This window comes from Billgrantia campisalis, assembly GCF_022341425.1.
Lineage (GTDB): Bacteria > Pseudomonadota > Gammaproteobacteria > Pseudomonadales > Halomonadaceae > Halomonas > Halomonas campisalis.
Genome location: NZ_JABFUC010000002.1, coordinates 336,245 through 419,608, shown reverse-complemented (window position 1 = coordinate 419,608; position 83,364 = coordinate 336,245). Strand labels below are relative to the sequence as shown.

Sequence of the window (83,364 nt, the reverse complement as noted above, 5' to 3'; positions counted from 1 at the left end):
AGATATAGAGCGCGCAGGCCTCCACCGCCCAGGCGCTGACCAGGGCGCCTTCCAGGAAGCGGTGCGGTTCCCGCTCCAGATAGTAGCGATCCTTGAAGGTGCCGGGCTCGCCCTCGTCGGCGTTGATCGCGCAGTAGCGTGGACCAGGCTCCTGACGCACGAAGTGCCACTTCTTGAAGGTGGGGAAGCCCGCGCCGCCCAGGCCGCGCAGATTGGAGCGCTCGAGTGCCTCGATCAGCGCCTCGACCGTCACGCGCCCCTCACGACAGTCGGCGAGCAGGCGATAGCCGCCCTCGGCGCGATAATCCGCCAGACGCTGCCAGAGGATCGCCTCGGGATGGAAGTGACCGCTGTCGATCACCGCCTCGACCCCCTCGGGGGTGGCATAGAGCACATGGTGGTGCCCCACCTCCGCCACCGGCGCGGTCTCGCAGCGCCCCATGCAGGGCGCCCGCAGCACCCGCACCTGGGCCGGATCGAGCCCCGCTTCCAGCGTCGCCTTGAGGGTCGAGGCGCCGGCCAGCTGACAGGAGAGCGAATCGCAGACCCGCACCGTGACCGCCGGCGGCGGCGCCTGGTCGTCGTGGACCACGTCGAAGTGGGCGTAAAACGTCGCCGTCTCGTAGACCGCCGCCATGGGCAGGTTCATGTACGCGGCCAGCGCCCGCAGGTTCACCAGTGACAGGTGGCCGTGGGCATCCTGAATGGCGTGCAGGTGCTCGATCAGCCGGTCACGGCGCCGCAGCGAGGGGTCCTGGCACTCATCGCCGAGCAGCTCGCGCAGCCCCGCGAGGACGCCGGGATCGAGCTCGCGGCCGCGAGGCTTGCCGCGAAAGCGGCGCTTGGGGGTCACGGTCTGGACGGTCATGAGGCACTCGTTATTGTCTTGATTGTCTTGATCGGCTTGCTTGGCGGATGTTGGCACTCCCCCGACAGGCTGACAACGTCCTATTGGGCCGCCTACGTCGCCATAGACATGCCGATGTCGCTCTCAGACCAGGAGTGAACCCCACCACGGGAAACGGCGCCCGGTGGGGCGCCGTCATGCGGACATCTCTCACCTTCAGGCGGCCACGCTGCCGTGAGGGTCGATGACGAATTTCTTGGCGGCGCCTCCATCGAAGTCGGCGTAGCCCTGGGGGGCCTGATCCAGGGTGATCATCTGGACATTCACCGCATCGGCGATCTTGACCTTGCCGAAGAGGATCGCCTGCATCAGCGGACGATGGTACTTCATCACCGGGCACTGGCCGGTGTGAAAGGAGTGGGACTTGGCCCAGCCGAGGCCGAAACGCATGCTCAGGGCGCCCTGCTTGGCGGCTTCGTCGGCCGCCCCCGGGTCTTCGGTCACGTAGAGGCCCGGAATGCCGATCTGGCCGCCGGCGCGGGTCATCTCCATCGCCGAGTTGAGGACGGCGGCGGGCGCCTCCTTGCCGTGGTTGCAGCCGCAGGCATGAGCCTCGAAGCCGACGCAGTCGACGAAGGCATCGACCTCGCGCTCGCCGAGGATCACCTCGATCTTGTCGGCCATGTCGCCGTCCTGGGTCAGATCGATGGTCTCGCAGCCGAAGCTCCTCGCCTGGGCCAGGCGCTCCTCGATCATGTCGCCGACGATCACGCAGGCCGCGCCCAGCAGCTGGGCGGAGACCGCCGCGGCCAGGCCCACCGGGCCGGCACCGGCGATATAGACGGTGGAGCCCGGGCCAACGCCAGCGGTCACACAGCCGTGGAAGCCGGTGGGGAAGATGTCGGAAAGCAGGGTCAGGTCACGGATCTTCTCCATGGCCTGGTCGGCGTCCGGGAACTTCAGCAGGTTGAAGTCGGCATAGGGCACCATGACGTACTCGGTCTGGCCGCCGACCCAGCCGCCCATGTCGACATAGCCGTAGGCGGCACCGGGGCGCGCCGGGTTAACGTTGAGGCAGATGCCGGTATTGCCTTCCTTGCAGTTGCGGCAGCGACCGCAGGCGATATTGAAGGGTACCGATACCAGGTCCCCGGGCTGAATGAATTCGACGTCGCGGCCGCACTCGACCACCAGGCCGGTGATCTCGTGGCCCAGCACCAACCCGGAGGGTGCGGTGGTTCGACCGCGTACCATGTGCTGGTCGCTGCCGCAGATATTGGTGGTAACCACCTTGAGAATCACGCCGTGGTCGCATTTGCGATTACCGATGGCGAGCTCGGGATAGGGAATGGATTCGACGGCGACTTGCCCCGGACCCTTATAGACGACGCCGCGATTGGCTGCGCTCATGGCTGGCTTCCTCTGTATTGTTCTCGGTGTGACGCTAGGCTTTGTCCGAAAACTGCCTGCGCTTGGCCATACGGCGTTAAAAATCAGCTCAAAGTACTCATTTACACCCCGTAAACTCCGTCTTTTCGCTGATTTTTGCCTTGTCTGGCCTTCGCTCGCCGACTTTTCAGACGAAGCCTAGCACTACACAGAGACCATAGCGGCAATGCTCACCGGGATGATCACTCCATGAGTCACCGCTATGCCTGATCACGACATCCTCGGCACGATGAGGCATCGGCGTGTGCAAACGGATAGCCACAGGTCGCTTTCGCGACACTCACTACGCTCGGCGTGCACAACAATGCGCGGGCCGAGGCGTGGCACCCCCGCACCCGGACCTCAAGCAATGAACAAATAACAACTGCCGAGGAACCCACATGACGCAAGACGATGACCCCATCCTGTCGCCAGGGCAGGACAATACCCAGTTGCTGGGCCTGGACTTCCATAACCCCGTGTTTCCCCTCTCCGCCCTGGCCATCCTGGCCTTTATCCTCTACGCCCTGATCTATCCCGACGCTGCCAACAGCCAGTTAGGCGCTGCCCGCGGCTGGTCCATCGAGCATTTCGACTGGCTGTTCATGATCGCCGGCAACCTCTTCGTGGCTCTCTGCCTGGTGCTGATCGTGCTGCCCCTGGGGCGCATCCGCCTGGGCGGCGACTCGGCCCGGCCGGAGTACTCGACCACCTCCTGGTTCGCCATGCTGTTCGCCGCCGGCATGGGCATCGGCCTGATGTTCTGGAGCGTGGCGGAGCCGGTGGCCTACTACACCGACTGGTACGGCACCCCGCTCAACGCCGCCGCCGGCACCCCGGAAGGGGCCAGTGCCGCCCTGGGCGCGACCATGTTTCACTGGGGCCTGCACCCCTGGGCGATCTACGGCGTGGTCGGCCTCTCCCTGGCCTTCTTCGCCTACAACCGCGGCATGCCAATGAGCCTGCGTTCGGCCTTCACGCCGATCCTCGGCGACCGGGTTCGCGGCTGGTTCGGCCATGTCATCGACATCGTGGCGGTGCTGGCGACCATCTTCGGCCTGGCCACCTCGCTGGGCTTCGGCGCCTCCCAGGCCGCCGGCGGCCTCAACTACCTGTTCGACATTCCCAACACCCTGGGCACCCAGATCGCCATCATCGTCGGGGTCACCGTGGTGGCGCTGTTCTCGGTATGGCGGGGCATCGACGGGGGCGTGAAGCTGTTCTCCAACATCAATATGGTGATCGCGCTGGGCCTGCTCACCTTCGTGGTGGTGACCGGCGGCGTGCTGCTGTTCGTCAACAACCTCTGGAGCACCACCCTGGCCTATGTGGAACACATCGTGCCGCTCTCCAACTGGATCGGCCGCGACGACACCACCTGGTACCACGGCTGGACGGTCTTCTACTGGGCCTGGTGGATCTCCTGGTCGCCCTTCGTCGGCATGTTCATCGCCCGGGTCTCCCGGGGGCGCACCGTGCGGGAATTCCTGATCGCCGTGCTGGTGGTGCCGACCCTGGTCACCATCGTCTGGATGAGCGCCTTCGGTGGCACTGCCCTGGCCCAGTCGGCAGCCGGTGTCGGCGAACTGGCGAACGGCATCAGCGACGTCTCCCTGGCGATGTTCCAGATGCTCGAGCATCTGCCGCTGACCACCCTCACCTCCAGCCTGGCGATCCTGCTGGTGCTGATCTTCTTCGTGACGTCGTCGGATTCCGGTTCGCTGGTGATCGACAACATCACCGCCGGCGGCAAGACCGATGCACCGCGTGGCCAGCGGGTCTTCTGGGCCACCCTGGAAGGGGTGATCGCCGCCATCCTGCTCTACGGCGGCGGCAGCACGGCACTGGGTGCCCTCCAAGCCGGCGCCGTGGCCACCGGCCTGCCCTTCACGCTGATCCTGCTAGTGATGGCCTTCAGCCTGGTCAAAGGCCTGCGCGAAGAACAGCGGCGGCTGGCAACCTCTTCAAGCGCCGGCCTTGTCGATAAAAACTAAGTAATCCGGCCGTTCGCAACCGCCCGCTTATCTCGCGGGCGGTTGTCTTATTTTGACGCTGGGAGAAAAGGCAATGCAGGCAAATCCTTACCGGCAAGGACTGCTCATGGTGATCCTGGGCGTGGTGGTTCTCAGTTTCGATGGCCTGCTGATCCGCCTTGCCCATGCCGATGGCTGGTCCATCGTGTTCTGGCGCGGATTCTTGATGTTCTGCGTACTGGGAGCGCTGTGCGGCGTTGGCAATCGGCTGGCAACGCTACGCAGCAACATGAGCGCATCATTTTTTTCGGCGCTGCTTCTGGGCCTGATATCAACCCTCTTCGTACTGGCCGTCATGAACACCAACGTGGCCAATGTCGTGGTCATCCTGAGCTCGGCGCCGCTTTTCGCGGCGCTGCTTTCACGCGTTTTTTTACATGAGAAGGTGCCTCTACGCACCCTGGGGGCGATTGCCGTATGCATGCTGGGCATGGGACTAGTCTTTATGGGGGACGGCGCCCAGGGCATGCTGGTGGGCAATCTGTATGCCCTGGGCGCCGCGGCCGCCATCGGGGGTAACCTGACCCTGCTACGCCGCTACCCCTCGATCGACCCTGTCGCGGTGATTGCCGGCGGTGGGCTGCTCTCGGCGGCGATTGCCCTGCCCATGGCGTCTCCGCTGGCGCTTGGCGCTCAAAGCTATGGCGTGCTGGCGCTGATGGGGCTGGTGCAGATGCCGTTGGCCACTGTCCTGATCAACAGCGCAACCCGCTATCTTCCCTCAACCGAAGTCGCGCTCTTTTATCTGGTCGAAACCGCACTGGGCACGCTCTGGGTGTGGTGGATGCTTGGCGAGACGCCAACGACCTCGACGCTACTCGGGGGCGCCGTAATCATTGCAGTGCTAGTCCTGCACGCCCTGAGAGGCTTGCATTTGGAAAAGCAGCGCTTCCGGCTCCAGGGCTTCGCGGACATATAGTCCTTTGGGCAAAAGCTGGCAACAAGAAAGCCCGCCGGGAAGGGCAGGCTTTAACGAGTGATTAAACGCGGTGTGAAACAGACCTTAGCGCAGCACGCCCTCCTCATTCAGCAGCTTGAGGATCGCCTCGGCGCCCTGCTCCGCCGAGACACCCTTGAGCACCTGGCCACCCCCACCCTCCGCCTTGGCGGCGGCGGCCTTGAAGCGGTCTCGCGCCGAGGCGGCCTTGATGATCTTCAGGCGCTTGGGGCGCTTGCGGGCCGGGGCCAGCTGCCACTCGGCCAGCTCCCGGTCCGCCTCGGCGGGTGCCGAGGTCGCCACGAGCTCGGCCCGCCGGGCCGGGCCGAAGGCGCTCTGGCGCGCCACCGGCGTCGCCCCGTCCACGCTGACGATGGCCGGCAGGCGCACCTTGAGCCGCCGCCGCTGGCCCCGGGGCAGGGCCTGGAGCAGGGTCGCCACGCCGTTCTCGATCGACTCCACCGCGGCCAGGCCATTGACCAGCGGCCAGCCCAGGCGCTCGGCCAGGGCATAGGGCAACAGCCCCGAGCCTTCGCCGCGCTCGGCCCGGGCGCCGGTGATCACCAGCTGCGGCGCCGCCGCGGCCAGGTGCTCGGCCAGGGCCGGGATGGCATCGCTGCCCTCGGCCTGCTCCAGCAGGGTCAGGCGCTCCAGCCCCATGCCCAGGTAGCCACGCAGCGCCGATTCACTCTCTTCACCGCGCGGACCGGCATGCAGCAGGCTGACCCGGCTGCCGGGCAACTGGCGCTCCAGGCCCAGGGCCAGCTCCAGGCCCCGGGCATCCTGATCGGCGCGCCGCGCGCGCCCGGTGATGGGGTGGCGCCCCACCGAGACCAGTACCGCCACCTCGATTCCCTGCTGCTCAGGCTGCATCGCGCTGCCCTCCTCGCTGCTGTTCCACTCTGGCCACCAGGGCGGCGAGGATCGCGGCGCTATCGCCGATCACCGCCAGGTCGGCACGCTTGATCATGTCGCAACCGGGGTCGAGGTTGATGGCCACCACCTTGTCGCAGCTCTGAATGCCCTGCAGATGCTGGATGGCGCCACTGATGCCCACCGCCAGATAGACCCGGGCGGTGACCCAGGTGCCGGTGGCCCCCACCTGGCGATCGCGGGCCATGAAACCGTCGTCCACCGCCACCCGGGAAGCGCCTTCCGTCGCCCCCAGCACCTTGGCGGCGTGATGGAAGCCCTCCCAATCCTTGACGCCGTTGCCCCCGGAGAGGATGAACTCCGCCTCGGCCAGCGCCACTCCGGCGGGGTCCACCGCCACCTGACCCAGATCCTCGATCCGCGAGAAGGCGCTGGGAATCGTCTCCGCCAGGCTCAGCGGCGCGGCGGCATGACGGGTCTCGTCCACCGGCTCGGCACACTCGGCCAGCGCCAGGGCGAGGCGCGGCAGGGGCCGCTGGATATCCAGGCTCTCCGCCGCGCCGCGGGCGGTGCAGCGCCAGCCCAGGGGCGCAGCGCCATCGGCCTCGATTTGCCAGACCCCGGTGGCGGGGCGCTCGCCCAGGCGCAGTGCCAGGCGCCGTCCCAGGTCGGCCCCGCCCAGGGGCGAGTCGGGGAGCAGCCAGTGCCGCGGCGCCAGCTCCCGCTCCACGGCGGCCAGTGCCGCCAGGCGCGCTTCGGGGGCGAAGCCGGCGTAGGTATCGTCGGCGAGGTGCAGCAGCCGATCGATGCCCGCCTCGCCGAATCCCTCCTCCTTGTGCTCGCCGAATACCACGGCCAGCACGGCGCCGGGGCGCTCGGAGTCGGCATCGGCCAGGCGCCGGGCCAGCCCCAGCAGGTCCTTGTCGTGTCCGGAGAGGCGTCCGCCGGCCAGTTCCGGCACCACCGCCACCAGAAAGGCCGGCTCGGGAATCTCCACCCGGCGGCGGCTATCCTGGGCCCCCTGGCGGGCCCCACCCGCGACCTGGCCGCCCTGCTGGGCACCGCTGCGGTCGATGCGCTTGATGCCATTGGGGCCGATAAAGCCGATGGCGCGGGGATTCTTGCGAATTACCCCATTGGGGCCCAGCCACTCGCTGGCGGCACTCCCCCCCTGCTCGGCGAGCACGCTGGCGTGCTCGGGGTGCAGGCGGTTACGGGCGATCCACTCGCGGCGTGGGTCGCGACGACGAATCTCGCTCATCAGATCACCTCCTCGGCGGTGGTCTTGCCGGCGGGCCGGCGGGTCGCATCGACCGCCCCGCCGGCGGGCCGCATCACCAGGGCGTCGGCCACCAGCTCGGCGATATCGCGCACCTCGGCGCTGGCGTCGACCACCCCCTCCAGCATGGCGGTGCACTGGGGACAGCCCACCGCCACCAGCTCGGCGCCGCTCTCCTTGACGTCATTCATGCGCATATCCGGAATCCGCCGCTCGCCGGGGATATCGGTGATCGGCGCGCCACCGCCGCCGCCGCAGCAGCGCGAGCGGAAGCCGGAGCGTTCCATCTCCTTGACCTCGATGCCCAGCGCCTTGAGCACGTTGCGCGGCGCCTCGTACTCGCCGTTGTAGCGACCCAGGTAACAGGGGTCGTGATAGGTGACCTTGCCGCCCTTCCAGGGGGCGAAGGCCAGCCGGCCGGCGTCATACAGTTCGGCGATAAAGGTGCTGTGGTGAAACACCGTATAGTGGCCGCCCAGCTCGCCGTACTCGTTACTCAGCACATGGAAGCTGTGGGGATCGCAGGTGACGATGCGCAGGAAGCGATACTGGGACAGGGTGGCGATATTGCGCTTCGCCAAGGACTGGAAGGTCGCCTCGTCGCCCAGCCGCCTCGCCACGTCACCGCTGTCGCGCTCTTCGTTGCCGAGCACCGCGAAGTCCACCTCCGCCGCACGCAGCACCTTGACCAAGGCGCGAAGCGTGCGCTGGTTGCGCATATCGAAGGCACCGTCGCCGAGCCACAGCAGGACGTCGACCTGTTGCAGATCGGCGATCAGCGGCAGGTCGAGGTCAGCGGCCCAGTGCAGCCGCGAGCCGGGAGCGAAGCCGCCGGGATTGTCGGTGGCGATCAGGTTATCGAGCACCTCGGCGCCCTTGTTGGGGGTCTGGCCCCGCTCCAGGGTCAGGTGGCGGCGCATATCGACGATGGCATCCACGTGCTCGATCATCATCGGGCACTCCTCCACGCAGGCACGGCAGGTGGTGCAGGACCAGAGAGTCTCGGCATCCACCAGGGCCTTGCCGCCCGTCATCGGGTCAGGGGCCACGATGGGCCCATGGGGAGCCCCAAAGTGCTCGCCCACCGGCTTGCCGCCAAGCCCTTGTGAAGGGTGGGGACTGCCGGCGTATTTGGCATCGCTGCCCCCGGCCAGGCCCACCACCATGTCCTGGATCAGCTTCTTGGGGTTGAGGGGCTGGCCGGCGGCGAAGGCCGGGCACACCGCCTCGCAGCGCCCGCACTGCACGCAGGCGTCGAAGCCGAGCAGCTGGTTCCAGGTGAAGTCGGCGGGTTTCTCGACGCCGAGCGGCGCCGCCTCGTCCTCCAGGTCCAGTGCCTTGAGGCCGGTGGAGCGGTTGCCCTCGCCGAAGCGCTCGGCGCGACGATGGAAGGCCAGGTGCAGGGCGCCGGCGAAGGCGTGCTTCATGGGCCCGCCCCAGGCCATACCGAAGACCAGCTCGCCCAGGCCCCAGACCACCAGGGCGCTCAATACCAGCGCCAGCAGCCAGTGACCGGCATCCGCGGGCAGGATCCCCACCGTGGGCAGGGTGATCAGGAAGACGCCGACCGAGAAGGCCATGAGGCTCTTGGGCAGGCGCATCCAGGGCCCCTTGGAGAGCCGCGCCGGCGGATTGCGCCGGCGCCGGGCCACGAAGCAGCTACCCACGAACATGGTGGCGCTGGCCGCCAGCAGCAGCCCGCCCAATATCGGATTGGCGAGCCCCAGGCCATGCACCAGGATCATCAGCACGGCGGCGGCCACGAAGCCACCGGCGGTGGCCACGTGGGTGTTGGACATCACCTTGTCGCGCTCCACCACATGGTGCAGATCCACCAGATAACGGCGCGGCAGGGCCGCCAGGCCCTTGAGCAGCGGCACGGCGGAGGGCCGTCCCTGACGCCATAGACGAACGCGCCGCACGGCGCCGATGGCCGCCAGTGCCAGGGCGGAGAAGATCAGAATCGGCAGGAGGGTGTCGAGCATGGTGCTCACCTCGTCTCAGGAGCCGTTGGTTTTGGCATCGGGGCTGTTCCGGCGACAGGCCTGCGCGAGGGCGCTGTGAACCCATCCCTGGGCGCTACATTTGCCCAGCGGCGCTCTCGCATCCTGCGCCGCTTGCAGGGCCTGGGCTGGCCATCCATGGCCAACCCGTTCGGCGGGAAGAACATGTTCTTCTGATTCCGCCTCACCCCTGGCAAATGACCCTCGCTGCGGCCTGCCCCCGGCGCCCCTCAGTCGTTGGTGGCTTTCGCCCAACTCAGAAGTCCTTGCAGATCCGCAAGGCATCGTAGATCGCCGCGTGGGTGTTACGCGGCGCCGTGCAGTCGCCCAGGCGGAACAGCAGGAAACCGTCCCCCGCTTCGGCTCTCTCCTCAGACAGGCAGGGCTGGGGCTGGATGGCGTAGAGTGCCTCCAGATCCAGCTGGCCCTTGTTGCGGGACTGCTCCTTGAGGGCGTAGTAGAGGGCCTCGTCGGGACGCACGCCGTTCTCCACCACCACCTGGTCGACCACCCGCTCCTCCAAGGCGCCGGTGTACTCGTTTTCGAGCACCGCCACCAGGCCATCGCCCTCCCGGTAGACCTTATGCAGCATCAGGTCGGAGGTCATGATCACCTCCTTCTCGTAGAGGCTGCGGTAGTAGGTCGGGAAGGTGGTGCCACCCACCGCCGCGCCTGGCTTGATATCGTCGGTGACGATCTCCACCTTGGCGCCCTTGTCGGCCAGGAAGTCCGCCGCCGAGACGCCGGAGAACTCGCAGATGGCGTCGTAGATCAGCACGTTCTTGCCCGGGGCGACCTTGCCGCTGAGCACATCCCAGGTGCTGACCACCAGGCTCTCCTCGGGAGTCTCCGAGTAGCCCCACTCCGGGTACTGGCTGAGGAAGGGCTGGCCGCCGGTGGCCAGCACCACGATATCCGGGCGCAGGTCGAGCAGGGTCGCCTCGTCGGCGCGGGTGCCCAGGCGCAGGTCGACGCCCAGGCGCACCAGCTCCAGCTGATACCAGCGGGTGATACCGGCGATCTGGTCGCGCTGGGGGGCCTGGGCGGCGATGGTGATCTGCCCGCCCAGCGCTTCCGCGGCCTCGAACAGGGTGACGTCATGGCCGCGCTCGGCGGCGACGCGGGCCGCCTCCATGCCACCGGGACCACCGCCCACCACTACCACCTTGCGCTTGGGCCCCTCGGACTTCTCGATGATATGGGGCAGACCCATGTACTCGCGGGAGGTGGCGGCGTTCTGGATGCACAGCACGTCCAGTCCCTGGTACTGGCGGTCGATGCAGTAGTTGGCGCCCACGCACTGCTTGATCTGGTCGATCTGGCCCATCTTGATCTTGGCGATGATATGCGGGTCGGCGATATGGGCCCGGGTCATGCCCACCAGGTCTACATAGCCGCCCTCCAGGATGCGCTGGGCCTGGTTGGGGTCCTTGATGTTCTGGGCGTGGATCACCGGCACGCTGACCACTTCCTTGATGCCCGCCGCCAGGTGCAGGAAGGGCTCCGGCGGGTAGGACATGTTGGGAATGACGTTGGCCAGGGTGTTGTGGGTGTCGCAGCCGGAGCCGATCACGCCGAAGAAGTCGAGCATGCCGGTGGCATCGTAGTAGGCGGCGATCTGCTTCATGTCCTCGTGGGAGAGGCCGTCCGGGTGGAACTCGTCGCCACAGATGCGCATGCCCACCACGAAGTCGTCGCCCACCTCGGCGCGCACCGCCTTGAGCACCTCCATGCCGAAGCGCATGCGGTTCTCGAAGCTGCCGCCCCACTGGTCCTCGCGCTTGTTGACCCGCGGGCTCCAGAACTGGTCGATTAGGTGCTGGTGCACGGCGGAGAGCTCGACGCCGTCGAGGCCCCCTTCCTTGGCCCGGCGCGCGGCCTGGGCGAAGTCACCGATGATGCGCCAGATCTCCTCCTCCTCGATGGTCTTGCAGGTGGAGCGGTGCACCGGCTCGCGGATGCCGGAGGGCGACAGCAGGGTCGACCAGTCGTAACCGTCCCAGCGGGAGCGGCGCCCCATATGGGTGATCTGGATCATGATCTTGCCGCCGTGCTTGTGGACGGCATCGGCGAGGTTCTGGAAGTGCGGGATGATCCGGTCGGTGGAGAGGTTCACCGAGCTCCACCACCCCTGAGGGCTGTCGATGGAGACCACCGAGGAGCCGCCGCAGATGGCGAGGCCACAGCCGCCCTTGGCCTTCTCCTCGTAGTACTTGACGTAGCGGTCGGTGGTCATGCCGCCGTCGGTGGCATGCACCTCGGCGTGGGCGGTGCTGACGACCCGGTTACGGATGGTGAGCTTGCCGATCTCGATCGGCTGGAAGATCGCGTCGAATGCCATGGTTCTCTCTCCTCGTTCCCGGGGCTTAGCGGGCGGCGCCGGTCAGCGGCTTGGTCTCGAAATAGCCCACCTCGCAGCCCTCTTCGGCGGCGCTCTGGGTCTGCTCGGCGACGGTGCGCAGGTCGCTGCCGCGGGCGGCGAGGATCTGGTCCATGGCGCCGGCGAACCAGCCGGTGAACATGTACTCCACCTTGCGCCCCACCTTGCCCAGTTGGTAGACGAAGGCGCTGTGCTCCAGGCGCACCCGGCAGGTGCCGGCATCGAGGTCGATGGCCTCGGTAATGAACTTGCCCCAGCCGCGCTGGGAGAGACGGGTCATGTAGTGCTCAAACACCGCCTCACCCTCGAGGCCGTGGCACTCGGCCTCCTGCTCGCACCAGTGCCAGGCGCTCTTGTAGCCCGCGTGGTAGAGGATCTCGGCGTAGGTCTCGGCGCCCAGGGCCTCCTCCACGGCCACGTGGTTATTGATAAAGAAGTGGCGCGGCACATAGAGCATCGGCAGGGCGTCGGTGGTCCAGACGCCGGTGTCGCGATCCACTTCGATAGGCAGTTCGGGGGCCATCTTGGTCACGGTTGAATTCCTCGAATCTTGATGATTGTTATGTCGTAGCAGGCAAGACCATTGCCTTTGGCGGCACCGCTCGGGGCTTTCCGGCGGCAGGCCTACGAGGAGGCGCTGTAAACCCATCCCTGGGCGCTACATTTGCCATCCATGGCAAATGACCTCCTCTTCGGCCTGCCCCCGGCGCCCCTCAGACGCAGAGGTGTTGTCTACCCCTCAGGCGCCCCACACATCCTTCAGGACCCGCACCCAGTTCTCGCCCATGATCTTGCGCACCTGGGATTCGCTGAAGCCGCGCTTCAGCAGCGCCTCGGTCAGGTTGGGGAACTCGCCGATGGTGCGGATGCCCTCGGGGTTGATGATCTTGCCGAAGCGGGTCAGGCGGCGGGCATAGCCCTTGTCGTGGGTCAGCCACTCGAAGAAGTCCTGGCCGTGCCCCTGGGTGAAGTCGGTGCCGATGCCGATGGCGTCCTCGCCGACGATGTTCATCACGTACTCGATGGCCTCGACATAGTCGTCGACGGTGGCGTCGACGCCGGCACGCAGGAAGGGGGTGAACATGGTGACGCCGACGAAGCCGCCGTGGTCGGCGATGAACTTCAGCTCCTCGTCGGACTTGTTGCGGGGGTGCTCCTTGAGGCCGGAGGGCAGGCAGTGGGAGTAGCAGACCGGCTTCTGCGATTCGAGGATCACCTCCTCGGAGGTCTTGGCGCCCACGTGGGAGAGGTCGCACATGATACCGACGCGGTTCATCTCGGCGACGATCTCGCGACCGAAGCCGGAGAGGCCGCCGTCGCGCTCGTAGCAGCCGGTGCCCACCAGGTTCTGGGTGTTGTAGCACATCTGCACGATGCCCACGCCCAGCTGCTTGAAGATCTCCACGTAGCCGATCTGGTCCTCGAAGGCGTGGGCGTTCTGGAAGCCATAGATGATGCCGGTCTTGCCCTCCTCCTTGGCCCGGGTGATATCCGCGGTGGTGCGCACCGGGCGCACCAGGTCGCTGCACTCGGCCATCAGCTGGTTGGACTTGACGATATTGTCGACGGTGGCCTGGAAGCCCTCCCACACCGAGACGGTGCAGTTGGCGGCGGTGAGGCCGCCGCGACGCATGTCCTCGAAGAGCTCACGGTTCCATTTGGCGATGATCAGGCCGTCGATAACGATGGCGTCGTCGTGCAGTTCGCGGGGGGTCATGGGAGGTACTCCGGCAATGTCGTTGACGTGCCGGCAGCATAGCGCCGGCACACACCGGCTCAGCACCTGGAAACGACGGCGAAAATTCCAAAAACGTCAGAGGTGTCGCAATCGCGACAAGGGCCCGCGATGCGGGCCCCATGTATCGATTCCGGAGGCGTCCTGGATCGCTATCAGGAGATCAGCAGGAGAGTGAGTGACGCCGGCTCCCACAGGCAGCCGGGCCAACTCGAGGACAGGCGGCCGCGCTAGAGGGGCACGCTTGCATAGGTAGGCTCGCCCTGAGCCTGGACCAGGGCCAGGACCGCGCTCGAGACGGGCGCCTCGGCAAGGTGTTGCGGGTCCGCACCGGCCAGAGCCGCAGAGCGTAGAGGCTCGGTGGACGGCGTCGGAGAGCCGATGCCCTGGCGCTCGTCCCGCGGCGGTACGCCGAAGTACTCCCGGTAACACTTGGAGAAGTGCGGCGTGGAGACGAAGCCACAGGCCGAGGCCACCTCGATGATTGAAAGCGAGGTCTGCTTGAGCAGCTGACGGGCCCGGGTAAGGCGCAGTTTCAGGTAGTAGCGCGACGGCGAGCAGTGCAGGTACTTTTGGAACAGCCGCTCCAGCTGGCGACGGGAGATATCCACGTAGTCGGCCAGCTCGTCGAGGCCGATGGGCTCCTCCAGGTTGGCCTCCATCAGGGCGACGATCTCCAGCAGCTTGGGCTGGGTGGTACCCAACATGTGCTTGAGAGGCACCCGCTGCTGGTCCTGCTCTCCTCGCATCCGGTCGCAGATGAACATCTCGGAAATCCCCGCCGAGAGCTCACGGCCATGGTCGCGCCCGATCAGGCTGAGCATCATGTCCAGAGGCGCGGTGCCACCCGAGGCGGTGGCCCGGTCGCGGTCGATGGAGAAGAGCCGGGTGGTCAATGCCACTCGCGGGAAGGCCTCCTGCATGGCGGCCAGACACTCCCAGTGGATGCTGATCTCATAGCCATCCAGCAGTCCAGCCTTGGCCAGCGCCCAGCTGCCGGTGCAAACCCCTCCCAACCGCCGGGAGAGGCGCGCCTGACCCTGCAGCCAGGCGATATGCTCGCGCTGTACCGCGCGCGCCGGCCCCACTCCGCCACAGACCACCACCATGTCCAGCGACAGGGGCACCGTGATCGCCGCATCCGGTGTGACCTTGAGGCCGTCGCTAGCGGAAATCGGCTCGCCATCGATCGTCAGAGTGAACCAGCGATAGAGCTCCCGGCCGGCGAGCTGGTTGGCCATGCGCAGCGGCTCGATAGCGGAAGCCAAGGAGAAGAGGGTGAAGTTTTCCAGCAGTAGAAATCCGATGGCCTGGGGAGTGGCCGTCTTCTGCGGCGCCTGGAAAGAGGTCGTCATGACGAGGCTCCTGCACGGGGGGCGTAGATTGGTTGTTGTAATGTCCATACCCGGACGTCACCCGGTATCTGGCTGTCGCGATCAGAGCGAAAGGTATCGCAAGGTGTCGCAATCTAGCATGTCACATTTGCCTATCGGACGGCGGGAAGCCAATGGATAACGACAATGACGTCGTATTTGGGAAGACAGGATGTCGCTCTCAGGCATGTCAGGACAGCCCGGGCCATACAGACGACGCCGAATACGCCGGGGTCCTCGCCCTGGCGTGGCCCCCCTGATGGAGCGTATCGGCCTGGAGGCCCCCGGGTGCGACCGGCACGGCTACACGATCTACACCCTGGAGACCCACCTCTGCTACCGCCGCGAGGCCCATCAGGGCCAGCCGCTCGAGGTCGCGTTGACCCTGCTGGACCGCGACGCCAAGCGGCTGCATGCCTTCTTCACGCTGTTCGACGAGGAGGGCAATCTGCTGGCCACCAGCGAGCAGATGCTGATGGGCATGAACCGGGAGAGCGGCCGCCCCGACGCCTTCCCGGTGCCGGTGGCCGAGGCCATCGCCGCCCTGCCCCATGCCGACGCCGGTGCCTGGCCGGAGCTCGCCGGACGCACCATCGGCATCCGGCGCTGAGCCTCAGCACTCGATGGCGTTGACGGCCAGACCGCCTCGGGAGGTCTCCTTGTCCTTCTCCTGCATGTCGGCCCCGGTATCGCGCATGGTGCGGATCACCTTGTCCAGGGAGATGAAGTGCTCGCCGTCGCCGCGCAGCGCCATCTGGGCGGCGTTGATCGCCTTCACCGAGGCGATGGCGTTGCGCTCGATGCAGGGCACCTGCACCAGGCCCCCACCGGGTCGCAGGTCAGCCCCAGGTTGTGCTCCAGGCCGATCTCGGCGGCGTTCTCCACCTGACCCACACGGCCGCCTATCACCTCGGTGAGGCCGGCGGCGTATATATGATGGTGACAGCGCCGGCGGCTAGGTTGACCGCATAGACCAGCGGGTGCCCGTGGGCGCTGGTGGCCAGCAGCACCTGACCGACCCGCACGCGATGCATGCGGGCCCCGACATGGCCGTGGAAGGCCGAGCCACCCTAGTGACCGAACACTTCAATCGGCAGACCGTCGATATCCAGCGTCATGAGCGTCGACCGTTCGCCGCCGTTCGGCGAGGTCAGCCGCCAGATCGCCAACCGCAGCAGCCCCTCATGCACGATGTCAATTTTTTCGTCGCCGCCCAGGCGCGTCAGCAACCGTGACAGCGTCGCTTAAGACGGATGCTCCTAGTAGGCCAACGACGTCGCCCCCCGCACCTGCCGCACCTGCCGCACCTGCCGCACCTGCCGCACCTGCAGAAAAATCTTGACAGACTGGGGAAGGAGCGTCTAAAAGTTTATTTATTCGTATAAATACAATAATTGTTGGAAACGCCAGCACGAGTAGCCCTCTCACGGTTTCGACCATGAGAGAAACGACCGCCCCACCATCTAAGAACAAGGGGGACGCTCCATGAGAAAGACCTTTCCACCATGCAAAATCGCTATCTACGGCGGCATGCTGCTGGGCTTCTTAATGCTCGAAAGCCCGTTAATCATGATCGCCAACACCGTAGACCCTATGGTCATGGGTGTACCGTTCCTATTCGTCTGGAACCTCGGCTGGTGGGCATTCCTCACAGGCCTGTTCCTAATGGCTTACCTGACCAACTGGGGAAGCGGCCGTGTGCCCGCCACCCAGCCCAGCCGTTGAGGAGGGCAGACCATGACCGGTAGCATCTTTATCATCGCAGCGTTCATGATTATCCCCCTGCTTGTGGGGGTGGTATCCGCCAGGAAGTCGCAAGACACCAGCGAAGACTTTTTCGTGCAAGGCCGAGCGATGGGTAGCATCGCTGTGTTCTTTACAGTGGCCGCCACCTGGTGGAGCGCTTTTGCCTTTCTGGGCTCCAACGCAACGTTCTATACCAGCGGGCCCGTCTACTTGACCGCGCTCGCATGGAACCTGCTGTTCGGCTTCATGTACTACTGGGTCGGCAAACGCGTGTGGTTTCTGGGAAAGCGCTTCAACTACCTGACCCCGTCCGACCTGATGGGAGACTTCTACAATAGCGAGGCGCTGCGCATTTTGGTCGTCGTGATCACACTGGTGTTTACGGTGCCCTATCTGCAAATCCAGCTAACTGGCGGCGCCTATCTGATCGAGGTTGCCTCGGGCGGCGTGATCCCCTTCTGGCTAGCAGCCCTTCTGTTCTACTTCATCATCATTGTCTATGTGTGGATCGGTGGTATCCGGGCGATCGCCTGGACCGATGTGATCTACGGCGCCTTGCTCTTCTTCGGGATGATGTTTGCTGGCTACTATATCTCGCAACAAGTGGGTGGCCCAGCGGCACTGTTCGCTCAGCTTCAGCAAAGCTCACCCGACCACCTGACCATGCCAGGGCCAGACGGCAACATGGGCTACAGCATGTGGTTCTCTCTGTTCGTGATCGTGGCAATCGGCGCTTTCATGGGCCCCCAGATATGGCTCCGCATGTACTCGGTGAAAAGTAGCCGGCTGTTCAACATGATGCCCTTCCTGCTGGGGCTAGCAGCCTTCGCCTACTTTGGCTCCGTGCTCACCGGCTATACTGGCGTTCTGCTTGAACCTGGACTGGAGAACGCTGACCAAATCCTGCCGGTTATGCTGATGAACTATGCACCCTACCTGCTCGCTTCGCTGATCATGGCTGCAGGTGCCGCCGCCGCCATGTCCACAGCCAACTCACAGATCCATGCGGTCTCCACCGTCGTGACCATGGACATCTACCAGCGCTACGTGAACCGCAAGGCGAGCCAGGTGCGCATCGTGACAATTGGCCGTCTGTCGCTGGTCGGCTTCTCTCTGGCCGCCTATATCATGGCGCTGACCGTGCCAGGCCTACTGGTGACCATCGGGATTGCGGCCCTGGCGGGAACCGCCCAGCTGATCGTGCCGACCATCGGTGCCATCACCTGGCGGCGTGCCCACCCCACAGCAGCCTTCTGGGGCTTGCTGGCCGGTGTGACCTGCGTGCTGTTGCTCACCTACGGCCCCACCGTCAGTAACCCGCTGGGACTGCATGCCGGTATCTGGGGACTGCTACTTAACGGTGGGCTTCTAGTTGGCTTGAGCCTGGTGCTCAAGCGCAAGGATCACGAAGTGGTCGAGCGCTTTGCCCTGGCCCGTCAAGAGTACGACGCTGAATATCATCCGGAGCGACTGGAAGACGCCTCGAGACCTGTCGGCGAAGCGGCCACTACACGCTGATCCATCATCCGGGGCCTGCTCAGCAGGCCCCTCTTTCACAAGGAATAATCCATGGTCCAGACCCCAACACCTCGTCGTCGCCAAAAGCTGGCAGAGCTCATCAGCGACGACATCAAGCGCTGGATCGCTACCGAGGGAATGACCGAGGGCGACCGCCTTCCCAATGAAAAAACTCTGATGGAGCTCTATGGCTGTGCCAAGGGCACGGTGCGCGAGGCTCTGAAGATCCTTGAGGTCGAGGGGCTAGTAACACTGAAGACGGGACCAGGTGGCGGCGCGATTCTGCATACGCCTAGCATGGAGCCGGCCAGCCGCATGCTGCGCAACTTCCTGCATTTCCGCTCACTGGATGGTCACCAGGTCTATCAGCTACGCCGACTGCTGGAGGTGGAGCTGGCCGTCTCCGTGGTGGGGAGACTAAGTACTGAGGCGCTGGAGAGCCTGGCCGCCAATATCGACGCCTGCGAGTGCTATCACCCAGACGAAGAGGATCAACGGCGTCAGCGCTTTCTGGAGCTGGAGTTCCACAACCTGCTGGCAAAGGCGTGTCCCAATCCACTGCTGGCCTTCATGTGTCGTTTTCTCAACGACATGCTGCGCGACCTGGTCGTGGTCAAGAAGGCCTATATACCGGAGCGCAGGCAGTTCGACGAGGCCAATCACCGCTACCACCGCGAGCTGGTCGAGGCCTACCGCAACGAGGACCGGGAGAGAGTCCGTCAGCTCATGGATGAGCATATGCGCGATGCCGAACAGCACATGTCGGCGCTAGAGGCTGAAATGGCCGATCAAATGCTGATCTCTAGGGAAGCTCTGCTCCACGACGGCCAAGACTCTCCCCTATTCCGCCTGGTCAGCCCAGAACGCTGATAGCGTCTCCCATCATCAAGCACATAATCACAACGAGGCTTCCTAATGACTATGACCGATGCTATCCACTCCACGACCGACTTGCGTACCGACCGTAAGCGTCTCTGGCAGGCGCTGATGGAGATGGCCAAAATCGGTGCCACCCCGAAGGGAGGCGTGAATCGCCAGGCCTTCACCGAGCTCGACCGTCAGTCACGTGACCTGTTCATCGAATGGTGCCGCGCCGAGGGCTGCACCATTCGCATTGATGCCATCGGCAATATCTTTGCCCGCCGTGAGGGGCAGGAATCCGGTAGCCAAGCAGTGATGACCGGCAGCCACCTCGACAGTCAGCCCACCGGCGGAAAATTCGATGGTGTCTACGGCGTGCTGGCCGGCCTGGAGGTCATCCGCACCCTGAACCAGCATGAAATACGAACGCGCGCGCCTATCGAAGTGGTCGCCTGGAGCAATGAGGAGGGGTGTCGCTTTTCACCCTGCATGATGGGTTCCGGTGCATTTACCGGTCAGCTGGCGCTGGAAGAAATGCTAGCGCGCACCGATGACAAAGGCATCAGCGCAGGCGAGGCGCTGGAAAAAATCGGCTATCGCGGCACGGACAGCGTCAGCCCCAACCATATTAAAGCTTTCTTCGAGTGCCATATCGAGCAGGGTCCAGTCCTTGAAGATACCGGCAATGCCGTTGGCGTTGTGGTGGGGGCCCTGGGCCAGAAGTGGTTCGATCTTACCCTGACCGGCCTGGAAGCTCATGCCGGCCCTACTCCGATGGCGCTGCGCCGCGACGCCATGCTGGGTGCCGCCGAGATCACCCAGGAGGTCAACCGCATTGCCAACGCCTATCAGCCTCATGGCCGCGGCACAGTGGGGGTGATGCAGCTGCATCCGGGATCACGTAACGTAATCCCGGGCCAGGTCCGGATGACAATCGACCTGCGCCATTTCGACAGTGACACACTGGAGAAGATGTCCAGGGAGCTGCACCAGGTAGTCGACAATACTAGTCATCGGCATGGGCTCACGGCCGAGCTGGTACCCTCCGCAGACTTTGCCCCCGAGTACTTCGCCGACCCCTGTGTGAGCGCCATTCGCCGCGCCGCCGAGAGACTTAAGTGTTCGCATATGGATATCGTCAGCGGCGCTGGCCATGACGCTATCTTCATGGGTCGTGTTACCCGTGCCGGCATGATCTTCGTGCCCTGCGAGAACGGCATCAGCCACAACGAAATCGAGAACGCCGCCCCTGGCGATCTCCATGACGGCTGCAACGTTCTGCTGCATGCCATGCTTGAGCAGGCCGGCGTGGACGAGGAGTGAGCCATGACCACAACGTTCTTGCCCACTCGTCTCGCTGAGCTGAGCGCCGTAAAGGCGCTCGAGCTTTTCCGTCACCGCGACCTGTCGCCGGTGGAGTTAACCCGAGATTGCCTGGCACGGATCGAGCTTCACAACCCTACCATCAACGCTTTCGCCCACGTAGATGCCGATCAGGCGCTAGCCGCCGCCCGCGCCTCGGAGGGGCGCTGGCAGGCCGGCACGCCCCTTGGCCCCTTGGACGGCATCCCCACCACCATCAAGGACCTGACGCTGACCGCAGGCATGCCGACCCGCTACGGTTCGGCCACCAGCAGCCCGAACGGCCCCTGGGAAACCGATGCACCGATCAGCCGCCACCTTCGCGAGGCGGGAGCGGTGATTCTAGGCAAGACCACTTCGCCGGAGTTCGGCTGGAAAGGAGTCACGGACAATCCACTTCACGGGGTCACCCGCAACCCCTGGAATCAACACCTGACGCCGGGCGGCTCTTCGGGGGGTGCCGGGGCGGCCGCAGCACTCAACCTTGGGCTACTTCATCAGGGCAGCGACGCCGGCGGCTCGATCCGTATTCCCTCCAGCTTTACCGGTACCTTCGGCATCAAGCCCACTTTCGGCTGGGTGCCCCAGTGGCCAGCAAGCGCCATGAGCCAACTCTCCCACCTGGGACCAATGACCCGCACTGCTGCCGACAGTGCCTTGATGCTCAGCGTCATGGCCAAGCCCGATGCCCGCGACGGCCATCTAGGCAATCCCCGCGCCGCCAACTGGCTGACTCCACCCCCCGGCTCGCTTGAGGGGTGGCGCATTGCCTTCAGCCCAGACTTGGGCTATGTGGATGTAGCGCCTGACATCGCCACCCGCGTAAGAGCAGCAGTGGAAAGGCTTAAGGCGCTGGGCGCCATTATCGAAGAGGTGGATCCGGGCTTCGACTCTCCGCTGGAGACGTTCAACACCCTATGGTTTGCTGGCGCCAGCCAGGTGCTGGAGCACCTGGACGAGGCCCAGCAGGCCCAACTGGATCCGGGTTTTGCGAAGATTGCCCGACGAGGCGCAGCGATCAGACTGAGCGATTACCTGGCCGCCTGCCGCGCCAGGGAACAGCTAACCGCGCGGATGCAGGCCTTCCATGAACGCTACGATCTGCTAGTGACACCGACCATGCCCATCGCCCCATTCGAGGCGGGACACAACGCACCTCCCGGCGGACACTACCAGGAATGGATGGACTGGACCCCCTTCAGCTACCCCTTCAACTTGACCCAGCAACCCGCCGCCTCTCTGCCCTGCGGCCTCGATGACCAGGGCCTGCCAGTAGGCCTCCATCTGGTCGGGCCGCGCTATCAGGATCTGAAGGTACTCCATGCCGCCCAGTTGCTGGAAGGTTACATGCCTGATATGCCCTTTCCCTCAAGCTGATCGGATAGGGTGTCGGAACGACTCCCGGCACCCTATCACCACCACACGGGTAGTTCCTGGTATCTACCCCACAACCGCAGCGGGCGCCCCTGCTGGGCGCCCGCTGATGGGTAAAGGATGTACTGAAGCACTCAGGAGGGAAAAGAGAACTGCGCTCCCTCGCGCACTCCGGCAGAGGGCCAGCGCTGGGTGATGGTCTTGCGCTTGGTATAAAAGCGCACCGCATCCGGACCATAGGCGGAAAGGTCGCCGAACAGGGAACGCTTCCAGCCACCGAAGCTGTGGTAGGAGACCGGCACCGGTAGCGGTACGTTGACCCCCACCATGCCCACCTGGATGCGATCGCTGAAGTAGCGCGCCGCTTCGCCATCGCGGGTGTAGATGCAGGTACCGTTGCCATACTCGTGCTCGTCGATCAGCCGCATGGCCTCTTGCATGGTGTCCACCCGCATCACCAGCAGCACCGGCCCGAAGATCTCTTCCTGGTAGCAGGTCATCTCGGGAGTGACGCGGTCGATCAATGTCCCGCCCACATAGAAGCCGTTGTCATGCCCCGGCACCTGCACGCCCCGGCCGTCGACCACGATGGTCGCGCCCTGCTGCTCGGCGCTGTCGATATAGCCGCACACCTTCTCCTGATGGGCCTTTGTGATCACCGGGCCGAAGTCGTTACTCTTGTCAGAGAAGGGACCTACCTTGAGGGACTTCATCTGCTCCTGCATCTTGGCGATCAGGGTGTCGGCGGCCTCGTCACCCACGGCCACCGCTACCGAAAGCGCCATGCAGCGCTCGCCCGAGGAGCCGAAGGCTGCCCCGGTCAAGGAGTTGACCACGTTGTCCATGTCGGCATCGGGCATGACGATGGCATGGTTCTTGGCGCCGCCCAGGGCCTGACAGCGCTTGCCGTTGGCGCTGGCTCGGGAGTAGATGTATTCCGCAATCGGCGTGGAGCCGACGAAGCTGACGGCCTGCACCCGGGAGTCATCGAGCAGGGTGTCCACGGCCTCCTTGTCGCCGTTGACCACGTTGAGCACCCCGGCGGGCAGGCCCGCCTCCAGCGCCAACTCGGCCACGAACAGCGCCGAGGTGGGGTCACGCTCAGAAGGCTTGAGCACGAAGGTGTTGCCACAGGCGATGGCCATGGGATACATCCACAGCGGCACCATGGCAGGGAAATTGAAGGGCGTGATGCCGGCGACCACGCCCAGCGGCTGGAACTCGCTCCAGGAATCGATGCCCGGCCCGGTGTTCTTGCTGTGCTCGCCCTTTAGCAGCTCGGGGGCGCCGCAGGCGTACTCCACGTTCTCGATACCGCGGGCCAGCTCGCCCTGGGCGTCGTGGACGATCTTGCCATGCTCTTCACCGACCAGACGAACGATCTCATCGGCGTGCTCCTCGAGCAGCTGTTTGAAGCGGAACATGACCCTCGCCCGTTTGGCCGGCGGGGTGTCGCGCCATGCGGGGAAGGCGGCCTGGGCAGCGGCGATGGCTTCTTCCACGGTGGCCTTGGCAGCCAGGCTTACCTGGCCCTTCACCTCGCCGGTGGAGGGGTTGTAGAGATCCTGGGTGCGCCCTTCACGGTCGACGCGCGCGCCGTTGATCAGATGGCCGAGTGTTGTCATTGGATTCCTCTCGATGGCTCGATTTCAGGGGTTGCAGTGTTCAGTCCAGCTCGCCGATGGCCTCGCCGATGGCGTTGACGACCCGGTCGATCTCATCGCGCTCGACGATGAAAGGCAGACCGAGCTGGAGGGTGTCGCCGCCGTAGCGCACATAGAAGCCCTTCTCCCAGCACTTCATGGCGATCTCGTAGGGGCGTCGGGCCGGCTCGCCGGGGTAGGGTTCGATCTGCAGGGCGCCAGCCAGGCCATAGTTGCGGATATCGCTGATATAGCGCGTGCCCTTGAGGCCGTGCAGCGCCTCCTCGAAGAGCGGGCTCATCTCGCGTACCCGCTCGATGAGGCTCTCCTGTTCGAGCACATCCAGCGTGGCCAGGGCCGCGGCGCAGGCCACCGGATGGCCGGAATAGGTATAACCATGGGGCAGCTCAAGCATGTAGTCGGGCCCACCCTGCTCCATGAAGGTGTCGTAGATTTCACCCTTCACCATCACCCCACCCATAGGCACCGCGCCGTTGGTCAGCTGCTTGGCGAAGTTCATCATGTCGGGGACCACGCCGAACGCCTCGGCGCCGGTCATGGCGCCCATGCGCCCGAAAGCGGTAATCACCTCGTCGAAGATCAGCAGGATCTCATGCTGATCGCAGATCTCACGCAGTCGCTTCAGATACCCCTTGGGCGGCGGAATCACCCCCGCGGAGCCGGCCAGGGGCTCGACGATCACGGCAGCAATGTTGGAGGCGTCGTGCAGGGCGATCAGCTCGAGCAGCTCCTCGGCCTTCTCGGCGCCGCGCTCGGGCATGCCGCGGGTGAAGGCATTCTCGGGCATCAGGGTGTGGGGCAGATGGTCGGCATCGACCCCTTGGCCGAACAGCGCACGGTTGGCGCCGATGCCGCCCAGGCTGAAACCACCGAAGTTGACCCCGTGATAGCCCTTGGCGCGACCGATCAGCTTGGTCTTGGTGGGCTTGCCCTTCTTGCGCCAGTAGGCGCGGGCGATCTTCAGGGAGGTATCCGCGCTCTCGGAGCCGGAGCCGGTGAAGAAGGCGTGGTCCAGCCCCGCCGGGGTCAGCTCGCGCAGGCGATGCGCCAGTTCGAAGGCCTTGGGGTGGCCGAACTGGAAGGCCGGCGCGTAGTCCAGCTCGCGCAGCTGGCGACTCACGGCGTCGGCGATCTCCGGGCGGGAGTGTCCGGCCCCACAGGTCCACAGGCCCGAAAGGCCATCGAAGACCCGGCGCCCCTGCGAATCCATCAGGTAGCTGCCCTGAGCGCCCACGATGATGCGCGGGTCGCGCTTGAACTGGCGGTTGCCGGTATAGGGCATCCAGTAGGCGTCCAGCTGTTCGGCGCTTAAGCCGGCGGCATAGGGAAATTCCTGAGCGGTCATGGCATTGCCTCGCGGAACCTTGTCGTTGTGGATATGCCGCGATGGGTCACTTCGCGGTGTCGATAGCCACAGACTAGGTGGCGCAATGGGTCAGTTAAATTCCCAAAAACTTAATCTCATGTAAGCTTACGGTTAACTTTCTGACCGGGAGAGAGGCATGAGCAAGCTTGCCACGATGGGGCAGGTCGGTGACGCCGATCTGCGCCTGCTGCGAATCTATCGCAAGGTGGTGGAGTGCGGCGGTTTCTCCGCCGCCCAAGTGGAGCTGGGCATCAGCAGAGCCGCCATCAGCATGGCCATGAACGACCTGGAGACGCGCCTGGGCCTGCGCCTCTGCCAGCGCGGCCGCAGCGGCTTTTCCCTGACCGACGAGGGCGCCGAGGTCTATGAGTCGACCCTGCGGCTGCTGGCTGCGGTGGAGGGCTTTAGAACCCGGGTCAACGGTCTGCACGCCCAGCTCAAGGGCGAACTCAACATCGGCATCACCGACAACCTGGTGACCATGCCCGAGATGCATATCACCCACGCCCTGAGTGCCCTGAAGGAGCGCGGCCCCGAGGTACGCATCAATATTCGCATGATCCCACCCAGCGACATCGAGCTGGCGGTACTCGACGGCCGGCTTCACACCGGCGTCGTCCCAGACCTCAGGGTTCTGCCAGGGCTCAACTATCTTTCGCTCTATGAAGAGGAGTCGCGGCTCTACTGCTCGGACGAGCACCCGCTGTTCGCAGCCGCAGAGGTCGACGAGGCGGCGCTGGCCAGCCACGCTGCCGTCGTGCCCGCCTATGCCCAGACCCCGGAGATCAAGGCGCTTCACGAATCGCTGCACGCCGCCGCCTCGGCGAGCGACAGGGAAGGCATCGCCTTTCTTATCCTCTCCGGCCGCTATCTGGGCTACCTGCCCACTCACTTCGCCGAGCGCTGGATCCGGGAGGGACGAATGCGCGCCCTGAGTCCCGAGCGCTGGCGCTATTGCACTCACTACAGCGCCATCACCCGCAAGGGGGCGCCCCCCAACCTGGTGCTGGAGAGCTATCAGGAGGAGCTGGAACGGCTGGTCAAGCGGTAGCGCGTTGCCCGGCTATTCAACCATCGAGCCGCCGCGCCTGGCGGGGCGACTGGCCGTAGTGGGCGCGAAAGGCGCGGGCGAAGCTGGAGCTGGACGAGAAGCCACAGGCCAGCCCCACCGAGAGCACATCCATGTCGGTCTCGGTGAGCAGGCGCCAGGCCCGCGCCAGGCGCTGCTGCAGATACCACTGGCGCGGGGAGCTGCCGAGGTGCTGCTCGAAGAGGCGCTGCAGCTGGCGCGGGGAGACGCCGCTGCGGCTGGCCACCTCGGCCAGCGACAGCGGGACTTCCAGGTGCTGCTCCATCAGCGCCACCGCTTCCACCAGGCGCCGGTTGTGGGTGCCCAGTCGCCGCGCCAGCGTCATGCGCTGCTGGTCGCCGCGGGTGCGGATGCGCTCGTGGATCAGCTGCTCGGAGACGTCGATGGCCAACCGCGCGCCGTGACGCCGTGAGATCACCTCCAGGGCCATGTCCATGGCTGCCGCCCCGCCGGCGCAGGAGAAGCGCCGCTCGCCCAGCTCGAACAGCTCGTCGGAGGTCTCGATGCCGGGGAAGCGCTCCTGGAAGGCGGGCAGGCTCTCCCAGTGCAGGGTGACCCGCTCCCCCTCCAGCAGGCCCGCCGCGGCGAGCAGGAAGCCGCCGGTGTCGAGCCCGCCCAGGGCGCAGCCGGCCTGGTCCAGGCGATGCAGCCAGGCCATCAGCGGCCGGCTCAGATGCGCCTCGGGGGTGAAGCCGCTGCACACCGCCAGGGACGGCAGCTGGTGCACCTCGCCGATGGCCTGGTCGACGATCAGGGTCATGCCGTTGGAGGCGGTGACCGGCTCGCCGTCTTCGCTGATCAGGGTCCAGTCGAACAGCGGACGCCCGCTGATGCGGTTGGCGATGCGCAGCGGCTCCACCGCCGCGAAGAACGCCATCATCGAAAAACGCGGCAGCAGCAGAAAGCCGACCAGCTCGGGCAGTGGCCCCCGGTACTCCAGGCGCATCGATGCCTCCTCGTCAGCCCTTGCCGCGGGCGGCCGCCCCGGAGGGAATACGCACCGCGGCAGGGTTCTGGATCAGCGACTTGAGGATTCCCAGCGTCATCAGGATGATCACCACGCTGAGCGGCAGCGCCGCGGCGATCGAGGCCGTCTGAAGCGCCCCCAGGCCGCCGGCGACCAGCAGCACCGCGGCCACCGCGCCGATCACCGCGCCCCAGAAGACCCGCATCGGCTTGGCCGGGTCGTCATTGCCCAGCGACAGGATGGTGGTGATCACCAGGGTGCCGGAGTCGGAGGACGTGATGAACCAGCTGGCCAGCAGCAGGGTCGCCAGGGCCGACACGGCCCAGGAGAGCCAGGGCGTGGCGCTGATGCCATCGATGGTGCCGAAGAGCGCCGCCGGCAGGTTCCAGTTGCGCACCAGCTCGATCAGCCCGGCGCTGCCGACGCCACCCTCGGCGGTCAGCTCCTGGTGCATGGCCACGCCGCCGAACACGCTGAGCCAGCCGATGATGATCAGGGTGGGGATCAGCATCACGCAGAACATGAACTCGCGCAGGGTCCGGCCCCGGGAGATACGAGCGATGAACAGCCCGACGAACGGCGCCCACGCCAGCCACCAGCCCCAGTAGAAGATGGTCCAGTCGCCCTGCCACTGGGCCGCCCCCTCCTCCTGGGGAAACCATAGCCCCATCTGCACGAAGTTGCCCAGATAGTGGCCCAGCGACTCGCCGAACATGCCCAGCAGCCAGGCGGTGGGACCGCCGAACAGGAAGAAGCCCAGCAGCACCAGCGACATCACGATATTCCACTGGGAGAGGATCTTGATGCCGCGCCCCACGCCGGAGACCGCCGACAGGATCGACAGGACGCTAATCCCGGCGATCAGCGCCAGCTGGGTGGGGTTGCCCGGGTCGATGCCAAACAGCCGCTCCAGGCCGGTGGCGATCTGGCTCACCCCCAGGCCCAGCGAGGTGGCGACACCGAACACCGCGCCGAATACCGCCAGCAGGTCCACCAGGTGGCCGATGGGACCGTAGATACGCTTGCCGATGAAGGGGTAGAGCGAGGAGCGCAGCGCCAGCGGCAGCTTCTTGCGGTAGGCGAAGTAGGCCAGCGACAGCCCCACCAGCACGTAGACGGCCCAGCCGTGCAGCCCCCAGTGGAAATAGGTTACCGACAGGGCGGTAACCGCGCGCTCATGGCCGATCTCGGTGGCACCGGCCAGGTCGGCATAGGGGCTGTTGGGATAGCCGAAGGCCCCGCTGTCATCGAGGTAGAAGAGCGGCTCGGCGACGCCGAAGAAGAGGATACCGATGCCAATCCCCGCCGAGAACAGCATGGCGATCCAGGCAAAGGTCGAGAAGTCCGGGCGGCTGTCATCGTCGCCCAGGCGGATGCGCCCGAAGGGGCTGAGCAGCAGGCCGAAGCAGACGGCGATGAGAAACACCAGGGTGATGATGTAGTACCAGCTGAAGGTGCTCTCGATCCAGGCCCGGGCGGTACCGAAGACGCTGCCGGCAAGCTCGGTATCCAGCGCCGAGAAGAGCACGAAGGCGAGAATGATGCCGGCGGCCCATAGGGTCATGCCGCGATGGGTGCCGCGGAACAGCCCCTGCTGTTCCACCAGCGCATAGTAGCGATGCGAAGCGTCGAGGGACTGGCGTGGCGTCCCGGAGGCAGGTTCTTGCGAATCGGTCATGCGAATCTCCTGTGAAGCGACAGAGGCCTACATCTTGCCTGCCGACCGGAGGACTACTCCGCGCAACACGCCATTTTATATACAAAAAGCGACAAACAAGCCACATGAGGCGCCAGCAGTATCCACAATACGCAGAGAGACCCCGCATAGGTGCGGGCCAAGCCCACCTGTCACGCCTCGGCGTGGCGCCCGACCGCCTTCGCCCTTGGGTGTACGCCACGCCGACTCACGTCAAGGCCGAGTCGTGGTAGAGTCTGACTTGCCATTCTTCGAATAAACACAACTATCCCGCCTGACGAGTGAGCCCGGTCGCGTCTGCCTACAGGACGCAGACAACGAGAAAATGACATGCATCAATTTTTCAACCGCCTTTCACTCGAGGCCCGCTTTATCATTGCCCTTAGCCTGCCGCTGATCACGCTGATCTGGCTGGCTACCTCGGGCGCTCTGGAGCGACAGAAGCTGGCCGTCAACATGTCTGAGCTTCAGGCACTCACCTCGCTTGCCGTGGATGCCGGCGACCTGGTGCATCGTTTGCAGGTCGAGCGTGGCATGAGCTCGGGCTTTCTCGGCAGCGGCGGGAGCCACTTCGGGGAACAGCTGCATGAAGCGCGGCGGCAAACCGACCGTCAAGTATCGCGCTTTCACGACCGGCTACAGGGTTTTGATATTTCACGACTGGCCGAGCAGCAGGCGAGCGGCCGGACGATTGCCAACTTCTCCCTGCACCAGGGTCCCCTTGAGGACGACCAGAGCTACCTCTCCTTCCTCCAGGACATTCGGGGCACGACGCGCTCCTTCGAGAGGCTGCAGGGCATCCGCGATGATGTGAATGCCCACCGTCTCGAAGCGGATGACGCCATTCGCTACTACAGCCAGGTCAACTATCGGCTGAACGCCCTGATCGGACAGCTGACCCACCTCACCGACCAGGGCGAGATCAACCGCAAGCTCGGCGCCTATCATGCCCTGCTGATGTACAAGGAGCTGGCGGGGTTGGAGCGCGCTCTGCTGTCCAATGCACTGGCCAGGGGACTGCTGCCCCAGACGATCTACCAGCGAATCATGCCGATGATGGGCGAGCAGAGTGCCTTTCTGGCCACCTTCCACAACCTGGCCGACCGGCAGGCCAGCGCCGCCCTTTCGGCACTGCTGACGGCCGATGAAACCCGCCAGTTGGAAGCCTTTCGTCAGCGCATCATCGATCGGGGGCCGCTGGCCAAGCTCGACGTCACCCCCGATCAGTGGTTCGACTGGAAGACCCTGAAGATAGAACATATCAAGACGGTGGAAGACACCCTATCGAACGACATCATGGCCACGGCGGCTGGGCTCAAGGCCGCCGCACAGGGTGAGCTGACCCAGTACCTGGCTCTCTCCATCGTCTCGACGCTGATCGCCGTACTGCTCTCTTTCCTGATCATTCGAAACATCCAGAACCGGCTGCAGCTGGCCGCCAATGTCTTCCACCACACCCAGGACGGCATTACCGTCACCGGCCCCGACGCCACCATTCTCGACCTCAACGACGCCTTTACGCGAATCACCGGCTATCCACGCGAGGAGGCCATTGGCCGAAATCCGCGTTTCCTCCAGTCGGGCCGACAGGATAGCGCCTTCTATCGCGCGCTATGGAATGAGCTTCTGACCACCGGCTCCTGGCAGGGGGAGATCTGGAACCGACGCAAGAACGGCGAGGTCTATGCCGAGCTTTTGACCATCAACGCCGTGCATGACAAACGCGGCCGGCTGCAGAACTATGTGGCGGTGTTTTCCGACATCACCGAGCGCGCCAGCGAACATCAGCGCCAGCTGGTGCACAGCGCCAATCACGATCCCCTTACCGACCTGCCCAATCGCATGCTGCTGGGCGACCGACTGCGCCATGCGCTGAGCATCAGTCGCCGCAGCAACACCCCGCTGGTGGTCGCCATCATCGACCTGGACGACTTCAAGTCGCTCAACGAAACGTACGGTCATGCGCTGGGCGACCGGGTGCTGGAGCTGCTGGCCAAGCGCTTCCAGTCGGCGCTGCGCGAGGGGGATACCCTGGCCCGGCTGGGGGGTGACGAGTTCGCCGCGGTGATCGAGGAGTTGGCCGCAGCCGACGACGCCAAGCCGATCCTGCAGCGGCTGCAGCAGGAGGCCGCCCAGCCCATCCGGCTCGAGGGCGTCACCCTTCACTGCTCGGCCAGCATCGGCGCGACCCACTATCCAGACGACGCCAGCGATGCCGATACGCTGCTGCGCCACGCCAACCAGGCCATGCACGAGGCCAAGCTCAACGGCCGCAACCGCCTGCACTGGTTCGACCCCCGGCACAACCACGACCAGTCGGCGCTGTCGCGCCTGGTCGAACGTATCGAAGCCGCCCTGACCAACGGCGAGCTGGTGCTGCACTACCAGCCCAAGGTCAACATGCGCACCGGCAGGCTGATCGGCGCCGAGGCCCTGCTACGCTGGCAGGATCCGGAAGGCGGGCTGGTACCGCCCGGCGATTTCCTGCCGCAGATCGAGCGGCACCCCATATCGGTCAAGATCGGCAACTGGGTGATCGAGACAGCACTCAATGAGGTACAGCGCTGGCAGTCGCTCGGCCTGGCGCTCCCGGTAAGCGTGAACATCAACGCCCTGCAGCTGCAGCAGCCCGACTTCGTCGCGCGGCTCGGCGAGCAGTTGGCCGCACACGCCGACGTCGCCCCCGGCGCCCTGGAGCTGGAGATCCTCGAAAGCGCCGCCATCGGCGACATCGCCCTGGCCGGCGAGGTCATCCGCCAGTGCCGGGCACTGGGCGTCGCGGTATCGCTGGACGATTTCGGCACCGGCTATGCTGCCCTGGAGTACCTCAAGTACCTGCCCGCCGACCGGCTCAAGATCGATCGCACCTTCATCCGCGACATGCTGGACGACACTGGCGATCTGGCCATCGTCAAGGGCATCATCGGCCTGGCCGAGGCGTTCGAGTTCCAGGTCATTGCCGAGGGCGTGGAAACCGAGGCCCAGGGTCGCCGGCTGATCGCGCTGGGCTGTGAACAGGCCCAGGGGTTCGGCATCGCCCGCCCCATGCCGAGTCGCGACCTGGTGGAGTGGAGCGCATGCTGGCAGCCGCCGGCCGGATGGAATCAGGCCGGGGAGAAGACGGAACCGGAAAGATAGACACAGTGCCGGAGGCTAGCCCCCGGTCATATTCATGAAGCGCACCACCTGGACGTCGCCGTCGGTGGTGAAGTGGTGGCGCTCGGGCTTCTTGGTCATGGCGGCGACGATGGCGGCCTTCAAGCGCTCGGTGTCGCTGGGGTGGCGACGCAGCACGGCGCGCAGGTCCACCGAATGCTCGTTGCCCAGGCACAGCAGCAGGCGGCCCTCGGCGGTGACCCGCACCCGGTTGCAGGCGTCGCAGAAGTTGTGGCTGTGGGGCGAGATAAAGCCGATACGGCTCTCTGAATCCGCCATGCGGTAGTAGCGCGATGGCCCCAGGGTGGTCTCGGTGGTGGGAATCAGCGCGTGGCGCGTCTCGATGGCGGCGCGCACCGTGTCGCTCGAGCAGAAGGTCTCGGCGCGGTCGTGACCGATGGCCTCGCCCAGCGGCATCTCCTCGATGAAGCTGATGTCGACCCGCTCCTGGCGGGCGAACTCGACCAGGTCGAGCACCTCGTCGTCATTGCGCCCCTTGAGGATCACCGCGTTGAGCTTGATTCGGGTAAACCCGGCCTCGCGGGCGGCGCGGATGCCGTCGATGACCGTGGCCAGCTCGCCGGTACGGGTCAGCGCCCGAAAGCGCCCCGGGTCCAGGGTGTCGAGGCTGACGTTGAGGCGCGAAAGGCCGCCCTCGCGAAGCGCCCGGGCGTGCTTGGCGAGTCCCGAGCCGTTGGTGGTCATGGCGAAGTCGCGCAGCCCCGGCAAGGCCCCGACCTCAGCGACCAGGGTCTCGATGTTGCGCCTGACCAGCGGCTCGCCGCCGGTGAGGCGGATCTTCTCCACGCCGAGCTCGACGAAGGCCCGGCACAGGGTGGCCATCTCCTCCAGGGTCAGCACCTGAGCCCGGGGCAGGAAGGTCATCTCCTCGGCCATGCAGTAGACGCAGCGGAAGTCGCAGCGGTCGGTGACCGACAGGCGAACGTAGCGGACGGTGCGGCCGAAGCCGTCGATCAGGGCGGTCATGGACTCGCCTCCACGTGAGCGCTGGCGTGCAGGGGCAGCCGCGCGATCAGCTCGCCGACATCCTCGGCCACCTCGGCCACGACGTCATCGCCATAGCGCTGGCCGCGGCGTTTGCGCAGGCCGCGCTTATAGAGCTTGACGTGCTCGGTGGCGGTGACCCCGGCCCGGGCCAGGCAGTGGCTAACGCAGTGCATCGGGCAGCCGTCGATGGCGACGATGGGTCGGCCGGAGCGGGCGACTTTCACCAGCCCGGGCACCCCGCCGCCCACGCCAGCGATGCAGGACATCTCCGCCACGCCGCCGTGGTCGAGGCGCAGCGCCACATCGTTGGCGAGCTGCGCCACGTCCGAGCAGCCCGAGCAGGAGTAGATCAGGGTGCGCGGTTTGTCGGCGGTTCGGGACATGCGGCCTCCCAGTTCCAGTTTCCAGTAGGTCGTTCGCTGCCGCGGAGCGATGTCGCTCGCGCCGCGTCAGTCGTCGGTGACCATGGCGTCGCGCAGCTTCTGTTCATCGAGCACGGTGAGCCGCTGGCGGTCGATATTGATGGCGCCGCTGTCGCGCAGCTTGGCCAGCAGCCGCGACAGGGTCTCCGGGGTCATCGCCAGCTGGGACGCCAGCCAGCGCTTGGGAATGGAGAGACGCACCACCCGCGGCCCCTTCGCGCGGCTCGAGGGCAGCTGGCGCAGGATATAGCTGACCAGCCGCGACATGGCGTCGGCCTGAGTCAGCAGCGCCAGGTCCTCGAGGCGCTCGGTGAGCTCCACGGCCAGGCGACTCATGAACTCGGCGCGGCAGGCCGGCTGGCGGTCCATGATCTCGCGGCAGCGCGCGGCGGGAATCGCCAGCACATGGGTGCGCCGCAGCGCCTCCGCCGAATAGAGATAGACCCCGGTGCTGGAGACCATGCTCAGCTCGCCCAGGGTGCCGCCGCGCTCGACGCAGCGAATGGTCGCCAGGCGGCCATCGCCGGCGGAGCGCGTCAGGCGCACGGCGCCATTGATGACGATATACAGCCAGTGCGCCGGGGCGTCCTGGCGAAACAGCCACTCGCGATTCTTCAGCTCGAGCAGCTCGGAGTCTTCCAGCAGCGACTCGATCTCCTCGCCCTCGAGCTGGCCCAGCCAGGGAACCCCCAGCACCAGCTCACGCAGCTGCTTGGGCTTGAACAGCAGGTCAGCCGACGAACTGTCCGGCGGGCAGATAGGGGTAGTCATGACCTTCCTCCACGTCTGTGTCAGCGACCATCATCAGATAGCCATGTGCCTGGCTGGCGGCCCGCAGCATATGCGACCCCTGGCCGCCGGCCAGCAGGGCGACCGGCTGGCCGCCCTGCCAATCGAGTACCACCCGCAGCAGCTCCCGCCGCCCGGGGCTGGCCCGCCGGGAGAACCCCGCGCGCACGGCGAACTGCTGCAGCGCTGCCACCTCACCCCCCTGGCAGCCCTGGACGAAGGGCCTGGCCAGCAGCTGCCAGCCCACCAGCGAGGCCACCGGGTTACCCGGCAGGCCGATCAGCGGCGTGCCGTCCGGGGTGCCGTCGTCCAGGTAGCCGAAGGCGAACGGCTTGCCGGGCTTGATCGCCACCCCGTGGAAGCGAATGCCGCCCAGTTGCTCGAGCACCGGTCGCACATGGTCTTCCTCGCCCACCGAGACCCCGCCGGTGCAGATGACGAGATCCGCGCGGTCGCGGGCGGTGACGAAGGCCTGGTGCAGCGCCGCCGGCGTATCGGCGATAATGCCCAGGTCGATGACCTCACAGCCCGCCTGGGCAAGCAACGCCTGCAACATCACTCGGTTGCTATTGTATACTTGACCGGTTTCGTAGGGTATCCCCGGCTCGATCAGTTCATCACCTGTGGAGAGCAGTGCCACCCGAAGGCGCCGCCGCACCGCTACTTCGGCCAGGCCTTGACTGGCGATCATCGCCAGGGCCGCTGCGTTCAGCGAGGCGCCCGCCTCGAGCAGGGTGTCGCCGACCCGGTACTCCTCCCCACGGCGGCGAATATTGGCCCCCGGCCGGGCCTCGCCCAGCACCTGCACCCGCCCGCTAGCGTCCAGCCGCACCCGCTCCTGGGGCACCACGCAGTCGGCCCCCTCGGGCACCGGAGCGCCGGTGAAGATCCGCGCACAGCCCCCTTCGGGAAGACGCTGAGCGCCGGCACCCGCCGGTACCCGCATGAGGACCGGCAGGCCCGCATCGCTCAGCTCGGCGAGGCGCAGGGCATAGCCGTCCATTGCGCTGTTGTCGATGCCCGGCATGTCGAGGCCGGCCACCAGGTCGTGGGCCAGCACGCGTTCGGCCGCCTGCTCCAGGGGCAGGCGCTCCTCGTCCGTCAGCGGCCTGGCCGCGGCGATCATCCGCTCCCGGGCCTCCAAGAGGTCGAGCAGCCCCTTGGCAAGGCTGGCACAGCTCATGCCTGCACTCCTTGACCGTGGTCAGGCGCCGTCTCGGGATCACGAGAGCCACAGCGGGTCGACTCGGGCAGCACCATGGCGACGAAGTTGCAGGGCCGGGTGCGGGCATCGAGCTGGCTTGCGAGGATGCCGTCCCAGGCGGTGGCGCAGGCCCTGGGCGAGCCCGGCATGGAGAAGATCAGGGTACGATTGGCCACGCCGGCCACGGCGCGGGACTGGATGGTGGAAGCGCCGATGCTCTCGAAGGAGAGCTGGCGAAACAGCTCGCCGTAGCCGTCCACCGCTTTGTCGAACAGCGGGGTCAGGGCCTCCGGCGTGGTATCGCGGGGCGTGAAGCCAGTGCCGCCGTTGACCAGGATCACCTGGATATCGTCGCGCACCACCCACTTGGAGACCACCGCCCGGATGCGGTAGATGTCGTCGGGCACGATGCGCCGCTCGACCAGCGCATGGCCGGCCTCGGACAGACGCTCGCTGAGCAGGTCGCCGCTGCCGTCACGGTCGAAGCCGCGGGTATCCGAGACGGTCAGCACGGCGATGCCGAGCGACGTGAAGGCGGTATCCTGGTGGACATGAGACATGAATAGCCCTCCCGGCCCCCAGCGTGTGGCGTGTACCGCGGGGCGACAGCCCGCCTGCGGCACCGCCCCGCCTGGGCGCGGCCTGGTGTGAAGTGGTAAGCGAAAGAATCCGGTCGAAAGGCGCTGCCGGGGCCGACACGCCCCGGCAGTGCGGCATCACTGCATCAAGGCGTTGGCGCTGTCGTCGTCCAGGGTAATGCCCTCGACGCCGGTCTCGGCCTCGAGCGCCAGCAGGTAGTGACGCAGGGCACGACGCGTGGAGTGCTCACGCAGGCTGTGGCGCACCCGGTCGAACACCTCCTCGAAAGGCAGGCGCTGGCCGCCCAGGCGCTGGTCGATAAGCACCACATGCCAGCCGTAGCGCGAGGCCAGCGGCCGCTCGTGCAGCCCTTCGGGCAGGTGCTGCAGGGCGCGGTCGAGCTCGGCCACGGTCTGCCCCGGGGCCAGCCAGCCCAGCTCCCCGCCCTCGTCCTTGGACGGGCAGGCGGAGTGGCGCTGGGCAAACTCGGTGAAGCGCTCCGGGATCTCCTGGAGCTCGGCGATCAGCCGCTCCCCCAGGCGGTACTGGGCATCGCGCGCCTCGGCGTCGTCCGGCGCCGCGGGAAGCAGGATATGGCGCACGGCCAGCCGCGTCGGCTCGCTGAAGCGCTCGGAGTCGGCATCGAAGAAACGCCGACAGTCCGCCTCGCTGGGTTCGGGCACCTCGAGCTCCCGCTCGAGCAGGGCGGCGATGGCGGCGTCGTTGTCGCCCTCGTCGTCGCTGTCCGCCGCGACCAGGCCCAGCGCCACGGCGCGACGCCGCAGCAGCTCGCGCACCACCAGGGCGCGGGCCGCCTGGAGCTGTGCCTCGCCGGCGCTGGGCGCGGGGTGGTACTGCATCTCGAGAGCGATGTCGGACTCGGCGATAGTGGTATCACCGACCCGGATGGGAGGGGGGCTCGCGCCCCCCGGGATCTGCTCGATATCGATCATCTGCATGGTGATAAATCCTTACAGCTCAATTCATACCAGGGCCGGTGAGAGGGGCTGATCCGGCGGCAGGCCTGCGAGGAGGCGCTGTAAACCCTTCCCTGGGCGCTACATTTGCCATCCATGGCAAATGACCTCCTCTACGGCCTACCCCCGGCGCCCCGCGTCGAGGGTAGCCAGCACTGACTCTCTCAGCCCCGCTTGCGCACCAGCTGGTAGCGCCGGGTGATATAGCCCAGCGGAATGCTCCACACGTGCACCAGGCGCGAGAAGGGGAACAGCAGGATGATGGTCAGACCCACGAAGATATGCAGCTTGTAGATCCAGGACACCCCTTCCATGTACTGGGCAGCGCCGCCGCCGAAGAAGACGATCGCCTGGGCCCAGCTGGAGAGGGTGACCATCATCTCGCCGTCCAGGTGGCCCAGCGAGAAGAACACGGTGATCATGCCCAGCGCCGCCTGGAAGACGATCAGCCCGAGGATGGCGGTATCCATGGTGCTGGAGGAGGCGCGCACCCGCGGATTGGTGATGCGGCGATGCAGCAGCATGGCGCCGCCCACGAGACATGCGATGCCGGCGGCCCCGCCCACCACGATGGCGATCAGCTGCTTGGTGCCGGCGTGCAGGAAGGGCGAGTAGACCCACTGCGGCGTCAGCATGCCGAACAGGTGACCGAAGAAGATCACGATGATGCCGACATGGAAGAGGTTGCTGGCCAGGCGCATGTTCTTCGACGAGAGCATCTGGCTGGAGCCGGTCTTCCAGGTGAACTGGCCGTGGTCGTAGCGCAGCAGGCTGCCAACCAGGAAGACGGTGCCGACCAGGTACGGGTAGTAGCCGTAGATCAGGTGGTCGAGATAGGTGCCGAATGCAGACATGGTGATTCTCCTGTTAACGACCCGTCACTCGAGGCGCCGCCTCGGGTGAGAGAATGCGAACGGCTTCGCTGTGGACGCTCTGCTTGCGCTCGGCCAGACGGCGGCCCTCGGCGGACTGCAGCGCGCAGTCCTGGTCGGATTCGGCGGAGAAGCGCACCGCCTCCTCTTCCCAGACCGCGTCCAGCGCCTCGGGGGTGTCGTCGCGGCTCTCGCCCTTGACCTCCTCGCGGTGGGCCTCGACTTCCGCCTCGGCGCCGATCAGCGCCAGCAGCGCCCGGGGCACCAGGGCCTGGTCGGCGCCGCGCTCTTCCAGGCGCGCGGTGAGCAGCCCCAGGATGTGGCGGATCTCGCCCAGCCAGCGGCCGATCTCCGCCTCATCGCGGGTGGAGAGGTACTCCAGGAACAGCGGCAGGTAGTCCGGCAGCTCCCGGGCGTCCAGCGCGAAGCCGGCGTCCTGGTACTCGTTCATCAGATCGACCATGGCCTGGCCGCGGTCGCGGGACTCGCCGTGGACGTGCTCGAAGAGCAGCAGCGAGTGGGCGCGCCCCTTGTCGAACAGCGCCACGTACTCGGACTGGAGTTCCAGCAGGTCGCCGTCGGCGATACGCTGGCACCAGTCCATCAGCTCGGACCGCAGCGCCGCCGGCAGGCGGCGCTCGACATAGAGCGCCTCGATCAGCTCATCCACCGCGCCCTGGAGCGCCTCGGTGGGGTAGTCCAGCAGGCGGGCCAGCACGCGCAGGCTGCGCATGCCAGGCTCGGACTGGGGTAACTGGAGTGCCGCATCAGCCATGGTGCTTCTCCTTGGCAGCCGTCTTCCCGGCCGGGGCCTTGGGATCGAAGACGTCCACCGGCTCGACCAGGGTGGTGGTCTGGGGCCGGCCGTTGAACAGGCTCGGCTTGCTCTCGCCGTGACAGCCGTCGCCGAAGCTGAAGCCGCAGCCGCCGCGCTCCGGGAAGGCTTCGGTGGCCATCTCGCGGTGGCTGGTGGGGATCACGAAGCGATCCTCGTAGTTGGCGATGGCCAGATAGCGGTACATCTCCTCCACCTGGGCCTCGGAGAGTCCCACGGCGTCGAGTACCTCGGTGTCATGCTTGCCTTCCACGTGCCGGTTGCGCATGAAGACACGCATGGCCATCAGCCGCTTGAGGGCGAGCACCACGGGCTCCTCTTCGCCGGCGGTGAGCATGTTGGCGAGATATTTCACCGGAATGCGCAGCGACTCGATCTTGGGCAGCACGCCGTCAGACTCGACCTTGCCGGCCTCGGCGGCGGACTGGATCGGCGACAGCGGCGGCACGTACCAGACCATCGGCAGGGTGCGGTACTCCGGGTGCAGCGGCAGCGCCAGGCCCCAGTCCATGGCCATCTTGTAGACCGGCGAGGCCTGGGCGGCGGCGATCACGTTGTCGGCGATGCCGTCCTTCTTGGCCTGGGCGATGACTTCCGGGTCATTGGGATCCAGGAAGATCTCGCACTGGCGGTGGTAGAGGTCGCGCTCGTCCGGCGAGCTCGCCACTTCCTCGATGCGGTCGGCATCGTAGAGCAGCACGCCGAGATAGCGGATGCGGCCCACGCAGGTCTCGGAGCACACGGTCGGCATGCCCGCCTCGATGCGCGGGTAGCAGAAGATGCACTTCTCGGACTTGCCGGTCTTCCAGTTGTAGTAGATCTTCTTGTACGGGCAGCCGGAGATGCACATCCGCCAGCCGCGGCACTTGTCCTGGTCGATCAGGACGATGCCGTCCTCCTCGCGCTTGTAGATCGCCCCGCTCGGGCAGGAGGCCACGCAGGTGGGATTCAGGCAGTGCTCGCACAGGCGCGGCAGATACATCATGAAGGTGTTCTCGAACTGGCCGTAGATATCGGCCTGCACCTTCTCGAAGTTCTTGTCCTTGCGCCGCTTGGCGAACTCGGTGCCGAGGATCTCCTCCCAGTTGGGCCCCCACTCGATCTTCTGCATGCGCTCGCCGGAGATCAGCGAACGGGGGCGCGCCACCGGCTGGTGCTCGCCCTGCTTGGCGGTATGCAGGTGCTCGTAGTCGAAGTCGAACGGCTCATAGTAGTCGTCGATCTCGGGCAGGTCGGGGTTGGCGAAGATGTTCGCCAGCACCCGCCACTTGCCGCCGATGCGCGGCTCGATCTTGCCGTCGCGGCGGCGCATCCAGCCGCCCTTCCACTTGTTCTGGTTCTCCCACTCCTTGGGATAGCCGATGCCGGGCTTGGTCTCGACGTTGTTGAACCAGGCGTACTCCATGCCTTCGCGGCTGGTCCAGACGTTCTTGCAGGTGACCGAGCAGGTGTGACACCCGATGCACTTGTCGAGGTTGAGGACCATGCCTACCTGGGAACGAATCTTCATTTCACGGCCTCCTGAACGCTGTCGTTGCCCTCGCCGTCCAGCCAGTCGATTCTCTTCATCTTGCGTATCAGGACGAATTCATCGCGGTTGGAGCCAACGGTTCCGTAGTAGTTGAAGCTGTAGGAAAGCTGGGCGTAGCCGCCGATCATATGGGTCGGCTTGGGGCACACCCGGGTCACGGAGTTGTGCATGCCGCCGCGGGTCTTGGTGACCTCGGAGCCCGGCACGTTCACCTGGCGCTCCTGGGCGTGGTACATCATGACCATGCCGGCCTTGACCCGCTGGCTGACGATGGCCCGGGCGGTGATCGCGCCGTTGGCGTTGTACAGCTCGATCCAGTCGTTGTCCTCGATGCCGATCTCGGCGGCATCGGGCTCGGACATCCACACCACCGGGCCGCCGCGGTTCAGCGTCAGCATCAGCAGGTTGTCCGAGTAGGTGGAGTGGATGCCCCACTTCTGGTGCGGGGTGATCCAGTTCAGCGCCTTGGACGGGTAGCCGTTGTCCTCGGGCATCGTGAAGCCGGTGATCGTCTTGGTGTTGATCGGCGGCCGGTAGGTCAGCAGGCTCTCGCCGAAGGCGCGCATCCAGGGGTGGTCCTGGTAGAACTGCTGGCGACCGCTCACGGTGCGCCACGGAATCATCTCGTGAACGTTGGTGTAACCGGCGTTGTAGGAGACGTGCTCGTCCTCCAGGCCGGACCAGGTCGGGCTCGAGATGATCTTGCGCGGCTGGGCGACGATGTCGCGGAAGCGGATCTTCTCCTCCTCCTTGTTGACCGCCAGATGGGTGTGATCCCGCCCGGTGATCTTGGAGAGCGACTCCCACGCCTTGACCGCCACCTGGCCGTTGGTCTCCGGGGCCAGGGTCAGCACCACTTCCGCGGCCTCGATCGCGGTTTCAATCTTCGGGCGCCCCTTGGCCGGGCCGTCCTGCTTGACGTAGTTGAGCTTGCCGAGCAGCTCGATCTCGCTGTCGGTGTTCCAGCTGATGCCCTTGCCGCCGTTGCCGAGCTTGCCCAGCGCCGGGCCCAGCGAGCTGAAGCGCTCATAGGTGGCCGGGTAGTCACGCTTGACCTCGATCAGCGCCGGCATGGTCTTGCCGGGGATCATTTCACACTCGCCCTTCTTCCAGTCCTTGACCTCGGGCTGGGCCAGCTCGGCGGGGGAGTCGTGCTGATGCGGCAGGGTGACCAGGTCGGTCTCCTCGCCCAGGTGTCCAACGCAGACCTTGGAGAACGCCTTGGCGATGCCCTTGTAGATATCCCAGTCGCTGCGCGACTCCCACGCCGGGTCGGTGGCCGCGGTCAGCGGGTGGATGAACGGATGCATGTCGGACGTGTTGAGGTCGTCCTTCTCGTACCAGGTCGCCGTGGGCAGCACGATGTCCGAGTAGAGGCAGGTGGAGGACATGCGGAAGTCCAGGGTCACCACCAGGTCGAGCTTGCCTTCCGGCGCCTCGTCGTGCCACTTGACCTCTTCCGGCTTCTGGCCGCCGAACTCGCCCAGGTCCTTGCCCTGGATACCGTGGCGGGTGCCCAGCAGGTACTTGAGCATGTACTCGTGGCCCTTGCCCGAGCTGCCCAGCAGGTTGGAGCGCCACACGAAGAGGTTGCGCGGGAAGTTCTGGGGGTTGTCCGGGTCCTCCGCGGCGAAGGCCAGCTTGCCTTCCTTGAGCTGCTCGACGGCGTAGTCCTTGGTGGACATGCCGGCGGCCTCGGCGGCCTTGGCCAGGCGCAGCGGGTTGGTGCCCAGCTGCGGCGCGGAGGGCAGCCAGCCCATGCGCTCGGAGCGCACGTTGAAGTCGATCAGGCTGCCGGTGTAGTCGGCCGGGTTGGCCAGCGGCGAGAGGATCTCCTTGATCTCGAGCTTCTCGTAGCGCCACTGGGAAGAGTGGTTGTAGAAGAAGGAGGTGGAGTTCATGTGGCGCGGCGGACGCTGCCAGTCGAGGCCGAAGGCCAGCGGCAGCCAGCCGGTCTGCGGGCGCAGCTTCTCCTGGCCGACATAGTGGGCCCAGCCGCCGCCGCTCTGACCGACACAGCCGCACATCACCAGCATGTTGATCAGGCCGCGGTAGTTCATGTCCATGTGGTACCAGTGGTTCATCGCGGCACCCACGATGACCATGGACCGGCCCCGGGTCTTGTCGGCGTTGTCGGCGAACTCCCGGGCGATGCGGGTGACCTGCTCGGCGGGCACGCCGGTGATCTTCTCCTGCCAGGCCGGGGTGTAGGGCTTGACCTCGTCCAGGGAGGTGGCGCCGTCGTCTTCGCCGAAGCCGCGATCGATGCCGTAGTTGGCGCACATCAGGTCGAAGACGGTGACCACCAGGGCCTCGCTGCCGTCGGCCTTCTTGAGGCGCTTGGCGGGCAGGCTGTGGAACAGCAGCTCATCGCTGGCGCCGCTGCTCTTGACGTGGTCGAAGTGCTCATGCTCGATGCCGCCGAAGTAGGGGAAGGCGACCCGGGCCACATCGTCATGATGCTCGGCCAGCGTCAGCAGCGGCTTGATCTCCTCGCCGTCGGCGTCGCGGGGCTCGAGGTTCCACTTGCCCTCCTCGCCCCAGCGGAAGCCGATGGAGCCGCGGGGCACCACCAGCTGGTCGCGGGTCTCGTCCCAGGCCACGGTCTTCCACTCAGGATTGTTGTCCTGGCCCAGGTTCTTGGCGAAGTCGCTGGCGCGCAGCTGCTTGCCGGGCACGTAGCTGCCGTCCTCACGCGCTTCCAGTTCGACCAGGAAGGGCATGTCGGAGTACTGGCGCACGTACTCGGTGAAGTAGGCGCTGGGGTTGTCGAGGTGGAACTCCTTGAGGATCACGTGGCCCATGGCCATGCCCAGGGCGGCGTCGGTGCCCTGCTTGACCGACAGCCACTCGTCGGTGAGCTTGGAGACCTCGGCGTAGTCCGGGGTGATGGAGACGGTCTTGGTGCCTTTGTAGCGCACTTCGGTGAAGAAGTGGGCGTCCGGCGTGCGGGTCTGGGGCACGTTGGAACCCCAGGCGATGATATAGCCGGAGTTGTACCAGTCGGCGGACTCGGGCACGTCGGTCTGCTCGCCCCAGGTCTGGGGGCTGGCCGGCGGCAGGTCGCAGTACCAGTCGTAGAAGCTCATGCAGACGCCGCCGATCAACGACAGGTAGCGGCTGCCGGCGGCGTAGCTGACCATGGACATGGCGGGGATCGGCGAGAAGCCGATGATACGGTCCGGGCCGTACTGCTTGGCGGTGTAGACGTTGGAGGCGGCGATCAGCTCGTTGAGCTCATCCCAGTTGGCGCGCACGAAGCCGCCCATCCCGCGGGCCCGCTTGTACTGCTTGGTCCTGGCCGGGTCCTCGACGATGGCGGCCCAGGCGTCGACCGGGTCCTTCTTCTCCTGGAGGGCGTCGCGCCACAGCTTGAGCAGCGGCTTGCGAATCAAGGGGTACTTGAGGCGGTTGGCGCTGTACATGTACCAGGAGTAGCTGGCGCCACGCGGGCAACCCCGCGGCTCGTGGTTGGGCAGGTCGGGGCGGGTGCGCGGGTAGTCGGTCTGCTGGGTCTCCCAGGTGACCAGGCCGTTCTTGACGTAGATCTTCCAGCTGCACGAGCCCGTGCAGTTCACGCCATGGGTGGAGCGCACGACCTTGTCGTGCTGCCAGCGCTGCCGATAGCCGTCTTCCCAGCCGCGGGACTCGCTGCGGACCTCGCCGTGCTCGTTGGCATAGGGCTCACGCTCCTTGCGGAAGAAATTCAGCCGATCTAAGAAGTGACTCATGGTCGATCTCCAGGCTCCTCGAAAAATAAGTGTGACCGCCTTGGGCCACCCCGCCTGCCGTGCCGCGCTGTGTCTCTTAACACGACCGCCAGGGCAGGTTCTTGGAGAGAATTCTGGGGGATCGAAAGGCGGATTACTGCCCGGTTACCTCCATATACACCCCCTCTACCCCCAAGGTGATAGATGCAGAAATGAAAGGAGATAAGCCCTAGGCAGAGCCACCGGGACGGGTGCGGCGATCCCACAGCATCGTCAGCATGCACACCGCCAGCGCGGCATAGAGGAACATGAAACCGGCCGTACGCACGCCGATCCACTCGTTGCCGACCACGAACATCAGCGGCAGGAGCCCGGCGAAGAGCCCCCCCAGGGCCAGGGCGAGGCCACCGGCGCGGGCCATGTCATCGGCATACTCGCGGTAGAGCAAACACATCAGGCTGCCCTTGCCGACCCCCATGGCCAGCCCCATCACCGCCAGCAGGGCGACGAAGCCGCCGAGCGGCATCGAGAAACGCAGCGAAAGGTCGCCGTGCACGCCGTGGATCTGCATGGTGAAGTCGGGATAAGAAAGCACGAACAGGCAAACCATGACGCAGGCGCTGACCCACCAGCGCAGGTCGCGGAAGTCGCGGCGATCGGCCAGGGCTCCACCGAGGATCTGGCCCAGCCCACCGGGCAGGGTGAACAGCAGCGCCCATAGCGCCGCCGACTTGAGCGAGAGCGCGTAGTGGGCCACCAGGTAGGCCGGCAGCCACAGCGCCAGCGCCACGAAGGCGCCGTAAAAGAAGCTGTAGTAGAGCGCCAGCCGCCACACCGCCGGCGGCGGCAGCCACTCGCGCCAGGGGCGCAGTGGCCGCGACGAGAGCGCCTGGCGACGCCCCTTCGTCGCGGGTAGCGCATCCGCGTGCGCCTCGTCGTCGGCAAACAGCCACAGCAGCAGTGTCACCAGGCCGATCGGCAACAGGTAGAGCTTGGGCGCTGCGGGCCAACCGTAGGCCTGACTGATCAGCGGCAGCAGGAAATAGGTGAGCCCGGCGCCCAGCATACCGGCACCGTAGAGCCCCAGCGCCAGGCCGGCATGGCGGCGCGGGCAGAGCGTCGCCACGTAGACCAGCCCGGCCGCCAGCGACCCGGCGCCCAGGCCCAGCCCGGCACCGGCCAGTAAAAAATTCCCGTAGTCCCGCGACTGACTGAGCCCCCACAGCAGTGGGCCGATCAGCAGCAGGCAGCCGATCATCACCCGCCGCCCGCCGATGCGCTTCGCCAGCAGCGCCATGGGCAGGGCCGCCAGCCCTCCGGTGAACATGGGCATGGCCAGCAGGACGGCGAACTGGACCTCGCCGAACCCCAACGCGCCCTTCAGTTCAACGCCCAGAACGGCGAAGATGGTCCAGCTGGCAAACACCAGCGCAAAGGCCAGCGGTGACAGCAGCACGACCACCAGCGAACGGTAACCATGCGCTGGTACAACGCCCTGCGCGTCCACGACAGGGACTTTCCTGGCAGCGTTCATGAACGGCGGATTCCTCGAGAGGGTCCAAGGAATTTTCGAGCTCCCGGGCGGCAGCGTCAAAAGGGCATACGAGGTACCCCCTTGGGTAGAGGGCAGCGGCTATCTCCTGGGGTATAGTGTCGAACTACCCGTGAAACCGACTGGAGATCGCACCCAGCGATGAAACTGCTGCAACGCTCCCTGGTGGCCCGGATCGTGGCCTCGCTGCTAGCGATCAGTGCCATGGCCCTGGTCAGCATCGTGGTGACCATGGCCGTGGCGGGAGGCAGCCGCGGCGATGCCGCCGCCATCAACGTGGCCGGCTCGCTGCGCATGAACACCTATCAGATCGTCGCCGCCCTGCAGCGCTTCGAGCGCCGCCCCACCTGGGAGCACCAGACCGAGATTCGCGTCCTCAAGGAGCGCTTCGAGGAGCGCCTGACCGGCGATAACCTGACCGGCGCCATCCCCACTTCCGAGGCCCATGAGCTGCGCCGGCAGTACCGCCTGATCCTGTCGCGCTGGCACAACGAACTCGCCCCGGAGGTGAACCGCGCCATCACCAGCCAGTACCTGCAGGCCGAGCCCCTCAACCTGGCCCTCGACGGCCTGGTGGGCGACATCGATACCATGGTCAAGCAGCTCGAACAGAACACCGAGGCGAAGATTCGTCTGCTCAGTGCCCTGCAGATCCTGTTTCTGGGACTCACCGCGGTGGTGGTGGCCATCGCCCTCTACGACATCCGCCACAACCTGGTGGCCCCGCTTCGCCAGTTGATGGTGCTGGCCCGCGAGGCCGCCCGGCGCAACTTCTCGCGCCGCACCCGACTCACCGGCAGCGACGAGCTGGCCATGCTGGGGCGCACCTTCGACAACATGGCCGATCAGCTGGCCTCCAGCTACGCCGACCTGGAGGAGCGGGTGGCCCGCAAGACCGAGGAACTCGAGCGCGGCAACCAGGCCATGCAGGTGATGCACGACGGCAGTCGTTCGCTCTACGGCGGCGGTAACGACCTGTGCGCCAGCGCCGCTCCCATGCTGCGCCGCATCGAACAGCTGCTGGAGATAGGCCCCATCCGGTTGTCGCTCAACGATCCTTACGACGACCGTCAGATTCCGATACTCGCCACCCACTCGGCGCGCCGCCCCACCTACTGCCGCGACCACGACTGCCACGCCTGCCTACTCGACAGCGAGCCGCTGACTCTGCCCGACACCGAGGAGGGCGACTGCCTGCTGCTGCCGGTCAGCGTCGGCGACGAGATGCTCGGCACCCTGGAGATCTGGTACCCCAAGGGGGAGCAGCTCTCCGACAGCGTGCGGCGCCTGCTCAACGCCCTGGCCGACCAGCTGGCCACGGCGGTCTACCTGCAGCGGCGCATCGAGGAGGAGCAGCAGATCTCGCTGATGAACGAGCGCACCATCATCGCCCGGGAACTGCACGACTCCCTGGCCCAGTCGCTGTCGTATCTCAAGATGCAGGTGGCGCGCCTGGAGCGCATGCAGGCCAAGGACGCCCCCAAGGCAACCCAGGCCGCGGTCTTCGACGAGCTGCGCACCGGGCTCAACAGCGCCTACCGCCAGCTGCGCGAGCTGCTGACCACCTTCCGCCTCAAGCTGGAGGGGCCGGGGCTGCAGTCGGCCCTGCAGCAGACCACCGCCGAATTCGCCGAGCGCATGGGCGCCCCGGTGGAACTGCACTATGACGTGCCGCCCCATCTGCTCAACCCCAACGAGGAGATCCATGTGCTGCAGGTCGCCCGGGAGGCGCTGAGCAATACTCACAAGCACGCCGAGGCCCACTGGGCGGCGGTCACGGTACGCTTTCACAACGCCCGCATCCTGCTGCGCATCGAAGACGACGGAATCGGCCTGACCGCCGGCGACTCACCGCCCATGCACTACGGCCTGGTGATCATGCGCGACCGCGCCCATACCCTGGGCGGCGAGCTCCACTTGGCCAACCGTGTGCAGGGCGGCACCCTGATCGAGCTGGAGTTCACGCCGCAGACCGCGCGCCTGATCACCCGGCAGCCGGCACCGGACGTCACCACTCACGATCAAGGAAACTGAGACACCATGGACCCGTCAGCAAGCGAAACTCCCGCCAGCATCCTGATCATCGACGACCACCCGCTGCTGCGCCGCGGCGTGGCCCAGTTGCTGGAGCTGGAAGACGACCTGGAACTGATCGGCGACACCGGCGAACCGGCCGAAGGCGTGCGCCTGGCCAGGGAGATGGACCCGGACCTGATCCTGCTCGACCTCAACATGCCCGGCATGGACGGCATCCAGACCCTGAAGGCGCTGCGCGAGGACGGCTTCGCCGGCCGCATCGTGATGTTCACCGTGTCCGACCACGAGGACGATCTGGTGGCCGCGCTGCGCGGCGGCGCCGATGGCTACCTGCTCAAGGACATGGAGCCCGAGGAGATGGTGCGCCAACTGCGCCAGGCCACCCTGGGGCGCATGGTGGTCAGCGAGAGCCTCACTGCCCTGCTGGCCGAGGCGCTGCGCAACCAGCGCAGCCAGCCGGCCACACCCGACATCCACAGCCTGACCCAGCGCGAGCGCGAGATCCTGCGCGAGCTGGCCGCCGGGCTCTCCAACAAGCTCATCGCCCGCAAGCTCGAGATCACCGAGGGCACCGTCAAGGTGCACGTCAAGCACCTGCTCAAGAAGCTCAACCTGCGCTCGCGAGTCGAAGCGGCGGTGTGGGCGGTGCAGGAGGGCATCGAGCGCTAGGCTCCCCGGCGTTCTGTGTGGATACCTCCAAATAACCCCGCGGGCCGACAAGCGGCCCGCCGCCCTCCCGGCCCTGAAAAAAACCCTTTAAAATCAAACGACTGAAAACCTACCCCCGCTACCCCTCAAGAGGTACTTTACGGATTTAGCGGCCATTCCGGCCGGTTTCCCCCTCCATTCGGGCGTCGTATCTTTGCCCCAGACGTACTGCATTGACCCCGGTCAGGCCTCAGGGTGCAAACCGGGAGTCAGCGGAACCACCAAGGGGAAACCACCATGTCCAAAACGAGTGCCGACCTCGAAAGGGTCGCGACATCGCGCAAGAATGCCGACATCGAGCACTGGGATGTCGAAAACGAACAGTTCTGGGAACGGGACGGTAAGCGGATTGCCAACCGCAACCTGTGGATCTCCATTCCCAGCCTGCTGATGGGCTTCGCCGTCTGGCTGATGTGGGGGATGATCACCACCCAGATGCAGAACCTGGGCTTCCCGTTCACGGTGAGCCAGCTGTTCACCCTGACCGCCCTGGCCGGCCTGTCCGGCGCCACCCTGCGCATCCCCGCCTCCTTCATGATCCGCATCGCCGGCGGGCGCAACACCGTCTTTTTGACCACCTCCCTGCTGATGATTCCGGCCCTCGGCACCGGCGTGGCGCTGATGAATCCCGATACGCCCTTCTGGGTCTTCCAGATGCTGGCGCTGCTCTCGGGCATCGGTGGTGGCAACTTCGCTGCCTCGATGAGCAACATCTCCACCTTCTTTCCCAAGAAGCAGCAGGGCTACGCCCTGGGCATGAACGCCGGGCTGGGTAATTTCGGCGTCACCACCATGCAGATCCTGATTCCGCTGGTGATGACCATCGGTGTCTTCGGCGCCATCGCCGGCGCCCCCATGGCGCTGGAAAGCTCCAGCGGCACCCTGATCGGTCGGATCGAGGCGGGCACCGACACCTGGATCCAGAACGCCGGCTTCATCTGGCTGGTCTTCCTGATTCCGCTGGCCATCGCCAGCTGGTTCGGCATGAACAACCTGCGCCCCATCACCCCCAACCCCGGCACCCCCGCCCAGGCGTTCGGCAAGATCCTCGGCCTCTATGGCGTGGGCCTGGTGACCTCGGTGATCGGCATGCTGGCGCTGGTATGGCTCAACATGTGGATCGCCCTGCCGCTGACCATCGTGCTCACCGTCTTCGCACTGCGCCTGATTCCCGGCGAGATCAAGCCCAATATCCAGAAGCAGTTCGCGATCTTCTCCAACAAGCACACCTGGTCGATGACCGTTCTCTACATCCTGACCTTTGGCTCCTTCATCGGCTTCTCCGCCGCCCTGCCGCTCTCCATCAACGTCATCTTCGGCAACATGATGGAAGTGGCCGCCGACGGCAGCGTGACCCGGGTGTCCAACCCAGATGGCCCCAGCGCCCTGACCTGGGCCTGGATCGGTCCCTTCGTCGGCGCCCTGATCCGCCCCATCGGCGGCTGGGTCTCCGACAAGGTCGGCGGCTCCATCGTCACTCAGGTGATCTCGGTCGTCATGGTCATCGCCTCCGCCGTCACCGGCTGGGTGATGATGCAGGCCTACAACTCCACCGACCCGAACAGCTACTTCGCGATCTTCATGATCCTGTTCGTGATCCTGTTCGCCGCCAGCGGCATCGGCAACGGCTCCACCTTCCGCACCATCGGCGTGATCTTCGACCAGCATCAGAAGGGCCCGGTGCTGGGCTGGACCTCCGCGGTGGCCGCCTATGGCGCCTTCATCGCCCCGCGGGTGATGGGCGAGCAGATCCAGGCCGGTACCCCCGAACTCGCCATGTACGGCTTCGCGATCTTCTACGCGCTGTGCCTGGTGATCAACTGGTGGTTCTACCTGCGCCCCAACGCCTACGTCAAAAATCCCTGACGCCGTCGTCACCAGGTCCCGGCCACCGGGTCGGGACCTGGCCTCACCTCACTCCTTCCTCCACGGAGGTATGTCATGAAGATCATGATCGCCTATGACGGCTCACGAAACGCCAAGCTGGCCCTGGCCCAGACGGTCAGCCTGTTCCGCTGCAACGCCCCCCTGCTGATGCTGGTCGGGGTGGCAGAGAATCCCCGCGACGCCACCGACGCCAACGAGGACCTGTTCCAGGAGGAGTACCAGGAATTGAAGGCGGCGCTGGAAGAGGGCGTCGATTTCGCCACCCGGGAAGGCTTCGACGTCGACTGGACCCTGGCGGAAGGCGATGCCCGCAAGATGCTGCTGCAGGCTACCCAGAAGCACCGGCCCGACGTGCTGGTGATCGCCCGCCACAGCAGCAAGCCCGACGGCGGCATCATCGCCCAGTCGCTGAGCTATTTCGTCGACGAGCTCGACTACATGACCTTCGGCAGCGTCAGCTCCTTTCTCGCCCGCCGCGTCGAGTGCCCACTGCTGATCCTTCCCAGCCCCTGAAGCGAGGTGTTGAAGCCCTTTACCCTTTCTTCTGCGATATCAGGATGATACGACCATGAAAGTCGCCGACCTATTCAAGTTCCGTACGCCCGAGATCCGGGCCCTGCACCTGACCTGGATCGCCTTCTTCATCACCTTCTACGTCTGGTTCAACATGGCCCCGCTGGCCAGCAGCATGCTGAGGAGCGTCGACTGGCTGACCCAGGACCATATCCGACTCTTTGCCATCACCAACGTGGCGCTGACCATCCCGGCACGCATTATCGTCGGCATGGCGCTGGACCGCTTCGGCCCACGCCGGGTGTTCTCGATCCTGATGGTGGTCATGGCGATTCCCGCCCTGGCCTTCGCCTTCGGCAATACCATGACCCAGTTGCTGATCTCGCGCCTGATACTCAGCTCCATCGGTGCCAGCTTCGTGGTGGGTATCCACATGACCGCGCTGTGGTTCAAGCCCAAGCATATCGGCTTCGCCGAGGGCTTCTATGCCGGCTGGGGCAACTTCGGCTCCGCTGCCGCGGCCATGACCCTGCCCACCATCGCGCTGACCATGCTCGGCGGCGAGGATGGCTGGCGCTGGGCGATCGCCATCAGCGCCATCGTCATGGCCGCCTACGGCGTCTTCTACTGGTTCGCCATCACCGACGGCCCCAGCGCCTCCTCCCACCGCAAGACCCGCAAGGCCCTGGCCATGGAGGTCAGCACCTGGGGCGACATGATCAAGCTGATCCTGTGGACCATTCCGCTGGTGGGCTGCCTGGCGATCCTGGTGTGGCGCATCCAGGACATGGGCTTCCTGTCGACCAACGGCGCACTCATCGCCTACCTGGCCATCCTGGCGATCGTGATCTACCAGGTGGTACAGATCATTCGGGTCAATGTGCCGATCCTCAAGAAGGGCGTGCCGGAGGATGACAAGTACCACTTCAACAGCGTGGCGGCGCTCAACACCACCTACTTCGCCAACTTCGGCGCCGAGCTGGCGGTCATCTCCATGCTGCCGATGTTCTTCGAGCAGACCTGGGGCCTCTCCGCCGCCGCCGCGGGCCTGATCGCCGCCTCCTTCGCCTTCGTCAATCTGGTGGCACGCCCCATGGGCGGGGCGGTCTCGGATCGCATGGGCAACCGGCGCTTCGTGATGCTCAGCTACATGTTCGGCATCGGCATCGGCTTCATGCTGATGGGGCTGATGAACTCCAACTGGCCGCTGATCGTCGCCATCGCCATCACCATCTTCACCTCCTTCTTCGTGCAGGGCTCCGAAGGCGCCACCTTCGGCATCATCCCCTCGATCAAGCGCCGTATCACCGGCCAGATCTCGGGAATGGCCGGCGCCTACGGCAACGTGGGGGCGGTGGTCTACCTGACCATCTTCACCTTCGTCACGCCCACCCAGTTCTTCTACATCCTGGCGGGCGGTGCCTTCCTCAGCTGGCTGGTCTGCTTCATCTGGCTCAAGGAGCCGGAGGGCGCCTTCGATGAGGAATACTACGTCTCTTCGGTGGATCGCATGATCGAGGAACAGGAGAATCTGAAAGCGCAACAGGGCTAATTGCGTAACGCGACACGGGTGATGGCCGCTCTTGCGGCCATCATCCTTTTCCTTTCTGGCGCCGTCACCCTTTGCTTCCTGGCGTGGCGCATGGTCGGCGCAGCCCGACTGACACTGCGACACTCTGTCAAGACGCTTATCCTACCTTGACGGTCAAGTTTTGATCCGCGACAAGGACAGCGACGCCTCCCTTGGGCCATAGTATCGACAGTACACGCCGGCCGAGCCGCCGGCGTGGTTCCAACGGCCAACTCCACCATCAGGAGGTAGCGCATGTCCTCCACGCCGCTTTCCGCATCCCAGCCGGCCACCGCCAGCGAGCCGACCGACAGCCGTCGCGGCAAGGGCCTGGCTGCCACCGTCTACGTGCTGTTTCTGGGCAGCATCATGACCGTGATCACCGCGCCGATCGGTGTGCTGATCGCCCACCTGTGTCGCCGCCGCAGCGCCGGGTGGGTGGGCAGCCACCTGCAGTTCCAGATCCGCACCTTCTGGCTCGGTGCCCTGGCCGGCGTCGCGGCGCTGGCGGCCTGGAACCTGCTGGGCCTGATCGGCGCCCCCTCCTGGGTCTCCTGGACCCTGGGCTATGGCTTCTTCACCGCCTGCCTGGGCTGGACCATCGGCCGCTGCGGCGTGGGCATCAACCGGCTGATGAACAACCAGGCCATCGCGGCCCCCCGCAGCCTGCTGTTCGGCGGCGCTGCCGTCACGCTGGATGATTGATCGATCAGGAGCCAACCATGACCACCGCTAGCCTCTCCTCACCCTCGGCACCGCCGCGCTCCGGGGCCGTCTCCGGCATTGCCTGGGGCTTCATTGCCTTTTCTATTCTCACCCTTGCCCTGCTGACGCTGCCACTGCTGCCCGGCGATGCCCTGGTGGCCTCGCTGGGGGTGGAGGCCGGCAGCGGCGGGCTGACCGGCGGGGTCGCCTGGCTCATCGAACGCAGCGCCACCCTTGCCACCCTGCTGATCGTCGGCGCGCTGGTCACCCTGGTACTGGCCCTGGCCCTGCTGCAGCGTCGCCCCTGGGCGCGTCCCGCCTTCGTCGGCCTGATGGTCGCCGGCTTTTTCGGCGTGTTCGGCGCCGCGGCCCTGACCCCGATGACCTTCGGCCTGCTGCCGGAGGCCGCCACCACCGAGGCGGTGAACCCGGGCAACCCGGTGGCGGGGCTGGTCGGCGCGCTGAGCCTGCTGATCATGGCGGCGACCGCCCTGGTGGCGCTGTTCGCCTGGGCCGGCTGGAAATTGACCACCCCGGCCGTGCGCGCCGAGTTCGACCAAACCCCCGTCACCCCGGAGGGCTGACATGCCCCAGCGCAAGGACGCGATCCCGCGCCCCCTGCCCAATCCGGGCTGGGGGCCGCTTTCCGCCCTGCCCGGCAACCCGCTAATGTGGGTGCTGATCCTCAGCGAGATGGTGGTCTTCGCCGCCTTCTTCGGCCTCTTCGCCTGGCTGAGGATCGACGAGCGCGAGGTCTTCGACGCCTCCCAGCAGCTGCTCGACCCGGTGGCCGGGGGTATCAATACCCTGGTGCTGCTGACCAGCGGGCTGTTCGCCGCCCTGGCCGTGCAGGCCATCTCCGCCGGACAGGTGAGGCGCTGCCGCCAGTGGCTGGCCTGCGCCTTCGCCCTGGGGGTGGTGTTCTGCGTGGTCAAGGTGATGGAGTACGCCGACAAGCTGGGCCAGGGCCTGATGCCGGAAACCAACACCTTCTTCACTTTCTACTACCTGCTGACCGGCTTTCACTTCGCCCACGTGCTGTTCGGGCTGGCCCTGATCGCCCTGGTGGCCTGGCGCATCTCCCACGACAACGTGGAGACCGCGGCCGCCTTCTGGCACATGGTCGACCTGATCTGGATCCTGCTCTACCCGATCATCTACCTGCTGAGGTGACCATGCCGACGCCGCTCGCCACCCTGCCCCCGGCCACCCGCCGGCTGCTGATCACCTGGGCCGTGCTGATGGGCCTGACCCTGGTCACCATGCTCTCGGCCCAGCTCGGCGGCGATGCCCGACTGGCGGCGCTGCCGCTCTGGTCGGCCGGCCTGCTGCTGCTGAGCACCCTCTTCAAGGCCCATCAGGTGCTGATGGTCTACCTGGGCCTGCGCGACGCCACGCCCGCCTGGCGGGGCGCCTTTGTCGGCCTGACCCTCTTCACCCTGGTGCTGGTGGCCTTCGGCTACCTGCTGGCGCGCTGATACGTCCGGGCCAGTGCCCACCGCCGTTAGCCCCCCTGCCGCATCCACCCAAACCAACGGCGCCGCCCCTCGGGGGGCGGCGCCGTTGGTGTATCTACAGCGGTTCGCCAGGGCGCCGGATCAGCGCTCCTCGGGGGGCTCGGGCGGCGGTGGCTGCGCCCACTCCGCCAGGCGGCGCCCGGCGTGGATCAGGGCGTAGATCACCACCGGCGCCAGCAGCATCAGCAAGATGCCCCAGTCGCGGGTATTGATCAGCCAGATCAGCGGGGTGAGCACGACGAAGGCCGCGATCACTCCGAAGAGCGTGGCCATCACGGGGCGGCTCAGTGTCATAGGGTTATCTCTCCTGCCGGCTCGGGGCCGGCGCTCTAGCTACCAATGATCTGACGATAGATGCCCGGCAGCGCCAGCGCCAGATGCTCGGGGCGGTTGACGATGGCGTAGCTGCCGCGGCCGAACAGCCGCGAGACGTACTGGTGGGCCTCGCTGTCGACGGTCACGCCGAACACCCGCACCTCCTGCTGACGCGCCTCGAGAACCGCCTTGCGGGTGTCCTCGATGCCGTAGCGCCCCTCGTAGTAGTCGGTGTCGTTGGGTTTGCCGTCGGTGATCACCAGCAGCAGGCGGTGGCGGTTGGGACGCTTGGCCAGCTCGCCGGTGACGTGGCGAATCGCCGGCCCCATGCGCGTATAGTGCCCTGGCTTGAGCGCCGAGATGCGCCGCGCCACCCGCTCGCCCATCGACTCCTCGAAGGTCTTCAGGGTGTTGACCCACACCTTGTGGCGACGATGGGAGGTGAAGCAGTGGATGGCGTAGTCGTCACCGCAGCCGGCCAGGCCGTGGCCCAGTACCAGCAGCGCCTCCTTCTCCACGTCCAGCACCCGGCGATCCTCGAGCCAGGCATCGGTGGAAAGCGAAACATCGACCAGGATCGACACCGCCAGGTCGCGGGCCTGCTGGCGGGTCGCCTGGTAGAGCCGGTCGCTGGACTCGCCGGTGGCGGCCAGGTCGCAGCGGGAACGGATCACCGCGTCCATGTCCAGCTCGCTGCCGTCGAGCTGGCCGCGCAGGATCTCGCGGCGCGGACGCAGCGCCTCGAACTCGCGGCGCACCCGGCGAATGCGGCGCCGGGTGGCGTCGTCGGGCTCCCACTGCTCGCCCTCCTCGCTCGCCAGCTCGGTGTGCACCAGGCAGTGGTCGGGCAGGTAGATCTGCTTGCGGTAGTTCCACTCGGCGTAGGGGTGCTTGCCGCGCAGCCGCTCACCCAGCACTTCGTCGGGGGGCAGGTCGAGGTCGACCTTGATGCGGGTCGCCGCGCGCTGCTTGTGGGGACTGAGGATGATCTCCTCCATCTGCTCCGCGGCGCGCTTGGCTTCTTCGTCCTCGTTGTCCTCGACCAGGCGATTGAGGTTGACCATCTCGGTCCAGGAGAGCATTTTCTCGAAGCGGTTGGCGATCAGGGGGTCATCGCGCTCGGTCTGATCCTGGCGCTTGCGCTCGGCCTTGCGCTTGCCCCCGTCCACCGACTGTGGACTATTGGTCTCGCCTTCGTGGGGGTCGTCGGCGCTCTCCTCACGGCCCGAGCCGGTGCCGAGCTCCACCACCTGGCCCCACAGCGGTACCGGCAGCGGCGGCTTGTAGCCCCGCGGCGCCTTGAAGTCCTCCAGCGAGGCGGACGGATCACAGACCGCACGGTGCATGGCCGCGGCCCAGCCGTCGAGCTCACGCTCTTCGCCCAGCAACACGCGCAGGGTTTCTTCCAGCGCCATCTCCATGGGCGGCAGGCGCTTGCGCTCCGGCCGCACGATCAGCAGCGCCAGACTCAGCCGCCGGTGGCGCTCGGCCAGGCCGGGGAAGCGGACCAGGGCCGCCTCGCGGGCGCGCACGGCCTCGCGCAGACTGGCCAGATCCTGGCGCAGCGGGTCGCGCTGCGCCACGGGGCGGCGCGACACGGCCAGGAAGGCCACCAGCCAGAAGTAGAGGTCGCGGTTGAGCTGCGCCTCGGGAAAGAAGTCCAGGGTCGGCGGCAGCAGCAGGCTTTCCTCGTCGCGCCGCGCCTGGTCGATGGCCTCGTCGTCGAAGCCCAGCCGCTGGCGCAGCGAAAGGCGGTGCTGGGAGCTGCGGGCGACGATGGCGGCCACTTCCACGCCCGCCTCGCCGCCACTGGCGCGGAAGAACACGCCCAGCATGTGGCGCATGCTCTCCAGCTCCACGGCCGCGTCGGGGTAGCGCTGGTAGCTGGCCGCGCTGGAGGCCCAGCGGTGCCAGTGGCGACCGACGAACTCCTCGACCTCAAGAAATGGCAGCATGATCGATCTCCTGATCAAGAAGGCGTTGCCTCGTGCCAGCGCCTTTTTGCTCGGGGCTGATTCGGCGGCAGGCCTGCGAGGAGGCGCTGTGAATACCTCCCTGTACGCTACCGACGCCTTCCCTGGCGTAGGACCTCCTCTTCGGCCTACCCCCGACGCCCCTCGCTGTAGAGTGCTTCAACCGAAGGTGGCGTTGATCGCTTCCATCAGTCCTTCCTGGACATCCAGGTCATCCGAGAGCGGCTCGACCAGGGTCGCGCGGGCCGCCTCGAGAATCGGCATGCCGGTGGCGATCAGGGTCGCACAGTAGACCAGCAGGCGGGTGGAGACGCCCTCTTCCAGGTCCTGGCCCTTGAGCTGGCGCAGCCGCGCGGCAAGGTTGACCAGGGCGGCGCAGCGCTCGTGAGCCAGGCCGCTCTCGCGGGAGACGATGTCGCACTCCAGGCGGGGAGGGGGGAAGTCGAAGGACATCGCCACGAAGCGCTGGCGGGTGCTCGGCTTGAGCGACTTGAGAATGTGCTGGTAGCCGGGGTTGTAGGAGACCACCAGCATGAAATCATCCGGCGCCTCGAGCAGCTCGCCGGTGCGCTCCAACGGCAGCAGGCGGCGGTCGTCGGTAAGCGGGTGCAGCACCACGGTGACATCCTTGCGCGCTTCCACCACCTCGTCGAGGTAGCAGATGCCGCCTTCGCGCACGGCCCGGGTCAGGGGGCCATCGACCCAGCGGGTCTCACCACCCTGCAGCAGGTAGCGCCCGGTGAGGTCCGCGGCAGTCAGGTCATCGTGGCAGGAAACGGTAAACAGCGGGCGACCCAGTTTGGCCGCCATGTGGCTGACGAAGCGGGTCTTGCCACAGCCGGTAGGCCCCTTGAGCAGCAGCGGCAGTCGCTGCTGGTACGCCTGCTCGAAAAGCGCACATTCGTTGCCGACCGATTCGTAGTAGGGCAGGTCGCGTTCCGGTTGGGACACGGCCGCAGCGGCAGTAGCAGTGTGAGACATGGCGTCACTCCGGGGAAGGGTTGACGGGGCGCAGCGCGCCCCGTCGGGTCGATCACTCGGTGGCAGTGAGCGGCTTGCTGGTGGCAGGCACCTGCTCGCGCGCCGGCCCGAAGACCGCGTAGATGAACATCACGGCGGCGGCGGCGACGAAGATGCCGGTACCGAAGCGCATGACGTAGAACAGGTCGAGCTGCTCCTGGATCTGCATGAAGTTCATGCCCAGCACCCGCTGCAGGTGAGTCTGGACGACGCCTGCGAAGGTCAGGGTGAAGGTCATGAACCACATGGCAGCGGTCATGATCCAGAAGGCCCACATGTTCAGCACCTGGTTGTAGGGCTGGACACCGCGGATCTGCGGCATGGCGTAGGTGATGATACCCATGATCAGCATCACGTAGGCGCCGTAGAAGGCCAGGTGGCCGTGGGCCGCGGTGACCTGAGTCCCGTGGGTGTAGTAGTTGATCCACGACAGGGTATGCATGAAGCCCCACACACCGGCGCCGAAGAAGGCCACGGCGGCACAGCCCAGGGTCCACAGCATGGCGGCCTTGTTCGGGTGGTTACGGCTGCCCTTCCAGAACATATAGAAGGCGAACACCACCATGGCGAAGAACGGGATCACCTCAAGCGTGGAGAAGATGCTGCCGATCGGCTGCCAGTAGGCCGGGGTACCGATCCAGTAGTAGTGGTGACCGGTGCCCAGCAGGCCGGAGAACAGCGCCAGGCCGACGATGACGTAGAGCCACTTCTCGATGACCTCGCGGTCGACGCCGGTCATCTTGATCAGCAGGTAGCCGAGCAGGGCCGCCATGATCAGCTCCCACACGCCTTCCACCCAGATGTGGACGATCCACCACCACCACAGCTTGTCCAGCGCCAGGTTGTCGGGGTTGTAGAAGGCGAACAGCCAGAACACCGCCGCCAGCCACAGGCCCAGCATCAGCACCATGTTGATGGCGGTCTTGCGCCCCTTGTGCATGGTCAAGCTGGTGTTGAACAAGAACATCAGGAAGGAGACCGTTATCACGAGCTTGGCCCATAGCGGCTGCTCGAGATAGTGGCGCCCCTCATGGATGCCGAACTGGTAGCTGATCAGCGCGCCGGCACCGGCGATGGCGAACAGCGCCAGCTGGAAGTAGGCCAGGTTGGGGCTATAGATCTCGTGCTCAGCCTCTTCGGGCATCAGATAGTAGGTGCAACCCATGAAGCCGATCAGCAGCCAGACGATCAGCAGGTTGGTATGACTGGTACGGGTGATGTTGAAGGGCATCGCCTCGGACATGAAGTGCGGCCAGACGTATGCCGCCGCCGCCGCCAGCCCGAAGACGATCTGTAGCGCAAAGAGCGCCATCGCCACCATGAAGAAGGGTAAGGCTACCTTCTGCGTTTCATATTTCATCGCTTCGACTCTCCTTGGTTCCTGAAGTCCAGATCAGCCTGCCGGATGCGGCGGCCAGCCCTGGGTGTCGATGGAGTCAGTCCACTCGAAGAAGTCGATCAGCGCCTGCATTTCTTCATCGTTGATATCGAAGGCAGGCATCTGGCGACGGCCAGGAGCACCGGTGGGCTGGGCGTTCATCCACGCTTCGAGTGCCATGCGGGCACCCTCGGGGTTGTCGCGGCCGCCGTAGCGGGTCCAGACGTTCCCGACCTCAGGAGCGAAGTAGGAGCCTTCGCCGAGAATGGTGTGACAGTTGATGCAGTTGTGCTCTTCCCAGACATGCTTGCCCAGCCTGACGGAGTCCGACATGGGCTGGGTCGAGGTGTTGACGATGTAGAAGTGACTGTGAGCCGTCAGCGCGGCAAACAGCAGGAAGAAGAACAGCGAGCCACCGTAAAATATATTACGGGCAGCCGCCTTGGTGAGGCCTTCGGTCATGGGCCATCCCCCCTTGCTCGTGTGGCACTTTCGGGACCTGCGACCGAGATCGACCAGTCCCACCCCTTATAACATGCATTTATAATGCATCTTTAGAGTAGCAGCCCCCGGCAGGGTCAGGCATTGACCTTCGTCAAATGGCGGTAAAACAAGCGCGCAAGCCGTGGATTATTGGCGGGTCGTGGCTTGCGGCCTAGTGTCGCACGGCGGGCGGTACGCGCCCGCCGTGGCAACGGGCGGGTATTCAGGAGTCGGTGAGGTCTTCGATCCAGGTCAGGGCCGCCACCCCGGAGGGCAGCCCCAGGGTGGGCACGGCGAGCATGGCGACCTGCTTGAGCGCCTCGGGCTCAATCCCCTCGGCCAGGCCGCGGCGGATATGGGAGTGCACCGCCCCTTCGGAGCCGGCCCCCACCGCCAGGGCCAGCTTGACCAGCCGCCGGGTACGGGCGTCCAGCGGCCCGGCCTCGGCGCAGGCTTCACCCAGGGACTGGAAGGCGCGCCACACCTCGGGATACTGATCGGCCACCTTGCCGGCGCCGGCGGGTAGGTCCTGCTTGCTCATGCCAGCTCTCCTCGCTGCGGACTATGTCGAAGTGACCTCAGTATAGATGGCATCGCCGTTGGCGAAAGCATGATCCGCCAAACGGCGCTAACGCGGCGCCAGCCAGGAGAGCGGATCGCTGTGCACCGCCGCGCCCAGCATATAGAGGAACACCGCCACCGCGGCCAGGGCCGCCGCCCCGCGTATCACCGGGGTCGCGCCGCGCTTGATCGCCACCGTGCCCAGACCGATGTAGAGCAGCAGGGCAACGATCTTGGCCGCCAGCCAGGGATGCTGGTGGGGCCACATCGACAGCAGCGTCATCAGCACCACGCCCAGCGTGAGCAGCAGGGTGTCGTTGAGATGGGGCAGCACCTTGACCCAGCGGCGCTGCAGGGCCGGCGCCTCGCGCACCGACCACCAGGCCCGCAGGATGAACAAGGCGAGGCTAAGTCCCGCCGTGGTCATATGCAGATGCTTGATCAGCAGATAGTGTTCGAGCATCGCGGGCCGCCTCAGCCGTCCTTGCCATCCACCCGCGCGGTCACCAGCGGCACCGCGTAGTGGAACAGAAAGATCAGGTAGGCGATGCACCAGAACAGGATGCTCAGGTTGTAGGTCCAGTGGGTGATCTGCGGAAACATCGCCAGCACCGGCGAGCGCAGCAGGGCGCCGGCGAACATCAGCGCCAGCCCCACGCCGATCCCCGGCAGGGTGCGAATGGTGCGACCGGTGTGGCCCAGTGCGACCCGGGACATCATCGCCAGCATCATGGCGGCGATGCCGCCGATGGACAGGGCGTGCAGCGCCAGTTCGACGCGGAAGGCGCCGGTCAGGGCGATTGCCCACATGACCAGTCCCAGCGGGATGAAGGCGTAGCTGAGGTGCAGGCCCCACAGCAGCGGCTCATGCAGGGTACGAAGCCCCTCCCAGCGAGCCAGCCGCACGGCGTTGGCCGCCGCGGCGATGAGCATCACCCAGCCCAGCAGCGCCGCCGAGACACCAACGCCCAGCAGGATCAGCAGCTGAATCAGCACCACCGCCAGCATCGCGCCCACCGCCAGTTTCTCCAGCATGGCGATGGCGGTGGGCTTGGGCCGGCCCAGCTTGAGCGAGGTGAAGAAGGGGATCACCCGCCCACCCAGCAGCACCATCAGGGTGGCGATCAGCAGCACCCCCAGATAGCCGCCTTCGCGGATCAGCGGCAGCTCGCCGCGCATGATGCCCAGGTGCATGGCCAGGTTGGCGACGGCCATCAGCAGCAGCAGCGGCACGAACAGCAGGTTGCGCCACAGCTTGGCACGGATCACCAACCGCGCCATGGCCAGGGCCGCCAGCGGCAGGAAGGCCACATCGATCAGCATCAACAGCCAGGCCGGCAGGCCCAGCGGGTAGGCCAGCAGCACCCGCGCCGCCAGCCACAGCAGCACCAGGCCCAGCAGCGGCGCCCCGTGCAGGCTGCGCTGGCCGGTCCAGTTCTGCACCGCGGTGAGCAGAAAGCCCACCACGATGGCGGCCGCAAAGCCGAAGATCATCTCGTGCTGGTGCCACCACATCAGGCCGCCGTGGGGGCGCAGCAGGATATCGCCGTGCCAGAAGGCGAACCACACCACCAGGGCCAGCACGCTGAACAGCGAGGCCAGCAGGAAGAAGGGACGAAACGCCAGACGCGCCACGGGCAGGTGCGTCAGACCGGAAACGGCAGTGGCTGATTTCATGGCGAGATACCCGACTTGAACACTTGGATGAACCCATTGTGTGGAAAAGCGCCGGACAACGCCATGACAGGCATCAAGAATGCTTCTTTCCACGCATAGCTCTTTTCAGCAAAAACGCCTGGCCGCGGCCGGCCAGGCGTTTCGAATACCCCTTACAGGCACTGCACTGCCAGTCAGTGGCTGGTGCCCTCCTCGTACTGTGTCTTGTTCCAGACGTTGTACTTGCCGGAGGGGCGCTTCATCGGCATGCGGTCGATCTCCTCCAGGGTATTGGCGTCGATCCACAGCAGATAGCCGTCGTCGTCCCAGACGCTGAGCAACAGGGTCTCGCCACGGCGGTCGAACTCCACGTGGGCGGCGGTCTTGCCGGGCTCCGGGATCAGGGTCTCGACGATCTCCAGGCTCTGCTTGTCGATCACGTGCACCCGGTCGTGGTTGGGGCCGAAGAACACGTCCACCCAGGCGTAGGGGGAGTTCTCGTGGCTGCGCATGAAAAAGCCCGGGCCATCGGTCTCGATGTTGGTGATCAGCGACCAGTCGGTCATGTCGAACACCGACACCAGCCCCTTGTCGATATGCGGGATCGCCATCACCCGGCGGCCGTCCAGCTCCCAGGTAATGCCCGCACCCAGGTGCGGCATGCCTTCCAGGGGCAGATCGGCGACCTTGACCTCCTCGTCCATGTCGAACACCTGGCCACCCTTGCCGCCGCGGGCGGCGCCCACCAGGTAGCGGTACTCCATGTCGAAGAAGAAGTCGTCGAGGTAGTCCGGCGCCTCCATGCGGTGCAGGGCGAAGTCGCCGACGATGGTCTCGTCACCCTCGGCGCGCTCCTCCGGCCAGCGGATCTCCCACACCTCGGGAATGTCGCGCAGGGCGGCCACGAAGCTGTCCCGGGGCGGCGCGGTATAGACCGCGCTGACCCGTGAGCTCTCGCCGTTCAAGCCTTCCACCGGGATGGTGGCGATCAGGTCGAGATCCCGGGCGTCGAACAGCGCCAGGGTGTGGGGCAGGTAGTTGCCGGCCAGCACATAGCGGCCATCGGCGGAAACCGCGATATTGCGCATATTGATGCCGGCGCGCACCTCGGCGGTGACCTCGAGGTTGTAGATGTCGTACTTGGTCACCCAGCCGTCGCGGGAACCGAAATAGACGTAGCGGCCGTCCGGGGTGTACTTGGGCCCGCCGTGCAGCGCGTAGCGGCTGGGGAAGCGGGTGATGCGCTCGAAGGTGTCGCCGTCGAGCAGGCTGACGTGGTGGTCGCCGATCTCCACCACGATGAACAGGTTCTGGAGGTCGTCGACCTCGAACACCGGGGCATCGGGCAGGGTGCCGTAGGGGTGGCGCACCTCGTGACTGGCGAGGATGTCCGCGTCGGTCCAGGTCGGCTCCACCTCCGGCGGCTCATAGATCCACTCGGCCAGGGCGGCGATCTCGGGTTCGCTGAGCAGCTCGCCGTAGGCGGGCATCTGGCTGGCCACGCGGCCGTCGCGGATCACCTCGACGGCTTCGTCGGGCTTGAGCCGCGAAAGGTTGTCCGGCAGCAGCGCCGGGCCGATGCCGCCCAGCCGGCTGACGCCGTGGCACACCGAGCAGTGGTGGTTGTAGAGCACGTTGGAATCCGGCTCGTCGGCCAACGCCGGGAGCGCGGGGACGGCCAGCCCCAGCAGGGCGCCGATCAGTAGCGCGGGTCGTGTCACAGTGCCAGCCTCCCCATGTCCAGTGTCTCGGTCTCACCGGCCTCACCGGCATCGCCGGCATCGCCGGCATCGCCGCGGGTCAGGCGGGTCATGGCCGGCGACAGGGTGTCGGCCAGGCGCACCACCTCCCCGACCACGATCAGCGTCGGCGGCTGGAACTGCTCGAGTTCGATCACCTCGACCAGATCGCCCAGGGTCGCCAGCACGTGGCGCTGGTCGGGGGTGGTGCCGCGCTCCACCAGGGCCACCGGATGCGAGGCCGGCAGGCCGTGACGCTGCAGCTCGCGGCTGATCAGCGCGGCGTTGGCCAGCCCCATGTAGAACACCGCGGTGTGGTTGGGCACCGCCAGCGCCGCCCAGTCCAGCGCCAGTTCGCCGTCGGCTTTGCAGTGGCCGGTGACGAAGGTGACGCTCTGGGCGAAGTCCCGATGGGTCAGCGGGAAGCCGGAGTAGGTGGAGCAGCCCGAGGCCGAGGTGATACCCGGCACCACGCGAAAGCCGACGCCGTGCGCGATCAGGTGCTCGGCCTCCTCGCCGCCGCGGCCGAAGATGTAGGGGTCGCCGCCCTTGAGACGCAGCACCCGCTTGCCCTCCTGGGCCAGGCGCACCAGCAGGGCGTTGGTCTCGTCCTGGGTCAGGGCGTGGCAGCGCGAGGCCTTGCCCACGTAGAAGCGCCGTGCCCCGGGCCGTGCCAGGGCCAGCACCTCCTGGGACACCAGGCGGTCGAACACCAGGCAGTCGGCCTGCTGCAGCAGCGACAGGGCACGCAGGGTCAAAAGACCCGGGTCACCGGGGCCGGCGCCCACGATGGCGACCTCGCCGGGCGCCAGCGGCGCCTCGTCGAGCTCGAAACTCAGGTTTCGCGAATGGCGATGTGTAGTCATGGTCGGCCTCTCCCCGAAGCATCACTCTTGTCTTGGATTCTTTTTACGGTCTATAGCTCGATGCTCTGGATGGCATCGTAGGGGGCCGCCACGCGGCGCGCATGGTGCTCGTCGACGCCGATCTCCGCATTGCTGAGATAGCAGCCGGGATCCTCTTCCCAGGGATCGCCGCTGACCTTCCAGGCCCGCACCCGGGTGTTGCCGTTGCAGATCGGCAGAAAGCGGCACTCGCCGCAGCGCCCCTTGAGCGGCCGCGGACGCTTTCGAAAGCCAAGCATCAGCGGGTCCTGGGTGTCGCGCCAGATCGCGGAGAACGGCCGGTCGCGCACGTTGCCCAGGGTGTGATCCCACCAGAAGGTATCCGGGTGCACGTTGCCGAGGTTGTCGATGTTGGCGATGTTCTCGCCGGAGGCGTTGCCCCCCCAGTTGGTCAGCCGTTGTTCCAGCGCCTCGGCCTGTTCCGGGAAGTGTTCCCGGGCCCACATCAGCAGGAAGGGGCCATCGGCGTCATTGTTGCCGGTGACGTACTCGCGCTCGACGCCGCGGGCAAGCTCCGCCCGGCAGTGGTCGAACAGCCGGGTCATGGCGTCGCGGGTCATCTGGTGCCAGGCATCGTGCTTGCCGTGGCGATGGCCGCGCCCGCCGTAGTTGAGGTGCGATAGATAGAACTTGTCGACGTCGTGCTCATCGAGCAGCGCCAGGATGTCACCGAGCTGTTCGTAATTCTGCTGGGTCAGGGTGAAGCGCAGGCCCACCTTGATGCCGCGCTCCTTGCACAGCTTCACCGCGTGCATCGACTCGCGGAAGGCGCCCTGGCGCTGGCGGATCACGTCGTGGGTCTCCTCCAGGCCGTCGATGCTGATGCCCACGTAGTCGTAGCCGATATCGGCGATCTCATCGATATTGGACTCGTTGATCAGGGTGCCGTTGGTGGACAGGCCGGTATAGATGCCCAGCTCGCGCGCTCGGCGCGATAGCTCGAAGATATCCGGACGCATCAGCGGTTCGCCGCCGGAGAGGATCAGCGCCGGCACCCGGAAGCCCTGCAGGTCGTTGAGCACCGCATGGGCCTCGGCGTTGGAGAGTTCACCCTTGAAGTCGATGTCGGCCGAGGTGGTATAGCAGTGCTTGCAGGTGAGGTTGCAGCGGCGAATCAGGTTCCAGATCACCACCGGACCGGGCGGCTTGCGGGCCGGCGGCACCGGAGTGGGCTCGACCAGGGACTTGATGTAGCGGGTGACTCTGAACATGTCTAACTCCTCTTGCGGCAGGCCGGGGGGCCCTAGCGCTGCCTGTCGGACCGGCCCGCCAGACGCAGGCCGGTCTTCTTGAGAATGCGCGAGCTGTAGAGGATGCGGTGGTCCCGGCAGGCCGAGCCGAGTAGCTCGCGTAGCTCGTCGGCCTGGGCTTCCACTTCAGCGTGGGTCCGCCCGTGCAGCATGGCAAAGAGATTGTAGGGCCAGTCCGGCAGGTGGCGCGGACGTCGGTAGCAGTGGCTGACCCCGGGAAGTGCCGCCACGGCACGCCCCAGGCGCTCGATCTCGGCGTCGTCCACGTCCCACACCGTCATGCCGTTGGCCAGATAACCGAGCCGATAGTGGTTGGGCACGGCGGCGATGCGGCGGATGATGCCGCTCTCCTGCATGCGCTGCATGCGGACGCGCACTTCCTCGCCGGCAAGCCCCAGCGGCTCGCCCACGGCGCTCCAGGGGTCCGGCACCAGCGGCAGGCCCGCCTGGGTGGCCAGGATGATGGCCCGGTCTTGGGCATCCAGCGCGGCCGAGACCGACTCAGACGGGCAGGTGGAGACGGACATGGAATTCCTCCTGCTTGGGCATGTTGAAGACCGCCAGGCCGGTGGCCGTCTCGATCTCGGCGATCACCTCGGCGATACGCTCCGGCGTCTCGGTGGCCAGCACGAACCACATGTTGAGCGGGTGCTCGCGTCGGTAGTTGTGGGCCACCTCGGGGAAGGCGTTGACCGCCTCGGTGACGCGCTCGAAGTCCTCCTCGGGCACCGCCAGGGCCGCCAGGGTCAGGCCGCCGCCGAGGCGCTCGGCGTGGTACATGGGGCCGAAGCGGCTGAGCACCCCGCTCTCGCGCAGCCGGGCGAGCCGCTCGAGCAGCTCGCCCTCGCTGAGCGAAAGCTCATTGGCCACGGCGGCGAAGGGCGCCTCGACCAGCGGCAGGCCGTCCTGCAGGCGGTTGATGATGCGCCGGTCGGCGGCATCGAGCTCGGCCGGCTCAGGCCGGGTGGCAGGCTCGGCTGTCATGGGCGTCGTCCTCTCGGGTGTAGCGACCGCCGCGCTGCTTGTAGGCCTTGAGGCTGAACAGCACGCGGTGGGGAATGGCCTGCAGCGCCTGTCGCTCGACGATCTCGTCGAGCGACGCCAGCACCCTGTCGCGGCGGGTACCGTGGATCATGCAGAACAGGTTGTAGGGCCAGTCGGGCAGCCGGCGCGGGCGGCGATAGCACAGCGTCACCGCCGCTTCCCCGGCCAGGCGACGGCCCAGCTCGCCCACGGCGTCATCGGGCACGTCCCAGACCACCATGGCGTTGGCACGAATGCCCAGGGTATGGTGCTTGACCACCAGCCCCAGGCGCTTGATCAGGCCCGCCTGCTGCCAGCGCTGCACGCAGGCCATCACCTCCGCCTCACACATACCGCACTGCTCGGCCAGCCGCTGCCAGGGGCGCGCGGTGATCGGTAGGCCGCGCTCGAGCAGGGCGCGCAGGCGACGTTCGGCATCGGTGCAGGGGATCGGGTCGTGCGCTTCGCGGCTCATGCGCCCTCCAGCTCGGCCCAGGGAATGGGAAAGCCCAGATCGATATGGAAGCCTTCGAGCATCGGCAGGCGCAGCAGCGGCTCGCCCAGCTCGGCCTCCAGCGCATCGAGTCGGGCCTCGAGCTGCGCCTCGTCGGCGGCGGTCATCACGAACCACAGGTTGTAGCGATGCTCGCGGGCATAGTTGTGGTTGACCCCCGGGCAGCGGTTGATCACCGCGGCCGCGGCATCGCGCTGCTCGGGGGGGACCGCCACCGCCCCCAGCAGGCTGGCGCCGGCCCGGGCATGGTCGAAGACCGGCCCCACCCGGCTCAGCACCTCCAGCGACTGAAGGCGCTGCAGTCGCTCGACCACCTCCTCCTCGCTGACGCCCAGCCGTTCGGCCATGGCGGCATAGGGCCGCTCGCAGATCGGCAGGCCGCGCTGATAAGCGTCGATGAGGCAACGGTCTTGAGCATCCAGTGAAACCATGGGCAGCCACCCGGCGAGGTCGATGGAAAGCATGATGTTAAGGCGTATATTACATGCACCATCAAGCGCGAAAGCGGTGATCGGCGCTGGCGTTGACACAAGTCAAAAGAGGTATTTTCAATGGCCATTTTGCATTCGCGGCAGAGGGCAACTCGCCAGGGCATTGATATCCGTCAAAGCATCCGCTGATCGTCGGCGGGACACTGCCACTGGCCGTCCGCGACTAACCGTTCGCCGTGGCGCCGCCATCGCCCCAGTATTCCTACGCTTACGAGGCTCTCCCCCATGCCTATACCGGTCCTGATCTCACTGCTGCTGGGTATCCTGCTGTCGTCGACCCCCGCCCTGGCGGACAGCCAGCAAGACGATCTCGACCCAGCCCGCCAGGCGGAGCTCGAGACCCTGCTCTACCAGGACTGCGGCTCCTGTCACGGCATGACCCTGCGCGGCGGCCTCGGCCCAGCGCTGCCCCGCGACCGGATGCAGACCTTCAGCGTGGACGCCCTGAGCCATATCATCCTGCACGGCATCCCCGGCAGCGCCATGCCGGGCTGGAAGGCGCTGATCAGCGAGGCGGACGCCCGCTGGATCGCCGAGCACCTGCAGACCGACAACCCCCTCGACACACTGACATCGCAAGACTGATCAGGAGATCCCCGATGCCCCTACCCACTCCCCTCAAGACGCTGCTGGCGGCCGGCTGCCTGGCCCTGATGGTCGGGGCACCGGCCGCGGCCGACACCGCATCCAATGACCTGCCCGAGCTGCGCGGCACCGGCGATCTCGGGGTGATCATCGAGCGCGCCACCGGCAGCGTGGCGCTGGTCGACACCACCCGCAAGACGGTGCTCAAGCATATCGAGGGCTTCGGCGATCTTTCCCACGCCTCGGTCAAGTTCACCCGCGACGCCCGCTACGCCTTCGTCTTCGGCCGCGACGGCGGCCTGACCCGACTCGACCTGCTCACCGGCGAGATCGACGGGCGCATCATCCAGGGCGGCAACAGCATCGGCGGTGCCATCTCCCAGGACGGCCGCTTCGTCGCGGTGGGCAACTACGAGCCCGGCGGCGTCAAGGTCTTCGACACCGCGACCATGGAGCTGGTGATCGACGTGCCGGCCACCTATGAGAAAGCCGACGGCACCACCGACCAGGCCAAGGTGGTGGGCGTGGTGGACGTGCCGGGCAACATCTTCGTGTTCAGCCTGTTCGAGGCCGGCGAGATCTGGACCCTGGACATGTCCACCGAGGAGCCCGAGCTGACCAAGTACCCCGACGTGGGCAGCATGCCCTACGACGCCCTGATCACCGCCAACGGCCGCTACTATATTGCCGGGCTGTTCGGCGAGGACGGCATGGCCCTGCTCGACCTCTGGCACCCGGAGAACGGCGTCCAGCGTATCCTGCCCGACTACGGCCGCGGCGAGGAGCGCCTGCCGGTCTACAAGATGCCCCACCTGGAGGGCTGGGCCATGGCCGGCGACCAGGCTTTCTTCCCCGCCGTGGGCCGCAACGAGGTGCTGGTGGCCGACACCCGCGACTGGTCGCTGACTCAGCGCATCGAGGTCCACGGTCAGCCGATCTTCGTGATGAGCCGCCCCGACGAGCGGCAGGTCTGGGTCACCTTCGCCCACCCGCTCAACGACAAGGTGCAGGTGATCGACACCCGCACGCTGGAGATCATCGAAACCCTCGAGCCCGGCAAGTCGATCCTGCACAAGGAGTTCACCCCCCGCGGCGAACATATCTGGATCTCGGCCCGCGACAGCGACCAGGTGGTCGTCTACGACACCCGCACCTTCGAGGAGCTGGCCCGCCTGTCGGCCGAGTCGCCCAGCGGCATCTTCTTCACCCACCGCGCCCACCGCATCGGGCTTTAGACACGGCGGCGACCGACCAGGGTCGCCACCTGTCGGCCCCCTTCTCATTATGCTGGCTCTTCCCCGCCGCGATCGTAGTGGAAGGTCATGTAGACGATGCCCGGCGTCATCACCAGCCGCCAGGCCAGCTCGATATCGGCGTCGAACTGCTCGTCGAAGACGCGAGCCGTGTCGACCAGACAGTCGAGCCAGAGGTCGTAAAGCGCGGGGCGAATGTCGAGGTGCGCACGGCTGTGCAGGATCGCCACCTGATGTAGGTAGTAGTCGGCGTGGCTCGAGACGTAGAAGGCGAGCAGATGATAGAAGGCCTTCTTCAGCATGGACCGCTGACGCGGCATATCGGTGTGGCGAAACTTGACCGCCACCTCCGGCGAGGCGGCGATAAAGCGATCATAGAAGGCGCTAAAGAAATCCTGGTCGTCGACCTGGCGGTTGAGCACCCGCAGATAGCTGGCATCGAAGAGCCGCTCGATATCCATAGGGGCGCCCCCAGGGTGTCCGTATCTAAGAAAGCCTAGAACAGGCGCCAGACAAGCACAGCCACCCGCGACGCGAATGCCCCTTCCCATGATGTGGATCAAGCACACTCCATATCACCCTTTGCCGATGGCTATGGCTGCGGCAAGCGGCCTTTTCGGTGCCTCGGCAGGGGAATGCCGCCTGGCATGACCCGCATCAAAAGTTGTCGCGCGGTACTCGACTAGCATGGTCGGGTTTTCATCGCGAGGAGAGCGTCATGGAGCTCGTCTGTCCGGCCGGCAACCTGCCCGCCCTGAAGCGGGCCGTGGATGAGGGGGCCGATGCCGTCTACTTCGGCTTCCAGAACACCACCAATGCCCGCCAGTTCGCCGGCCTGAACTTCACCGACAAGCGCGCCCGGGAAGGCATCGACTACGCCCATGCCCGCGGCAAGCGTGTGTTCTGCGCCATCAACACCTACCCGCAGCCGGACGGCTGGGCGATGTGGACCCGCGCCGTGGACCAGGCCGCCGATCTCGGCGTCGACGCCCTGATCATGGCCGACATGGGCCTGCTCGACTACGCCGCACGCCGCCATCCCGATCTCGCCCGCCACCTCTCGGTGCAGGGCTCGGCGACGAGCCATGAGGCGCTGCGCTTCTACCATGACCAGTTCGGCATCAAGCGCGCCGTGCTGCCACGGGTGCTGTCGATCACCCAGGTGCGCGACCTGGCCAAGCAGAGCCCGGTGGAGCTCGAGGTGTTCGCCTTCGGCAGCCTGTGCATCATGGCCGAGGGGCGCTGCTACCTGTCGTCCTATCTCACCGGCGAATCCCCCAACACCCGCGGTGTCTGCTCGCCGGCCGCCCATGTGCGCTGGGAAGAAACCCCGCAGGGCCTGGAATCACGCCTCAACGGCGTGCTGATCGACCGCTACGCCGAGGGCGAGAACGCCGGCTATCCCACTCTCTGCAAGGGGCGCTTCGAGGTGGGGGGCGAGACCTACCACGCCATCGAGGAGCCCACCAGTCTCAATACCCTGGAGCTGCTGCCGGAACTCCAGGAGCTGGGCATTGCCGCGGTGAAGATCGAAGGCCGCCAGCGCAGCCCCGCCTATGTGTCCAAGGTGGCCGGGATCTGGCGCCAGGCGCTGGACCGCCTGGCGCACGCCCCGGGCCGCTTCCACACCGACCCCGCCTGGATGACCGGCCTCGGCGAGGTCTCGGAGGGCAGCACCACCACCCTGGGCGCCTACGAGCGCCGCTGGAAATAGGAGAGAGCCATGTCCACCCACGAGACCCTGCAGCTGTCACTGGGCCCGGTGCTCTTCTACTGGACCCGCGAGCACTATGCCGACTTCTATCGGGAGGCCGCCGACTGGCCCCTGGAGATCATTCACCTGGGCGAATCGGTCTGCTCCCGGCGCCGCGATATGAAGCTCGACGACTGGCTGGGCATCGGCCGCGAGCTGACCCAGAGCGGCAAGGAAGTGGTGCTGTCCAGCCAGACCCTGATCGAGTCCGAGGCCGACCTGCGCGACCTGCGCAAGCTGTGCGACAACGGCGAGTTCATCGTCGAAGCCAACGACCAGAGCGCCCTGCAGCGCCTCGCCGCCGCCGGCCTGCCCTTCGTGGCCGGCGCGGCACTCAACCTCTATAACCCCTCGTCGCTGGCCGTGATGGCGCGCGCCGGCATGCGGCGCTGGCAGGCCCCGGTGGAGATGTCGCGCACGGATCTCGCCCGGCTGCTGGCCGACTGCACCGCCGAAGGGCTCGATCACCCCTGCGAAGTGTTCGCCTACGGCCACCTGCCGTTGGCCTGGTCATCGCGCTGCTTCACGGCACGCCGCTACCAGAAGCCCAAGGATCGCTGCCAGTTCGTCTGCCAGAAGCACCCGGAGGGCCTGGCGCTGCGCTCCCAGGAGTCCAAGGAGGTGTTTACCCTCAACGGCATTCAGACCCTCTCCGGCGCCTGCCAGGACCTGCGCCACGAGGTCGACGACATGGCCGGGATGGGGGTGGGCGTGGCGCGGCTGAGCCCCCGCGCCGAGGGCATGGCCGAGGTGGTGGCGGCCTTCGATGCCGCACGCCGCGGCGAGCTGCCGGCCCCCGACCCGCTGGCGCTGGTCGAGGCCGAGGTCTGCGACGGCTACTGGCACGGCCGCCCCGGCATGGACAACACCCGCGCCGCCGCCGACTGAAGCCACCGGCACATCCCCCGCTGCCCGCTCCCGGGCCGCCTTCACAGCGGGCCCCGTCACTCGACGGGGCCCGCTGTCGTTGGTGCCGCCGATCCTGTTCGTCTCGCTATCCGGCCTTTTTCTGATCTGGATCATTTCCTCCCACCGCCTTAGCCACTAGCCTTCATGGCACAACATATAGTGCCTTATAGACAAACAGACGCCATATATAGGGAGATAGCGGTGAACACCCCCTCCAGTCACCAGGCCGGCAAGCGCCACGTCGAGGTCGCCGCGACGGTCAACGAATACCTGCAGCGCGCCGACTGGCGCGTCAATGCCAACGCCAACCAGGGCTACTCCCTGGGCGGGCTGATCCTCAACGCCTCGGGCAAGCTGATCGCCAACTACTGGCTCGACGAGGTCTACCCGGAGGCGGTCGGCACCGCCCACCGCGAGGGCGACCTGCATATCCACGACCTGGACATGCTCGGCGGCTACTGTGCCGGCTGGTCGCTGCGCACCCTGCTGATCGAGGGCTTCAACGGCGTGCCGGGACGCGCCGAGAGCGCCCCGCCCCGCCACCTTTCCAGCGCCCTGGGGCAGATGGTCAACTTCCTCGGCACCCTGCAGAATGAGTGGGCCGGCGCCCAGGCCTTCAGCTCCTTCGATACCTACCTGGCCCCCTATGTGCGCCGCGACGGGCTCGACTACCCGGCGGTGAAGCAGGCGGTGCAGGAGTTCATCTACAACCTCAACGTGCCCTCCCGCTGGGGCAGCCAGACCCCCTTCACCAACCTCACCTTCGACTGGGTGTGCCCGGCGGACCTGCGCGACCAGGTGCCGGTCATCGGCGGCGAGGAGCAGCCCTTCACCTACGGCGAGCTGCAGGCCGAGATGGAGCTTCTCAACCGCGCCTACCTGGAGGTGATGGAGTCCGGCGACCGCCAGGGGCGGGTATTCACCTTTCCGATTCCCACCTACAACATCACCCCCGATTTCGACTGGGAGAGCGACAACGCCGAGCGGCTCTTCGCCCTGACCGCCAAGTACGGCCTGCCCTACTTCCAGAACTTCCTCAACTCCGACCTGGAGCCGCACATGGTGCGCTCCATGTGCTGCCGGCTGCAGCTGGACCTCTCCGAGCTGCTCAAGCGCGGCAACGGGCTATTCGGCAGCGCCGAGCAGACCGGCTCGCTGGGCGTGGTGACGCTGAACTGCGCGCGGCTGGGCCATCGCTTCGCCGGCGACAGAACGGGCCTCTACGCCGAGCTGAACCGCCTGCTCGAGCTTGGCCGGGACAGCCTGGAGATCAAGCGCGAGCGCATCCAGCGGTGGATGGACGACGGCCTCTACCCTTACAGCCAGCGCTACCTGGGCACCCTGCGCAATCACTTCTCCACCCTGGGGGTGAACGGCCTCAACGAGATGGTGCGCAATTTCTCCGAGGACCGCTACGACATCGCCGATCCCGAAGGCCAGCAGCTGGCGCTGGAGCTGCTCGACCAGGTGCGCGAGCGGATGCGCGAGTTTCAGGAGACCACCGGCCATCTCTACAACCTGGAGGCGACGCCGGCGGAGGGCACCACCTACCGCTTCGCCAAGGAGGACCAGGCGCGCTACCCCGGCATTCTCCAGGCGGGCACGCCCGATGCCCCCTACTACACCAACTCCAGCCAGCTGCCGGTCGGGTTCACCGACGACCCCTTCGAGGCGCTGCTGCACCAGGACCCGCTGCAGACCCGCTACACCGGCGGCACCGTGTTGCACCTCTATATGCGCGAGAAGCTCTCCAGCCCAACGGCCTGCAAGAAGCTGGTGCGCACCGCCCTGTCGCGCTTTCGCCTGCCCTATATCACCGTGACCCCCACCTTCTCGATCTGCCCGGTACACGGCTATCTGGCCGGTGAACACGAGTTCTGCCCGAAGTGCGACGAAGCGCTTCTGGCCCAACGAGCCTGCCAGGCCGAGGCAACGGCCTGAGACCGGCTTGCCCCCTGCCACCTATCAAGGAGCACGATATGCATCAGATAGATACCGCCAGCCTGCCCACCGAACAGCGCCAGCGCTGCGAAGTCTGGACCCGGGTGATGGGCTATCACCGCCCGGTCAGCCAGTTCAACCGCGGCAAGCAGTCCGAACACCGCGAACGCCGCCACTTCAGCGAGCGCGCCGCCCGCGGCTGAGCCCCCCAGCACACCGCGCCCCGGCACCCCCGGGGCGCTTGCCCGGAATGCCCCGATGCCTCACCCCGAACCCGGCCGGCCGCGGCTGCCCGTGGCCGGCTTCACCCCCATGACCACCCTGGACTACCCCGACCACCTAGCCTGCGTGGTCTTCCTGCAGGGCTGCCCGCTGCGCTGCGGCTACTGCCACAATCCCCAGATGCTCGCCGCCCGGCGCGGCGAGCCGGCGGAGTGGCAAGGCGTCGCGGACTTCCTGGAGAGTCGTCGTGGCCTACTGGAGGCCGTGGTATTCAGCGGCGGCGAGCCGACGCTGCACGCCGAGCTGCCCGCCGCGGTCAAGCGGGCCAAGGCGCTCGGCTTCAAGGTCGGCCTGCATACGGCCGGCATCTACCCACAGCGCCTGCAGGCGCTGCTGCCCTGGCTCGACTGGGTAGGGCTGGACGTCAAGGGCCCGGCCGATGACATCGACCGGATCGTCGGACGCCGCGGCATGGCCGCCCCGCAGGAGCGCAGCCTGACACTGCTGATGAAGCACGGCATTGCCGTTGAGTGTCGCACCACGGTGCACTGGCGAGATTTCGACCTGGAACGCCTGCGTCGGCTGGCCCTGGATCTCGCCGAGCATGGCGCCACCCACTACGCGATCCAACTGGCCCGCACCGGGCAGTGCCTGGACGCCGACTACACCGCGCCGGTGCCAGGGGCCCCGACAACCGGCCAGGTGGAGGCGCTTATCAACGAACTGCGCCCCGCTTTTCGGAGGTTGACGCTACGTCAGTGAGCGCCGGCTAGGCAGCGGCCGAGCAGCGAAAGCACGCCTGCTTATGACGCCCGTCAAAGGGCGCCGGCGGCGACTCGACTAGCATGATGGCACCGCCCGCACACGAGCTCCCCATGCGCCTGGACGCCATCACCCTCCCCTCACCCCGCCTGCCCATTGCCGGGCTGACGGCTGCGAGCACCACGGCCTTTCCCGGCCGGCTCGCGGCGGTGGTCTACCTGCAGGGCTGTCCGCTGCGCTGCGGCTACTGCGAAACGGCGAGCACCATGGGTGAAGCGCGCCGCGCCGTGGCGGGCGAGTGGGAGGCCGTCGAGGCGCTGCTCGCCGCCCGGGCCGGCGACCTGGAGGCGGTGGTGTTCAGCGGCGGCGAGCCCACCCTGCACCCCGACCTGCCCGATGCCGCCCTGGCCTGCCGCGAGCTGGGGCTGGCGGTAGGCCTGCACACCGCCGGCCCCTACCCGGAACGCCTGGAGGCGCTGCTACCGCTGCTGGACTGGGTGGCCCTCGACGTCAAGGGGCGCGGCCGGGACTTCGACCGCATCGGCGGGCGCGCGGGGATCTGGCAGCGCCATGCCCGCAGCCTGGCGCTGCTGCTGGAGGGCGACACCGCCTTCGAGTGTCGCACCACGGTGCATTGGAAGGACTTCGACCTGGAGCGCCTGGAGGAGCTGGCGCTGACGCTGGCCGACTGCGGCGTCCGCCACTATGCGCTGCAGCTGGCGCGCCTGGAACAGTGCCAGGACCCCGATTACTGCCGGCCGGTCGCCGACGCCCCCGCCCGCGACGCCGTGGAGGCCCTGGTGCGCCGGCTGCGCCCGCATTTCACGCAGCTAGCGCTGCGCGGCTAAACCGCCAGGTTCTCCGGCCCGAAGGCATCCGGCAGGAGCTCTTCGATGGTGTAGCGCCTGAGCAGCCGCCCCCGGGCGTCCAGCACGTGGATGCGGGTCTCGCCGTCGGCAAACTCGCGGATACGCTGGCGACAGTCGCCACAGGGCGTGCACGGGTGATCGCCGGGGCCGATGACATAGACGTGACGCAGGCGCCGCTCGCCGGCGCTGGCCATGGCGGCGATGGCAGAGGCCTCGGCGCATAGCCCCTTGTAGTGGGCTACCTCGACGTTGGCGCCGAAGTAGCGTGCCCCGCTGGCGCTTTCCACCATGGCGCCCACCGGATGCTGCGAGTAGGGCGCGTAGGCGCGGCCGCGCACCGCGATCAATTCCGCGACGACACCCGGGCTCAGGACCTCGCTCATGCCGCCCTCCCTTTGTCGTCGCGCAGCACCGCTTCCAGCGCTACCTCGACCATCTCGTCGAAGGTGCTCTGACGCTCCTGGCTGCTCAGCGAGTCACCCTTGAGGATGTGGTCCGACACCGTGCAGATCGTCGCCGCCCGGGCGCCGAACTCGGCGGCCACGCCATAGAGGCCGGCGGCTTCCATCTCCACGCCGACGATGCCATAGCGCTTCATCAGCTCGAACAGCTCACCCTGGGGGTTATAGAACAGATCCGCCGAGAACAGATTGCCCACCTTCACCGGCACCCCCTGGGCTCGGGCGGCATCCACGGCGTGGCGGGTCAGCTCGAAGTCGGCGATGGCGGCGAAGTCGTGGCCCATGAAGCGGGTGCGGTTGACCCCGGAGTCAGTGCAGGCACCCAGTCCGATCACCACGTCGCGCACCGCCACGTCGTCGCGCACCGCGCCGCAGGAGCCGACCCGCACCAGCCGCCGCACGCCGTAATCGGTGATCAGCTCCTTGGCATAGATGGAGGCCGACGGAATGCCCATGCCGTGGCCCATTACCGAGATCTCTCGCCCACGATAGCGGCCGGTGTAGCCGAACATGTTGCGCACATCGGTGACCCGGCGCGCTCCTTCGAGGAAGGACTCGGCGATATGCTGGGCACGCAGCGGGTCGCCGGGCATCAGCACGGTATCGGCAAAATCACCCGGCTCCGCGTTGATATGGGGAGTGGCCATCAGTGTCCTCCTGTGTCGAGAAAGCTCGTGCCATCGTCCATGGGCGCGAGCCCGAAGTAGCTGGCCAGGGTCTGGCCGATGTCTGCGAAGGTATCGCGCCGACCAAGGCTGCCGGAGGCAAACCCCGCGCCCTGCGCCAGCACCGGCACATGCTCGCGGGTGTGGTCGGTGCCGTGCCAGGTGGGGTCGCAGCCGTGGTCGGCGGTGAGCACCAGCAGGTCGTCGTCACGCAGGCGAGCCAAGAGCTCGGGCAGCCGCACGTCGAAGGCCTCCAGCGCGGCGGCGTAGCCGGCCACGTCGCGGCGGTGGCCGTAGAGGGTGTCGAAGTCGACGAAATTGGTCATGATCAGCGAGCGCCCGCCGGCTTCCTCCAGCGCGGCCAGGGTGGCGTCCATCAGCGCAGCGTGGCCGCTGGCCTTGACCGTGCGCGTCACCCCGCAGTGGGCATAGATGTCGGCGATTTTGCCGATGGCGACTACCTCGCCGCCGTCGTCGGCGAGCTTCTGCAGCACCGTGGGCGCGGGGGGCTCGACGCTGTAGTCGCGCCGGTTGGCAGTGCGGGTGAAGTCCGCCGCGCTCTGGCCGACGAAGGGCCGCGCGATCACCCGACCGATGTTGTAGGGCTCGAGCAGCCGGCGAGCGGTCTCGCAGAGGGCGTAGAGTCGCTCCAGGCCGAACGCTTCCTCGTGGGCGGCGATCTGGAAGACCGAGTCGCCGGAGGTATAGACGATGGGCTTGCCGCTGGCCAGGTGCTCCTCACCCAGGCGGGCGATGATCTCGGTGCCCGAGGCGTGGCAGTTGCCCAGCACGCCAAGCAGCCCCGCCTCGCGGGTCAGTGCGTCTAGCAGCTCGGGCGGAAAGCTGTTCTCTCGATCGAGGAAATAGCCCCACTCGAAACGCACCGGCACGCCGGCGATTTCCCAATGGCCGGAGGGGGTGTCCTTGCCCGAAGAGATCTCCTGGGCATATCCGTAGGCAGCGGAGACCTCGGCCTCGGGTTCGCTCCCCGCGGCCCAACCGCCGGTGCTCTCGGCATGGGCGTGGAAAAGGCCCAGCCGGGTTAGATGGGGCAGCCTGAGCGGGCCGCTGCGCAGCCCGGTGTCGGCCTCACCGCGGGCACAGGCCGCCGCGATATGGCCCAGGGTATCGGCACCAGCATCGCCGAAGCGCTCGGCATCCGGGGCGGCACCGATCCCGAAGGAGTCGAGCACCAGCACGATGGCACGGGTCATGGGGCCTCCCGACGGATGGTGTCCTGGATCAGTGTAGGCGCAGCGACGCCCTCCTCGCCCACCTGAATGGCGGCCAGCAGCTGGGCGGCGGCACGGTCGGCGTCATCCTCGCGGCGGGCGTGGATCACCGCCAGCGGGCGCGTTGCATCGACCCGCTCGCCGATGGCGGCGACCCCGGCCAGGCCGACGGCGCTGTCAATGGCGTCGCTGGGCGACCGGCGTCCGCCGCCGAGCGCCACCACTGCGAGGCCCAGGGCGCGGGTATCCATGCGCTGTACCCGGCCGGGCCGCTCGGCGAAGACGGCACGCCTGACCGGTGCCTCGGGCAGATAGGCGCCGGGCCGCTCGAGCAGATCGGCGGGCCCACCCAGCCCAGTCACCATGCGCGCGAAGCGCTCGGCGGCGGCACCCGAGGCGAGCGCCCGGTCGAGCCGGCTACCCGCCTCATCGGCTGAGTCGGCCAACCGACCGGCCTGCAGCAGTTCGACGGCCAGCGCACGGGTCACCTCAAGCAGCCGGCCGCCGCTCTGCTCGCCGGTGAGCAGGCTGATCGCCTGGTGGACTTCGATGGCGTTACCGGCGCAGGGCGCCAATGGCTGGCTCATGTCGGTAAGTACCGCCGTGGTCGACGTGCCGGCCTGGCTTGCCACTTCGGCGATCGTCTCTGCCAGCTTCCGCGACTTTTCCGGCGTGGGCATAAAGGCGCCGCTGCCGGTCTTGACGTCCATCACCAGGGCATCGAGGCCGCAGGCCAGCTTCTTGCCGAGAATCGACGACACGATCAGCGGCAGCGACTCCACCGTGGCGGTGACATCGCGGATGGCGTAGAGCCGCCTGTCGGCCGGCGCCAGCTCGGCGGTCTGGCCGACAATCGCCACGCCCACTTCGCGCACCAGGGTACGAAAGCGCTCCCGCCTAGGAGCAATATCGTAGCCGGGGATCGCCTCGAGCTTGTCCAGGGTGCCGCCGGTGTGCCCCAAGCCGCGGCCAGAGACCATCGGAACGCAGCCGCCACAGGCAGCGATCCAGGGCCCCAGTACCAGTGAGACCAGGTCGCCCACACCGCCGGTGGAGTGCTTGTCGAGCACCGGTCCCGGCAGGTCGAGGCCAGCCCAGGTGAGAACCTCGCCGGAATCCCGGATCGCCTCTGTCAGGGCCAGGGTCTCGGCGGCATTCATGCCGTTGAGGTAGATCGCCATGGCCAGCGCGCCCACCTGGGCATCGGAGAGGCTGCCATCGCTGACGCCTCCCACCAGTTCGCGGATCGCTTCGACCGACAGCGCCTCGCCGTCGCGCTTGGCGCGGATCAGCTCCTGGGGCAGTGTCTGAGCGCCCATCAGTAGCCCCCCCTCGGCACCGCGCTGCCCGACTCCACGCCCAGCGTGATCAGCAGGTCATCGAGCAGCCCCGAGGCACCGAACCGAAAGTGCGCCGGGGTGATCCAGTCCGCGCCCATCAACCGCTCGGCCAGCTGCAGGTAGGCCTGGGCCTCTGCCGCGGTACGCACCCCGCCGGCGGCCTTGAAACCGACCTCCTTGCCACTGTCACGGATCACCTGGAGCATTATCTCGGCGGCTTCGAGGGTTGCATTGACCTCGACCTTGCCGGTGGAGGTCTTGAGGAAATCGGCCCCGCCTTCGATGGCCAGCTCGCTGGCACGACGGATCAGGGATGGGGCGGCGAGCTCACCGCTCTCCAGGATTACCTTGAGAGTGGCGCTACCGCAGGCCTGTCGGCAGGCCTCGACCAGCGCTACCCCCACCGCTTCATTGCCGGCCATCAGTGCCCGATAGGGAAACACGACGTCCACCTCATCGGCACCCGAGGCCACGGCGGCCCGCGTCTGCCGGGCGGCCGCCATGATATCGTCACCGCCATGGGGAAAGTTGGTCACCGTAGCGATCTTGACGATATCGTTGAGCCGATAGGCCGTCAGGGCGCGCCTGGCGGCCACCACGAAGGCGGGATAAACGCATACCGCCGCCGGCGTCCCGACGGGCGTCTGAGCCCGCTGGCAAAGCGCCTCGATGGCGGCATCGGTGTCATCGTCGTTGAGGCTGGTCAGGTCCATCAGCGCCAGTGCCTGGCGTGCGGCTCGCTGCAGATCGGTCATGGTGCGGATCATCCGTAAAACAAGGAAATGGCAGGGGGCCTCGTCAGCCCCCTCGCGTCACGGTAACAGCTCAGCTCATGCCGCCCAGCGCCAGGAAGAAGCCGGCCAGAGCGGCCGACATCAGGTTGGAGAGGGTGCCGGCCAGCACCGCCTTGAGGCCGAAGCGGGCGATGTCGTGGCGGCGGCTCGGGGCGATGCTGCCCAGGCCACCGAGCAGAATGGCGATCGAGGAGAGATTGGCAAAGCCGCACAGCGCGAACGACAGGATCGCCATGGTATGGGGTGTCATCGCCTGGCCGGTGGCGGCCACCAGCTGACTGCCGTCGAGATAGGGGGCCAGGTTGATATAGGCGACGAACTCGTTGACCACCAGCTTCTGGCCGATAAACGAGCCGGCCAGGGTCGCCTCTTCCCAGGGTACACCGAGCAGGAAGGCTAGCGGCGCGAACAGCCAGCCGAGAATCAGCTCCAGGCTGAGCGCCTCCATGCCAACCCAGCCCCCCAGGCCGCCGAGGATGCCGTTGATCAGCGCGATCAGGCCGATGAAGGCGATCAGCATGGCCCCCACGTTGGCGGCCAGCTTGAGGCCCGAGGTGGCCCCGGCCGCCGCCGCGTCGAGCACGTTGGTGGGGTGGTCCTCCTCCTCTTCCAGACGCGCCTCGGCCTCGGAGATACTATCCTCGGGCGCCTGGGTTTCGGGCATGATCAGCTTGGCGAACAGCAGCCCGCCCGGTGCGGCCATGAAGGAGGCCGCCACCAGGTACTCCATGGGAATCCCCAGCGCCGCATAGCCCGCCAGCACCGCCCCGGCCACCGAGGCCAGGCCACCGCACATCACGGCAAACAGCTGCGAGGGCGTCATGCGGGCGATGAAGGGGCGCACCACCAGCGGTGCCTCGGTCTGGCCGACGAAGATATTGGCGGTGGCCGAGAGCGACTCGGTGCGCGAGGTGCCCAGCGCCTTCTGCAGGGCCCCGCCGATGATGCGGATCACCCACTGCATGATGCCGATGTAGTAGAGCACGGCGATCAGCGACGAGAAGAAAACGATCACCGGCAGCACCTTGATCGCGAAGACGAAGCCGATGTTCTCGACATCGGCCAGACCGCCGAAGAGAAAGTCGATGCCGTCGTTGGCATAGAGCACCACCTGACTGACGCCGGCGGAGATCGTCGCCAGCACCGCCTGACCGAAGGGCACGTAGAGCACGAAGGCGCCGATACCCGCCTGGATGGCGAAGGCACCACCTACGGTGCGAAAACGGATTGCCTTGCGGTCGCTGGAAACGAGAAGGGCAATGGCGATAAGGGTCACCATCCCGACGAGGCTCATGATGAGAGTCATGGGGCACCTTGCGTATCGTTGTTGTAGAGGGGAGAGGCCAACAGCCTGGAGTGAAAAATATAACATTCCCTGTTATTTTTCTAACATTTTTTGATCCCGGTGATCCGCCGGAACCTTGAGGGAGAACGCGGCATGAACCAGCGCCGAACCGAGCGGCTGACCCGCTTGAAGGAGACCCTGGCCGGAGGGGGCACCATTCACCTCTCGGAAGCGGCAAGGCTATGCGGCGTTTCCGAGATGACCGTGCGCCGCGACCTGGCGGCCAGCGATGGTGCCATCATTCTGCTAGGCGGCAGGCTGGTCGAGGCCGACAATCCCCGCTATGCACCGGCCTATGACCTGGACGAGCAGCAGGACAGCCAGCGCAACGCCAAGCGTCGGCTGTGCCAACGAGCGGCGGAGTTCATAGAACCCGGGGACACCCTGTTCATCGACTGCGGCACCACGCTGATGCCGCTGAGCGGTTGTCTGGCTGAACTCGACGGGCTGACGGTGGTGACCTACGCCCTCAACGTGGCCAATGCGGTGAGCGCCCTGCCGGGAGTGCGCCTGGTGCTGCTCGGTGGGCTCTACCATGGCGTCTCCCAGACCTTCGCCGACAACGCCATGAGCGAAGCCATCCGCCGGCTGGGCATCAACCGCGCCTTTCTCTCGGCGGCCGGCGTACACAGCATGCGGGGGGTGAGCTGCTTTCACTTCCACGAGGTCGCGCCCAAGCAGGCCGCCATCGCCTGCGCTGCCCAGCGCCTGCTGGTGGTGGACGAAAGCAAGCTGGGGGTGATTCGTCCCGCCTACTTCGCCGCGCTGTCAGACTTCGACGTGGTCATCACCGACGGCGACCTGGGTCTGTCACCGGATACAGGCGGCCCCAGGATCGTCACTGCCTGACCGGCGTCTCACATGATGAAGCCGGGCGATGCCCGGCTTCATAGGTTCAGCTTTCTGAGCTAGCACAGGCAGTGCCTAACCACACTTGGACCAGCCACAGCCCGCGTAGCAGGTGGGGCAGCCATCCATCATGATCAGCTCGCCGCGACACTCGGGGCAGTGGCCGACCACGGTGGGGCCGTCGCCCTTGTCGCTGGCCGCGTCGCCGCCGATGGCCGAGACGGCGCCGCTGGGCGCGGCCTCTTCCTCGTGGGCCGGCGGCTGCCAGGGGTGGCCGTGGGTCAGGCGGTGGGCATAGCGGCTGACCAGCTCCTCCACCGGCACCTGGTTGCCATCCTGGTCGAGGAAGCCGCGGCGGTAGAGGATCTGCTGGATCGACCAGGCGATGGCCGCCACCTCGGAGTCGTGGAACATCGGCTTGCCCCAGCGGTTCATGCCGCAGCGCACCAGGCCCTTGTCCCAGGCCACCTTGCGCAGGTCGGCCACCGCCTGGGTGACATAGCCGCCGCGGGCGGCCAGCGACAGGCTGCGCATGGTGGCGGTGATCCACTGGTGCTCGCTGGAGAGCTGGCCGGAGGGGAAGAAGAACTCCACCGGGCGCTCGATCACCACCCGCTTGCCGTCCAGCACGCCCTCCACGGGCATGAAGGAGACCAGCAGGTAGACCTTCTTGCGACCCTCGGCGCCCACGTAGGAGATCTTCTCGGAGACCGCCTCCAGGGTGCCCTCGGGGCGCGAGGGAATGCGCACCGTGAGCGGGTTCTCATCGGCCAGGGGGGCCTCCTCCACCGCCTTCTTGACGCTGTAGGAGACGATCTTGGATTTGATTTCGACGGCCATCAGGCGGCTCCTCTGGAAAGTTGTGCGTTGACGCTCAAGTGACGGCGACCCACGGCCGTCACGAGCGAAGGCGAGGCAAGGCGCAGGATTTCGAGGAAGCGGAGTTTACGAGCCACCTCCCCCTCGGCGAGC

Annotated in this window: 75 protein-coding genes and 2 pseudogenes; 28 read left to right on the top strand and 49 right to left on the bottom strand. The window is 66.5% G+C overall.

Annotated features, from left to right (window positions below; genetic code table 11):
* Both HOP52_RS03940 and fdhA read right to left on the bottom strand, forming a co-directional pair.
* Positions 1-868 (bottom strand): NAD(P)H-dependent oxidoreductase subunit E (locus HOP52_RS03940; protein ID WP_238975960.1); only part of this gene is annotated, 868 nt, incomplete at its 3' end.
* 195 nt (positions 869-1,063) lie between these two features.
* A complete protein-coding gene (gene fdhA, locus HOP52_RS03935; protein ID WP_238975959.1) occupies positions 1,064-2,257 on the bottom strand; it encodes a formaldehyde dehydrogenase, glutathione-independent in 1,194 nt (397 codons plus the stop codon).
* 419 nt (positions 2,258-2,676) lie between these two features.
* On the opposite strand from fdhA, the gene HOP52_RS03930 reads away from it, so the two are divergent.
* Both HOP52_RS03930 and HOP52_RS03925 read left to right on the top strand, forming a co-directional pair.
* Positions 2,677-4,269 (top strand): BCCT family transporter, encoded by a 1,593-nt coding sequence (locus tag HOP52_RS03930; RefSeq protein ID WP_238975958.1) that lies wholly within the window; start codon positions 2,677-2,679, stop codon positions 4,267-4,269.
* A gap of 73 nt (positions 4,270-4,342) precedes the next feature.
* On the top strand, positions 4,343-5,227 hold the full coding sequence (locus tag HOP52_RS03925; protein WP_238975957.1) for a DMT family transporter: 885 nt from the start codon (positions 4,343-4,345) through the stop codon (positions 5,225-5,227).
* 84 nt (positions 5,228-5,311) lie between these two features.
* On the opposite strand, the gene etfB is transcribed toward HOP52_RS03925, so the two are convergent.
* The 7 genes from etfB to gbdR form a co-directional block, all read right to left on the bottom strand.
* A complete protein-coding gene (etfB, locus tag HOP52_RS03920; RefSeq protein ID WP_238975956.1) occupies positions 5,312-6,118 on the bottom strand; it encodes an electron transfer flavoprotein subunit beta in 807 nt (268 codons plus the stop codon).
* On the bottom strand, positions 6,108-7,379 hold the full coding sequence (etfA, locus tag HOP52_RS03915; protein ID WP_238975955.1) for an electron transfer flavoprotein subunit alpha: 1,272 nt from the start codon (positions 7,377-7,379) through the stop codon (positions 6,108-6,110). Before etfA ends, etfB begins: the two co-directional genes overlap by 11 nt.
* On the bottom strand, positions 7,379-9,382 hold the full coding sequence (locus HOP52_RS03910) for a (Fe-S)-binding protein (RefSeq protein WP_238975954.1): 2,004 nt from the start codon (positions 9,380-9,382) through the stop codon (positions 7,379-7,381). Before HOP52_RS03910 ends, etfA begins: the two co-directional genes overlap by 1 nt.
* 274 nt (positions 9,383-9,656) lie before the next feature.
* Positions 9,657-11,741 (bottom strand): dimethylglycine demethylation protein DgcA, encoded by a 2,085-nt coding sequence (dgcA, locus tag HOP52_RS03905; RefSeq protein ID WP_238975953.1) that lies wholly within the window; start codon positions 11,739-11,741, stop codon positions 9,657-9,659.
* A 25-nt stretch (positions 11,742-11,766) separates the two neighbouring features.
* The gene (locus HOP52_RS03900) at positions 11,767-12,312 is read right to left on the bottom strand and encodes a DUF5943 domain-containing protein (protein WP_238975952.1); all 546 of its coding nucleotides are present in this window, start codon (positions 12,310-12,312) and stop codon (positions 11,767-11,769) included.
* Positions 12,313-12,519: 207 nt separating this feature from the next.
* The gene (locus tag HOP52_RS03895) at positions 12,520-13,497 is read right to left on the bottom strand and encodes a dipeptidase (protein ID WP_238975951.1); all 978 of its coding nucleotides are present in this window, start codon (positions 13,495-13,497) and stop codon (positions 12,520-12,522) included.
* A gap of 248 nt (positions 13,498-13,745) precedes the next feature.
* Positions 13,746-14,870 carry a choline metabolism transcriptional regulator GbdR gene (gbdR, locus tag HOP52_RS03890; RefSeq protein ID WP_238975950.1) on the bottom strand — a complete coding sequence of 375 codons (1,125 nt, stop codon included), beginning with the start codon at positions 14,868-14,870 and terminating at the stop codon, positions 13,746-13,748.
* A gap of 265 nt (positions 14,871-15,135) precedes the next feature.
* On the opposite strand from gbdR, the gene HOP52_RS03885 reads away from it, so the two are divergent.
* Positions 15,136-15,498 carry a thioesterase family protein gene (locus HOP52_RS03885; protein WP_309674471.1) on the top strand — a complete coding sequence of 121 codons (363 nt, stop codon included), beginning with the start codon at positions 15,136-15,138 and terminating at the stop codon, positions 15,496-15,498.
* Between the two features lie 3 nt (positions 15,499-15,501).
* Here the strand turns inward: HOP52_RS03885 and HOP52_RS03880 are convergent.
* Both HOP52_RS03880 and HOP52_RS03875 read right to left on the bottom strand, forming a co-directional pair.
* Positions 15,502-15,815: pseudogene (locus HOP52_RS03880) on the bottom strand (L-serine ammonia-lyase, iron-sulfur-dependent, subunit alpha); the annotation flags it as partial.
* A gap of 146 nt (positions 15,816-15,961) precedes the next feature.
* Positions 15,962-16,132 (bottom strand): annotated as a pseudogene (locus HOP52_RS03875) (IS1380 family transposase); the annotation flags it as partial.
* Positions 16,133-16,373: 241 nt separating this feature from the next.
* Here HOP52_RS03875 and HOP52_RS03870 point away from each other — a divergent pair.
* Genes HOP52_RS03870 through HOP52_RS03850 form a run of 5 tightly spaced genes read left to right on the top strand, consistent with a single transcriptional unit; the run spans position 16,374 to position 21,752 of the window.
* A complete protein-coding gene (locus tag HOP52_RS03870; RefSeq protein WP_238975949.1) occupies positions 16,374-16,613 on the top strand; it encodes a hypothetical protein in 240 nt (79 codons plus the stop codon).
* Between the two features lie 12 nt (positions 16,614-16,625).
* A complete protein-coding gene (locus HOP52_RS03865; protein WP_238975948.1) occupies positions 16,626-18,152 on the top strand; it encodes a sodium:solute symporter family protein in 1,527 nt (508 codons plus the stop codon).
* A 51-nt stretch (positions 18,153-18,203) separates the two neighbouring features.
* Positions 18,204-19,022: a FadR/GntR family transcriptional regulator gene (locus tag HOP52_RS03860; protein WP_238975947.1), complete on the top strand. Its 819-nt coding sequence runs from the start codon at positions 18,204-18,206 to the stop codon at positions 19,020-19,022.
* A gap of 45 nt (positions 19,023-19,067) precedes the next feature.
* Positions 19,068-20,336 (top strand): Zn-dependent hydrolase, encoded by a 1,269-nt coding sequence (locus HOP52_RS03855; protein WP_238975946.1) that lies wholly within the window; start codon positions 19,068-19,070, stop codon positions 20,334-20,336.
* 3 nt (positions 20,337-20,339) lie between these two features.
* Positions 20,340-21,752, top strand: coding sequence for an amidase (locus HOP52_RS03850; protein ID WP_238975945.1), 1,413 nt, complete (start codon positions 20,340-20,342; stop codon positions 21,750-21,752).
* A 131-nt stretch (positions 21,753-21,883) separates the two neighbouring features.
* On the opposite strand, the gene HOP52_RS03845 is transcribed toward HOP52_RS03850, so the two are convergent.
* The gene (locus tag HOP52_RS03845; protein WP_238975944.1) at positions 21,884-23,374 is read right to left on the bottom strand and encodes a CoA-acylating methylmalonate-semialdehyde dehydrogenase; all 1,491 of its coding nucleotides are present in this window, start codon (positions 23,372-23,374) and stop codon (positions 21,884-21,886) included.
* A 40-nt stretch (positions 23,375-23,414) separates the two neighbouring features.
* Entirely contained in the window at positions 23,415-24,758 is a 1,344-nt protein-coding gene (aptA, locus tag HOP52_RS03840; protein ID WP_238975943.1) for an omega-aminotransferase AptA, read from the bottom strand.
* Positions 24,759-24,915: 157 nt separating this feature from the next.
* On the opposite strand from aptA, the gene HOP52_RS03835 reads away from it, so the two are divergent.
* Positions 24,916-25,830 carry a LysR family transcriptional regulator gene (locus HOP52_RS03835; RefSeq protein WP_238975942.1) on the top strand — a complete coding sequence of 305 codons (915 nt, stop codon included), beginning with the start codon at positions 24,916-24,918 and terminating at the stop codon, positions 25,828-25,830.
* A 16-nt stretch (positions 25,831-25,846) separates the two neighbouring features.
* Here the strand turns inward: HOP52_RS03835 and HOP52_RS03830 are convergent, their stop codons facing one another.
* Both HOP52_RS03830 and HOP52_RS03825 read right to left on the bottom strand, forming a co-directional pair.
* On the bottom strand, positions 25,847-26,815 hold the full coding sequence (locus HOP52_RS03830) for a GlxA family transcriptional regulator (RefSeq protein ID WP_238975941.1): 969 nt from the start codon (positions 26,813-26,815) through the stop codon (positions 25,847-25,849).
* A gap of 13 nt (positions 26,816-26,828) precedes the next feature.
* A complete protein-coding gene (locus HOP52_RS03825) occupies positions 26,829-28,514 on the bottom strand; it encodes a BCCT family transporter (protein WP_309674465.1) in 1,686 nt (561 codons plus the stop codon).
* Positions 28,515-28,862: 348 nt separating this feature from the next.
* Here HOP52_RS03825 and HOP52_RS03820 point away from each other — a divergent pair, with 348 nt between their 5' ends.
* Positions 28,863-31,670: an EAL domain-containing protein gene (locus HOP52_RS03820; protein ID WP_238975940.1), complete on the top strand. Its 2,808-nt coding sequence runs from the start codon at positions 28,863-28,865 to the stop codon at positions 31,668-31,670.
* Positions 31,671-31,685: 15 nt separating this feature from the next.
* Here HOP52_RS03820 and moaA read toward each other — a convergent pair whose 3' ends face one another.
* From moaA to HOP52_RS03765, 11 genes are all read right to left on the bottom strand, one after another.
* A complete protein-coding gene (moaA, locus tag HOP52_RS03815) occupies positions 31,686-32,675 on the bottom strand; it encodes a GTP 3',8-cyclase MoaA (RefSeq protein WP_238975939.1) in 990 nt (329 codons plus the stop codon).
* Complete coding sequence (locus tag HOP52_RS03810; RefSeq protein WP_238975938.1) at positions 32,672-33,079, bottom strand: putative zinc-binding protein; 408 nt, start codon at positions 33,077-33,079, stop codon at positions 32,672-32,674. The genes moaA and HOP52_RS03810 overlap by 4 nt, the downstream gene beginning before the upstream one ends.
* Positions 33,080-33,145: 66 nt before the next feature.
* Positions 33,146-33,889, bottom strand: coding sequence for a Crp/Fnr family transcriptional regulator (locus tag HOP52_RS03805; RefSeq protein WP_238975937.1), 744 nt, complete (start codon positions 33,887-33,889; stop codon positions 33,146-33,148).
* On the bottom strand, positions 33,849-35,090 hold the full coding sequence (locus HOP52_RS03800; RefSeq protein WP_238975936.1) for a molybdopterin molybdotransferase MoeA: 1,242 nt from the start codon (positions 35,088-35,090) through the stop codon (positions 33,849-33,851). Before HOP52_RS03800 ends, HOP52_RS03805 begins: the two co-directional genes overlap by 41 nt.
* Positions 35,087-35,671 carry a molybdenum cofactor biosynthesis protein B gene (gene moaB / locus HOP52_RS03795; protein WP_238975935.1) on the bottom strand — a complete coding sequence of 195 codons (585 nt, stop codon included), beginning with the start codon at positions 35,669-35,671 and terminating at the stop codon, positions 35,087-35,089. Before moaB ends, HOP52_RS03800 begins: the two co-directional genes overlap by 4 nt.
* A 156-nt stretch (positions 35,672-35,827) precedes the next feature.
* Positions 35,828-36,649 (bottom strand): peptidylprolyl isomerase, encoded by an 822-nt coding sequence (locus HOP52_RS03790; RefSeq protein ID WP_238975934.1) that lies wholly within the window; start codon positions 36,647-36,649, stop codon positions 35,828-35,830.
* 182 nt (positions 36,650-36,831) lie between these two features.
* The gene (gene narI, locus HOP52_RS03785) at positions 36,832-37,521 is read right to left on the bottom strand and encodes a respiratory nitrate reductase subunit gamma (protein WP_238975933.1); all 690 of its coding nucleotides are present in this window, start codon (positions 37,519-37,521) and stop codon (positions 36,832-36,834) included.
* Positions 37,522-37,534: 13 nt separating this feature from the next.
* Complete coding sequence (gene narJ / locus HOP52_RS03780) at positions 37,535-38,314, bottom strand: nitrate reductase molybdenum cofactor assembly chaperone (RefSeq protein ID WP_238975932.1); 780 nt, start codon at positions 38,312-38,314, stop codon at positions 37,535-37,537.
* The gene (gene narH / locus HOP52_RS03775) at positions 38,307-39,884 is read right to left on the bottom strand and encodes a nitrate reductase subunit beta (protein ID WP_238975931.1); all 1,578 of its coding nucleotides are present in this window, start codon (positions 39,882-39,884) and stop codon (positions 38,307-38,309) included. The genes narJ and narH overlap by 8 nt, the downstream gene beginning before the upstream one ends.
* Positions 39,881-43,636, bottom strand: a complete 3,756-nt coding sequence (locus tag HOP52_RS03770; RefSeq protein ID WP_238975930.1) for a nitrate reductase subunit alpha — start codon at positions 43,634-43,636, stop codon at positions 39,881-39,883. The genes narH and HOP52_RS03770 overlap by 4 nt, the downstream gene beginning before the upstream one ends.
* 208 nt (positions 43,637-43,844) lie before the next feature.
* On the bottom strand, positions 43,845-45,122 hold the full coding sequence (locus HOP52_RS03765; protein WP_238975929.1) for an MFS transporter: 1,278 nt from the start codon (positions 45,120-45,122) through the stop codon (positions 43,845-43,847).
* A 186-nt stretch (positions 45,123-45,308) separates the two neighbouring features.
* Here HOP52_RS03765 and HOP52_RS03760 point away from each other — a divergent pair, with 186 nt between their 5' ends.
* The 9 genes from HOP52_RS03760 to HOP52_RS03720 all read left to right on the top strand — a co-directional run bounded on the left by HOP52_RS03760 (position 45,309) and on the right by HOP52_RS03720 (position 54,065).
* Positions 45,309-47,201 (top strand): histidine kinase, encoded by a 1,893-nt coding sequence (locus tag HOP52_RS03760; protein WP_238975928.1) that lies wholly within the window; start codon positions 45,309-45,311, stop codon positions 47,199-47,201.
* A gap of 6 nt (positions 47,202-47,207) precedes the next feature.
* Entirely contained in the window at positions 47,208-47,873 is a 666-nt protein-coding gene (narL, locus tag HOP52_RS03755) for a two-component system response regulator NarL (RefSeq protein ID WP_238975927.1), read from the top strand.
* Between the two features lie 276 nt (positions 47,874-48,149).
* A complete protein-coding gene (locus HOP52_RS03750) occupies positions 48,150-49,778 on the top strand; it encodes an MFS transporter (protein ID WP_238975926.1) in 1,629 nt (542 codons plus the stop codon).
* A gap of 75 nt (positions 49,779-49,853) precedes the next feature.
* Positions 49,854-50,312 carry a universal stress protein gene (locus HOP52_RS03745; RefSeq protein ID WP_238975925.1) on the top strand — a complete coding sequence of 153 codons (459 nt, stop codon included), beginning with the start codon at positions 49,854-49,856 and terminating at the stop codon, positions 50,310-50,312.
* Between the two features lie 55 nt (positions 50,313-50,367).
* Positions 50,368-51,864, top strand: a complete 1,497-nt coding sequence (locus tag HOP52_RS03740; protein WP_238975924.1) for an MFS transporter — start codon at positions 50,368-50,370, stop codon at positions 51,862-51,864.
* A 273-nt stretch (positions 51,865-52,137) separates the two neighbouring features.
* Entirely contained in the window at positions 52,138-52,587 is a 450-nt protein-coding gene (locus HOP52_RS03735; RefSeq protein WP_238975923.1) for a DUF4870 family protein, read from the top strand.
* A 17-nt stretch (positions 52,588-52,604) separates the two neighbouring features.
* A complete protein-coding gene (locus HOP52_RS03730) occupies positions 52,605-53,171 on the top strand; it encodes a hypothetical protein (protein WP_238975922.1) in 567 nt (188 codons plus the stop codon).
* 1 nt (position 53,172) lies between these two features.
* Positions 53,173-53,760 (top strand): cytochrome c oxidase subunit 3 family protein, encoded by a 588-nt coding sequence (locus tag HOP52_RS03725; protein WP_238975921.1) that lies wholly within the window; start codon positions 53,173-53,175, stop codon positions 53,758-53,760.
* Between the two features lie 2 nt (positions 53,761-53,762).
* Entirely contained in the window at positions 53,763-54,065 is a 303-nt protein-coding gene (locus HOP52_RS03720; protein ID WP_238975920.1) for a cytochrome C oxidase subunit IV family protein, read from the top strand.
* A gap of 120 nt (positions 54,066-54,185) precedes the next feature.
* Here HOP52_RS03720 and HOP52_RS03715 read toward each other — a convergent pair whose 3' ends face one another.
* The 15 genes from HOP52_RS03715 to HOP52_RS03645 form a co-directional block, all read right to left on the bottom strand.
* Positions 54,186-54,398, bottom strand: a complete 213-nt coding sequence (locus HOP52_RS03715; RefSeq protein ID WP_238975919.1) for a hypothetical protein — start codon at positions 54,396-54,398, stop codon at positions 54,186-54,188.
* Between the two features lie 35 nt (positions 54,399-54,433).
* Positions 54,434-56,374 carry a nitric oxide reductase activation protein NorD gene (locus HOP52_RS03710; RefSeq protein ID WP_238975918.1) on the bottom strand — a complete coding sequence of 647 codons (1,941 nt, stop codon included), beginning with the start codon at positions 56,372-56,374 and terminating at the stop codon, positions 54,434-54,436.
* 177 nt (positions 56,375-56,551) lie between these two features.
* The gene (locus HOP52_RS03705) at positions 56,552-57,373 is read right to left on the bottom strand and encodes a CbbQ/NirQ/NorQ/GpvN family protein (protein ID WP_238975917.1); all 822 of its coding nucleotides are present in this window, start codon (positions 57,371-57,373) and stop codon (positions 56,552-56,554) included.
* A 52-nt stretch (positions 57,374-57,425) separates the two neighbouring features.
* On the bottom strand, positions 57,426-58,772 hold the full coding sequence (locus HOP52_RS03700) for a cbb3-type cytochrome c oxidase subunit I (RefSeq protein ID WP_238975916.1): 1,347 nt from the start codon (positions 58,770-58,772) through the stop codon (positions 57,426-57,428).
* Positions 58,773-58,805: 33 nt separating this feature from the next.
* Positions 58,806-59,252, bottom strand: a complete 447-nt coding sequence (locus tag HOP52_RS03695) for a c-type cytochrome (protein ID WP_238975915.1) — start codon at positions 59,250-59,252, stop codon at positions 58,806-58,808.
* 244 nt (positions 59,253-59,496) lie between these two features.
* A complete protein-coding gene (locus HOP52_RS03690) occupies positions 59,497-59,814 on the bottom strand; it encodes a carboxymuconolactone decarboxylase family protein (protein WP_238975914.1) in 318 nt (105 codons plus the stop codon).
* Positions 59,815-59,901: 87 nt separating this feature from the next.
* Positions 59,902-60,297, bottom strand: a complete 396-nt coding sequence (locus HOP52_RS03685; protein WP_238975913.1) for a SirB2 family protein — start codon at positions 60,295-60,297, stop codon at positions 59,902-59,904.
* Between the two features lie 11 nt (positions 60,298-60,308).
* The gene (locus HOP52_RS03680; protein WP_238975912.1) at positions 60,309-61,511 is read right to left on the bottom strand and encodes an NnrS family protein; all 1,203 of its coding nucleotides are present in this window, start codon (positions 61,509-61,511) and stop codon (positions 60,309-60,311) included.
* Between the two features lie 173 nt (positions 61,512-61,684).
* A complete protein-coding gene (locus HOP52_RS03675) occupies positions 61,685-63,211 on the bottom strand; it encodes a nitrite reductase (RefSeq protein WP_238975911.1) in 1,527 nt (508 codons plus the stop codon).
* The gene (gene cobA / locus HOP52_RS03670) at positions 63,208-64,095 is read right to left on the bottom strand and encodes a uroporphyrinogen-III C-methyltransferase (RefSeq protein ID WP_238975910.1); all 888 of its coding nucleotides are present in this window, start codon (positions 64,093-64,095) and stop codon (positions 63,208-63,210) included. The genes HOP52_RS03675 and cobA overlap by 4 nt, the downstream gene beginning before the upstream one ends.
* 50 nt (positions 64,096-64,145) lie before the next feature.
* Entirely contained in the window at positions 64,146-65,345 is a 1,200-nt protein-coding gene (gene nirJ, locus HOP52_RS03665; protein ID WP_238975909.1) for a heme d1 biosynthesis radical SAM protein NirJ, read from the bottom strand.
* A 32-nt stretch (positions 65,346-65,377) separates the two neighbouring features.
* On the bottom strand, positions 65,378-65,911 hold the full coding sequence (gene ahbB / locus HOP52_RS03660; RefSeq protein ID WP_238975908.1) for a siroheme decarboxylase subunit beta: 534 nt from the start codon (positions 65,909-65,911) through the stop codon (positions 65,378-65,380).
* On the bottom strand, positions 65,886-66,368 hold the full coding sequence (locus tag HOP52_RS03655; RefSeq protein WP_238975907.1) for an Lrp/AsnC family transcriptional regulator: 483 nt from the start codon (positions 66,366-66,368) through the stop codon (positions 65,886-65,888). The genes ahbB (HOP52_RS03660) and HOP52_RS03655 overlap by 26 nt, the downstream gene beginning before the upstream one ends.
* Positions 66,340-66,882, bottom strand: coding sequence for a siroheme decarboxylase subunit beta (gene ahbB, locus HOP52_RS03650; protein ID WP_238975906.1), 543 nt, complete (start codon positions 66,880-66,882; stop codon positions 66,340-66,342). The genes HOP52_RS03655 and ahbB (HOP52_RS03650) overlap by 29 nt, the downstream gene beginning before the upstream one ends.
* Positions 66,879-67,352 (bottom strand): AsnC family transcriptional regulator, encoded by a 474-nt coding sequence (locus tag HOP52_RS03645; protein WP_238975905.1) that lies wholly within the window; start codon positions 67,350-67,352, stop codon positions 66,879-66,881. Before HOP52_RS03645 ends, ahbB (HOP52_RS03650) begins: the two co-directional genes overlap by 4 nt.
* Before the next feature lie 285 nt (positions 67,353-67,637).
* On the opposite strand from HOP52_RS03645, the gene HOP52_RS03640 reads away from it, so the two are divergent.
* Complete coding sequence (locus HOP52_RS03640; protein ID WP_238975904.1) at positions 67,638-67,997, top strand: c-type cytochrome; 360 nt, start codon at positions 67,638-67,640, stop codon at positions 67,995-67,997.
* Between the two features lie 14 nt (positions 67,998-68,011).
* The gene (locus HOP52_RS03635; protein ID WP_275298045.1) at positions 68,012-69,232 is read left to right on the top strand and encodes a cytochrome D1 domain-containing protein; all 1,221 of its coding nucleotides are present in this window, start codon (positions 68,012-68,014) and stop codon (positions 69,230-69,232) included.
* 47 nt (positions 69,233-69,279) lie between these two features.
* Here HOP52_RS03635 and HOP52_RS03630 read toward each other — a convergent pair whose 3' ends face one another.
* Positions 69,280-69,711, bottom strand: coding sequence for a globin (locus HOP52_RS03630; protein WP_238975903.1), 432 nt, complete (start codon positions 69,709-69,711; stop codon positions 69,280-69,282).
* Between the two features lie 257 nt (positions 69,712-69,968).
* On the opposite strand from HOP52_RS03630, the gene ubiU reads away from it, so the two are divergent.
* The 6 genes from ubiU (at position 69,969) to HOP52_RS03600 (ending at position 75,685) form a co-directional block, all read left to right on the top strand.
* Complete coding sequence (ubiU, locus tag HOP52_RS03625; protein ID WP_238975902.1) at positions 69,969-70,964, top strand: ubiquinone anaerobic biosynthesis protein UbiU; 996 nt, start codon at positions 69,969-69,971, stop codon at positions 70,962-70,964.
* Positions 70,965-70,973: 9 nt separating this feature from the next.
* A complete protein-coding gene (locus tag HOP52_RS03620) occupies positions 70,974-71,891 on the top strand; it encodes a U32 family peptidase (protein ID WP_238975901.1) in 918 nt (305 codons plus the stop codon).
* 165 nt (positions 71,892-72,056) lie between these two features.
* Positions 72,057-73,853 (top strand): ribonucleoside triphosphate reductase, encoded by a 1,797-nt coding sequence (locus HOP52_RS03615; protein WP_275298044.1) that lies wholly within the window; start codon positions 72,057-72,059, stop codon positions 73,851-73,853.
* 38 nt (positions 73,854-73,891) lie between these two features.
* On the top strand, positions 73,892-74,056 hold the full coding sequence (gene nrdD, locus HOP52_RS03610; RefSeq protein WP_238975899.1) for an anaerobic ribonucleoside-triphosphate reductase: 165 nt from the start codon (positions 73,892-73,894) through the stop codon (positions 74,054-74,056).
* A 55-nt stretch (positions 74,057-74,111) separates the two neighbouring features.
* The gene (locus tag HOP52_RS03605; RefSeq protein ID WP_238975898.1) at positions 74,112-74,837 is read left to right on the top strand and encodes an anaerobic ribonucleoside-triphosphate reductase activating protein; all 726 of its coding nucleotides are present in this window, start codon (positions 74,112-74,114) and stop codon (positions 74,835-74,837) included.
* 113 nt (positions 74,838-74,950) lie between these two features.
* The gene (locus HOP52_RS03600; protein WP_238975897.1) at positions 74,951-75,685 is read left to right on the top strand and encodes an anaerobic ribonucleoside-triphosphate reductase activating protein; all 735 of its coding nucleotides are present in this window, start codon (positions 74,951-74,953) and stop codon (positions 75,683-75,685) included.
* Here the strand turns inward: HOP52_RS03600 and cdd are convergent.
* The 6 genes from cdd to HOP52_RS03570 form a co-directional block, all read right to left on the bottom strand.
* Entirely contained in the window at positions 75,682-76,089 is a 408-nt protein-coding gene (gene cdd, locus HOP52_RS03595) for a cytidine deaminase (RefSeq protein ID WP_238975896.1), read from the bottom strand. The genes HOP52_RS03600 and cdd overlap by 4 nt on opposite strands.
* The gene (gene deoD / locus HOP52_RS03590; RefSeq protein WP_238975895.1) at positions 76,086-76,814 is read right to left on the bottom strand and encodes a purine-nucleoside phosphorylase; all 729 of its coding nucleotides are present in this window, start codon (positions 76,812-76,814) and stop codon (positions 76,086-76,088) included. The genes cdd and deoD overlap by 4 nt, the downstream gene beginning before the upstream one ends.
* On the bottom strand, positions 76,814-78,046 hold the full coding sequence (locus HOP52_RS03585; RefSeq protein WP_238975894.1) for a phosphopentomutase: 1,233 nt from the start codon (positions 78,044-78,046) through the stop codon (positions 76,814-76,816). The genes deoD and HOP52_RS03585 overlap by 1 nt, the downstream gene beginning before the upstream one ends.
* Positions 78,043-79,383 carry a thymidine phosphorylase gene (gene deoA, locus HOP52_RS03580; protein ID WP_238975893.1) on the bottom strand — a complete coding sequence of 447 codons (1,341 nt, stop codon included), beginning with the start codon at positions 79,381-79,383 and terminating at the stop codon, positions 78,043-78,045. Before deoA ends, HOP52_RS03585 begins: the two co-directional genes overlap by 4 nt.
* On the bottom strand, positions 79,383-80,159 hold the full coding sequence (deoC, locus tag HOP52_RS03575) for a deoxyribose-phosphate aldolase (protein WP_238975892.1): 777 nt from the start codon (positions 80,157-80,159) through the stop codon (positions 79,383-79,385). The genes deoA and deoC overlap by 1 nt, the downstream gene beginning before the upstream one ends.
* 70 nt (positions 80,160-80,229) lie before the next feature.
* Positions 80,230-81,504 carry a NupC/NupG family nucleoside CNT transporter gene (locus HOP52_RS03570; RefSeq protein WP_238975891.1) on the bottom strand — a complete coding sequence of 425 codons (1,275 nt, stop codon included), beginning with the start codon at positions 81,502-81,504 and terminating at the stop codon, positions 80,230-80,232.
* Positions 81,505-81,636: 132 nt separating this feature from the next.
* Here HOP52_RS03570 and HOP52_RS03565 point away from each other — a divergent pair, with 132 nt between their 5' ends.
* Positions 81,637-82,392, top strand: coding sequence for a DeoR/GlpR family DNA-binding transcription regulator (locus HOP52_RS03565; RefSeq protein ID WP_238975890.1), 756 nt, complete (start codon positions 81,637-81,639; stop codon positions 82,390-82,392).
* 75 nt (positions 82,393-82,467) lie between these two features.
* On the opposite strand, the gene HOP52_RS03560 is transcribed toward HOP52_RS03565, so the two are convergent.
* Complete coding sequence (locus HOP52_RS03560) at positions 82,468-83,232, bottom strand: ribonucleoside-diphosphate reductase (protein WP_238975889.1); 765 nt, start codon at positions 83,230-83,232, stop codon at positions 82,468-82,470.
* Positions 83,233-83,364: the final 132 nt, after the last annotated feature.

Coding starts and splice junctions, on each gene's coding strand:
- HOP52_RS03600 (WP_238975897.1), top strand. CDS start 74,951: ATGCGCCTGGACGCCATCACCCTCCCCTCACCCCGCCTGCCCATTGCC.
- nirJ (WP_238975909.1), bottom strand. CDS start 65,345: ATGTTCAGAGTCACCCGCTACATCAAGTCCCTGGTCGAGCCCACTCCG.
- HOP52_RS03605 (WP_238975898.1), top strand. CDS start 74,112: ATGCCTCACCCCGAACCCGGCCGGCCGCGGCTGCCCGTGGCCGGCTTC.
- HOP52_RS03630 (WP_238975903.1), bottom strand. CDS start 69,711: ATGGATATCGAGCGGCTCTTCGATGCCAGCTATCTGCGGGTGCTCAAC.
- HOP52_RS03770 (WP_238975930.1), bottom strand. CDS start 43,636: ATGAGTCACTTCTTAGATCGGCTGAATTTCTTCCGCAAGGAGCGTGAG.
- narH (WP_238975931.1), bottom strand. CDS start 39,884: ATGAAGATTCGTTCCCAGGTAGGCATGGTCCTCAACCTCGACAAGTGC.
- HOP52_RS03730 (WP_238975922.1), top strand. CDS start 52,605: ATGACCACCGCTAGCCTCTCCTCACCCTCGGCACCGCCGCGCTCCGGG.
- HOP52_RS03820 (WP_238975940.1), top strand. CDS start 28,863: ATGCATCAATTTTTCAACCGCCTTTCACTCGAGGCCCGCTTTATCATT.
- moaA (WP_238975939.1), bottom strand. CDS start 32,675: ATGACCGCCCTGATCGACGGCTTCGGCCGCACCGTCCGCTACGTTCGC.
- narI (WP_238975933.1), bottom strand. CDS start 37,521: ATGTCTGCATTCGGCACCTATCTCGACCACCTGATCTACGGCTACTAC.
- deoA (WP_238975893.1), bottom strand. CDS start 79,383: ATGGGCGCTCAGACACTGCCCCAGGAGCTGATCCGCGCCAAGCGCGAC.
- HOP52_RS03800 (WP_238975936.1), bottom strand. CDS start 35,090: ATGAGCTGTGCCAGCCTTGCCAAGGGGCTGCTCGACCTCTTGGAGGCC.
- HOP52_RS03735 (WP_238975923.1), top strand. CDS start 52,138: ATGTCCTCCACGCCGCTTTCCGCATCCCAGCCGGCCACCGCCAGCGAG.
- HOP52_RS03640 (WP_238975904.1), top strand. CDS start 67,638: ATGCCTATACCGGTCCTGATCTCACTGCTGCTGGGTATCCTGCTGTCG.
- HOP52_RS03560 (WP_238975889.1), bottom strand. CDS start 83,232: ATGGCCGTCGAAATCAAATCCAAGATCGTCTCCTACAGCGTCAAGAAG.
- HOP52_RS03565 (WP_238975890.1), top strand. CDS start 81,637: ATGAACCAGCGCCGAACCGAGCGGCTGACCCGCTTGAAGGAGACCCTG.
- HOP52_RS03585 (WP_238975894.1), bottom strand. CDS start 78,046: ATGACCCGTGCCATCGTGCTGGTGCTCGACTCCTTCGGGATCGGTGCC.
- HOP52_RS03850 (WP_238975945.1), top strand. CDS start 20,340: ATGACCACAACGTTCTTGCCCACTCGTCTCGCTGAGCTGAGCGCCGTA.
- HOP52_RS03645 (WP_238975905.1), bottom strand. CDS start 67,352: ATGGTTTCACTGGATGCTCAAGACCGTTGCCTCATCGACGCTTATCAG.
- ubiU (WP_238975902.1), top strand. CDS start 69,969: ATGGAGCTCGTCTGTCCGGCCGGCAACCTGCCCGCCCTGAAGCGGGCC.
- HOP52_RS03805 (WP_238975937.1), bottom strand. CDS start 33,889: ATGACTACCCCTATCTGCCCGCCGGACAGTTCGTCGGCTGACCTGCTG.
- HOP52_RS03845 (WP_238975944.1), bottom strand. CDS start 23,374: ATGACAACACTCGGCCATCTGATCAACGGCGCGCGCGTCGACCGTGAA.
- HOP52_RS03750 (WP_238975926.1), top strand. CDS start 48,150: ATGTCCAAAACGAGTGCCGACCTCGAAAGGGTCGCGACATCGCGCAAG.
- HOP52_RS03690 (WP_238975914.1), bottom strand. CDS start 59,814: ATGAGCAAGCAGGACCTACCCGCCGGCGCCGGCAAGGTGGCCGATCAG.
- HOP52_RS03740 (WP_238975924.1), top strand. CDS start 50,368: ATGAAAGTCGCCGACCTATTCAAGTTCCGTACGCCCGAGATCCGGGCC.
- etfA (WP_238975955.1), bottom strand. CDS start 7,379: ATGAGCGAGATTCGTCGTCGCGACCCACGCCGCGAGTGGATCGCCCGT.
- narL (WP_238975927.1), top strand. CDS start 47,208: ATGGACCCGTCAGCAAGCGAAACTCCCGCCAGCATCCTGATCATCGAC.
- HOP52_RS03925 (WP_238975957.1), top strand. CDS start 4,343: ATGCAGGCAAATCCTTACCGGCAAGGACTGCTCATGGTGATCCTGGGC.
- HOP52_RS03695 (WP_238975915.1), bottom strand. CDS start 59,252: ATGACCGAAGGCCTCACCAAGGCGGCTGCCCGTAATATATTTTACGGT.
- HOP52_RS03620 (WP_238975901.1), top strand. CDS start 70,974: ATGTCCACCCACGAGACCCTGCAGCTGTCACTGGGCCCGGTGCTCTTC.
- etfB (WP_238975956.1), bottom strand. CDS start 6,118: ATGCAGCCTGAGCAGCAGGGAATCGAGGTGGCGGTACTGGTCTCGGTG.
- HOP52_RS03910 (WP_238975954.1), bottom strand. CDS start 9,382: ATGCTCGACACCCTCCTGCCGATTCTGATCTTCTCCGCCCTGGCACTG.
- HOP52_RS03745 (WP_238975925.1), top strand. CDS start 49,854: ATGAAGATCATGATCGCCTATGACGGCTCACGAAACGCCAAGCTGGCC.
- narJ (WP_238975932.1), bottom strand. CDS start 38,314: ATGGCTGATGCGGCACTCCAGTTACCCCAGTCCGAGCCTGGCATGCGC.
- moaB (WP_238975935.1), bottom strand. CDS start 35,671: ATGTCTCATGTCCACCAGGATACCGCCTTCACGTCGCTCGGCATCGCC.
- ahbB (WP_238975908.1), bottom strand. CDS start 65,911: ATGTCCGTCTCCACCTGCCCGTCTGAGTCGGTCTCGGCCGCGCTGGAT.
- HOP52_RS03810 (WP_238975938.1), bottom strand. CDS start 33,079: ATGTCCCGAACCGCCGACAAACCGCGCACCCTGATCTACTCCTGCTCG.
- HOP52_RS03830 (WP_238975941.1), bottom strand. CDS start 26,815: ATGCGCCTGGAGTACCGGGGGCCACTGCCCGAGCTGGTCGGCTTTCTG.
- deoC (WP_238975892.1), bottom strand. CDS start 80,159: ATGACCGATCTGCAGCGAGCCGCACGCCAGGCACTGGCGCTGATGGAC.
- HOP52_RS03615 (WP_275298044.1), top strand. CDS start 72,057: ATGGCACAACATATAGTGCCTTATAGACAAACAGACGCCATATATAGG.
- HOP52_RS03570 (WP_238975891.1), bottom strand. CDS start 81,504: ATGACTCTCATCATGAGCCTCGTCGGGATGGTGACCCTTATCGCCATT.
- HOP52_RS03700 (WP_238975916.1), bottom strand. CDS start 58,772: ATGAAATATGAAACGCAGAAGGTAGCCTTACCCTTCTTCATGGTGGCG.
- cobA (WP_238975910.1), bottom strand. CDS start 64,095: ATGACTACACATCGCCATTCGCGAAACCTGAGTTTCGAGCTCGACGAG.
- HOP52_RS03720 (WP_238975920.1), top strand. CDS start 53,763: ATGCCGACGCCGCTCGCCACCCTGCCCCCGGCCACCCGCCGGCTGCTG.
- HOP52_RS03710 (WP_238975918.1), bottom strand. CDS start 56,374: ATGCTGCCATTTCTTGAGGTCGAGGAGTTCGTCGGTCGCCACTGGCAC.
- dgcA (WP_238975953.1), bottom strand. CDS start 11,741: ATGGCATTCGACGCGATCTTCCAGCCGATCGAGATCGGCAAGCTCACC.
- cdd (WP_238975896.1), bottom strand. CDS start 76,089: ATGAGCGAGGTCCTGAGCCCGGGTGTCGTCGCGGAATTGATCGCGGTG.
- ahbB (WP_238975906.1), bottom strand. CDS start 66,882: ATGAGCCGCGAAGCGCACGACCCGATCCCCTGCACCGATGCCGAACGT.
- HOP52_RS03835 (WP_238975942.1), top strand. CDS start 24,916: ATGAGCAAGCTTGCCACGATGGGGCAGGTCGGTGACGCCGATCTGCGC.
- HOP52_RS03680 (WP_238975912.1), bottom strand. CDS start 61,511: ATGAAATCAGCCACTGCCGTTTCCGGTCTGACGCACCTGCCCGTGGCG.
- HOP52_RS03825 (WP_309674465.1), bottom strand. CDS start 28,514: ATGACCGATTCGCAAGAACCTGCCTCCGGGACGCCACGCCAGTCCCTC.
- HOP52_RS03635 (WP_275298045.1), top strand. CDS start 68,012: ATGCCCCTACCCACTCCCCTCAAGACGCTGCTGGCGGCCGGCTGCCTG.
- HOP52_RS03860 (WP_238975947.1), top strand. CDS start 18,204: ATGGTCCAGACCCCAACACCTCGTCGTCGCCAAAAGCTGGCAGAGCTC.
- HOP52_RS03870 (WP_238975949.1), top strand. CDS start 16,374: ATGAGAAAGACCTTTCCACCATGCAAAATCGCTATCTACGGCGGCATG.
- HOP52_RS03715 (WP_238975919.1), bottom strand. CDS start 54,398: ATGACACTGAGCCGCCCCGTGATGGCCACGCTCTTCGGAGTGATCGCG.
- HOP52_RS03705 (WP_238975917.1), bottom strand. CDS start 57,373: ATGTCTCACACTGCTACTGCCGCTGCGGCCGTGTCCCAACCGGAACGC.
- HOP52_RS03725 (WP_238975921.1), top strand. CDS start 53,173: ATGCCCCAGCGCAAGGACGCGATCCCGCGCCCCCTGCCCAATCCGGGC.
- HOP52_RS03760 (WP_238975928.1), top strand. CDS start 45,309: ATGAAACTGCTGCAACGCTCCCTGGTGGCCCGGATCGTGGCCTCGCTG.
- HOP52_RS03930 (WP_238975958.1), top strand. CDS start 2,677: ATGACGCAAGACGATGACCCCATCCTGTCGCCAGGGCAGGACAATACC.
- HOP52_RS03865 (WP_238975948.1), top strand. CDS start 16,626: ATGACCGGTAGCATCTTTATCATCGCAGCGTTCATGATTATCCCCCTG.
- aptA (WP_238975943.1), bottom strand. CDS start 24,758: ATGACCGCTCAGGAATTTCCCTATGCCGCCGGCTTAAGCGCCGAACAG.
- nrdD (WP_238975899.1), top strand. CDS start 73,892: ATGCATCAGATAGATACCGCCAGCCTGCCCACCGAACAGCGCCAGCGC.
- HOP52_RS03685 (WP_238975913.1), bottom strand. CDS start 60,297: ATGCTCGAACACTATCTGCTGATCAAGCATCTGCATATGACCACGGCG.
- HOP52_RS03655 (WP_238975907.1), bottom strand. CDS start 66,368: ATGACAGCCGAGCCTGCCACCCGGCCTGAGCCGGCCGAGCTCGATGCC.
- fdhA (WP_238975959.1), bottom strand. CDS start 2,257: ATGAGCGCAGCCAATCGCGGCGTCGTCTATAAGGGTCCGGGGCAAGTC.
- gbdR (WP_238975950.1), bottom strand. CDS start 14,870: ATGACGACCTCTTTCCAGGCGCCGCAGAAGACGGCCACTCCCCAGGCC.
- HOP52_RS03790 (WP_238975934.1), bottom strand. CDS start 36,649: ATGCAGATGATCGATATCGAGCAGATCCCGGGGGGCGCGAGCCCCCCT.
- deoD (WP_238975895.1), bottom strand. CDS start 76,814: ATGGCCACTCCCCATATCAACGCGGAGCCGGGTGATTTTGCCGATACC.
- HOP52_RS03895 (WP_238975951.1), bottom strand. CDS start 13,497: ATGACCCCCCGCGAACTGCACGACGACGCCATCGTTATCGACGGCCTG.
- HOP52_RS03855 (WP_238975946.1), top strand. CDS start 19,068: ATGACTATGACCGATGCTATCCACTCCACGACCGACTTGCGTACCGAC.